Annotated in this window: 98 protein-coding genes, 2 tRNA genes and 2 pseudogenes (1 of these 102 only partly in view); 46 read left to right on the forward strand and 56 right to left on the reverse strand. The window is 63.9% G+C overall.

Going from position 1 to position 113728, the window contains the following annotated elements:
• Positions 1 to 84: 84 nt before the first annotated feature.
• Positions 85 to 966, reverse strand: coding sequence for a 4-hydroxy-tetrahydrodipicolinate synthase (gene dapA, locus IG197_RS06705; RefSeq protein ID WP_192317847.1), 882 nt, complete (start codon positions 964 to 966; stop codon positions 85 to 87).
• 231 nt (positions 967 to 1197) lie between these two features.
• Here dapA and IG197_RS06710 point away from each other — a divergent pair, with 231 nt between their 5' ends.
• Positions 1198 to 3240, forward strand: a complete 2043-nt coding sequence (locus IG197_RS06710) for a lytic transglycosylase domain-containing protein (RefSeq protein ID WP_192317849.1) — start codon at positions 1198 to 1200, stop codon at positions 3238 to 3240.
• 143 nt (positions 3241 to 3383) lie between these two features.
• On the forward strand, positions 3384 to 4304 hold the full coding sequence (locus tag IG197_RS06715; protein WP_192317851.1) for an alpha/beta fold hydrolase: 921 nt from the start codon (positions 3384 to 3386) through the stop codon (positions 4302 to 4304).
• Between the two features lie 296 nt (positions 4305 to 4600).
• Here IG197_RS06715 and IG197_RS06720 read toward each other — a convergent pair whose 3' ends face one another.
• Complete coding sequence (locus IG197_RS06720; protein WP_185910139.1) at positions 4601 to 5971, reverse strand: IS1182 family transposase; 1371 nt, start codon at positions 5969 to 5971, stop codon at positions 4601 to 4603.
• Between the two features lie 103 nt (positions 5972 to 6074).
• On the reverse strand, positions 6075 to 7046 hold the full coding sequence (locus IG197_RS06725) for a porin (protein ID WP_192317853.1): 972 nt from the start codon (positions 7044 to 7046) through the stop codon (positions 6075 to 6077).
• 451 nt (positions 7047 to 7497) lie between these two features.
• On the opposite strand from IG197_RS06725, the gene IG197_RS06730 reads away from it, so the two are divergent.
• The 9 genes from IG197_RS06730 (at position 7498) to IG197_RS06770 (ending at position 17903) form a co-directional block, all read left to right on the forward strand.
• Positions 7498 to 7588: transfer RNA gene (locus IG197_RS06730), tRNA-Ser, on the forward strand.
• A gap of 148 nt (positions 7589 to 7736) precedes the next feature.
• Entirely contained in the window at positions 7737 to 8801 is a 1065-nt protein-coding gene (locus IG197_RS06735; protein WP_192317855.1) for a porin, read from the forward strand.
• A 289-nt stretch (positions 8802 to 9090) separates the two neighbouring features.
• Positions 9091 to 9966, forward strand: a complete 876-nt coding sequence (locus IG197_RS06740; RefSeq protein ID WP_246765423.1) for a site-specific integrase — start codon at positions 9091 to 9093, stop codon at positions 9964 to 9966.
• 280 nt (positions 9967 to 10246) lie between these two features.
• Positions 10247 to 11359: a pyridoxal phosphate-dependent aminotransferase gene (locus tag IG197_RS06745; protein WP_192317857.1), complete on the forward strand. Its 1113-nt coding sequence runs from the start codon at positions 10247 to 10249 to the stop codon at positions 11357 to 11359.
• A gap of 195 nt (positions 11360 to 11554) precedes the next feature.
• Positions 11555 to 12784: a CAP domain-containing protein gene (locus tag IG197_RS06750; RefSeq protein ID WP_192317859.1), complete on the forward strand. Its 1230-nt coding sequence runs from the start codon at positions 11555 to 11557 to the stop codon at positions 12782 to 12784.
• Positions 12785 to 12868: 84 nt separating this feature from the next.
• Positions 12869 to 14611 carry a type I secretion system permease/ATPase gene (locus IG197_RS06755; protein WP_192319615.1) on the forward strand — a complete coding sequence of 581 codons (1743 nt, stop codon included), beginning with the start codon at positions 12869 to 12871 and terminating at the stop codon, positions 14609 to 14611.
• 2 nt (positions 14612 to 14613) lie between these two features.
• Positions 14614 to 16041, forward strand: a complete 1428-nt coding sequence (locus tag IG197_RS06760; RefSeq protein ID WP_192317861.1) for an HlyD family type I secretion periplasmic adaptor subunit — start codon at positions 14614 to 14616, stop codon at positions 16039 to 16041.
• A 91-nt stretch (positions 16042 to 16132) separates the two neighbouring features.
• Entirely contained in the window at positions 16133 to 16777 is a 645-nt protein-coding gene (locus IG197_RS06765; protein ID WP_192317863.1) for a TetR/AcrR family transcriptional regulator, read from the forward strand.
• Positions 16743 to 17903, forward strand: coding sequence for an isovaleryl-CoA dehydrogenase (locus IG197_RS06770; RefSeq protein ID WP_192317865.1), 1161 nt, complete (start codon positions 16743 to 16745; stop codon positions 17901 to 17903). Before IG197_RS06765 ends, IG197_RS06770 begins: the two co-directional genes overlap by 35 nt.
• Before the next feature lie 17 nt (positions 17904 to 17920).
• On the opposite strand, the gene IG197_RS06775 is transcribed toward IG197_RS06770, so the two are convergent.
• On the reverse strand, positions 17921 to 18313 hold the full coding sequence (locus IG197_RS06775; protein WP_067964261.1) for a hypothetical protein: 393 nt from the start codon (positions 18311 to 18313) through the stop codon (positions 17921 to 17923).
• A 341-nt stretch (positions 18314 to 18654) separates the two neighbouring features.
• Between IG197_RS06775 and IG197_RS06780 the strand changes: the two genes are divergently transcribed.
• The 5 genes from IG197_RS06780 to IG197_RS06800 all read left to right on the forward strand — a co-directional run bounded on the left by IG197_RS06780 (position 18655) and on the right by IG197_RS06800 (position 23919).
• Positions 18655 to 18993 carry an AbrB/MazE/SpoVT family DNA-binding domain-containing protein gene (locus IG197_RS06780; RefSeq protein WP_067964264.1) on the forward strand — a complete coding sequence of 113 codons (339 nt, stop codon included), beginning with the start codon at positions 18655 to 18657 and terminating at the stop codon, positions 18991 to 18993.
• A complete protein-coding gene (locus IG197_RS06785; protein ID WP_246765324.1) occupies positions 18990 to 19367 on the forward strand; it encodes a type II toxin-antitoxin system VapC family toxin in 378 nt (125 codons plus the stop codon). Before IG197_RS06780 ends, IG197_RS06785 begins: the two co-directional genes overlap by 4 nt.
• Before the next feature lie 152 nt (positions 19368 to 19519).
• Positions 19520 to 21127, forward strand: coding sequence for a carboxyl transferase domain-containing protein (locus IG197_RS06790; RefSeq protein ID WP_154385011.1), 1608 nt, complete (start codon positions 19520 to 19522; stop codon positions 21125 to 21127).
• 14 nt (positions 21128 to 21141) lie between these two features.
• On the forward strand, positions 21142 to 23097 hold the full coding sequence (locus IG197_RS06795; protein WP_192317867.1) for an acetyl/propionyl/methylcrotonyl-CoA carboxylase subunit alpha: 1956 nt from the start codon (positions 21142 to 21144) through the stop codon (positions 23095 to 23097).
• A 201-nt stretch (positions 23098 to 23298) separates the two neighbouring features.
• Positions 23299 to 23919, forward strand: coding sequence for a YitT family protein (locus tag IG197_RS06800; RefSeq protein WP_246765325.1), 621 nt, complete (start codon positions 23299 to 23301; stop codon positions 23917 to 23919).
• A gap of 53 nt (positions 23920 to 23972) precedes the next feature.
• Here IG197_RS06800 and IG197_RS06805 read toward each other — a convergent pair whose 3' ends face one another.
• The 3 genes from IG197_RS06805 to IG197_RS06815 form a co-directional block, all read right to left on the reverse strand.
• Positions 23973 to 24635: a peroxiredoxin gene (locus IG197_RS06805; protein ID WP_067966898.1), complete on the reverse strand. Its 663-nt coding sequence runs from the start codon at positions 24633 to 24635 to the stop codon at positions 23973 to 23975.
• Positions 24636 to 24836: 201 nt separating this feature from the next.
• Positions 24837 to 25958 (reverse strand): ABC transporter substrate-binding protein, encoded by a 1122-nt coding sequence (locus tag IG197_RS06810; RefSeq protein WP_067964270.1) that lies wholly within the window; start codon positions 25956 to 25958, stop codon positions 24837 to 24839.
• Positions 25959 to 26366: 408 nt separating this feature from the next.
• Positions 26367 to 26633 (reverse strand): sel1 repeat family protein, encoded by a 267-nt coding sequence (locus IG197_RS06815; RefSeq protein ID WP_067964272.1) that lies wholly within the window; start codon positions 26631 to 26633, stop codon positions 26367 to 26369.
• A 438-nt stretch (positions 26634 to 27071) separates the two neighbouring features.
• Here IG197_RS06815 and IG197_RS06820 point away from each other — a divergent pair, with 438 nt between their 5' ends.
• Positions 27072 to 27413 carry a DUF2147 domain-containing protein gene (locus IG197_RS06820; protein WP_067964273.1) on the forward strand — a complete coding sequence of 114 codons (342 nt, stop codon included), beginning with the start codon at positions 27072 to 27074 and terminating at the stop codon, positions 27411 to 27413.
• Positions 27414 to 27500: 87 nt separating this feature from the next.
• Here IG197_RS06820 and IG197_RS06825 read toward each other — a convergent pair whose 3' ends face one another.
• Positions 27501 to 28223 carry a glutathione S-transferase family protein gene (locus IG197_RS06825; protein WP_192317871.1) on the reverse strand — a complete coding sequence of 241 codons (723 nt, stop codon included), beginning with the start codon at positions 28221 to 28223 and terminating at the stop codon, positions 27501 to 27503.
• 327 nt (positions 28224 to 28550) lie between these two features.
• Between IG197_RS06825 and IG197_RS06830 the strand changes: the two genes are divergently transcribed.
• Positions 28551 to 28745: a hypothetical protein gene (locus IG197_RS06830; protein ID WP_192317872.1), complete on the forward strand. Its 195-nt coding sequence runs from the start codon at positions 28551 to 28553 to the stop codon at positions 28743 to 28745.
• Between the two features lie 64 nt (positions 28746 to 28809).
• The gene (locus IG197_RS06835; protein ID WP_067964278.1) at positions 28810 to 30312 is read left to right on the forward strand and encodes an AMP nucleosidase; all 1503 of its coding nucleotides are present in this window, start codon (positions 28810 to 28812) and stop codon (positions 30310 to 30312) included.
• Between the two features lie 27 nt (positions 30313 to 30339).
• Here IG197_RS06835 and IG197_RS06840 read toward each other — a convergent pair whose 3' ends face one another.
• Positions 30340 to 31500: a hypothetical protein gene (locus tag IG197_RS06840; RefSeq protein ID WP_192317874.1), complete on the reverse strand. Its 1161-nt coding sequence runs from the start codon at positions 31498 to 31500 to the stop codon at positions 30340 to 30342.
• A 127-nt stretch (positions 31501 to 31627) separates the two neighbouring features.
• Entirely contained in the window at positions 31628 to 32230 is a 603-nt protein-coding gene (locus IG197_RS06845) for a DUF922 domain-containing Zn-dependent protease (protein WP_246765326.1), read from the reverse strand.
• A gap of 209 nt (positions 32231 to 32439) precedes the next feature.
• Between IG197_RS06845 and IG197_RS06850 the strand changes: the two genes are divergently transcribed.
• Positions 32440 to 33474, forward strand: coding sequence for an endonuclease/exonuclease/phosphatase family protein (locus IG197_RS06850; RefSeq protein WP_246765327.1), 1035 nt, complete (start codon positions 32440 to 32442; stop codon positions 33472 to 33474).
• An 87-nt stretch (positions 33475 to 33561) separates the two neighbouring features.
• Here the strand turns inward: IG197_RS06850 and IG197_RS06855 are convergent, their stop codons facing one another.
• Positions 33562 to 35244 carry an electron transfer flavoprotein-ubiquinone oxidoreductase gene (locus tag IG197_RS06855; protein WP_192317876.1) on the reverse strand — a complete coding sequence of 561 codons (1683 nt, stop codon included), beginning with the start codon at positions 35242 to 35244 and terminating at the stop codon, positions 33562 to 33564.
• 290 nt (positions 35245 to 35534) lie between these two features.
• Here IG197_RS06855 and IG197_RS06860 point away from each other — a divergent pair, with 290 nt between their 5' ends.
• Positions 35535 to 36149: a hypothetical protein gene (locus tag IG197_RS06860; protein ID WP_246765328.1), complete on the forward strand. Its 615-nt coding sequence runs from the start codon at positions 35535 to 35537 to the stop codon at positions 36147 to 36149.
• A gap of 37 nt (positions 36150 to 36186) precedes the next feature.
• Complete coding sequence (locus IG197_RS06865; RefSeq protein ID WP_067964289.1) at positions 36187 to 37044, forward strand: uracil-DNA glycosylase family protein; 858 nt, start codon at positions 36187 to 36189, stop codon at positions 37042 to 37044.
• 13 nt (positions 37045 to 37057) lie between these two features.
• On the opposite strand, the gene IG197_RS06870 is transcribed toward IG197_RS06865, so the two are convergent.
• Positions 37058 to 37462: a hypothetical protein gene (locus IG197_RS06870; protein ID WP_192317878.1), complete on the reverse strand. Its 405-nt coding sequence runs from the start codon at positions 37460 to 37462 to the stop codon at positions 37058 to 37060.
• Between the two features lie 132 nt (positions 37463 to 37594).
• On the opposite strand from IG197_RS06870, the gene IG197_RS06875 reads away from it, so the two are divergent.
• Positions 37595 to 38389 carry a helix-turn-helix domain-containing protein gene (locus tag IG197_RS06875; protein ID WP_067964293.1) on the forward strand — a complete coding sequence of 265 codons (795 nt, stop codon included), beginning with the start codon at positions 37595 to 37597 and terminating at the stop codon, positions 38387 to 38389.
• Here the strand turns inward: IG197_RS06875 and IG197_RS06880 are convergent.
• The 3 genes from IG197_RS06880 to IG197_RS06890 form a co-directional block, all read right to left on the reverse strand.
• A complete protein-coding gene (locus tag IG197_RS06880; RefSeq protein ID WP_192317879.1) occupies positions 38367 to 39374 on the reverse strand; it encodes a Stealth CR1 domain-containing protein in 1008 nt (335 codons plus the stop codon). The two genes, IG197_RS06875 and IG197_RS06880, sit on opposite strands and share 23 nt — an antisense overlap.
• A gap of 80 nt (positions 39375 to 39454) precedes the next feature.
• The gene (locus tag IG197_RS06885; protein ID WP_192317881.1) at positions 39455 to 40402 is read right to left on the reverse strand and encodes a DMT family transporter; all 948 of its coding nucleotides are present in this window, start codon (positions 40400 to 40402) and stop codon (positions 39455 to 39457) included.
• Positions 40399 to 42708: a xanthine dehydrogenase family protein molybdopterin-binding subunit gene (locus IG197_RS06890; protein ID WP_192317883.1), complete on the reverse strand. Its 2310-nt coding sequence runs from the start codon at positions 42706 to 42708 to the stop codon at positions 40399 to 40401. Before IG197_RS06890 ends, IG197_RS06885 begins: the two co-directional genes overlap by 4 nt.
• A gap of 149 nt (positions 42709 to 42857) precedes the next feature.
• Here IG197_RS06890 and pepN point away from each other — a divergent pair, with 149 nt between their 5' ends.
• Both pepN and IG197_RS06900 read left to right on the forward strand, forming a co-directional pair.
• On the forward strand, positions 42858 to 45503 hold the full coding sequence (pepN, locus tag IG197_RS06895) for an aminopeptidase N (RefSeq protein WP_192317885.1): 2646 nt from the start codon (positions 42858 to 42860) through the stop codon (positions 45501 to 45503).
• A 234-nt stretch (positions 45504 to 45737) separates the two neighbouring features.
• Positions 45738 to 48068 carry a PAS domain-containing sensor histidine kinase gene (locus IG197_RS06900; protein WP_192317887.1) on the forward strand — a complete coding sequence of 777 codons (2331 nt, stop codon included), beginning with the start codon at positions 45738 to 45740 and terminating at the stop codon, positions 48066 to 48068.
• 3 nt (positions 48069 to 48071) lie between these two features.
• Here IG197_RS06900 and IG197_RS06905 read toward each other — a convergent pair whose 3' ends face one another.
• Positions 48072 to 49460, reverse strand: a complete 1389-nt coding sequence (locus IG197_RS06905; protein WP_192317889.1) for a serine hydrolase — start codon at positions 49458 to 49460, stop codon at positions 48072 to 48074.
• A gap of 138 nt (positions 49461 to 49598) precedes the next feature.
• Positions 49599 to 50051, reverse strand: a complete 453-nt coding sequence (locus tag IG197_RS06910) for an EF-hand domain-containing protein (protein ID WP_192317891.1) — start codon at positions 50049 to 50051, stop codon at positions 49599 to 49601.
• Between IG197_RS06910 and IG197_RS36800 the strand changes: the two genes are divergently transcribed.
• A complete protein-coding gene (locus IG197_RS36800) occupies positions 50021 to 50161 on the forward strand; it encodes a hypothetical protein (RefSeq protein ID WP_371746515.1) in 141 nt (46 codons plus the stop codon). The two genes, IG197_RS06910 and IG197_RS36800, sit on opposite strands and share 31 nt — an antisense overlap.
• Here the strand turns inward: IG197_RS36800 and IG197_RS06915 are convergent.
• From IG197_RS06915 to IG197_RS06970, 12 genes are all read right to left on the reverse strand, one after another.
• Positions 50118 to 53081 carry a bifunctional [glutamine synthetase] adenylyltransferase/[glutamine synthetase]-adenylyl-L-tyrosine phosphorylase gene (locus IG197_RS06915; protein WP_192317893.1) on the reverse strand — a complete coding sequence of 988 codons (2964 nt, stop codon included), beginning with the start codon at positions 53079 to 53081 and terminating at the stop codon, positions 50118 to 50120. The two genes, IG197_RS36800 and IG197_RS06915, sit on opposite strands and share 44 nt — an antisense overlap.
• Entirely contained in the window at positions 53082 to 54518 is a 1437-nt protein-coding gene (locus IG197_RS06920; RefSeq protein ID WP_067964314.1) for an ATP-binding protein, read from the reverse strand. It abuts the gene before it with no gap.
• Positions 54518 to 55192, reverse strand: a complete 675-nt coding sequence (locus IG197_RS06925; protein WP_067964316.1) for a response regulator transcription factor — start codon at positions 55190 to 55192, stop codon at positions 54518 to 54520. The genes IG197_RS06920 and IG197_RS06925 overlap by 1 nt, the downstream gene beginning before the upstream one ends.
• A gap of 186 nt (positions 55193 to 55378) precedes the next feature.
• Positions 55379 to 56908 (reverse strand): Do family serine endopeptidase, encoded by a 1530-nt coding sequence (locus tag IG197_RS06930; protein WP_067964319.1) that lies wholly within the window; start codon positions 56906 to 56908, stop codon positions 55379 to 55381.
• Between the two features lie 118 nt (positions 56909 to 57026).
• Positions 57027 to 57494: a cytochrome c-type biogenesis protein gene (locus tag IG197_RS06935; RefSeq protein ID WP_067964321.1), complete on the reverse strand. Its 468-nt coding sequence runs from the start codon at positions 57492 to 57494 to the stop codon at positions 57027 to 57029.
• Positions 57491 to 59476 (reverse strand): heme lyase CcmF/NrfE family subunit, encoded by a 1986-nt coding sequence (locus tag IG197_RS06940; protein WP_192317905.1) that lies wholly within the window; start codon positions 59474 to 59476, stop codon positions 57491 to 57493. The genes IG197_RS06935 and IG197_RS06940 overlap by 4 nt, the downstream gene beginning before the upstream one ends.
• Positions 59477 to 59492: 16 nt before the next feature.
• Entirely contained in the window at positions 59493 to 59933 is a 441-nt protein-coding gene (ccmE, locus tag IG197_RS06945) for a cytochrome c maturation protein CcmE (RefSeq protein ID WP_067964325.1), read from the reverse strand.
• 3 nt (positions 59934 to 59936) lie between these two features.
• Positions 59937 to 61073 (reverse strand): c-type cytochrome biogenesis protein CcmI, encoded by a 1137-nt coding sequence (gene ccmI / locus IG197_RS06950; RefSeq protein ID WP_192317907.1) that lies wholly within the window; start codon positions 61071 to 61073, stop codon positions 59937 to 59939.
• 99 nt (positions 61074 to 61172) lie between these two features.
• A complete protein-coding gene (locus IG197_RS06955) occupies positions 61173 to 61616 on the reverse strand; it encodes a hypothetical protein (RefSeq protein WP_182575516.1) in 444 nt (147 codons plus the stop codon).
• Between the two features lie 105 nt (positions 61617 to 61721).
• Positions 61722 to 63122: an ATP-binding protein gene (locus IG197_RS06960; protein ID WP_192319625.1), complete on the reverse strand. Its 1401-nt coding sequence runs from the start codon at positions 63120 to 63122 to the stop codon at positions 61722 to 61724.
• 22 nt (positions 63123 to 63144) lie between these two features.
• Positions 63145 to 63810, reverse strand: coding sequence for a response regulator transcription factor (locus IG197_RS06965; RefSeq protein WP_067964332.1), 666 nt, complete (start codon positions 63808 to 63810; stop codon positions 63145 to 63147).
• Positions 63811 to 63876: 66 nt separating this feature from the next.
• A complete protein-coding gene (locus tag IG197_RS06970; RefSeq protein WP_067964334.1) occupies positions 63877 to 64173 on the reverse strand; it encodes a hypothetical protein in 297 nt (98 codons plus the stop codon).
• Positions 64174 to 64618: 445 nt separating this feature from the next.
• Here IG197_RS06970 and IG197_RS06980 point away from each other — a divergent pair, with 445 nt between their 5' ends.
• From IG197_RS06980 to IG197_RS06990, 3 genes are all read left to right on the forward strand, one after another.
• The gene (locus IG197_RS06980; protein WP_192317909.1) at positions 64619 to 66772 is read left to right on the forward strand and encodes a transglycosylase domain-containing protein; all 2154 of its coding nucleotides are present in this window, start codon (positions 64619 to 64621) and stop codon (positions 66770 to 66772) included.
• A 115-nt stretch (positions 66773 to 66887) separates the two neighbouring features.
• On the forward strand, positions 66888 to 67472 hold the full coding sequence (locus IG197_RS06985; RefSeq protein WP_192317910.1) for a DUF1214 domain-containing protein: 585 nt from the start codon (positions 66888 to 66890) through the stop codon (positions 67470 to 67472).
• Complete coding sequence (locus tag IG197_RS06990) at positions 67465 to 68007, forward strand: DUF1254 domain-containing protein (RefSeq protein WP_067964339.1); 543 nt, start codon at positions 67465 to 67467, stop codon at positions 68005 to 68007. Before IG197_RS06985 ends, IG197_RS06990 begins: the two co-directional genes overlap by 8 nt.
• 60 nt (positions 68008 to 68067) lie before the next feature.
• Here IG197_RS06990 and IG197_RS06995 read toward each other — a convergent pair whose 3' ends face one another.
• Positions 68068 to 68256 carry a hypothetical protein gene (locus IG197_RS06995; RefSeq protein WP_067964341.1) on the reverse strand — a complete coding sequence of 63 codons (189 nt, stop codon included), beginning with the start codon at positions 68254 to 68256 and terminating at the stop codon, positions 68068 to 68070.
• Positions 68257 to 68649: 393 nt separating this feature from the next.
• Between IG197_RS06995 and IG197_RS07000 the strand changes: the two genes are divergently transcribed.
• Positions 68650 to 69657, forward strand: coding sequence for a DUF2336 domain-containing protein (locus tag IG197_RS07000; RefSeq protein WP_182575521.1), 1008 nt, complete (start codon positions 68650 to 68652; stop codon positions 69655 to 69657).
• Here the strand turns inward: IG197_RS07000 and IG197_RS07005 are convergent.
• The 3 genes from IG197_RS07005 to IG197_RS07015 form a co-directional block, all read right to left on the reverse strand.
• Positions 69644 to 69991, reverse strand: a complete 348-nt coding sequence (locus IG197_RS07005; RefSeq protein ID WP_067964346.1) for a DUF1491 family protein — start codon at positions 69989 to 69991, stop codon at positions 69644 to 69646. The two genes, IG197_RS07000 and IG197_RS07005, sit on opposite strands and share 14 nt — an antisense overlap.
• 83 nt (positions 69992 to 70074) lie before the next feature.
• Complete coding sequence (locus IG197_RS07010; RefSeq protein ID WP_192317912.1) at positions 70075 to 70869, reverse strand: peptidoglycan-binding protein; 795 nt, start codon at positions 70867 to 70869, stop codon at positions 70075 to 70077.
• A complete protein-coding gene (locus IG197_RS07015) occupies positions 70844 to 72619 on the reverse strand; it encodes a HAMP domain-containing sensor histidine kinase (protein ID WP_246765330.1) in 1776 nt (591 codons plus the stop codon). The genes IG197_RS07010 and IG197_RS07015 overlap by 26 nt, the downstream gene beginning before the upstream one ends.
• Before the next feature lie 452 nt (positions 72620 to 73071).
• Between IG197_RS07015 and IG197_RS07020 the strand changes: the two genes are divergently transcribed.
• Both IG197_RS07020 and IG197_RS07025 read left to right on the forward strand, forming a co-directional pair.
• Positions 73072 to 73473: a DUF5330 domain-containing protein gene (locus IG197_RS07020; protein WP_192317914.1), complete on the forward strand. Its 402-nt coding sequence runs from the start codon at positions 73072 to 73074 to the stop codon at positions 73471 to 73473.
• A gap of 212 nt (positions 73474 to 73685) precedes the next feature.
• Positions 73686 to 74114, forward strand: a complete 429-nt coding sequence (locus IG197_RS07025; RefSeq protein ID WP_192317916.1) for a SufE family protein — start codon at positions 73686 to 73688, stop codon at positions 74112 to 74114.
• Positions 74115 to 74441: 327 nt separating this feature from the next.
• Here the strand turns inward: IG197_RS07025 and IG197_RS07030 are convergent, their stop codons facing one another.
• The 9 genes from IG197_RS07030 to IG197_RS07070 all read right to left on the reverse strand — a co-directional run bounded on the left by IG197_RS07030 (position 74442) and on the right by IG197_RS07070 (position 81501).
• A complete protein-coding gene (locus IG197_RS07030; RefSeq protein ID WP_067964353.1) occupies positions 74442 to 74867 on the reverse strand; it encodes a MucR family transcriptional regulator in 426 nt (141 codons plus the stop codon).
• Between the two features lie 266 nt (positions 74868 to 75133).
• Positions 75134 to 75508 carry a monovalent cation/H(+) antiporter subunit G gene (gene mnhG, locus IG197_RS07035; protein ID WP_154384983.1) on the reverse strand — a complete coding sequence of 125 codons (375 nt, stop codon included), beginning with the start codon at positions 75506 to 75508 and terminating at the stop codon, positions 75134 to 75136.
• Complete coding sequence (locus IG197_RS07040) at positions 75505 to 75819, reverse strand: cation:proton antiporter (protein ID WP_246765425.1); 315 nt, start codon at positions 75817 to 75819, stop codon at positions 75505 to 75507. The genes mnhG and IG197_RS07040 overlap by 4 nt, the downstream gene beginning before the upstream one ends.
• Positions 75819 to 76292 carry a Na+/H+ antiporter subunit E gene (locus IG197_RS07045; protein WP_067964359.1) on the reverse strand — a complete coding sequence of 158 codons (474 nt, stop codon included), beginning with the start codon at positions 76290 to 76292 and terminating at the stop codon, positions 75819 to 75821. The genes IG197_RS07040 and IG197_RS07045 overlap by 1 nt, the downstream gene beginning before the upstream one ends.
• Positions 76289 to 77863 carry a Na+/H+ antiporter subunit D gene (locus tag IG197_RS07050; RefSeq protein WP_192317920.1) on the reverse strand — a complete coding sequence of 525 codons (1575 nt, stop codon included), beginning with the start codon at positions 77861 to 77863 and terminating at the stop codon, positions 76289 to 76291. The genes IG197_RS07045 and IG197_RS07050 overlap by 4 nt, the downstream gene beginning before the upstream one ends.
• A 4-nt stretch (positions 77864 to 77867) precedes the next feature.
• Positions 77868 to 78245, reverse strand: coding sequence for a Na+/H+ antiporter subunit C (locus IG197_RS07055; RefSeq protein ID WP_067964363.1), 378 nt, complete (start codon positions 78243 to 78245; stop codon positions 77868 to 77870).
• A complete protein-coding gene (locus IG197_RS07060; RefSeq protein WP_192317922.1) occupies positions 78245 to 78664 on the reverse strand; it encodes a Na+/H+ antiporter subunit B in 420 nt (139 codons plus the stop codon). Before IG197_RS07060 ends, IG197_RS07055 begins: the two co-directional genes overlap by 1 nt.
• A 1-nt stretch (position 78665) precedes the next feature.
• Positions 78666 to 80984, reverse strand: a complete 2319-nt coding sequence (locus IG197_RS07065) for a putative monovalent cation/H+ antiporter subunit A (protein ID WP_256441265.1) — start codon at positions 80982 to 80984, stop codon at positions 78666 to 78668.
• A gap of 154 nt (positions 80985 to 81138) precedes the next feature.
• Positions 81139 to 81501, reverse strand: a complete 363-nt coding sequence (locus IG197_RS07070; RefSeq protein WP_067966909.1) for an SH3 domain-containing protein — start codon at positions 81499 to 81501, stop codon at positions 81139 to 81141.
• Between the two features lie 125 nt (positions 81502 to 81626).
• Here IG197_RS07070 and IG197_RS07075 point away from each other — a divergent pair, with 125 nt between their 5' ends.
• Positions 81627 to 83726 (forward strand): S9 family peptidase, encoded by a 2100-nt coding sequence (locus tag IG197_RS07075; RefSeq protein WP_192317926.1) that lies wholly within the window; start codon positions 81627 to 81629, stop codon positions 83724 to 83726.
• Positions 83727 to 83769: 43 nt separating this feature from the next.
• On the opposite strand, the gene IG197_RS07080 is transcribed toward IG197_RS07075, so the two are convergent.
• From IG197_RS07080 to IG197_RS07095, 4 genes are all read right to left on the reverse strand, one after another.
• Entirely contained in the window at positions 83770 to 84723 is a 954-nt protein-coding gene (locus IG197_RS07080) for a cytochrome c (RefSeq protein ID WP_192317927.1), read from the reverse strand.
• A 10-nt stretch (positions 84724 to 84733) separates the two neighbouring features.
• Positions 84734 to 85171 carry a cytochrome c gene (locus IG197_RS07085; protein WP_067964374.1) on the reverse strand — a complete coding sequence of 146 codons (438 nt, stop codon included), beginning with the start codon at positions 85169 to 85171 and terminating at the stop codon, positions 84734 to 84736.
• A 206-nt stretch (positions 85172 to 85377) separates the two neighbouring features.
• Positions 85378 to 85974, reverse strand: coding sequence for a superoxide dismutase (locus tag IG197_RS07090; protein ID WP_192317929.1), 597 nt, complete (start codon positions 85972 to 85974; stop codon positions 85378 to 85380).
• 107 nt (positions 85975 to 86081) lie between these two features.
• Positions 86082 to 86960: a branched-chain amino acid aminotransferase gene (locus IG197_RS07095; protein WP_067966913.1), complete on the reverse strand. Its 879-nt coding sequence runs from the start codon at positions 86958 to 86960 to the stop codon at positions 86082 to 86084.
• Positions 86961 to 87101: 141 nt separating this feature from the next.
• On the opposite strand from IG197_RS07095, the gene IG197_RS07100 reads away from it, so the two are divergent.
• From IG197_RS07100 to IG197_RS07110, 3 genes and pseudogenes are all read left to right on the forward strand, one after another.
• Entirely contained in the window at positions 87102 to 87764 is a 663-nt protein-coding gene (locus IG197_RS07100; protein ID WP_067964378.1) for a haloacid dehalogenase type II, read from the forward strand.
• A 178-nt stretch (positions 87765 to 87942) separates the two neighbouring features.
• Positions 87943 to 88684 (forward strand): annotated as a pseudogene (locus IG197_RS07105) (L,D-transpeptidase).
• A gap of 104 nt (positions 88685 to 88788) precedes the next feature.
• On the forward strand, positions 88789 to 90159 hold the full coding sequence (locus IG197_RS07110) for an IS1182 family transposase (RefSeq protein WP_185910139.1): 1371 nt from the start codon (positions 88789 to 88791) through the stop codon (positions 90157 to 90159).
• 164 nt (positions 90160 to 90323) lie between these two features.
• Here IG197_RS07110 and IG197_RS07115 read toward each other — a convergent pair whose 3' ends face one another.
• Positions 90324 to 91880, reverse strand: coding sequence for a helicase HerA-like C-terminal domain-containing protein (locus IG197_RS07115; protein WP_067964382.1), 1557 nt, complete (start codon positions 91878 to 91880; stop codon positions 90324 to 90326).
• Between the two features lie 157 nt (positions 91881 to 92037).
• Between IG197_RS07115 and IG197_RS07120 the strand changes: the two genes are divergently transcribed.
• Both IG197_RS07120 and IG197_RS07125 read left to right on the forward strand, forming a co-directional pair.
• A complete protein-coding gene (locus IG197_RS07120) occupies positions 92038 to 92268 on the forward strand; it encodes an AbrB/MazE/SpoVT family DNA-binding domain-containing protein (protein WP_067964384.1) in 231 nt (76 codons plus the stop codon).
• Positions 92265 to 92651, forward strand: coding sequence for a type II toxin-antitoxin system death-on-curing family toxin (locus IG197_RS07125; protein ID WP_192317931.1), 387 nt, complete (start codon positions 92265 to 92267; stop codon positions 92649 to 92651). Before IG197_RS07120 ends, IG197_RS07125 begins: the two co-directional genes overlap by 4 nt.
• Here IG197_RS07125 and IG197_RS07130 read toward each other — a convergent pair.
• From IG197_RS07130 to IG197_RS07145, 4 genes are all read right to left on the reverse strand, one after another.
• Entirely contained in the window at positions 92648 to 93118 is a 471-nt protein-coding gene (locus tag IG197_RS07130; protein WP_067964388.1) for a GreA/GreB family elongation factor, read from the reverse strand. The two genes, IG197_RS07125 and IG197_RS07130, sit on opposite strands and share 4 nt — an antisense overlap.
• A gap of 65 nt (positions 93119 to 93183) precedes the next feature.
• Positions 93184 to 94188, reverse strand: coding sequence for an asparaginase (locus tag IG197_RS07135; RefSeq protein ID WP_192317933.1), 1005 nt, complete (start codon positions 94186 to 94188; stop codon positions 93184 to 93186).
• Positions 94189 to 94260: 72 nt separating this feature from the next.
• Positions 94261 to 94992, reverse strand: coding sequence for an SDR family NAD(P)-dependent oxidoreductase (locus IG197_RS07140; protein ID WP_067964392.1), 732 nt, complete (start codon positions 94990 to 94992; stop codon positions 94261 to 94263).
• A complete protein-coding gene (locus IG197_RS07145) occupies positions 94989 to 96152 on the reverse strand; it encodes an acetyl-CoA acetyltransferase (RefSeq protein WP_154384976.1) in 1164 nt (387 codons plus the stop codon). Before IG197_RS07145 ends, IG197_RS07140 begins: the two co-directional genes overlap by 4 nt.
• 201 nt (positions 96153 to 96353) lie before the next feature.
• On the opposite strand from IG197_RS07145, the gene betI reads away from it, so the two are divergent.
• From betI to betB, 5 genes are read left to right on the forward strand one after another with little or no spacing between them, the layout of a single operon-like run.
• A complete protein-coding gene (gene betI / locus IG197_RS07150) occupies positions 96354 to 96944 on the forward strand; it encodes a transcriptional regulator BetI (protein WP_192317934.1) in 591 nt (196 codons plus the stop codon).
• Positions 96941 to 98470 (forward strand): choline-sulfatase, encoded by a 1530-nt coding sequence (gene betC, locus IG197_RS07155; RefSeq protein ID WP_192317936.1) that lies wholly within the window; start codon positions 96941 to 96943, stop codon positions 98468 to 98470. Before betI ends, betC begins: the two co-directional genes overlap by 4 nt.
• Positions 98470 to 99468 (forward strand): threonine/serine dehydratase, encoded by a 999-nt coding sequence (locus IG197_RS07160; protein WP_371746516.1) that lies wholly within the window; start codon positions 98470 to 98472, stop codon positions 99466 to 99468. Before betC ends, IG197_RS07160 begins: the two co-directional genes overlap by 1 nt.
• Complete coding sequence (gene betA / locus IG197_RS07165) at positions 99461 to 101113, forward strand: choline dehydrogenase (protein ID WP_192317940.1); 1653 nt, start codon at positions 99461 to 99463, stop codon at positions 101111 to 101113. The genes IG197_RS07160 and betA overlap by 8 nt, the downstream gene beginning before the upstream one ends.
• Positions 101114 to 101166: 53 nt before the next feature.
• A complete protein-coding gene (gene betB / locus IG197_RS07170) occupies positions 101167 to 102630 on the forward strand; it encodes a betaine-aldehyde dehydrogenase (protein WP_192317942.1) in 1464 nt (487 codons plus the stop codon).
• Positions 102631 to 102926: 296 nt separating this feature from the next.
• Here the strand turns inward: betB and IG197_RS07175 are convergent, their stop codons facing one another.
• Positions 102927 to 105167 carry a mannose-1-phosphate guanylyltransferase/mannose-6-phosphate isomerase gene (locus tag IG197_RS07175; RefSeq protein WP_192317944.1) on the reverse strand — a complete coding sequence of 747 codons (2241 nt, stop codon included), beginning with the start codon at positions 105165 to 105167 and terminating at the stop codon, positions 102927 to 102929.
• Between the two features lie 12 nt (positions 105168 to 105179).
• Positions 105180 to 106700, reverse strand: a complete 1521-nt coding sequence (locus tag IG197_RS07180) for a phosphomannomutase/phosphoglucomutase (protein WP_192317946.1) — start codon at positions 106698 to 106700, stop codon at positions 105180 to 105182.
• Positions 106701 to 106900: 200 nt separating this feature from the next.
• Between IG197_RS07180 and IG197_RS07185 the strand changes: the two genes are divergently transcribed.
• Positions 106901 to 106977, forward strand: a tRNA-Pro gene (locus IG197_RS07185).
• Positions 106978 to 107020: 43 nt separating this feature from the next.
• Here the strand turns inward: IG197_RS07185 and IG197_RS07190 are convergent.
• Positions 107021 to 108207, reverse strand: a pseudogene (locus IG197_RS07190) (integrase core domain-containing protein).
• Positions 108208 to 108704: 497 nt separating this feature from the next.
• On the opposite strand from IG197_RS07190, the gene IG197_RS07195 reads away from it, so the two are divergent.
• On the forward strand, positions 108705 to 109319 hold the full coding sequence (locus IG197_RS07195) for a TadE/TadG family type IV pilus assembly protein (RefSeq protein ID WP_371746517.1): 615 nt from the start codon (positions 108705 to 108707) through the stop codon (positions 109317 to 109319).
• Between the two features lie 57 nt (positions 109320 to 109376).
• A complete protein-coding gene (locus tag IG197_RS07200; RefSeq protein WP_192317948.1) occupies positions 109377 to 111080 on the forward strand; it encodes a pilus assembly protein TadG-related protein in 1704 nt (567 codons plus the stop codon).
• A gap of 90 nt (positions 111081 to 111170) precedes the next feature.
• Here the strand turns inward: IG197_RS07200 and IG197_RS07205 are convergent, their stop codons facing one another.
• Positions 111171 to 112787, reverse strand: a complete 1617-nt coding sequence (locus tag IG197_RS07205; protein WP_067964413.1) for an ABC transporter ATP-binding protein — start codon at positions 112785 to 112787, stop codon at positions 111171 to 111173.
• A gap of 1 nt (position 112788) precedes the next feature.
• A protein-coding gene (locus tag IG197_RS07210; protein WP_067964415.1) for an ABC transporter permease crosses the window boundary here: on the reverse strand, positions 112789 to 113728 show its 3' portion. Its footprint extends 179 nt past the window's final position; only the last 940 of its 1119 coding nucleotides appear in the window; the start codon falls outside the window, past its right edge; it ends in the stop codon at positions 112789 to 112791.

Consider the following 113728-nt stretch of genomic DNA (forward strand, 5'->3'; position numbering starts at 1 on the left):
AGCTCAACAGCAAGCCTCGAAGGACGCACAATTCGAAGAGCGCTTACATGGCTGCGAAGCGGCTGTTTCGCAACCCTTGGGCACTCAGTTGATGAGGCCGGCAAATTTCATTGCCGCGTCGATCTTGTCGGCCGTCGACTGCTCGATCGTCACCAGCGGCGAACGCAGCACGTTCTCGATGCGGCCGAGACGCGACAGCGCATATTTCGCGCCCGAAGCGCCCGGCTCGATGAAGATCGCCTTGTGCAGCGGCATCAGGCGGTCCTGCAGCTCGAGCGCCTTGGCGTTGTCGCCCGACAGGCTGGCGTTCTGGAACTCGGCGCAGAGGCGCGGCGCGACATTCGAGGTCACCGAAATGGCGCCGACACCGCCATGGGCGTTGAAGCCGAGCGCCGAGGCATCCTCGCCCGACAGCTGGATGAAATCGGTGCCGCAGGTGATGCGCTGCTCGGAGACACGCTCGACCTTGCCGGTCGCGTCCTTGACGCCGGCGATGTTCTTGAAGTCATGGGCCAGCCGGCCCATCGTCTCCGGCGTCATGTCGATGATCGAGCGCGGCGGGATGTTGTAGATGATGACGGGCAGCGTCGTTGCCTGGGCAACGGCTGCGAAATGCGCATAAAGGCCGCGCTGCGTCGGCTTGTTGTAGTAGGGCGTGACCACGAGCACGGCGTCCGCGCCGACGCTCTGGGCATACTTGACCAGACCGACGGCCTCTTCGGTGTTGTTCGAGCCGGCGCCGGCAATGACCGGCACGCGGCCGCGCGCAACCTCGACGCACATCTTCACGACATGGCGGTGCTCGTCATGGGTCAGCGTCGGCGACTCGCCCGTGGTGCCGACCGGCACGAGGCCCGTGGTGCCCTCGGCGATCTGCCATTCGACGAGTTCGCGAAAGGCTTTCTCGTCGAGACGGCCATTCTTTTCGAATGGTGTCACGAGCGCGGTAAGTGAGCCTCTCAGCATGTCGTCCAACTCCGGGAATCCTACGGTTTCACAGCCTTTGCAATGCCGCCGGCTTTCTAGCCGAAAGCAGGGCCGGGCACCATAGTCTCGACACCAATTTGCGGCAAGTGTGGCTGCACCCCATATCCGACCGAATCGAACGACCGCGCTAACCTTTCATTAACCCGCTCTTCACCACATGAACCTAGGCTCGAAAGCCCTGCTCCCGATCGTCACCCGCAAGGATAAGGAATGACCAGGATCATTCCGGCTGCCAGGCCGCATCATATCGCGCTGTTGAGCGCCTTCATCGCCCTGGCGCCCGTCCCCGCCGGCAGTTCGGCGCTCGACCCGCAGGCTACCTCGGCCATCCCCTTTGCCAGCATCGGCAAGGGTGACGCCGCCCGTGCCGCCTTCGGCACCATCGACCAGCTCAAGAGCGGGCTCGACGCGCTGTCGAGCGGCGATCTGGCGCAGGCGCGCGCGGTGCGTGACGCCCTGCCCGCGACAGCGCTCGACCGCCACATATTGATGTGGGCGATCGCCATCAATGGCGGCGACCAGGTGCCGAGTGCCGATATCGCCGCCGCAGCCCAGGCTCTGCCGGGCTGGCCGGGCCTTGCCACATTGCGCCGCAACAGCGAGCGCGCCATGGCGCGCGAAACGCCTGGGCCCAATATCGTGGTTTCGGCCTTTGCCGGCAGCGAACCGCAAACCATCGAAGGTGCGCTTTTGCTCGCCCGCGCCCACAAGGAGCTCGGAAATGCAAAGGCGGCACTTGCCGTACTCCAGCCCTTTTGGCGCACCGAAAAACTGGATGCCAAATATGAGGTGGCGATCCTCAGGGATTTCGGCAGCCTGATCCCCGCCGCCGACCATCGCATCCGCATGGAGCGCATGCTCTATGCCGACCGGGTCAATTCCGCCGCGCGTGTCGCCGAGTTCGCCGGGGCAAAGCCGCTGGCCGACGCCTGGGCTGCCGTCATCAAGGGCGACAAGAAGGCACAAGCGCTGCTCGATGCGGTGCCCGCAAGCCAGCGTTCGGCCGGCTATGTCTTTGCCAAGGCGCGCCTCTTGCGCAAGCAGGAGAAGTTCACCGAAGCCGCAGCCGTCATGCTGAAGGCGCCCAGGGATCGCGCCAGCCTGATCGACCCCGACACATGGTGGGTGGAACGCCGCGTGCTGTCGCGCGAACTGCTCGACGAGGGCGAGGTCAAGACCGCCTACCGGATTGCCGCGGCCCATTCGGCCGAAAACGCGACGAATGCCGCCGACGCCGAATTCCACGCCGGCTGGTATGCGCTGCGCGGCCTCAACGACGCCAAGCTGGCATCAGGCCATTTCGAGCGCATCGCCAAGATCGCCGGCAGCCCGATCTCGCTGTCGCGCGCCTATTATTGGCTCGGCCGCAGCGCCGAAGCCGGCGGTCCCGGCAATGCCAAGGACTATTTCGCCCGCGCCGCAACCTATGGCACCAGCTTCTACGGCCAGCTTGCCGCCGAACGCATCGGCCGCAAGACGCTCAATGTCGTCTATCCTGCGCCGACTTCGGCCGACCGCCAGGCCTTTGCGCAGCGTGAGGCGGTCAGCGCGATCACCCGGCTCGAGGGCGCGGGTTATGCCGCTTACGCCGAGATGCTTTATCGCGACCTCGCCTCGCAGCTGAATAGCCCGGGCGAACTCGCGCTGCTCGCCGTCATGGCCGAGAAGCAGGACAACCATTATCTGGCGCTGCGCGTCGGCAAGATCGCCGCCCAGCGCGGGCTCGACGTCGGCGCCCTGTCGCATCCGATCGGGGTCATCCCCGGCTCGGCCAACATTTCGGGCTCCGGCAAGGCGCTCGCCTATGCGATCGCGCGCCAGGAAAGCGAGTTCAAGGTCTCGGCCGTCTCGAGCGCCGGGGCGCGCGGCCTGCTGCAGCTGATGCCGGGTACAGCCAGGGATCTGGCGAAGAAAGCCGGCATGGCGTTTTCGCAGGAGCGCCTGACGTCGGATGCCGGCTACAACGCCACATTGGGCGCGAGCTTCCTCGGCGAGCAGCTCGGCCGCTTCAACGGCTCCTATGTGCTGACCTTCGCCGGCTACAATGCCGGTCCGCGCCGCGCCGACCAGTGGATATCAAGATATGGCGATCCGCGCGGCAAGGATGTCGACACCGTCGTCGACTGGATCGAGCGCATCCCCTATGCGGAGACGCGCAGCTACGTCCAGCGCGTGATGGAGAACTATCAGGTCTACAAGATGCGGCTGTCGGGCAGCTACGACATCAATGGCGACCTAGTGAATGGCCGATAGGGCTTGCCCAGGCAGGTCTCGGTGCATCCAGCCACATTGCGGCGTCACCCCCGCAGATCGGCGGCGGGTTTGACCGCGCCCCATGGCTTCGTTAGCTAGGTCGGGCCGACACGAGGCCGTGTCGGGAGCGGAGAGGCAGCCTGATGACCGATGCGCAAGGCTTTGCGGACTTCTTCTACACCTCGCAGGACGGGCTCAGGCTGCACGCGCGACTCTATGGCGCCGAGGCTGGTCACGAAGATACCGCTCGCCGCGGCAACCGCCCGGTCGTCTGCCTGCCTGGCCTGACCCGCAACGCCAGGGACTTTCACGAGCTGGCACTGCATCTTGCCAACGACGTCGAAAACCCTCGCCGAATCATATGCTTCGACTATCGCGGCCGGGGACGGTCGGCCTATGACCCGAACTGGCAGAACTATAATGTCGGCATGGAAGCGACCGATGTCATCGCCGGCCTCGACGCCCTTGGCGTCACTGAAGCAGCCTTCGTCGGGACGTCGCGCGGCGGGCTGATCATCCATGTGCTGGCGATGATGCGCCCTGCCCTGATCAAGGCGGTCGTGCTCAACGACATCGGCCCGGTGATCGAGACGGCAGGTCTTGCCCATATCAGGTCCTATCTGGAAAACGCCCCCCGCCCCGTTGATTTCACCGATGCCGTCCAGATTCAGAAGGCGCTCCATGGCGAGGCGTTTCCGGCGCTGTCTGATACCGACTGGCACCGCTTCGTCCACGCCATCTATCGCAACGAGGCCGGTGTGCCCGTCGCCGATTACGACCCCGCCTTGCTCAACACCGTGCGGGCGCTGGATCTCAGCCAGCCGCTGCCAGATCTCTGGCCGCAGTTCGAAGCGCTTGCATCCGTGCCGGTGCTGACGATCCGCGGCGCCAACTCGCGTCTGCTGTCGGCAGAAACCATTGATGAAATGGGCCGACGCCATCCGCGCCTTGAAGCGGTCACCGTCGACGGACAGGGCCACGCGCCGGCGCTGGAGACGGGAAACCTGCCGGCGACAATCACTGGCTTTCTGCGACAAGCAGAGGCGAAGGCTGTGAAAGCCTGATCGGCGGCGGGGCCGACCGAATATCGGGCTGGCTTCGCCGCCAGATTGTCGACTTGCCATAGAGCACACAACGAACAGGCATGGTTGGAGCAAACTGGCAACGGTTCGCCCTGCACGCTGTGATGCGTCACCCGACCACCGCGACAAAACGAAAAAACCCGGCGGTTGCCCGCCGGGTTCAGACTGCTGACAAACCCCGTCGAATTTCGGCGGGGTTTTGTTTTGTGGGTTGATTGAGCTTTTTTGGATTGATGTCGGGGGGCAGATGCCAAGGCCGTTGCGAGCCGGCTTTGGCCTCATGCGAGGCTTGGTTTTGGCTTTGGCCAGAGGCTGATTGCGATCTTTTTCATGTTCTGGGCGGCGGCTGCGATCAGGCACTGGCAGGCGACGCGTGTTCGCCCTCGGAAGCGGGCATAGCGATGGCCGAAGAGCTGCTTGGCATCGGCGAAGGATCGCTCGACCGTCTCCTTGCGGCGTCGATAGATCGCCTTGCCCCATGCGGTTAAGCGGTTGGCATCGACCCGCTCGCGGACATCCTGCCAGACATGGCGCGTGATGGTGCGCTCGGCCTTGGCGTTTGATGTGCAAGACGCCAGCAGCGGACAGTTGCGGCAGATCGTCGGGTCGCTCCTGTAGTGGCGATAACCGCCGCGATCGGTGGTGGCGTAAGTGAGCAACTGGCCCTGCGGGCAACGATAGCCGTCAAGGTCCGGCTCATGGACGAAAGCGCCCTTCCTCATCTTGCCAGGCTTTGGCCGGGGCGGGTTGCGATAGCCGACGACACCGTGGATGTTCCTGTCCTCCAGGCCCTTGGCGATGCCTGGCGTGGCATAGCCGGCATCCAGCCCCGCCGCCGTGACGTCGAAGCCGAAACGCTCCACCTGGCGGTCGAGCCGGTCGAGATAGACGATCGAGTCATGCACGTTGGCCGGCGTGGCAAACGTGTCGGTGATGATGCCGAAGCCGCCATCCACCGTGCGGTGATCGAGATAAAAGAAGCCCTTCGGCTTGCCCTCGCGCACCATATAGCCAGCCTCAGGATCGGTGCGCGAGACCTTCGTCTCTTTCACCGCAGGCTGCCGCTCCTGCTCCTTCAGCGCCTTCTGGCCGTGCAACGCCCGTTCGGCATCGATCGCCCGGTCGAGCTCGCCCCAGTAGTCGGCACGCGACTTGGCGACCATGGCAAGGTCGTACTTGCCCTTGTTGGCATTGGCCTTCAGGTGCGTGCTGTCGGTGTAGAGCACCGTGCCGTCGACCAAGCCTGCCCCGATCGCCTGCTCGACAATGCGGTCGAAGATCGCCTGCGCGATCGTCTCGTCCTGGTAGCGCCGGCGTCGGTTCTGCGACAATGTCGAGGCGTCGAACACCTTGTCCGTCAGCTTCAGCCGCAGGAACCACCGGTAGGCGACATTGACCTCGATCTCTCGCACCAATTGCCGCTCCGAGCGCACCCCGAACAGGTAGCCGATGAACAGCGCCTTGAACATCAAGGTCGGATCAAGTGGCGGGCGACCATTGTCGGCGCAGTAAAGCGGCGCTGTCAGATCGTGGATGAACGAGAAATCGATAACACCATCGATCTTGCGCAGAAGGTGATCAACTGGAACCAGTTGATCGAGCGTGACGATCTCAAGTGCGGTTTGTTCAGGGCCGGCTCGCTTCAACATCACCCACTGAATCACAAACCCCCAACTCTCGCCAGGGGTTTGTCAGCAGTCTGAACCCGGCGGTTGCCCGCCGGGTTTTCCCTGGATCAGCCTTGTGAGCTGATTAGAACGAAGCGTCGAGACGCAGGAAGCCCGAGAACGAGCCGTCTGCATAGTTGTCGCCATCGTCGTAGTTGACGGCGAGCTTGGCGTTCAGGTTCTCGACGACCTTGTAGTCGACCACAGCGCCGATAGCCCAGTCGTCCTGGCTGTTGACGAAGTCGTCGCCGAAGAACTGACCACCAGCACCAATGCTCAGACGGTCATTGACGGTGTACTTGGCGTAACCGCCGACCGACCACTCGTAGCCGAAGCTGTAGAAGCTGGGGCCGGAGTTGTAGGTTGCCAGAGCTTCCAGGGTCAGAGCGTCGGTTGCCTTGAACTTGGCGACGGCCTTCAGGCCGTACTCTTCAGCGGTCGCATCGTAAGCGGCGAACAGGTCGACCGAACCCCAACCCTGGGCGATCGACAGCTTGCCGGCGACGTTCGGGGTGTAGTCGTAGTCGTAGTCGGCCTCTTCGAGTGCCACCGACGCTGCGATGCCGTTGCCGGCGTCGAAGGTGTAGCGAATCGAGTTAATGAAGTCGCCGCCGCCGCTGTCGAACTCGCCCGAAAGCGCGCCATCCCACAGGGTGTCGTTACGACCGATCATCAGGCCGCCGAGTTCGAAGTAGGCGTAGCGAATCCACACAGCCGTATCATCGTATGCCGACTGGTTCTGAAAGTGCAGCTCGATGAAACGACGGAACGTGCCGTATTCGGTCTCCGAACGCGCGTCGAGGTTCAGACGAGCAGCAGCCGTCTTGCGCCAGCCATCATCGTTGTCGTCCCAGTCGATCTGGTAACGAACGAGGCCGCCGATCTTGAGGCAGGTCTCGGTGCCGGGGATGTAGTAGAAGCCCGCGCCGTAAACGTCGCAGATGCGGACGTATTCCATGGGTTCCGGCTCAGCGACGACGACAGCGTCGGCCGCACGAGCGCCGGAGACTGCGAACAGAGCCGCAGCGGAGCCGAGAAGAAGGCTCTTAATGTTCATTTTCTGACCTCCAGTCAAAAGTTTCAAAAGAGGGTCTGGGTATTTTTTGCTGAAGGACAGCGTTCCCTGCCCCATCCCCGTTTGAAAAAGATGCGCACCGCGCTCCCTCTTCGACCCCGACATTACCCATGAGCGTTCGCGGTTCAACAGCCAACACGGCCCGCAAGCCTCCCGCAACGCTGGATCGCCGGGGCATGTTGCACAAATGACACGATTTGATACCCCCCATAAAGAAGTCATTAAGAAATGGAGCCATTCCAGCGCAGCTTTTGCGCCTGGCACAGATCCTGATCGAGGTCTCTTTCCGCAGAATCGTGGGTGATCCGATTCTTCGGGAGCCCGGCTAAGCGGACGATTCGTGCGCCGAGCTCGCCAGGCGGTGCTTTTTCATGCCGATATGTAGAATGGCTTATTGATTGTGCCGCGCCTTTTCTTTATCCAGCGGCGCAACGGAGAGGTGGCCGAGTGGTCGAAGGCGCTCCCCTGCTAAGGGAGTAGAGGTCAAAAGCTTCTCGTGGGTTCGAATCCCATCCTCTCCGCCAGCCTCAGGCTACCTTCCCTTTCAGATCTCAGAACCTTCAGCTATTTCAATCGCTTGCGGTATCGCTGCGTGCGATCGGCGACGATATTCCCGGCTTCGCGCCGGCATTTTTTCGATCTCCAGCCGCGATTCTGACTGGAGGTCAGAAAATGAACATTAAGAGCCTTCTTCTCGGCTCCGCTGCGGCTCTGCTCGCAGTCTCCGGCGCTCGTGCGGCCGACGCTGTCGTCGTCGCTGAGCCGGAACCCATGGAATACGTCCGCATCTGCGACGTTTACGGCGCGGGCTTCTACTACATCCCCGGCACCGAGACCTGCCTCAAGATCGGCGGCCTCGTTCGTTACCAGATCGACTTCGACGACCAGGATGAAGGTTGGAGAAAGACGACCACGGCTCGCGTGAACCTCGACGCTCGTTCGGAAACCGAATACGGCACGTTCAAGCGCTTCATCGAGCTGAACTTCTCCAACAATGGCGGTGAATTCGGCCCGGCCTTCATCGAAGGCCCGATTGGCTACCGTGAATACTCGGACGCTTCGAGCTTCGGCATTCGTTATGCCTACTTCGAACTCGGCGGCCTGATGATCGGCCGTAACGACACGCTGTGGGACGGCGCCCTGTCGGGTGAATTCGACGCCGGCGGCGGCGACTTCATCAACTCGATCCGCTACACCTTCGACGCCGGCAACGGCATCGCAGTGTCGGTCGCGCTCGAAGAAGAAGACAACAACTTCGACTACGTCCCGCTCGTCGTCGGCAAGGTTTCGGTTGCCCAGGGCTGGGGTTCGTTCGACGTGTTCGCCGCTTATGACGACCGCTTCTCGGAGTTCGCTCTGAAGGGTGTCGCCAAGATCAAGGCAACCGATGCTCTGACGCTCGAGCTGCTCGCAGCTTACGAGTCGGGCGCCACCTGGTTCGGTCTGGGTGACTTCTATGCCGGCTACGAATGGTCGGTCGGCGGTTACCTGAAGTATGCCGTCAACGATCGCCTGACCGTCGGCGCCGGCGCTCAGTACTTCGCTGACAGCCACTTCGGCAACTTCATCACCAACACCACCACCGAAGTCGGCAACGACGACTGGTCGATCGGCGCGGTCATCGACTACAAGGTCGTCGAGAACCTGAACGCCAAGCTGGCTGTCAACTACGACGACGGCGACAGCTTCACGGACGGCTCGTTCAACGGCTTCCTCCGTCTCGACGCATCGTTCTAATCGACTGACGTCTTAAGCATAAGCGGCCCGGGTTTAGACCCGGGCCGTTTTTCTACCAGCGGAAAGCTGCTGGGACATCGAACCGAAAGGGAGAAGCACGACGCTGTCAGGCAATTGAAGCCGGCCCGGGTCTGCCCCTGCCCGTTCAACAGCCCGAAGCTTGATCCATTAGTCCCCTTGCCTTGGCGGCCCGAGTGCGTAACTTTGCGCGCGGGGGAGTTGCCGAGGACTTATGAAAAAAGCAACTTCAAAGGACGATATTGTGAGCGGCCACGTTTCAGCCGCCCTGATGACTGATTGCAAGGTAACTTACAATTTCAATACAATTAAAGAAGTAAAGTCATTCAGGGTCATAGACCTTTTTAATTCTTACAAAGACATTCTCTGGGACGACGGCAAGCACAAATACAACGTCAGCTCCTTCATCGGCGAGATCGACGAGGTTCTGTTGGGCGAGCGCTTCAGCGCATTTTCCCAGGAGACACTCGACGGCCTTATAGGCTCCCTGCGCCAACGCGGTAACAGCAACGCGACCATCAATCGGAAGATGGCCGCTTTGAGCAAACTGCTGCGCAAGGCCTACAAGATGGGAGATGTCCATAGCCTTCCCGAGTTCCGCCGCCAGAAGGAGCGGGCGGGACGAATCCGCTTTCTCGAGCTCGAGGAAGAGGACAGGCTGTTTGCTGCCATCAAGGCCAAGAGCGAAGACGCCTATCGGCTTTCCGTTTTCCTGGTCGATACCGGTTGCCGCCTCGGCGAGGCGATCGGACTGATCTGGAACGACATCCAGGACACACGCGTCAGCTTCTGGATCACCAAATCCGGGCGCAGCCGGACGATTCCCCTGACCGCACGCGCCAGAGAAACGGCCAAATGGCCGGCTGATCGTGGGCCGCGTCCGAAAGGACCGTTCGCCATGCTGACGCAGCCGCAGTTCCGGGCGATCTGGAACGAGGCGAAGGCGGAAGTCGGCCTTGGCGCCGACGATCAGGTGGTGCCGCATATCCTGCGCCACACCTGCGCTTCGCGCCTGGTCCAGGGTGGCATTGACATCCGCCGCGTGCAGATGTGGCTAGGTCACCAGACGCTGTCGATGACGATGCGTTATGCCCATCTCGCGACAAACGATCTCGACCGCTGCGTGGTGGTGCTGGAGCGGCACTGATTCCGGCAAATGATTCGCATGATGCGCCCGGATTCGGGCCGCATCTGCGCGCGCGCCGGCAGCAACACGTTGCAATGCCTCGCGGGCTTGCTCGTCGTCACGCCGTCACGACCGCTCGGACTTGCCGGATCGCCACGTCGCGGTGGCGTGAAGCCGGTCGGCTGGCGCGCAAATAGGCTCACAAAGCATATCCCTGCCCGGCTGCTTTTGTCGTATAGGCAAAACATCCAGAGATTGCCGCGCCCGGCCAGGGCCGGATGACGCCATCGAGTATGCTGCCATGACCAACCGCCCTGCCCTCACCCCCGTCATCGACGCCCTGCCCGTAACCGTGCCGTTTGTCGGGCCGGAGGCGCAGGAGCGCGACCGCGGCGCGCCGTTTCGGGCCCGAATCGGCGCCAATGAGAGCGGCTTTGGTCCTTCGCCGCGCGTGATCGCGCGGATGGCCGAGGCGACAGCCGAGATGTGGAAATATTGCGACCCAGACAATTACGAACTGAAAGTCGCGCTGGCGCGTCATCTCGGCATAGGCATCGAGAACGTCGTCGTCGGCGAAGGCATTGACGGCCTTTTGAACCTCGTCGTGCGCATGTATGCCCGCGAGGGTACACCAGTGGTGACCTCGCTCGGCGCCTATCCGACCTTCAATTTCCACGTCGCCAGCGTCGGCGCGCGCCTGGTGCCGGTGCAGTTCCGCGACGACAAGGAAGATCTTGAGGGCCTGCTCGACGCGGTGAAGCGCGAGAATGCGCCTATTGTCTATCTGTCCAACCCGGACAATCCGATGGGCAGCTGGTGGGAAGCGGAGGAGATTCTTCGCTTTGCCGAGGCCTTGCCCGAGACGACGATGCTGGTGCTCGACGAAGCCTATGGCGAGACGGCGCCAGCCTCGGCGCTGCCGCCGGTCGACATTGCGCGCCTCAATGTCGTGCGCATGCGCACCTTCTCCAAAGCCTATGGGCTTGCCGGCATCCGCTGCGGTTATGCCTTTGGCGATGCCGAGGTGATCGCAAACTTTGAAAAGGTGCGCAACCACTACGGCGTCAGCCGCATGGCGCAGATATCAGGCGAGGAAGCGCTCGCGGATCAGGCCTATCTTGCCGAGGTGGTCGCCAAGGTCGACGCCGGACGCAAGCGGATCGCTGGAATCGCTGCGGACAACGGGCTGAAGCCCCTGCCCTCGGCGACAAACTTCGTCACCATCGACTGCGGCGGCGATGCTGCCTTCGCGCTTGCCGTGATGCGCAACATGCTTGCCCGCGACGTCTTCATCCGCAAGCCGATGGCGCCGGTGCTCGACCGCTGCATCCGGGTGAGCGTCGGGCTCGACCACGAGCTCGACATATTCGCCGAAGAGCTTCCGAAGGCAATCGCTGCGGCCCGCGGCTGCTGATCGCAACAGGCATTTTCAACCGTCGGTAGGCGGCCGAATCGCTGCAGTGTATGCCTGCGCGAAGATATATGCGTATATCCTAATTTATTCATTTCCACGCCGCATCATCAACACAGTTCCTGCCTAGGCCGGATGTCGGACGGACGGGGACACAGGGGGTTCAACACCAGTCAAGAACCAAATCGGGGATACCCAATGCCGCAACACAGTGCCAACGAGCAGTATCTGCTCGAGCTCATCAACGCGGAGCGCGCCAAAGTCGGCGCCCAGCCTCTGGCATTCGACAACGACCTGAGCGAAGCCGCCGAAAACCACGACAAGTGGATGCTCTCGGCAGATGTCTTTTCACACACAGGCTCCGGCGGCTCGTCGCCGACGACACGCATGAAGGCGGCCGGCTACACGCTCAGCGGCTCCTGGGCGACGGGCGAGAACATCGCCTGGGCCACGACCCGCGCGCCGACCGGCTATGTCGACGAAGTGAAGCTGCTTCACACCAACCTGATGAATTCCTCCGGACATCGGGCGAACATTCTCAACCCGAACTTCCGCGAGGTCGGCCTCGGCTTCGAGGTCGGTGACTACAAGGGCCGTTCATCCGCCTTCGTGACCGAAGATTTCGGCAAGACCGGTTCCGACCTGTTCCTGACCGGCGTGACCTTCGACGACAAGGACGGCGACCGCTTCTACGATCCCGGCGAAGGGCTTGGCGCGATCACCGTGACAGCCAAGAACGCCGCCGGCCAGACCTTCAAGACCACGACCTCGGCGGCAGGCGGCTACGACCTGGTGCTGAAGCCCGGCACTTACACGGTGACCTTCACTGGCGCCAACATCGCGACCTCGACGCAGACGGTCACGATCGGCACCAAGAACGTCAAGAAGGACCTGATCGACCCGGTGATGAAGTCGGGCACGCTGGCAGCCACCGCTTCGGCCGACGATGCCGGCGCAACAGCACCGACGACGCCGACCAAGACGGTCGACGTCGCCGACACCACCGATACCGGCGGCGACAATACCGGCGCAAACCTTGCGAACAACTGGCTCGCCGACTTCTTCAAGAAGATGGACCATTTCGGCCAGGACCAGGGTACGCGTAGCGACCCGGGTACGCGTGGCGTACGCGAGGTGGCCGGCTCCACTGAGACTTCTGCCAAGAAGACGGTGGCGCTCGATGGCGACCACTTCAACTTCAGCTCGAAGGTGGCAGCACATGTGAATGCCGATCATGTCAACGACATCGTCGATGGCGGCCATGTGCAGCAGGCCATCGACCACGTTGTCGCGACGCTGCAGGCCCATCTGCCGGCGGATGGTCACGCGGTGGCAGATGCGGGCGACGCAGCCCAGGCGGCGGTCGCCAAGATCCTGGCGCAGATGGCCGCCCATTCCGGCCACCACAACGGCGACCTCGTCGCCTGATCCTGGTTGCGATCCAAGAGGCGGGTCTCGTTTTGGCGAGGCCCGCCACAACGCAGTCATACGGCTGCCATTGGGGGAAAAGTCCTGACTTATCCGCTTGCGACTGATCCAGGCCGTACCAACCGTTCCGAGCTGCGCGATGCGCTGGGCTCGTTCCGGGGCGCTTTCACTGCCGTTGCCGGCTTCAGCGGCCTGATCAACATCCTGATGCTGTCGGGCTCGCTGTTCATGCTGCAGGTCTATGACCGCGTGCTGCCGAGCCGCAGCGTGCCGACGCTTGTCGCGCTGATCATCCTGGTGGCGGTGCTCTATGCCTTCCAGGGCGTTCTCGAAGCCGTCAGGGCACGGGTGCTGACGCGGATCGGCGCCGGCATCGACGAAATCATCAGCGGCCGCGTGTTCAACTGCATCGTCAGGCTGCCGCTGCGCACGCGCGACCGCGGCGAAGGCCTGCAGGCCATGCGCGACCTCGATCAGGTCAGCGGTTTTCTCTCCGGCGCGGGACCGGCAGCCTTGTTCGACCTGCCGTGGATCCCGATCTATGTCGGCATCTGTTTTCTATTCCATCCCTGGATCGGCGTTGCCGCACTTGCCGGTGCTGTGCTGCTTGTCGCGCTTACCGTCCTGACCGACCGCCTTGTGCGCGGGCCGACCAAGGCGATGTCGGGCTTCAGCACACGGCGCAGCGCGATCGCCCAGGCCGGCGCCCGCAATGCCGAGGTGCTGGCCGCAATGGGCATGGGCGACCGGCTGGCGCAGCGCTGGGCTAAGGCGAATGGCGACTTCCGCGAGGCGCAGGAACGCGCCAGCGACCTGACCAGCGGCTTTGGTGCCGTGTCGCGCATCCTGCGCATGATGCTGCAGTCGATGGTGCTGGCGCTCGGCGCCTATCTCGTCATCTACCAGCAGGCGACGCCCGGCATCATCATTGCCAGCTCGATCCTGACGTCGCGCGCATTGGCGCCGATCGAACTCGCCATCGCGCATTGGAAAGGCTTTCTCAACGCACGCCAGAGCTGGCACCGGCTCGACGCATTGTTCGCAGCAATGCCGGCGTCGGAAGGCGGCATGGAGCTGCCGGCGCCGACAGACGAACTCACTGTCGAGGGCATCAGCGTGGTCGCGCCCGGCGATCGGCGATTTGTGCTGCAGGACGTCGAATTCTCGCTTCGGGCGGGAGCCGGCATGGGCGTCATCGGCCCCAGCGGCTCCGGAAAATCCTCGCTGGCGCGCGCGCTGGTCGGCGTCTGGCCGCTGATGCGTGGCAAGGTGCGGCTCGATGGTGCGGCGCTGGAGCAGTGGCCGGCGCAGGCGCTCGGCCGCCATGTCGGCTACCTGCCGCAGGATGTCGAACTGTTTGCCGGAACCGTCGGCCAGAACATTTCGCGTTTCGAGGAAGGCGCTCCTTCCGAGACGATCATCGCGGCGGCGAAGGCTGCGGGCGTGCACGACATGATCCTGCGCCTGCCCGAGGGCTACCAGACCGAGATCGGCGAGAGCGGTGCTGCCCTGTCCGCCGGCCAGCGCCAGCGCGTGGCGCTGGCGCGCGCGCTCTACCGCGATCCGTTCCTGGTCGTGCTCGACGAACCCAATTCCAATCTCGACGCATCGGGCGACCAGGCGCTGACGCAGGCCATCGAGCGCATCAAGGCGCGCGGCGGCATCGTCATCGTGGTGGCGCACCGGCCGAGCGCGCTGGCGGCACTCGACCATCTGCTGGTCCTCGGCGGCGGCAAGCAGCAGGCCTTCGGCCTGAAGAGCGAGATTGCAAGGCAGGCACTGCAACCGGTGCCGGTGCCGCTGCATGCGGTGGGAACGGCGGGCTGACCATGACACTGGTGACCAACCATTTTTCGGCAGACCGGCTGAAGGCAGCGAGAGATCTTGCGACCTCGGCAAAGACGCAAATGCTTGCCCTGCTCGACAAGGGCGCGATGCCGGTTGCCGGCGCCACTCCGCAACAGCAGCGGCTGCGCAAGGACATCAGGCGCAACATCAGGCTGGGCGGCTTCGCCGCGCTGGCGCTTGTCGGCGGCCTCGGCCTGTGGGCGGCAACAAGCAGCCTGTCGGGCGCGGTGGTGGCGGCGGGTCACCTTGTCGTCGATTCCAACGTCAAGGCGGTCCAGCATCCGCAGGGCGGCGTCGTCGGCGCGCTCAACGCGCACAATGGCAGCATGGTGTCGGCCGGCGAGGTGCTGGTGCGGCTCGACGACACCGTCGCCAAGGCCAATCTCGCCATCGTCGACAACGGCCTGGACGAGCTGATGGCGCGACGCGCCCGGCTGATCGCCGAGCGCGACGGAACCGAGGCGGTCGCCTATCCGGCCGAACTCACGGCCCGCGCCGCCGATCCGGCGATCGCGCAACTGATCGAGGGCGAGAACAAGCTTTTTGCGCTGAGGCGGCAGGCCCGCGACGGGCAGGTGTCGCAATTGCGCGAACGCATCGCCCAGTTCCGCGAGGAGATTTCCGGCATCGAGGCCCAGCAGAAAAGCAAAAAGCAGGAGATCGCCCTGATCAAGGTCGAGCTCGCTGGCATGGAAGAGCTGTGGAAGAAGAAGCTGGTGCCGATCTCGCGGCTGGCCGACCGGCAGCGGGCGCAGGCGCAGCTCGACGGCGAGGACGGCCAGCTGACGGCGGCGGCGGCGCAGACGCGCGGACGGATCAGCGAGACCGAGCTCGCCATCATCCAGATCGACCAGGACATGCGCAGCCAGGTGGCCGGCGAGCTGCGCGAGATCGACGCCAAGGCCGGCGAACTCAGGGAACGGCAGGTCGCCGCCGAGCAGTCGCTGAGGCAGATCGACATCCGCGCGCCGCAGGCCGGCCGGGTCCACCAGTTGGCGATCCACACCGTCGGCGGCGTGGTCACGCCGGGCGAAGCGATCATGCAGATCGTGCCGACGGCGGATGCGCTGGTGGTCGAGGCGCGCGTTGCGCCGCAGGATATCGACCAGGTGCGCATCGGCCAACCGGCGACCCTCAGGCTGTCGGCCTTCAACCTGCAGACCACGCCTGAAGTGGACGGCACCGTCGACCGTGTGTCACCCGACATGATCGAGGACCAGAAGGCCGGGCTGTCCTACTATGCCGTGCGTATCGCCCTGTCGGCCAAGAGCCTGGAACAGGCGGGCTCACCGGAACTCAAGCCAGGCATGCCGGCCGAGGTGTTCCTCAAGACCACCGACCGCACGGTGCTGTCCTATCTGTTCAAGCCTTTGACCGACCAGGCCAGCCGCGCCTTCCGCAGCGACTGACGCCGGCCGTCATCCACAGACGGCGTTTCGTGCCCCTTGAATTAATTAAACGTTCGTTTTATTAATCCAGCCATTCGGGAGGAATGGCTGGATGGCGCGAACTACGGGTTCGGACGGCGGCAGGACGGAAGCGGCGATCCGCGAGGCAGCGGTACAGCTGATCGCGCGCCACGGCTATGAGGCGGTGACGATGCGCCAGCTTGCGGCCGAGGTCGGCGTCCAGGCGGCCGCGCTCTACCGCTATTTCCCGACCAAGGAAGACCTGCTTCACACGCTGATGCGCGAGCATATGGAGGCGCTGCTCGGCGCCTGGGAGGCGGCGCGTCCCGACAATGACGATCCGCTGGCGCGGCTGACCAGCTTCGTCGCCAACCACATCCGTTTCCATGTCGAGCGCCGGCACGCCACCCATGTCTCCAACATGGAGTTGCGCAGCCTTTCGCGCGAGAATCTGACCAGCATCCTCAAGCTCCGCACGGCTTACGAGAAGGAGCTCAGGACCATCCTGCGCGACGGGGCGGATGCCGGCCTGCTTGAGGTCGACGACACCGGCCTGACGGCGATGGCGATCATCCAGATGATCACCGGCGTCATCGTCTGGTTTCGTCCCGATGAGAGACTGTCGGTCGACGAAGTCACCGCGACCTATCTTGCCATGACGATGCGCCTGACCGGCGCCAGGACCAATGCGGAGGACCGCCATGTACGACAAGACGCTGAACTTCGGGCTCGGTGAGGACATAGACAGCCTGCGCGAGATGGTCCGGCGCTTCGCCCAGGAGCGCATTGCCCCCATCGCCGCCGACATCGACCGCAGCAATGAATTTCCCGCTCATCTGTGGCAGGAGCTGGGGGCGCTCGGCCTGCTCGGCATCACTGCCGAGGGCGAATATGGCGGCTCGGAAATGGGCTATGTCGCCCATGTCGTGGCGGTCGAGGAAATCTCCCGCGCCTCGGCCTCGGTCGGCCTGTCCTATGGCGCGCATTCGAACCTGTGCGTGAACCAGATCAAGCGCTGGGGCACGCCGGAGCAGAAGGCGAAATATCTGCCCAAATTGTGCTCGGGCGAGAATGTCGGCGCGCTCGCCATGTCTGAAAGCGGCTCCGGCTCCGACGTCGTGTCGCTGCGCCTGAGGGCCGAAAAGCGCAACGACGTCTATGTGCTCAACGGCTCCAAGATGTGGATCACCAACGGGCCCGACGCCGACACGCTGGTGGTCTATGCCAAGACCGATCCCGAGCGCAAATCGCGCGGCATCACCGCCTTCATCATCGAGAAGACGATGAAGGGCTTTTCGGTGGCGCAGAAGCTCGACAAGCTCGGCATGCGCGGCTCCAACACCGGCGAGCTGGTGTTCGAAAATGTCGAGGTGCCGTTCGAGAACGTGCTGCACGAGGAAGGCCGCGGCGTCGAAGTGCTGATGTCAGGCCTCGACTATGAGCGCGTGGTGCTGGCCGGCGGGCCGATCGGCATCATGGCGGCGTGTCTGGATGTCGCCGTGCCTTACGTGCACGACCGCAAGCAGTTCGGCCAGCCGATCGGCGAGTTCCAGCTGGTGCAGGGCAAGCTTGCCGACATGTATTCGACGATGAACGCCGCGCGCGCCTATGTCTATGCCGTGGCCGCTGCCTGCGACCGCGGCCAGACCACGCGCAAGGACGCCGCCGGCTGCGTGCTGTTTGCGGCGGAGAAGGCAACCTTGATGGCGCTCGATGCGCTGCAGCTGCTCGGCGGCAACGGCTACATCAACGACTATCCCACCGGCCGGCTGCTGCGCGACGCCAAGCTCTACGAGATCGGCGCCGGCACCAGCGAGATCAGGCGCTGGCTGATCGGCCGCGAGATCATGGCGGAAGGCTGATGAAGCCTCCCGCCCGGTCACTGGAAAGCCCTTGGCAGATCGGCCGTCGGCTTCGACACGATCTGATGGGCGTCGCGCCAGATGACCTCGCGCTGACCGGCCGTCTTGATCGTGCGCACGGGCAGACCGCCCTCGCCGATCAGCCAGGCGCAGTAGCGCGCACGGCTGATCGCCTCGGCGGCGTGCGGGTCGAACCAGCAGATTCCCCAGATCGAGTTACGCCGCTTGAAGTGGCGACCGATCCTGCCGGGTATCGGCAAATGCTCGTTGAACCAGTCGAACTGCTCACGCAATTCGGCCAGGATCCAGTCCGGGCAGCCATTCCTGTAGAGATACCAGGACGCGCGGAAGAAGCCCGCCTCCACCCGGCTGTTCGGATGGATGAGCGGCGTAACGAAACGCACATACATGATGACAACCGCGCGGCCTCGACGGCGGCGCGCTCCCCTGCAACTTCGGTGAATTCGAGCTGTGAAAGTGCCGCCCTTCGGCGGCCTCAGCCTTTTGCCGAAGGGAGACGGAATGCCAGGCGCATGTCGATGCGTCTCATCGGTCGTCTCCTAGAGGACAAGTTGCGGAACCCGCGGACGCGCCAGCGGCTCGTCCAATCGGGAGCGGGCAATTACACGCATTCCGGAACGATATCAAGCCAAAACAATCAGAGGTTTCCGCAACTGTCTGGCAGCCTGTTTGCCGCAAATGGCCATTCATGGCATAATCTCTCTTTCTGCCACAGATCGGGGTTCATGCCATGACTGAGCCAGAGACGCCCAAAGGCTTCGCCGAGGAGCCGCAGAAGCCATACAACTCCAGGATCCGGGCCGAGTTGCTGCGCAAGCCGCCGAAGTTCGAGCGCTTGCGCGTGGGCGACGGCGGCCGCGTCGTCATCCCCGCCGCCATGCGTGAGGAAATGGGCATCAAGCCCGGCGACGATCTCGTCGCCCATGTCGAGAACGGAGAGCTGAGGCTGATCTCGCACCAGATGGCCCTCACCCGCGTGCAGCAAGAGATGGCCAAGTACAAGAAGCCGGGAGAAAGCGTTGTCGACGAGTTCCTGGCCGAACGCCGCGCGATGTGGGGTGAAGAGTGATCGTGCTCGACGCCTCGGCCGTGCTGGCGGCGATGTTGCAGGAGCCTGGAGCCGACCGGGTCCATGCGCTCGTCGACAAGAGCGTGATCTGCGCGGTCAATGTCACGGAGGTCATCTCGAAGCTGACCGACAAGGGCTACGACGAAGTTGACGTGCGCCAGCAGTACGAGAACTTGAGTCTCGAGGTGGTGTCGTTCGACCAACATCTGGCGCTGGTCGCCGGGCACCTGCGCGCATCGACGCGCCACAAGGGCTTGTCGCTGGGTGACCGCGCCTGCCTGGCGCTGGCGATACTGACGGAACGAACGGCCGTCACCGCCGACAGGAAATGGGCCGACCTCGATGTCGGCTGCAAGATAGAGGTCATTCGCTGACAGGCGATCGAGAGCGGAGATGGCTCGACAGCAACACACCGACGTCTGGACTTCGCCGAAATTACGAGGCTAGTGCGTTAGATTCGCCACCCACCATGACTGCTTCGCGCTCTTGCGCGCTGCATCGCATGGGTATCACTCCAAGAGGAAAAATGCCGACGCTTCATTCCCAGCTCTCCCCCTCCTCCGAAAGCTTCAAGGCCAATGCGGCGCGCCTGCGAACGCTGGTGGCCGATATCAGCGAGAAGGCTGCGACGGTGGAGCGCGGCGGTTCGGAGGATGCGCGCAAGCGGCATGTGTCGCGCGGCAAGCTTCTGCCGCGTGAAAGGCTGGCGCAACTGCTCGACGCCGGCTCGCCCTTCCTTGAGGTCGGCCAGTTCGCCGCCTTCGGCCTTTATGGCGGCGACATCGCGTCCGCCGGCGTGATCGCCGGCATCGGCCGCGTCGAAGGCACAGAGGTGATGGTGGTGGTCAACGACGCCACGGTGAAGGGCGGCACCTATTATCCGATGACTGTGAAGAAGCATCTGAGGGCGCAGGAGATCGCTCTCCAGAACAATCTGCCCTGCATCTATCTCGTCGATTCCGGCGGCGCCAACCTGCCCAACCAGGACGAGGTGTTCCCCGACCGCGATCATTTCGGCCGCATCTTCTTCAACCAGGCCAACATGTCGGCGGCGGGCATTCCGCAGATCGCCTGCGTCATGGGCTCGTGCACGGCGGGCGGCGCCTATGTGCCGGCGATGTCCGACGAGACCGTCATGGTGCGCAACCAGGCGACCATCTTTCTCGCCGGCCCGCCGCTGGTCAAGGCGGCGACGGGCGAGGATGTCAGCGCCGAAGAACTCGGCGGTGCCGACCTGCACACGCGGGTGTCGGGTGTCGCCGACCACTATGCCGTCGACGACGAACACGCTCTGGCGATCGTCCGGCGCATCGTCAAAAACCTGAATCGGAAGAAGGACATCGGGCTGGTCCTGAAGACATCGATTCCGCCCGTTCATGCACCGGAAGAGGTCTATGGCGTCATCCCGGCCGACCTGCGTCAGCCCTATGATGTGCGCGAGGTGATCGCGCGCGTGGTCGACGGCTCCGAATTCGACGAGTTCAAGCAGAACTACGGCACCACACTGGTGACGGGCTTTGCCCATGTCCACGGCATGCCGGTCGGCATCATCGCCAACAATGGCGTGCTGTTTTCGGAGAGCGCGCTGAAGGGCGCACATTTCATCGAGCTGTGCTGCCAGCGCAAGATCCCGCTTGTCTTTCTGCAGAACATCACCGGCTTCATGGTCGGCGCCAAATACGAAGCCGGCGGCATTGCCAAGGACGGCGCCAAGCTGGTGACGGCGGTGGCGACCGCCCAGGTGCCGAAGGTCACCATCATCATCGGCGGTTCGTTCGGCGCCGGCAATTACGGCATGTGCGGCCGCGCCTACTCGCCACGTTTCCTGTGGATGTGGCCGAATGCGCGCATCTCGGTGATGGGCGGCGAGCAGGCGGCAACGGTGCTTGCCATGGTCAAGCGCGAAGGCATCGAGCGCAAGGGCGGCAACTGGAGCAAGGAAGAAGAGGCCGAGTTCCGCGCGCCGATCCTCGAGAAATACGAGCGCGAGGGACACCCGCTCTATTCGTCGGCCCGACTGTGGGACGACGGCATCATCGACCCGGCAAAGACGCGCGAGGTGCTGGCGCTCAGCCTGTCGGCAGCGCTCAACGCGCCTGTGCCAGACACCAAATTCGGCGTGTTCAGGATGTGATGGGGGATCAAGGAATGTTTTCGAAAATCCTCATCGCCAATCGCGGCGAGATCGCCTGCCGCGTCATCCGCACCGCCCGCAGGATGGGCGTGAAGACGGTGGCGGTCCATTCGGACGCCGATGCGCGCGCGCTGCATGTCGCCATGGCCGACGAGGCCGTGCATATTGGCGGCTCGCCTGTCGCCGAGAGCTATCTGCGCGGCGACGTCATCATCGCGGCGGCCAAGGCGACCGGCGCCGAGGCGATCCATCCCGGTTACGGCTTCCTGTCCGAGAACCCCGGTTTCGTCGACCAGGTGACGCAGGCAGGCCTCGTCTTCATCGGCCCGTCGGCAGATTCGATCCGCGCCATGGGGCTCAAGGATGCCGCCAAGCGGCTGATGGAAAAGGCCGGCGTGCCGGTCGTTCCAGGCTATCACGGCGAGGCGCAGGAGATCGTCATCCTCGCCAGCAAGGCGCGTGAGATCGGCTATCCCGTACTGATCAAGGCGCGTGCCGGCGGCGGCGGCAAGGGCATGCGCCGCGTCGACCACCCCGACGATTTCGCCGATGCGCTGTCGGGTGCGCGGCGCGAGGCCAAGGCCGCCTTCGGCGACGACCGCGTGCTGGTCGAGAAATATGTCGACAAGCCGCGCCACATCGAAGTGCAGGTGTTCGGCGACAATTTCGGCAATGCCGTGCATCTGTTCGAACGCGACTGCTCGGCGCAACGCCGCCACCAGAAGGTGATCGAGGAAGCCCCTGCCCCCGGCATGACCGCCGAATTGCGCGCGGCGATGACCGATGCCGCCGTCAAGGCCGCCAAGGCGATCCAGTATTCCGGCGCCGGCACCATCGAGTTCATCGTCGATGCCTCGGACGGGCTGAAGCCGGATCGTTTCTGGTTCATGGAAATGAACACGCGGCTGCAGGTCGAGCACCCGGTGACCGAGATGATATCGGGCGTCGACCTTGTCGAATGGCAGCTTCGGGTCGCCTCGGGCGAGCCGATACCGCTGGCGCAGGAGGACATCACGCTATCAGGCCATGCCTTCGAGGCACGGCTCTATGCCGAGGATCCCGCCAAGGGTTTCCTGCCGGCGATCGGCACGCTGCATCATCTCAGCTTCCCCGGGGAAGCCGCGGCGGGCACCGAACTCCGCATCGAGACCGGCGTGCGCCAGGGCGATGCGATCTCGCCCTTCTACGATCCGATGATCGCCAAGGTGGTGACGCACGGGCCTGATCGCACAACCGCGCTCGCAGCACTCGCCGACGCAGTCACCCGCACCGAAGTGGCGGGCTCGACGACAAATGCAGCGTTCCTGGCTGCCCTTGCCCGTGACCCCGACTTCGCCTCAGGAGATGTCGACACCGGTCTGATCGGGCGCAAGCAGGACGAGCTGACGGTGACCGCGCCGCCGAGCAGCCGGGCCGTGGCGCTTGCCGCACTGGCTGCCACCGGAGCCATGGCATCTGCTGCCTCTGACGATCCGTGGTCCAGCCTCACCGGCTATGCCCATTTCAACCCGCTGGCGCGGCGGGCGACTTTGTCGTTCGGCGGCACGGGCATTGTCGCCCACATCACGGCGCGGCCGGACGGGCGTTTCCAGGTCAGGCCGGAGGGCGGCGAGGCCTTCGTGCTAAGCGCGGGCGCGGGCGATGCGGGTGCGACGGTCGCGGCGTGGCCCGGCCATGTCACGGTGTTCGAAGCTGGCCGCTCCTTCGACTTCGCCATCAGCGATCCGTTCGCACGCGCTGCCGAAATCGGCGAAGGCACGTCGAGCATGCGCGCGCCGATGCCGGGCCTGGTTAAGCTCGTTCGCGCGACAAAGGGCGACAAGGTGGCAAAGGGCCAGCCGCTGCTGGTGCTGGAGGCGATGAAGATGGAGCACACCATCACCGCCACCCATGACGGGGTGATCAGCGAGATCGCCGCCGAGGGCGCGCAGGTGACCGACGGAACGGTGCTGGTGCGCTTCGAGGAGTAGTCAGTCTCCGCTTTTCTTCGAATCGCGGAAGCCCTCCATCTTCTTGTTTTTGCGCAATTCCCGGGAAAACCGCCGCACAGTTTTCCCGGCTCTTACGCGAGCCTTGCTGTTTGCGCATGCCAGACCAGCCCGAAAATCTGTATCGGATTCCGGGCTGGTGCCGTAATGCTGCGATGCAGCAAACATGGACAGGCACGCGCAGTGACCAATATCAGCAACAGTGATGCCCTCCCGCATCGCCAGTACGAGGACGTGCTGGCACTGCTCACCGGTACCATGATGGTGGCGCTCGGGCTGGTGCTCTACACCAATGCCGGGCTGATCACCGGCAGTTCGGCCGGACTGGCGCTGCTTGTCCAATACGCCACCGGCTGCGGCTTCGGCGCCATCTTCTTCGTCATCAACCTGCCGTTCTATTATCTCGCCGTGAAGCGCATGGGCTGGCCGTTCGCGCTGCGCACCTTTGCCGCCGTGGCGCTGATTTCGCTGCTGTCGCGGCTAGTGCCCGACTGGATCGGCATCGGCCACCTCAACCCGCTCTATGCAGCGATAGCGGGCGGCGGCCTGATGGGCATGGGCCTACTGGTGCTGTTCCGCCATCGCGCCGGGCTCGGCGGCTTCAACATCCTGGCCTTGTACCTGCAGGACAATCATGGCATCCGCGCCGGCTATTTCCAGCTCGCGGTCGACCTCGTCATCCTTGTCGTGTCGCTGTTTTACCTTGAGCTCGACAAGGTCGCACTTTCGGTGCTGGGTGCCGCGGTGCTCAACCTGATCATCGCCATCAACCATCGCCCCGGCCGTTATGTCGGCATGAGCTGAAACGCAAAAGCCGCGCCAGACGGCGCGGCCCTGCGTGCGACAGCTATGCCAGATCAGCCGGCGGTCGGCTGCTTGGTCTTCCTGAGATAGGGCAGGACGCGCTCGAACGAGCCGAAGCGCTTGATCGCGTCCTCGTCGGAGACGGCTGCGGTGACGATGACATCGTCGCCCTGCTTCCACTGCACCGGCGTTGCCACCTGGTATTTGGCGGTCAGCTGGATCGAATCCAGCGCGCGCAGGATCTCGTCGAAGTTGCGGCCGGTCGACATCGGATAGGTCAGGGTCAGCTTGACCTTCTTGTCGGGGCCGATGACGAACACCGAACGCACCGTGGCATTGTCTGCCGGGGTGCGGCCTTCCGAGCTGTCGCCAGCCGTCGCCGGCAGCATGTCGAAAAGCTTGGCAATGGCAAGCGTCGGGTCACCGATCATCGGATAGTCGACCTTGTTGCCGGAGAGCGTCTCGATGTCGGCCTTCCATTTGTGGTGGTTCTCGACCGGATCGACCGAAATGCCGATGATCTTGGCATTGCGCTTGGCAAAGTCGGCCTTCAGCCCGGCCATGTAGCCGAGTTCGGTGGTGCAGACGGGCGTAAAATCCTTGGGGTGCGAAAACAGCACGGCATAGCCGTCACCGATCCAGTCGTGGAAGCTGATCGCGCCTTCCGTCGTGTCGGCCTTGAAATCCGGGGCAGTGTCATTGATGCGAAGGCTCATGGTCGGTTCCTCCTGAATGCGACGCACACGGCTTGCGCCGGCCAGAACGGCCTGATTTCGGCGTCCACGTGCGAAAATCTCATTTTGCGCCAAGCGCGTGAAAACGACAATGGCCGGGACGTGCCCGGCCATTGAATGCATCTCTGTGGCTTACTGCGACATGGCCGGGACGTGCCCGGCCATTGGATGCGTCCAGACGGCTTACTGCTTGATCGGCGCGTATTTGCCGTCGTGCCACTGGTTGATGTCATAGCTGGCGTTCTTGAGATCGCCCTTCTCGTCGAAGACGACATCGCCGACGACGGTGCTGATCGGCTTGCCGTCCTTGAGCGCCTCGGCGACCTTCATCGGATCATCCGTGCCGGCACGCTCGATGCCCTGCGCGAAAGCCTGGATGGTGGCGTAGGAGAACAGCGTGAAGCCTTCCGGCACGAAACCGCCGGCCTTGATCTTCTCGACAGCTTCCTTGGCCTCGGGCTTGGCCTGCGGGTCGGAGGGGAACACGAACAGCGTGCCCTCGCCGGCCGGGCCGGCGATCTGCCAGAACTCGGGCGAAGCGATCGAGTCGGGCATGATCAGCTGATACTTGAAGTTCTGCTCGGCCGACTGGCGCAGGATGAGGCCGGCCTCGGGGTGGTAGCCGCCGAAATAGACGACGTCGGCCTTGAGCTCCTTGAGCTTGGTGACCAGCGCCGAATAATCCTTCTCGCCGGCATTGATGCCTTCGTAGAGAACTTCGGTCAGGCCACCGGCATTCATCGTCGCCTTGACGGCGTCGGCGACACCCTGGCCGTAGGCGCTCTTGTCGTGCAGCACGACGACGTTCTTGCCCTTGTACGTCTCGGCGATCCACGGGCCGATGAAGGCGCCCTGGGCGTCGTCACGCGTGTAGAGACGCATGATCGTCGGCCAGCCCTTCTTGGCGGCGTCGTCGGTCAAGACCGGGTTCGAGGATGCCGGCGACATCATCAGCGCGCCGCTCTCGGCATAGACGGCGGAGGCCGGGATGCTCGAGCCCGAGCAGGCGTGGCCGTCGATGAACTTGATGCCGTTGGCAACGATGCGGTTGGCGACCGAAACCGCCTGCTTGGGATCGCAGACGTCGTCTTCGATCGACAGCTTGAGCTGGCGCCCGAGAACGCCGCCCTTTTCGTTGATCGCCTTGACGGCGGCTTCCGCACCTTGCTTGAACTGGTCGCCGATATTGGCGAGCTGGCCGGTCATCGGGCCGGCTACGGCAATGCCGATATCCTGCGCGTAGGCTGCGCCGGCGCTGAGCGACAGGCCGACCAGTGCCGCGCCAAATGTACGTTTCAAATGCATTGTTACCCTCCCTGGGACGCTCCGGTTTCCCCGGATCGCGTCATGCGTGCAATCGCCGAAAGCTGTCATCGCAACCGGAACTTGTCTTGGCGCATCGGCGTCAGGATGTTGTGCCTGCAAACGGGGCGGCGGGCAATGCGGTGGCCGAACGATGCTGCCACGCCATGGGGTCAAAACAAAAAGGCCGCGCCGATCTTATGTGATCGGTCACGGCCTTTTTCGTGGAGAGCGCCGCGAGCATCTTCGGCCCGTCGGACATTCGCCTGCCCTGTCTAACTCGGTCCAGCTGGTGATGAGACATGCTGGAGGTCATGTCCCTGGCACATCTTGCTCGTCCTTCAAGCAGTGCGCTCTTGGAATTGGGGGCTGCCATCCCGGCGCCCCGGCTCTTCCCCCGAAGAAGCTTGGTCAGTGCATCGTCATCCATTCGCGCGCTTCGCGCAGCGCCTTGACGATGTCGAGCTTGGACATCGTGCCGGAGAGCTCCGAGCGCAGGGCGGCCGCCCGGGCCGAACCCTTGATCGCGGCGATGTTGAACCATTTGTGGGCGGCAACCACGTCGACCTCGCAGTCGCGGCCGGTCGCATACATCATGCCGAGTTCGAGAAGAATGTCGGCCTGAGCGGTGGTTCCCATCGCGCCGAAGCCAGCGTCAAAGATTTCGAAACGTGCCATTTTCTTATCCCCTGCCTGTCTCCTGAGAGCCGGCCCGGTGGTGTTCCGGAGCTGCCCTTTCGATGCTTCCGAGAATGCCGGGGAGCCTTGAATCCGCCGTTAAATGGCTTGCTTAACTCGAAGAAAACAAACTGAAAACAAAGGGTAAAGCTCGGAATTCATTAAGGATAGGAGTCCTTGCGGCAGCTGGAATTTGCAGAAAATGCGATGAAAATTCTCAAGTCGCCGGATAAGTCTTTGATAACCACGCGGCACATTGATCGATAGCCAGGGATGAACTTCGGCACCCGGATGGCGCTTTTCGGCGGTCTCAAAAAGGCTCAAAACTTACCCAGCGGCACCACTTTCGTTTTGCCGACGGCTGCATTACGCTTACGTTTGCGTAAACGTCAGGCAGGGAGAGTGCCTGTGAGCGACAATTCAACCGGGAGGACTTCAATGCTTCGCAAGATGAGCCTGGCCATCGCGGCCACCCTGATGATGGCGGGTGCGGCCTATGCCGATCCGATCGAGGGCAACTGGAAGACGGAAGCCGGATCGACTGCCGCGATCACGCCCTGCGGCGGCGGCTTCTGCATCACGCTGAAGGACGGCAAGCACGCCGGCAAGAAGATCGGCACCTTCAATGCCAATGGCGGCACCTATGCCGGCAAGATCACCGACCCGGCCAATGACAAGACCTATACCGGCAAGGCCTCGGTCGCCGGCTCGACGCTCAAGATGAGCGGCTGTGTGCTCGGCGGCCTGATCTGCAAGACGCAGAACTGGAAGAAGCTGTAAGGCGACCAGGAAATAGTCGTCAGTATCAGGGGGAGGCAGTGCCGGCAGGCGCTGCCTCCCCCATTCGTTTTTGCGCTGTCTGCGCGTTCAGGCCCTGGCGCGCTGGCCGAACAACACCTTCTGGGCTTCCTTGTCGTCGGCGAGGTTGCGGCGGTGGTCCTCACCGACGGCGAGGCCACGGCTCACTGCCGGACGAGCCAGCAACGTGTCGAACCAGCGCTTGAGATGCGGGAAGTCCTCGAGCTCCTGGCCCTGGTTCCTGTAGGGCTTGACCCAGCCGAGCGAGGCGATGTCGGCGATCGAATAGTCGCCGGCAAGGAATTCGCGATCGGCGAGGCGCTTGTTCATCACGCCATAGAGCCGGTTGACCTCATTGGTGTAGCGATCGATGCCATAGGCGATCTTCTCCGGCGCATATTGCCGGAAGTGATGGGCCTGGCCGGCCATCGGGCCGAGGCCGCCAACCTGCCAGAACAGCCACTGATCGACCTCGGCGCGGCCGCGCTCGTCCGAGGGATAGAGCTTGCCGAACTTGCGGCCGAGATATTGCAGGATCGCCCCGGATTCGAAGATCGAGATCGGCGCGCCGCCCCATTTGCCGTCAGCGGTCGGCCCTTCCGGGTCGATGATCGCCGGCATGCGGTTGTTGGGCGCGATCTTGAGGAATGACGGCTCGAACTGCTCACCCTTGCCGATGTTGATGTATTTGACGGTGTAAGGAACGCCCAGTTCCTCCAGCATGATCGAAATCTTCCAGCCATTGGGCGTCGGCCAGTAATAGAGTTCGATCGGCAATGTCTGGCTGGTCATTCCGCAGTCTCCGTTGGTGAGCGTTGCTCAGGAGATATGCGCAGCGGGGCGAAACACAACCCTGCGGACCCATCAAGGCTCGTCAATAAATTTGAACCGAAGATGAACGGAGGTCTCAGAACCCGTTCAGTCGCAGCTTGGCATAGTCCGATCCATCGAAGGAGAAGACACCAATGCTCGCCCGCCGGTTCACCATCGTCTGCCTGCTCAGTGCCCTGTTCGGGATCATGTTCGCAACGCTGGTGGCAGAGACCAGCCGCCCTGCCCGCTCCTGGGAAATCGTGAAGAAGTAACGACGCAACACAAGATCGAAAAGAAGCAACGCCAATGACCCGCACCGCAACCCAGATCAAGAAGACGCTCCGGCTGCTGCCGCGCGCCGCCATGATCCTGATGGTCCTTGCCGCTCCGGTGCTGGCCGTTCCGGAGCTTCGCGCCGATTACGGCTCGACCATCGAGGCACCTGCCGCCCGCAAGAGCGGCGTCGGCTTCGTGCTCCTGGTCAGCCTGCAGCGCACCTGAGAGATTCGAAAGGACGCGCCGCGAGACCTCTCGCAGCCGTCATAATTGATCTCTATAATAGGTCATGGAAAAGCGAATCTATCCTCAACCTATCGAATCGATCTCTTCGCCGCTGCCGTTTCCTCGGCAGAGCTTTACTGATGCCGACAAGGCGGTTGCTGCCTTGCAGGCGCTTTACGAGCGCAACACCGCCTTCCTGCGCGACGCCTTCGCCTCGCTGGCAGCCGGCGCCGACACCAATGTCAGGTTCCGCGCCTGCTATCCCGAAGTCGGCGTCACCACGACATCCTACTCCCAGGTCGACTCGCGCCAGGCCTATGGCCACATGCCGACTCCGGGGCATTTCTCGACCACGATCACCCGGCCGGACCTGTTCCAGAGCTACCTCACCGAGCAGCTCAAGCTGATCATGCGCAACCATGGCGGCCCGGTGACGGTTTCGGAATCGACGACGCCTATCCCGCTGCATTTCGCCTTCCTCGAGGGCACCCATGTCGACGGTGCCGCCGCCGACCGCATCCAGCGGCCGATCCGCGACCTGTTCGACGTGCCGGATCTCGACGGCACCGACGACCACATCGCCAACGGCACCTTCGAGATCATGCCGGGCGAATCCCGCCCGCTGGCCGTGTTCACCGCCCAGCGCATCGACTATTCGCTGCACCGGCTGGCGCATTACACGGCAACGACGCCGCATCACTTCCAGAACTTCGTGCTGTTCACCAACTACCAGTTCTACATCGACGAGTTCGTCGTTTTGGCCCGTGACCTGATGGCCAAGGGCGGCGGCGGCTACACGGAATTCGTCGAGCCGGGCGGCGTGGTGACCAAGGCGGGCCAATCGGCGCCATCGGAAGGCACGCCGGCGGCACGGCTGCCGCAGATGCCGGCCTATCATCTGAAGAAAGCAGGCCATGCCGGCATCACCATGGTCAATATCGGCGTCGGTCCTTCCAACGCCAAGACCATCACCGACCACATCGCCGTGCTCAGGCCGCATGCCTGGCTGATGCTCGGCCACTGCGCCGGCCTGCGCAACACCCAGGCGCTGGGCGACTATGTGCTGGCGCATGCCTATGTCCGCGAAGACCACGTGCTCGACGACGACCTGCCGGTGTGGATCCCGATCCCGCCGCTGGCCGAGGTGCAGGTGGCGCTGCAGGAGGCCGTGGCAGAAGTAACCGGCCTGTCCGGCTACGACCTCAAGCGCATCATGCGGACGGGAACCGTCGCCACCATCGACAACCGCAACTGGGAACTGCGCGACCAGCGCGGGCCGGTGCAGCGGCTGTCGCAGTCGCGCGCCATCGCGCTCGATATGGAGTCGGCGACGATCGCCGCCAACGGCTTCCGCTTCCGCGTGCCTTACGGCACGCTGCTGTGCGTGTCCGACAAGCCGCTGCATGGCGAGCTCAAGCTGCCGGGAATGGCGACCGAGTTCTACAAGCGGCAGGTGGCGCAGCATCTGACCATCGGCATCCGCGCCATGGAAAAGCTGGCCGAAATGCCGAATGAGCGGCTGCATTCGCGCAAGCTGCGCAGCTTCGCCGAGACGGCGTTCCAGTAAGCTGCCGACCGAGAGCTCGGCCGCAGCCTAGTGCTTGCGGCCGAAGACGGCGGTGCGTCTGACAAAGCCGCCGCCGAAACGCGGCGGCGATCCTGCAGGCGGCTCGTCCGAGCCGCCCTCGCCCTTGCGGTAGAGCTGCAGGCTGTTGCCCACGGCCTTTGCCGTGCGCTCCTTCTGCTCCCAATCGGCGATCAATTCGCGCCGCTTGTCCCGGTCAGGCTCGACCGAGGTGGCGACCGAGCGCATGCCGCCTGGGACCAGCGTGCGGCTCTCGTGTTCCATCGTGGTGTAGCTGTGCTGCCGGGAGAAGCGCAGGGTCAGCGCGTAGCACGGCTCGCGCATGCCGATCGGGTGCTGCTCGGCAGCAAGATGCCGGACACGATAGGAATAGTCGCCGTTTTCTGGACCGAAGGTCTCGTCGTCGGGGACGATATAGCCATTGGGCTGAATGGCGACGCGGATGAAGGCAAGCGCTGCGTCGTAAAGATCGATCCACGGAATGGGCGCCGGTGCGACATAGACTTCGCGGCCGATATAGTCGGCGCCGCCCAGGGTCAGCAGGCCGGCCGGTTGTTCGTTGAAACCGGGCACCGGCTCGCCGGCGAAAAGCTTGGGATGGACGGTCAGCATGCTGGGCTGCGGCTGGTCCAGAAACGCCGTGAACTGCTCGCCGGCGATCAGCATGTTGCTCTGGGTCCAGTGAATGGCGCTGGCAGGCTGGACCTTGAGAAGGTGGCGGCAGACTTCGCCGAGGATTTCGACGCGCATGTTGAACTCGCGCAGCGTCGCACCGGGGCGCTGCATGCCGATCTGGCTGAAGAAGCCCGCAATGTCAGCGTTGTCGGTGACGCCGCCCATCACGCCATGGTGGACCTCGACAAGGACATGCGCGGTGTGCCGGCGCACGCGCTCCCGGGCATCCGGCATCAGCAGCGTGGTTGCCGCGGAGCCGAGGGTCGGGGCGAAAACCGCCGCATCGGCGGGCCGGGGAAAATAGGTGACGAGGATCTGGAATTCGCCGGGGCCCCTCATCAGGACGAAATGGCGGTCCTCCTGGACGACGTTGAGCGGCAATTGCCTCTCGAGCATCGCCTTGCGGAAGGCGTTGAGATGCAGCGACGGATAGATCTCGTCGCCGCCCTCATAGAGGATCGCTGCCTGGATGTTGTTGGTGTACCTGCCAGTCATGGTTGCACCTCGCCTCACCGCAACGGTGCCATTTGGCCGCAAAAGCAAGGTTAACTTCCAGCGCAACCACAAGCTGTGGTTAAGAATCCCCTTGCGTCATAGAGCTTTGCGCCCGAGGCGGGCAAGATCACTGCCCGTTGACGAAGGACAGGATCAGGCGATGGACGTTGCCGCCATCGTTGAGCTCGACGCGGTCGAAGTCGCTGCTCTGATGGCGTTGCGCCAGCGACGCCTCCGACAGCGGCTTGATGATCTCCTGCCTGATCTTTTTGCAGCCGGGATCGCCCGGCACAGACAGGCCGATCGTGGTTTTCTCGATCGTCGCCACCATGTCCTTGATCATCTGGCCGTGCACCAGCTCGTGGCGGCGGACGCCTTCGTAAAAGACGTCCCAGCGCTGCTTCAGCCCGTCCGGCAGGCGTCCGGACGGTTTGGGCAAGGTGTAGGTGATGATCAGCTTGGGCTTTGCCGAAACCAAGGTGCAGCCGTCGCCTTGCGGCACATAGTTGCGCTGCCATGTAAGCTTGAAATTGGTGTGGGCGATGGCGCGGCCGATGCCGGCCTTCGGGCCGCGCTCGCCGATCGAGGCGTAGAGCTCGGGGGCCGTGCTTCCCGAGATTGCGTAGGTCTGGACCTGCTCGACCACCTGCCCCTCGGCATGCGCGGCAAAGGGAGCCATGACGAACAGCGCCGCACATGCGCGCAGCCAGCGATGGGCGGTCGAATTCATTCCAGTCTCCACAAGGCCGATCAGTTGCGCATCACGAGCGCATCGATGCCGATTTCCCGGCCATCGGTCTCACAAGTCGCCCGGCATTTCAACCGCCGGTCGCCAGCGCTGCCACCTTGCCCGTCCTCGCCGACGGAGCTTTGCAGCAAAGCGCAAGCGGCCCATAATCGATCATCAATGGGCCGCATTTGTTGCTACATGAAACTGGAATGACGACGTTCTACAGACTGGGCAGGATCGCCTGCTTCCTGGCGATGATGATCTTGTCGGTGCCGCTGGTCGCCGGCTTCTTCGGCGCCTGGCATCCGGCGCTCGACTCCTTTGCGCATTTCAGGGTGCACCTGGCGGTGGCGATGATGCTGGCGGCATTGCCGCTGCTGTTGACCTCGCTGCGCTGGCAGGCCGTTGCTGCGCTGGCATTCGGTGCCGCAGCCCTGTCCACCACCTCGAGTTCGCTGCCTTTGCCCGGGCTCGGGCCAGTGCATGCGGCGTTCCAGCCGCGCGCCGATGGCCGGCCGGTCTACAAGATGCTGCAGATGAACCTGCGCTTCAAGAACACCCAGCCTGAGAAGGTGCTGTCGCTTGTCGGTCGCTGGCAGCCCGACGTCATCACCTTCCAGGAGGTGTCGGCGATGTGGGAAGGCAAGCTGCAGCCGCTGTTTGCGCGCTACCCCTACCGCATGATGTGCCCCTATCCGAACGGCATCTTCGGCTCGGCGATCCTGTCGCGGCGGCCATTTGTTGAAGGCAGTCAGCCGCAGTGCTTTGGCGGCGGCGCGCTGGCAACGGCCAAGGTCGATTTCGGCGGCCGGGCAAGCGACGTGGTTTCGATCCATCTCGGCTGGCCCTGGCCGTTCGAGCAATCGCAGCAGATTGGCGAGTTGAGCGGCAATCTCGCAGCGCTTGGCGAGAGCGCTATTCTCGGCGGTGATTTCAACGCCACGCCGTGGAGTGCCTCCGTCGCCCGCGTCGCCAGGCTCGGCGGACTGACGCTGATGCCGGCTGCCGGCCGGACATGGCTGACCTTCATGCTGCCCGACTTCATGCGTTTCGCCGGGCTGACCATCGACCACGTCATGGCCAAGGGCGACGTGCTCGTCCATGCGGTAACGATGGGCGAGGATGCCGGCTCGGACCACCGTCCGCTGCTGGTCGAGTTCTCGTTCCGTGACACGGCGACCCATCCGGAAGACAGCGAAACGGAGACGGTGTCGACCGAAAGCGCATCGACGCCCCACAGCTAAAAACGAAACGGCCCGGAAATCAGCAGATTTCCGGGCCGTTTGGTTAGTCAGCCAGAGGTCAAGCGGCCCCGATCATATTGGGCCCCATCACATGTTGGGATAGACCGGCCCTTCGCCGCCCTGCGGCGGCACCCAGTTGATGTTCTGGTTGGGATCCTTGATGTCGCAGGTCTTGCAGTGGACGCAGTTCTGCGCGTTGATGACGAACTTGGCGTCGGCGTGGCCGGGATCGCCGGCGATCGAATTGCCGTCCTTGTCGACCCACTCATAGACGCCGGCCGGGCAGTATCGGCTCGAAGGACCGGCGAAAACGCCATATTCCGAGCGCTTCTGCAACTCCATGTCCTTCACCTGGAGGTGGACCGGCTGGTCTTCCTCGTGGTTGGTGTTGGACAGGAACACCGACGACAGGCGGTCGAAGGTCAGGACGCCGTCAGGCTTGGGGTAGTCGATCTTCTTGTGCTTCGACGCCGGCTCGAGCGACTGGGCATCCGATTTGCCATGCTTCAGCGTGCCGAAGGGCGAGACGCCGAACAGCGTGTTGAGCCACATGTCGAGGCCGCCAAGGCTGACGCCGAGGATGGTGCCGAAGCGCGACCACAGCGGCTTGACGTTGCGGACTTTCTTCAGATCCTTGCCGATGTCGGTCGAGCGCCATGTGGTTTCATAAGAAGCGAGCTCGTCATTGGCGCGGCCGGCGCCGATGGCCTCGGCGACATGTTCTGCGGCAAGCATGCCCGACAGCACGGCGTTGTGCGAACCCTTGATGCGCGGGACGTTGACCAGGCCGGCCGAGCAGCCCATCAGCACGCCGCCGGGGAACGACAGCTTCGGCACCGACTGGTAGCCGCCCTCGGTGATCGCACGCGCACCGTAGGACAGGCGCTTGGCGCCGTCGAAGGTGTGGCGGATCGCCGGATGCGTCTTGAAACGCTGGAATTCCTCGAAGGGCGAGAGATACGGGTTCTTGTAGTTGAGGTGGACGACGAAGCCGACCGCAACCATGTTGTCTTCGAGGTGGTAGAGGAACGAACCGCCACCCGTCTTCATGTCGAGCGGCCAGCCGAAGGAATGCTGGACGAGGCCCGGCTTGTGATGTTCGGGCGCGACCTGCCACAGCTCCTTGAGGCCGATGCCGAACTTCTGCGGCTCCTTGCCGGCGCCGAGGTCGAATCTGGCGATCAGCTGCTTGGCGAGCGAACCGCGGGCGCCCTCGCCGATCAGGACATATTTGCCCATCAGCGCCATGCCTGGCGCGAAGGACGGGCCGTGCGAGCCGTCGCGCTCGACACCCATGTCGCCGGTGTAGACGCCGGTAACGGCGCCTTGGTCGTTGTAGATGAGGCCGGCAGCGGCGAAGCCGGGATAGATCTCGACGCCGAGCGCCTCGGCCTTCGTTGCCAGCCAGCGGCAGACATTGCCGAGCGAGACGATGTAGTTGCCGTGGTTGCTCATCAGCGGCGGCATGAACATGTTCGGCAGCTTGACCGAACCTGCCGGCCCGAGGACCAGGAAGTGGTCGTCGGTGACGGGCGTCTTGAACGGGTGGTCGCTGTCGTCGCGCCAGTCGGGCAGCAGCCGGTCGATGCCAATCGGATCGACGACGGCACCGGACAGGATGTGAGCGCCGACCTCGCCGCCCTTTTCGAGCACGACGACGGACAGTTCGGGATTGACCTGCTTGAGCCGGATCGCCGCCGCCAGACCCGCCGGACCTGCACCGACGATGACAACGTCGAATTCCATGCTCTCGCGTTCGATATCGCTCATCAATCCCTCCGCGTTGGCTAGCCCTGTCCCAGGGGCAATCTGTAGCTAAGCGCTGCATAGCGCATCGTCGGCAAACGTCAAACGGACCAATCCGCACATCGGCTGTTTGGCCTAACGACGCTCTCCTCCGAGCAATGAATTATCTTACGTTAACGTAAAGGTCAAAAGATTTCACCTTTCGGCTGTGGGTTATGGCCCGTACTGTCACGAAACAGGTGTTGTTCAACAGCCTTTTCGTCCATTGATTCCATATGCGCCAACACGTGCCTTGCAGGACCGGACTGGAGCGCTTGCACCCCAAACGCCACATCCTGGCTGGGGCTGCCCTTCTTATTGCGACATGTCTTGTCAGCGAAGGTCGCTCGCAGGAGACCGAGGCCGATCAAAAGGTCTGGAATGCCGGGGCCTATTCGTTTTCCGATGAACTCGGCGGCTTCCAGATCACCGGCGTTTCGGGAACCGGCACCAGGGAAGACCCCTTCGTCATCAGGGAGGAACTGGAATCCTCGACGCCGGTGACGCTGACGATCCGCACGACCCGGCCGATCCGGCCCTTCGACAGCTCGGGCTTCTACGCCAATGGCATCATGTTCATGCGCATCGAGGCGCTGAACAACAGCGGCCAGGCCTGGGTGGAATTCGAGTTCGAGCTGCAGGAGCAGCAAGGCCAGGCCAGCGTGTTCGGCGACGGGCTGTCCTTCGACCAGCGCCGCACCGACAACGTCAACATCTCCTCCGACAGCTTCGCCCAATACAGCCGCGACTTCGAACCATATGACCGGCTGCGCTTCATCGACGGCAAGGTCGACCCGCTGGCAATTGCCGGCTTCAGCTTCCTGGTCACCGACTACACACCACGCTGGCGCTTTTATCTGGTGCAGGACCCGCGCATTCCGTCCTCGTGAACTTGCAAACCGGCGGCGTAACGCCGTAACTGTGCCAATGGCCTCACTATCGGGAAACGAACCTCCGGATCTGCGCGATCTGCTCGCCTTCTATGCGGCGGCGGGGGTCGACGATGCGCTTGTCGACGACCCGATCGACCGCTTTGCCGAAAACGCCCAGCAGCGCCTGGCGGCATCACGGCAGCAGGCGGACAGGGCGGCCGAGGCGCCCCGCCCCGGCGCCGCCCCTGCCGCGGCACCGCCTCAGCCGCGACCGGCAGCGGTTGCCGCCGTGCCTGACGAGGCGCAGGCCGCCGCGGCACGCGAACTTGCCTCCAAGGCAGCAACGCTCGACGAGCTCAAGCAGATCATGGAAGGTTTCGAGGGCTGCAATCTGAAGGCCACGGCCAAGAGCATGGTCTTTGCCGACGGAAACCCCGAAGCCGATCTGATGCTGGTCGGCGAAGCGCCCGGCCGCGACGAAGACCTCGAAGGCCTGCCGTTCGTCGGCCGCTCGGGCCAATTGCTCGACCGCATCCTTGCGGCGATCGGGCTCGACAGGACATCAGCCTATATCGCCAATGTGATTCCGTGGCGTCCGCCCGGCAACCGCACGCCGACCCCGCATGAAACGGAGATCTGCCGGCCATTCGTCGAGCGCCAGATCGCCCTTGCCAGGCCCAAGGTGCTGGTGACGCTTGGCGGCCCCTCGGCCAAGCTGCTGGTCGGCTCGCAGGACGGAATTCTGAGACTGCGCGGCAGCTGGAAAAACCATGTCACGGCAGACGGCACCGTCATCCCTGTCATGCCGACGCTGCACCCGGCCTATCTGCTGAGAAATCCCGCCCACAAGAAGCTTGCGTGGCGGGATTTCCTCGAGGTCAAGGCGAAGCTGCGGCAACTCGGCAGCCTCTAGCTTTTGTCGCCGATCAGGCAGCCGCGACCACTGACGTGGCGCGGCGGATGCCGATGAACTGCAGTTCGGCGAAGACCGCGACCGCCAGCGCCTGGGCAACCACGAAGGCGATGCCGAGTGCATTCGGCGCCACGACACCGCTGACGAGCAGGCCGAAGCTGGCGACCACCCACAGCACATTGATGGCGATGATGTCGATCATGACGAGCTTCGACACCGTGGCGCGGCGGGCGATGACCACCAGCGTGGCAACGAAGGGCACCAGCACCAGGCCTGCCCAGAACAGCAGTTGCGCCGGCAGTTCGAGCAGCGGCGACAACAGCGGGGCGCCAAGCATCATCAGCAGGCCGGCCGTGCCGCTGATCAGCGCGTCGGCATGGAGGACGTTGCGGAGGAAGGGGGTGACGGTGATGGACATGGCTGGCTCCTGTTCGGTTGTGGAGGCTGTCTGCGACCGCCTTCCTGAAACCGAACATCTCACCGCCGCTGAACCAATGCGATTACGCTTGAGGTAATAGCAATCAGAATTGCCCCTGCTTAGTGTGGCGGCATGACAAACACACAAAACTCCGTAGGCGACCTCATCCGCGAATGGCGCACCAGGCGGCGCATGAGCCAGCTCGACCTGGCGATGGAAGCTGAAATCTCGCAACGGCATCTGAGCTTCATGGAAAGCGGGCGCTCGGCGCCGTCGCGCGAGATGGTGCTGCATCTCGCCGAACAGCTCGAAATCCCGCTGCGCCAGCGCAACCAGCTGCTGCTCGCCGCCGGATACGCACCGAGCTTCAGCGAAAAACCGCTCGACCACCCCTCGCTGGCACCCGCCATGGAGGCGGTGCGCATGGTGCTGAAGGGGCATGAGCCCTACCCCGCCATCGCGGTCGACCGGCATTGGAACCTGATCGAGGGCAATGCGGCGCTCGGCCCGATGCTTGCCGGCGTCGATGCCGCCCTGCTCGAGCCGCCGGTCAACGTGCTCCGGCTCAGCCTGCACCCGAAAGGCGTGGCGCCGCGCATCGTCAACCTGCATGAATGGCGCTCGCATCTGCTCGAACGGCTGAAGCACCAGAACGACACGGCAGGCGACCCGGTGCTCAAGGCGCTGGAGCAGGAATTGCTGGCCTATCCCGACGGGCCGCGCCAGGGCCGGCCGCTGCAGGCCGATCCGCTGGCGATCGCCCATCCGCTCCGGCTGCGCGTCGGGGACGACGTGCTGTCCTTCATCAGCACGATCACCGTGTTCGGCACGCCGCTCGACGTGACCCTGTCGGAAATCGCCATCGAATCCTTCTTCCCCGCCGACGAAGAGACGGCGGCGCGGCTCAGGTGCCTGGCCGTTCAATAGCGTCAGGCCGCGATAACACACGATCCTTTTCGAACGGCGACGGGTCCGGAAAGATCGCCGCCAGGGCTGCCTGCATCTCCACGGCCCTGACACCGGCACGCGCCTCGTCGTCGATCTCGTCATTGAGACAGAAAAAGGCCGGCGGTGCTGCGACCAGGCCTGCCAGCGACCGACTGAACGCCTCGTCGTCCCGGACGGCTACGACATTCTCCTGTACCAGCTTCACCTGCACGACGCCGTCGGCGCGGCCGCGATCACGCTCGGCAATGGCATTGATGTAGAGCACCTTCGCCGACGCGTCCGTGCTCTGGCGGAAACGATGCCGCGCGGTGCGGCGCAGCCAGAAGCCGAAGCGGTCGTGCAGCCAGGCCAGCTTGTCGAGTTCCAGCAGCAGCGGGACATGCGGCGGGTAGGACCAGCGCCTGCGGCGGAACGCCAGGCACAAAAGCAGATTGTTGAAGGCGAGCATCCTGATGTAGCGATCCGCCCGCAGCCGAAACCGTGGCAGCCTCGCCGCCATGACGTGAAGCCGCGCACGACCATCGGGCAAGACGAACTCTTCCTTCGATACCATCTGGCCGACGAAGAAGTCGTCGTTGAACAGCAGGAAGCGATTGGCGACACCGGCCCTCCCGATGCCGTGCAGATTGGCTTCGATGGCGCTGGAGCTGAACACCGGCAGGCCGGAAGGCTCGGCGAAGAATTCCGCATGGGTGACGAGGTTGATGCCGGGACGATCGAGGTCGAGCCATGACGGCACCTGACCGTTGGTGACGAGATGGATGGTGCGGATCCACGGCAGATGAAAATGGATCGAGCGCAGCGCATAACGCAACTCGCCATTTTCGCGGAAACGATAGGCTGCCGGCCGCATCCAGGGCTGCTTCGGCCAGTGGCGCAGCAGGCTTTCACGGTGGACAGGATCGCTGCCGTCGACCCAGGGCATGACGACGTCGATCGGGTCGGAAAATGCGTTCAAAGTCATGGCTCGCCCTTCGACGGGAATTCGGTCGCCTCAGATCAGTCCGAGGAGCGGGCAGGCTCCGGATGCATTGCCGTCGCCGCCTATTGCGGCGACGACGCTTTCTTGACCGCCTGGCGTTCCAGGCCAAGGCGTTGTTCGCGCCAGATGATGAAGATGCCGGCGGCGATGACGATGATACCGCCGACCAGCGTATGGATGGTCGGCAGGTCGCCGAAGACAAGATAGCCGACGACGATGCCGAGCAGCAGGGAGGTGTATTCGAAGGGCGCGACCGTCGAGGCTTCGGCGTGGCGGTAGGCCTCGGTCATGAACAGCTGGGCGATGCCGCCGCAGAAACCGCCGGTGACGAGCAGCGCCGTCTGCTGCCAGCTCAGCGACTGCCAGCCGAAAGGCAGGCTGAACAGGGCCATGACGCTGGCGGTCAGCGAGAACCACAAAACGATGGTTGCCGTGCGTTCGGTGTGGACGAGGTTGCGCACCAAAAGCATGGCGATGGCCGACAGGCCCGCGCCGATGATGGCGGCGACAGCACCCATCGCTGCCTTGTCGCTGACGCCGCCGGGAGAGGTCAACAGCGTCAGGTTGGGCCACGACACGATCAGCACGCCGACGAGACCGACGGCAACCGCGGTCCAGCGATAGGCGCGAACGTTTTCGCCGAGGATCAGCGCGCTGAAGACGACGACGAGCAGCGGCTGGGCATAGTTGAGCGTGATCGCCTCGGGCAGCGGCAGTTGGGTCAGCGCATAGAAACCGAAGCCCATGGCGGTGACGCCGGCGAGCCCGCGCATGATGTGGCCGAATGGCCGCCTGGTGGTGACCGCCGTGCGCAGCTCACCGCGGCAGGCGAGGAAGACGAGGATCGGAAAGATGGCGAAGAAGGACCGGTAGAAGACGATCTGGCCGGCGGGCACCTGGCCGGCCAGCTTGATGGCCGTCGACATGCCGACGAAGATCGCCACCGAAATGACCTTGAGAGCGATACCTGTAAGCGGCGACGACGCCGCCTGAACCACGTTTTGCTTCACTGCTGCCGTGCCGCCTCTATCGCCGCCCAGATGCGCAACGGCGTCGCGGGCATTTCAATGTGGGTGATGCCGTAGGCGCGGTGGAGCGCATCGGTGACCGCGTTGAGCGCCGCCGGCGTGGCGCCGATGGTGCCGGCCTCGCCCGCGCCCTTCATGCCCATGGCATTGGTGGTCGAGGGCACGTTGCGCGTCTCGAAATGAAAGGACGGCACGCTGTCGGCGCGCGGCATGGTGTAGTCCATGAAGCTGGCCGTCAGCAGCTGGCCGTCCTCGCCGTAGACGGCCTCCTCCTGCAACGCCTGGCCGATGCCCTGGACGACGCCGCCATGGACCTGGCCGGCAAGCAGGATCGGGTTCACGGTTGCGCCGAAATCGTCGACGATGGTGTAGGCGACCACTTCGGTGGTGCCGGTTTCCGGATCGATCTCGACCTCGCAGATATGCGTGCCGTTGGGATAGGTCGCCTCGTCCTGAACAAATTCGCCCATCGCCTTGAGATCGTCGGGGTTTTTCGCCGCCGCATGGAGATCGGCGAAGGCCATGGCGCGGTCGGTGCCGACGATGCGCGCCTCGCCATTGCCAAGCTCGATATCGGCGGCCGCCGCCTCCAGCTCGTCGGCTGCGATCTTCTTCAGCTTCTCGGCAAGGGCTGCACCCGCGCGGGAGGCGGAAACGCCGCCAAGCGGGATCGAGCGCGAGCCACCGGTGCCGCCGCCCTTGGCAAGCTGGTCGGTGTCGCCCTGGTGGACGCTGATGCTGGCGACGTCGAGATTGAGCTTTTCCGAGACGAACTGGGCATAGGCAGTGGCATGGCCCTGACCGTTGGACTGGGTGCCGATGAACACCGAGACGGTGCCGTCGGCATTGAGTTCGACCCGCGCCGGTTCGGAGCCGGCGAAGGCGCAGGCTTCGATGTAGGTCGCCATGCCGAGCCCGCGGATCTTTCCACGCGACCGGGCTTCGGCGAGACGGTCGGGGAATGCAGCCCAGCCGGCGCGTTGCATCGACAGGTCCATATGCGCCTCGAACTCGCCGACATCGTAGAGCCGGCCGGTCTGGGTGCGGTAGGGGAACTGCTCCGGGCGGATGAAGTTGCGGCGGCGGATCTCGTCGACAGTGAGACCGAGATCGCGGGCGCAGGAGTCAGTCAGCTTCTCGACCAGAAGCGCTGCTTCCGGGCGCCCTGCGCCGCGATAGGCATCGACAGGACAGGTGTTGGTGTAGACACCTTCGATCGTCACATCGAGCGCCTGGATGTCGTAGACGCCGGTCGACATGCTGGCACCGATATAGGCGATGACAGGGCCATATTGCGAGACGTAGGCGCCGACATTGGAGAGCAACCTGACGCGCAGGCCGAGGAAGCGGCCGTTCCTGTCCATGGCCATCTCGGCTTTGACGACATTGTCGCGGCCTTGCGCGTCGGTGAGGAAGTGTTCGGTGCGGTCGCTCGCCCATTTGACCGGCCGGCCAAGCCGCCTGGCCGCTTCCAGCACCAGCGCATGCTCGCGGTAGACGAAGGCCTTGGTGCCGAAACCGCCGCCGACATCGGGAGTGACGACGCGCAGCTTGTCGCTCTCGATGCCGAACACCTGGCCGGTCAGCACATTGCGCATCGAATGCACGCCTTGCGAGCCGGTGGTGAGCACGAAGCGGTCTTCGTCGTCGCGCCACTCGCCGATCGCCGAGCGCGGCTCCATGTAGTTGCAGATCAGGCGGTTGTTGATGAACTCGATGCTGGTGACGTGATCGGCTTTGGCAAAGGCGCTGTCGGCCCTCGCCTTGTCGCCGAGATGGTAGGTGAAGGCGCGATTGCTGCCGAGCTCAGGCCAGACCAGCGGCGCCTCGGCGTCGAGGGCAGTCGCCGTGTTGGCGGCGGCGTCCTCGCCGTCATAGTCGACCTCGATCAGTTCGGCGGCGTCCTGGGCAAGCGCGCGGCTGTCGGCGACGATGAAGGCCACCGCATCGCCGACATAATGAACCCGGTCGCGGCACAGGATCGGAATGTCGCGTGTCGGCGCACGGCTGCCGTCGGGCTGCTTCTGCATGACCGTCGACTTGAGGGCGCCGAGATGGGCGACATCGGCACCTGACAGGACCAGGTGGACTCCAGGGGCGGCGCGCGCGTCCTCGAGCGAGCCGATCGTGAAGCTGGCCTTGGCGACGGGCGAGCGCAGGACGTAGCCGTGCAGTTGCGCAGCGGCGGCGATGTCGTCGGTGTAACGGCCCTTGCCGGTGATGAAGGCGCCGTCCTCGACGCGCAATACGGACGCGCCCATTCCGAATTTCGGCGTGACGACTGTCATATCTGCCTCGTGAGGATTGGTGGGGAGCGCAGCGAATGTGCGGTCCCGGACAGTTTTGCCGAGGGGGCGTTTCGTGTAAAGAGCAGCGGCCGCATATTTATTCTGCCAGCCCGCGGCCAGCATCCGGAAGTCGACAGGAAGGCCATCACATGCGCACTGATACTGGACAGGTGTTTCGTCTCGAGGACTACCGGCCCAGCGACTACCTGATCCCGAGAACCGAACTCGACTTCCGGCTCGGCGAAGACAGCACCAGGGTGGTGGCGCGGCTGACGATCGAGCGGCGCGCCGGCATCGACAAGCCGGTGCAGCTCGAACTCGACGGCGACGGCCTGACCATGCGCCGCATCGAGATCGATGGCGAAGCCGTCGATGCCGCCGATTTCGACGCGACGCCAGACCGGCTGGTCATCTACAATCCGCCCGCATCCGGCCGCTTCACGCTTCTGATCGAGACCGAGCTGGCGCCGTCGCGCAACGAGGCGTTGATGGGCCTCTACCGCTCCAGCAATGTCTACTGCACCCAGTGCGAGGCCGAGGGCTTCCGCCGCATCACCTATTTCCTCGACCGGCCCGACATCCTGTCGGTCTATACGGTGCGGATGGAGGCACAGCGCACCGAAGCGCCGCTGCTGCTCTCCAACGGCAATCCGGTCGAGCATGGCGACCTCGAAGACGGCTGGCACTATGCCGTGTGGCACGACCCCTTCCCCAAGCCGTCCTATCTCTTCGCGCTGGTCGCCGGCGATCTCGGCTGCATCAAGGACCACTTCGTCACCGCCTCGGGCAAGCAGGTGGAGCTCGGCATCTATGTCGAGCACGGCAAGGAGAACCAGGCCGGCTACGCCATGGACGCGCTGCGCCGCTCGATGACATGGGACGAGGAGGTGTTCGGCTGCGAATACGACCTCGACGTGTTCAACATCGTCGCCGTGTCCGACTTCAACATGGGCGCGATGGAGAACAAGGGCCTCAATATCTTCAACGACAAATATGTGCTTGCCGACGAAGAGACCGCGACGGACATCGATTTCGCCAATATCGAGGCGATCATCGCGCATGAATATTTCCACAATTGGACAGGCAACAGAATCACTTGCCGCGACTGGTTCCAGCTCTGCCTCAAGGAAGGGCTGACGGTTTTCCGCGACCATGAATTCTCCGCCGACCAGCGTTCGCGGCCGGTCAAGCGCATCGCCGAAGTGCGCACCTTGCGCGCCCACCAGTTCCCCGAGGACCAGGGGCCGCTGGCCCACCCGGTCCGCCCCAGGCGTTATCGCGAGATCAACAACTTCTACACGCCGACGGTCTACGAAAAAGGCTCGGAAGTGGTGCGCATGATCCGCACCATCCTGGGCGCCGAAACCTTCCGCCGTGGCATGGACCTCTATCTCGAGCGCCATGACGGCGACGCAGCGACCATCGAGGATTTCCTCCAGGTGTTCGAGGACGTGTCGGGCCGCGACCTGTCGCAGTTCGCGCTCTGGTACCACCAGGCCGGCACGCCCAATCTGAGCGTGACGACGCGGCACAACGCCGCCACCGCCGAGTTCACCATCGAGGTCGAGCAATCGGTGCCGCCGACACCGTCGGAAAGCCGCAAGCGGCTGATGCACATCCCGCTTGCCTTCGGCCTGGTCGGCAGCGACGGCAAGGACATGGCCTATGGCGGCGCCGAGGGTGCTGTCGTCGAGGACGGCGTCATCCATGTGCGCAAGCGCAAGCATGTCGTGACCTTCTCCGGCGTCACCGAGCGGCCGGTGCTGTCGCTCAATCGCGGCTTCTCGGCGCCGATCACGCTGAGCATCGAGCAGCGGCCGGAAGACCAGATCTTTCTTGCCTCCCATGACAGCGACGCATTCTCGCGCTGGCAGGCGTTCAACACGCTTTTGACCGACGCGATCATCGCGGCATTCAGGAACATCCTCGGCGGCAAGCAGCCGAAATTCGGCGCCGAGCTGACAGGACTGGCCGGGCGCATCGCGGTCGACGACACGCTCGAGCATGCCTTCCGCGCTTTGGCGCTCGCTCTGCCCGGCGAGGCCGACATTGCCCGCGAGATCGGCAAGAACATCGACCCCGACGCCATCTTCGCCGGACGCGAGGCGCTGGCACGCAGCATCGCCGAAGCCAATGCAGGCGTCTTTTCGCAGCTTTACGACGAGCTGCTGATATCCGGTCCGTTCTCGCCAGATGCGGCGAGCGCCGGACGGCGGGCGCTGCGCAACACGCTGCTCGACTATCTCGCGATCCTGCCCGATGGCGCCAAGCGCGCGTCGGCACATTTTGCTTCCGCCACCAACATGACCGACCGGGCTGCGGCCCTTGCCGTGCTGGCGCATCGCCATGCCGGCAGCGCGGAAGCCAAGGCAGCACTTGCCGAGTTCGACAAGCGCTATCGCGGCGACCCGCTTGTCATGGACAAGTGGTTCATGATCCAGGCGACGGCGCCGGGCGCCGGCGCGGTCGATGCGGTGCGGGCGCTGACCGAACACCCGGCCTTCTCGATCGCCAATCCCAACCGGGTGCGCTCGCTGATCGGCGGTTTTGCCAGCGCCAACCAGACCGGCTTCCACCGCGCCGACGGCGCCGGCTACACCTTCTTCACCGAGACGGTGCTGACGGTGGAAAAGCGCAACCCGCAGGTCGCGGCGCGGCTGGCAACGGCACTGCGGTCGTGGCGTTCGCTCGAGCCGAAGCGCCAGGCCAAGGCCCGCGATGCCTTGCTGGCGATACAGGCCAAGGAAGGTCTGTCGGCCGACCTGCGCGACATCATCGAGCGCACGCTGGCCTGACCGGGCCGGCTTGCCACCGACATCGCCCGAAATGAGGCGGCTTCCGAAACCGGGGGCCGCCGCTTTCATTTGCGCGCTACCACGCCGCCAATTCGTCAGGCTTTTAGTCGAACTTTAATCTTTTTCGCGCCGGCCACTGGACAAGGCGAATCAGCTTTGATTCTTTAGTGACGATTCGGATGTTCGGCGTATTCCGCATCGAGTTACCAGGAAACGGGATTTGGGGAGCCATTTATGGCAAAGGCGGACGCGTGGGGCGCGCCCGATGAGACTGCTATTGGCCGTCGCAGGCAGGCGCGCAGCGCTGGCCTGGCGGGCAATGCACGCCTCATCGCCGAACCCGCATACCGCCGCCTGCTGGCCGCCGAGCCGCTGCTGCGCCGCTCGATCCCGACGCTGATCGTCGTCTTCCTGATCGTGATCGCCGGCACACGCTTCCTGTCGCTGATGGCGCAGCGCGACGACGTCGAGCGCAACGCCAAGGCGATCCTGGCGCTCTCGGCCGGCGAGCTGGTCAACGCACTGATGGTCGGCGCCACCGCCGAGCGGCCGCTTGCCGCCGCAAGCCAGGACCTGCTCGAACGCACCAGCCAGCAAGGCACGCTTAGCCGCAGCCATGTGGTTGCGCTGACCGACCAGAATTTCCGCATCGTCGCCGTCAGCCCGCAGTCGACCGGCTGGCAGGGCCAGGCGCTCGACGGCCTCGTCTCGGGCGGGCAGCCGCTGTTCATGTTCGGCGACCGCGCCGGCGTGATGGAGGTGCGCATCGGCGGCCGGGACTGGCTGGCAGCGGTCAGCATCGCCGACGACAAGCGCGCCGCGGCCGCCGCCATGGTGCCGCAGGATGCGGTGTTCGCCGACTGGCGCAAGACCGTGTCGCTCAATGTCGCGCTGTTCGTGATGACCGCCGGGATGCTGATCGTCATCCTGTTCGCCTATTTCAGCCAGGCGGCGCGCGCCCAGGCCGCCGACGGCATCTATCTGGAGGCGCATGAGCGCATCGACCTGGCGCTGGTGCGCGGCAAATGCGGGCTGTGGGACTGGGACATGGTGCGCGGCAAGATGTACTGGTCGCGCTCAATGTACGAGCTGCTCGGCTACGAGGCCTGCGAGGCGATGCTGTCGTTCGGCGAAGTCGCCCGCATCATCCATCCCGAAGACGGCGACCTGTTCGAGCTGGCCAACCAGGTGATCATGCGCGAGGTCGACCATATCGACCGGGTGTTCCGCATGCGCCATGCCGACGGCCGCTGGGTGTGGATGCGCGCCCGCGCCCAGGTTGTCGATCCGGAAGCGCCTGAGATCCAGATGACCGGCATTGCCGTCGACATCACCGAGCAGCGCCACCTCGCCTTGCGCTCGGAGGCCGCCGACCAGCGGCTTCGCGCGGCGATCGAAAACATCACCGAATCCTTCGTGCTGTGGGATGCCAACGGGCGGCTGGTGATGTGCAATTCGAAGTACCAGCACGACAACGGGCTCGCCGACCGCGACGTGCTGCCGGGCACGGCGCGCGAGGAGATCGAGGAGCGCATGGTCGCTTTCGCCTCCGAGCGGCGGCTGGCCAATGCCAACGGCCCGCGCGGCGGCGCCACCTATGAGCGGCAGCTGGCCGACGGCCGCTGGCTGCAAGTCAACGAGCTCACAACGCGCGATGGCGGCATGGTGTCGGTCGGCTCCGACATCACCCAGATCAAGCAGCACCAGGACAAGCTGATGGAGAGCGAGCGCCGGCTGATGGCGACGATCCACGATCTCAGCCTGGCGCGGCGCTCCGAGGAAGAGCGCTCGCACGAACTGGTCGAGCTCAACCGCAAATACATGAAGGAAACCGAGCGCGCCGAGGCGGCCAACCGGGCCAAGTCGGAATTCCTCGCCAACATGTCGCACGAGCTGCGCACGCCGCTCAATGCGGTGATCGGCTTCTCCGAGCTGATGGAAGGCCGCCTGTTCGGCCCGATGGGCTCGCCGCGCTACGAGGAATATGCCCGCGACATCAACTCCAGCGGCAAATACCTTCTGGGCGTCATCAACGACATCCTCGACATGTCGAAGATCGAGGCCGGCCAGTTCTCGATGGACCGCGAGGAGATCGATCTCTGCCCGCTGATCCGCGAGACGGTCCGGGTGGTGTCGCTGCAGGCGGCACAGAAGTCGATCACCGTGGAGACGCAGATCGCCGACTCGATGACGCTGTTCGCCGACCGCCGCGCGGTCAAGCAGATCGTCATCAACCTGTTGTCCAACGCGGTGAAGTTCACCGGCGAAGGCGGACGCATTTCGGTGCGGGCGCGCAACGCCTCGGGGGCGCTGACGCTGTCGATCGAAGACAATGGCTGCGGCATTCCCAAGGACGCATTGGGCAAGCTCGGCCGGCCGTTCGAGCAGGTGCAGAACCAGTTCTCGAAGAACCATGCCGGCTCGGGCCTCGGCCTTGCCATTTCGCGTTCGCTCGCCGAACTGCATGGTGGGGCGCTGAAGATCCGCTCGACCGAAGGCGTCGGCACCATCGTGTCGGTGCGCATCCCGGTGAAGAAGGTCGAGCGCCTGGCCAAGGCCGCCTAAGCATCACGGCATTTCAGGCAACCGCGCCTCGATGAACTCCAGGGGCCGTGTGCTGGCAGGCGGATCGAGATTGGACAAGGACACCAGCACATAACCCAGCTTGGGGAACACATGCAGGTCGCCGCTCATGCCCGGCGCGCCGCCATTGTGGCCAAACCCCTTCCAGTTGCCCTCGCCGACAACCGCGAAGCCAAGGCCGAACATCTGGACCTGCGTGCTGGTCGCCTGATCGAGCATGTTCTTCGAGATCAGCCTGCCGGCCTGTAGCGCGTCGACGAAACGCCAGAGGTCGCCGACGGTCGAATAGCCGCCACCGGCGGAGGTTCCGCGCCAGGGCAGCGTGGCCGTGTTGGGCGCAAGCCTGCCGCCTTCATTGAGATAGCCGATCGCGCGACCGGGGACAGTCTCGCTTTCCGGCAAAGAGCCCGTCGATGTCATGCCGGACGGCTCGAAAACGTTCTTCTCGACATAGTCGTCATAACTCATCCCGCTGACCTTCTCGATCAAGGCGCCGAGCAGGATGAAGCCGTAGTTCGAATAACGCTGCGTGGTGCCGGGCGCAAACAGCGGGGCGCGCGTACCATAGAGCGCGATGTAGTCGGCAACAGCTTTGAGCTTGAGCCGGTTACGGTCGAATTCGGGACCGAAGATATCTCCGGTGCCGCCGGTGTGGGTCAGCAAATGGCGAACGGTGACCTTCCGGGCAATGTCCTTGTCGGGATAGTCGGTGAGATGTTTGCCGACCGGGTCGTCGAGGCCGAGCCTGCCGGCTTCGACGAGCTGCAGGATTGCCACCGCCGTGAACATCTTGTTCATCGAGCCGATGCGGAAGCTGCTATCGACCGTCACCGGCAGGCTGCGCTCGCGGTCGGCCAGACCCCAGGCTTTCTCCAGCACGACCTTGCCGTCCCTGGCGACCAGCACCGCGCCGGAAAAGCTGTCGGCAACAGCCGCCTCGTCCTGGCGTTTGACAAGTGCTGCGAGCGCCTCTGTCAAGGACAGGCGCTTGGGGCCCAGACCAGGCCGCGGCGCCACCGGGTCGAGGCGAAAGCCCGTCAGTTTGTGTTCGGAGCCGTCGCTCAACGACAGTTGCAACCGGGCAAAGCGGTCGCCGGCCTTTTCCCGGAGAATTGCGGTGAGCGCGGTGGCGTCGCTGGTCTCGACCTTGACCAGTTCGAAGCCGCCCGTCTGGGCGCGCAGGGCAGTCATGCCGGCGATCGGGTCGCTGGGCCGGTAGGCGCGGTCGAAGGCCTCGGCCTTGGCCGCATCGCCGCTGTTGAACGCCTCCAGCAATTCGGCCAGCACCTTGCCCGCCGGCGTCGGCGGCAAGGCCGATTGCGCCAAGGCGCCGGAAACAATGAACATCGAGAGAATGGCGGCGATCCAGCCCATGACGGGTCCTCCTGTGCAGGAGGCAAGCAGAGGCCGGCTTGATTGCGACAAGGTTGCGCGAGGCCGTGTCCGGACAAAACAAAACCTCCCGGAGAGGCAATCTCCGGGAGGTTTCTCAGCTCAGGTCACGCGTCGACGTCAGCGCTTGCCGTCGCGGCCATGCCAGCCGCGAACCGGCATCTCGTCCTTGACGATCTTGCCGTCGTCGTTGCGGTCGAGCAGCGCAAACAGCTTCTTCTGGCGGGATTCGATCTCGGCCTTGGTCAGCTCGCCATCGCCATTGGCGTCGAAGCGCTTGATCAGGCGCGCGGCCATGCGCTCGGCGCGCATACGCTGGATCTGGTCCGCCACCTCGGCGACGGTGATCTTGCCGTCGGTGTTCTCATCGGCATCCAGCAGCCGCGTATTCATGGCGGCAGTGAACTCCTCGAAGGTGACGTCGCCGCTCTTGTCGGCATCGGCCCTTTCGAAGCGCATCTCAGGCTTCATGTTCTGGCCGCGCGGCCCTTGCCCGTTGGCGGCAAAGGCTGAGGTTCCGGCCGTGCCCGCGAGGGCGAGAAATGCGATCGCGATCCTTGTTGACGTGTTCATGGGGTTTCTCCTGTTGCATCGACACCCCCGATGCTGATCGAAGTGCTCATGCGGCGTCCCATCGCCTCATTTGCCCTTCGCACGGAGCAGAAGGTCAAAGTGGCCCCTGACCTTTTGCGACGTCTCCTTGAGATGTGCCTCCAGCACGCTGAAATCGGGAAGGTCGGTTGCCGCAAGCAGCAGGTCCGACAACCCCGGCGGAACGTCGTTCCGCTCGAACGCACCGGTGAGACACAGCCTCGTCATCTGTGTGATCGCCTGATAGAGCCCGTAGGCATCGACGAGATCCTGCCGTACCTGCGCATCGGCAAAGCCAGGCGCAAGCCGGTGCAGCGTCTCGGCCGTTCCGGTGGCGTGGCCTTGGCCCTCGATCCGGCCGGTCAGGACCGCGACCTGAGCGATGAATTCCAGGTCGATCAGCCCGCCGGGCACAAGCTTGATGTCCCAGAGATCGTGCGGCGGCTTTTCGTCCTCGATCATCTCACGCATCTCGCGGGCCTCGGTCGTCACCTTGGCGGCATCACGCGGCAAGGCGATGATGGCGGCGACCTCGGCTTCGACCTCGGTGCAGAGCGAGGCGTCGCCGGCGATCGGGCGGGCGCGGGTCAGCGCCATATGCTCCCAGGTCCAGGCTTCGCCGCGCTGATATTTGCGGAACGAGTCGATATGGGTGGCCACCGGCCCCTTGTTGCCAGAGGGGCGCAGCCGGAGGTCGAGCTCATAAAGCACGCCTTCGGCCGTCGGCGCGGACACCGCAGCGATCAGGCGCTGGGTCATACGCGAGAAATAATGCGACGGCGCCATCGGCTTGTCGCCGTCGGACTCCTCCGCGGTCTCGCTGTGGTCGTAAAGCAGGATCAGGTCGACGTCGGAGCCGGCGGTCAGTTCGCGGCTGCCGAGCTTGCCCATGCCGAGGATCGCCACCCTGCCGCCGGCAACCTTGCCGTGGCGGCGGGCGAATTCGGCCTCGACGGCCTCGAGCGCCGCTCCGACCGTCAGGTCGGCGAGATCGGAAAAAGCCTTGCCGGCACGGGCGGAGTCGATCGCGCCGGCGAGCAGGCGCACGCCGATCAGGAATTTCTGTTCGGCGGCGAAGATGCGCAGGCGGTCGAGCACCTCCTCATAGAGCCGGGTGCTTTCGAGGAAGGCCGCAAGGCGCGCGGCAAGATAGGCGCGGTCGGGCAGTTCGGACAGCAATGCCGGGTCGAGCAGGCCATCGAAGACATGCGGCCGGCGGGTGATGATGCCGGCCAGCCGGGGGGCTGCGCCCATGATTGTGGCGAGCAGCTTGAGCAGGGCCGGATTGGACTGGAGCAGCGAAAACAGCTGGATGCCCGCCGGTAGGCCGGCGAGGAACTCGTCGAAACGCATCAGCGCCTCGTCGGCGCGGCGGGTCTTGCCGAAGGCTTCGAGCAGTGCCGGCGTCAGTTCGGTCAGGCGTTCGCGCGCCTCGGCTGACTGGGTCGCGCGGTAGCGGCCGAAGTGCCAGCTGCGGATGACGCGGCAGATGTCGGAGGGGCGCTGGAAACCGAGCTGGCGCAATGTGTGCAGCGTGTCGGGATCGTCGACGTCGCCGGTGAAGACCAGATTGCCGACGCCGGAGGAGAGTTCGGGTGCCGCCTCGAACAGCGCCGCATAATGGCGCTCGACCTCCTGCAGCGAAGCGCGGAACGCCTTGGAGAAGGCATCCGCATCGGCAAAGCCGAGCATATGGGCGATGCGCTGGAGGCCTTCGTCGTCCTCCGGCAGCATGTGGGTCTGCTCGTCGGCGACCATCTGGATGGCGTGCTCGACGCTGCGCAGGAACCAGTATTGCCGTTCGAGCGCGTCGCGCGCCTCGGGCGTAATCCAGCCGCGCAAGGCAAGCTGCGTCAGCATCGGCACCGTCGCCTTGCCGCGCAATTCAGGAAAGCGGCCGCCGGCGATCAGCTGCTGGGTCTGGACGAAGAACTCGATCTCGCGGATGCCGCCGCGGCCGAGCTTGACGTTGTGGCCCTTGACCGCGACCTCGCCATGGCCCTTGTGGGCGTGGATCTGGCGCTTGATCGAATGGACGTCGGCGATCGCCGCGTAATCCATGTATTTGCGCCAGACATAAGGCTGGAGCTCCTTGAGGAAGGCCTCGCCGGCTGCGATGTCGCCCGCCACCGGACGCGCCTTGATCATCGCGGCGCGTTCCCAGTTCTGGCCGCGGCTCTCGTAGTAATGCAGCGCGGCCAGGACCGGAATGGCGAGCGGCGTCGAGCCGGGATCGGGACGCAGCCGCAAATCGGTGCGGAAGACATAACCGTGCTCGGTGCGGTCCTGCAGGATGCGGACAAGCCGCCGGGTGAGCCGCGCGAACAGCTCCGTTGCTTCATACGGGTCGGCAATCGCCGGCGCCTCGGGGTCGAAGAACACCACGAGGTCGATGTCGGAGGAGAAATTCAGCTCGTGAGCACCGAGCTTGCCCATGCCGAGCAGGATCCAGCCGGAGCCGACAGTCGGGTTTTCGGGATCGGGCAGCTTGAGCTTGCCCTGGCCATGGGCGTCGCGGAGCAGGAAATTGACCGCCGCACTGATGCACAGGTCGGCCAGGTCGCTCAGGCGGCGCACGCTATCCGCTGCACTGGCCTCGCCCGACAGGTCGGCAAGCGCAATCAGGAAATGCGCCTCGCCCTTGAGCCGCCGCAAGCGCATCATCAGGGCGTTTTCGGCGATGCCGTCCTCGAACGGGATTGCGGCGATTGCCGTGCCGATGTCTGAAAGCCGCTGTTCGATGGTCTGGTCGAACAGCCTGTCCAGCATCTCCGGCTGGCGTCGGGCGCTATCGCGCATGAATTCGGAAAGATCGAAGACGGCAGCGAGAAAGGACTGGGCCGGGCCTTTCGCCTTGAGGAAAGTGGCCAGACGGTCGAGCCCCTCCTCCTTGGCCGTGCCGGCAAACTCCGCCAGCTCGCCTTGCGCGCGTGCCGGATCGAGCGGGGCGACGGTGCTTACCGGCTCCAGGCGCCACTCGATCGCTGTCTTCTTGGCGGCCTCGATCTTCATCTATGCGTCCTTCGATCCGGGAAAGCCCATCAGGACCGATAATCCGGGATTGCCGGGCAGAAGATCAAGCCGCCCATTGTGAAACTTCATCACCGCCTTGGCGAGGCTGAGCCCGAGGCCCGAGCCCGGCTGCGAGCGGCTCTTTTCCAGCCGCACGAAGCGTTCCGTGGCGCGCGCCCGATCGCCTTCGTCTGGAATGCCGAGGCCGTTGTCCGACACCTGCAGCCTGACTTCGTCGCCGTCGCGCTGCAGGGTGACGCCGACATGCGGCTTTTCGACCGCACCAGCCGAGTATTTGATGGCGTTGTCGATGATGTTGGACAGCGCCTGAGCGATCAGCTCGCGATTGCCGTTGACGACGACCGGACCGGCGACGGACGCCTCTAAGCCAACGCCCAGTTCCTCGGCGACCGGCTCGTACAGTTCGACGACGTCGTGAACCACGGCGGCGAGATCGACCTTGTCGGTGGATTCGGCGGAGTAGCCGGCCTCGAGGCGCGAGATCATCAGGATGGCGTTGAAGGTGCGGATAAGCTGGTCGGACTCGGCAATGGTGCCTTCGAGCGCCTCGCGATAATCGGCGCCGGTCTTCTTGCCCGACAGCGCCGCTTCGGCGCGGTTGCGCAGGCGCGTCAGCGGGGTCTTCAAATCATGGGCGATGTTGTCGGAGACCTGCTTCAGCCCATCATTGAGATGGGCGATGCGGGCCAGCATGGCATTGAGGTTTTCCGAGAGCCGGTCGAATTCGTCGCCCGCGCCTGTCACCGGCAGGCGGCCGCTGAGGTCGCCGGCCATGATGCGGCGGCTGGCCTCCGAGACGCCGTCGATGTGCTTGAGGGCGCGGCGGCCGACGAAATACCAGATCAGCAGCGCGCCGAAACCCATCATGGCCAGCGCCAGCATCAGCGAGCGCTGGATCACGTCGCGGAATCGTTCGGGTTCGCCGAGGTCGCGGCCGACCATCAGGATCATCTGGTTGGGCAGGCGCAGCACCACCGCGATGGCGTTGTGGCCGACCTCGGTCGGTGTTTCCGTCTCGGCAGACTGGCGCCTGCCGGCAGCTTCGCCGTAGCGCTCATAGGAAAAGGGCAGTTCGGTCCAGCCTTCGCGCTGCAGCACGCCCGGCTGGATGCTCTGGACGTTGCCCGACAGGATCTGGCCGTTGGGGTCGGCAAGCAGATAGAGGTTGGCGCCGGGCTGGCGCGAACGCTGCTCGACCACGCGTACCAGCACCGGGATGCCGCCGCGCTGGTAGCCGCGGGCAAGGCCCTGGACCTCTTCGTTGATGGTTTCCTGGGTCTGGACCATCAGCATGCGTGCCGACAGCGACGTCATGTAGAAGACAAGCAGCACCGCGCAGAGGGCGAAAAGCAGGAGGTAGAGCGCCGAAAGGCGCGCTGCGGTCGTCTTCATGATGGCCGGCAGCCTGAATGCCATCAGCCCGCCTTGAGCATGTAGCCGGCGCCGCGGATGGTGTGCAGGATCGGCTTCTCGAAGCCCTTTTCGATCTTGCCGCGCAGGCGCGAAATGTGGACGTCGATGACGTTGGTCTGGGGGTCGAAATGATAGTCCCAGACGTTTTCGAGCAGCATCGTGCGCGTCACCACCTGGCCGGCATGGCGCATCAGATATTCGAGCAGGCGATATTCGCGCGGCTGCAGCACGATCTCCTGCGCAGCGCGCCGCACCGTATGCGACAGCCGGTCGATCTCGAGATCGCCGACCCGGTAGAGCGTCTCGGATTCACGCGTCGGCGCACGCCGGTTGAGCACTTCGACACGGGCCAAAAGCTCCGAAAACGCATATGGCTTGGTGAGATAGTCGTCGCCGCCGGCGCGCAGGCCGGTCACCCGGTCGTCGACCTCGCCGAGCGCCGACAAGATCAGCACAGGTGTCGTGTTGCCGCGCGAGCGCAGGCCGGCAATCACCGAAAGACCATCGCGCCGCGGCAACATGCGATCGACGACGAGCACATCGTATTCGGCAGCATCGGCAAGGGCGAAACCTGAATCGCCATCGCCCGCGACATGGGCGGTGTGGCCGGCTTCCGCGAAGGCCTTCTGCATGTAGTCGGCGGCCTCACGGTCATCTTCGATGACAAGAATCTTCATGCCGTCGTTATACGCGATTTTGCGGGATGTCAGAGGCGACATGTCGTTTCCTCTCAACGTGAAAGCGGCAGCGGGCTGATGGGAGTCCGCTGCCGCCGGGCCGGAATAGAAGACTGACAGACTATCCGGCCGTCATCTCCCGTCATGCGGTCGGGGGTGATGAAACCACGCGACGGGAGCGACCGATCAGCCCTGGTTCAGCGGCAGGGCGACGAAGCGGTTGGAGTCTTCGCGGCTGATCTGGAACAGCACCGCCTTGCGGCCCGCCTTCTCCGCCTGGTCGAGCGCCTTGGTGACGTCGGCCGCCGACTGGACCTCGACAGCGTTCACCGCGGTGATGACGTCGCCGGCCTGGATGCCGCGATCGGCAGCGTCGCTGGAGGGATCGACGTCGGTGATGACAAGGCCTTTGCCATCCTCCGAGCGGGTCACGGTCATGCCGAGATCGGCCAGCGTGCTCGGCTCGGATGGCGATGCCGGCTGGTCGGCGGAGGCCTTCTTGTCGCCGCCCGGGATTTCGCCGAGGTCGACCTTCAGCGTCTCGGCCTTGCCGTTGCGCCAGACAGTGATGTCGACCGACTTTCCTGGCGTGATGCCGGCGATGAGGCGCGACAGTTCCTTCGGCGAGGCGACGTCCTGGCCGTTGACCCCGGTGATGATGTCACCGGCAGCAATGCCCGCCTTCTTGGCCGGGCCGGCGTCCTGGGCGCTTGCAACGAGCGCGCCCTTCTCGTCCTTGAGACCGAGGGACTCCGCGACATCGGCGGTGACCGGCTGGATTTCCACGCCGAGCCAGCCGCGCTGGACGCTGCCGTTCTTCATCAGATCCTGGACCACCTGCTTGGCGGTCGAGGCGGGAATGGCGAAGGCGATGCCGACATTGCCGCCCGAGGGCGAGAAGATGGCGGTGTTGATGCCGACGACTTCGCCGTTCAGGTTGAAGGCGGGACCGCCCGAATTGCCGCGGTTCACCGCAGCGTCGATCTGCAGGAAGTCGTCATAGGGGCCGGCACCGATGTCGCGGCCACGGGCCGAAACGATGCCGGCAGTGACGGTGCCGCCGAGACCGAACGGATTGCCGACGGCGACGACCCAGTCGCCGACACGAACCTTGGCGTCGTCGGCAAAGCCGACATAGGTGAACTTGGTGCTGGCATCGACCTTGAGCACGGCGAGGTCGGTGCGCGGATCGGTGCCGATCAGCTTGGCGTCATATTCCTTGCCGTCATTGGCGACGACGGTATAGGCGGTGCCGTCCGAGACGACATGGTTGTTGGTGACGAGATAGCCGTCCTCGGAGATGAAGAAGCCCGAACCCTGCGCCACCGGCCGCGGCTTCTGGCTGCCGTCGCGACGGTTGAAGCGCGGACGGTTCTGGTCGCCATAACCATCCTGGCCGAACTGACGGAAGAAGCGCTTCAGCGGGTGATTGTCGGGGAGATTGTCAAAACCCTGCTGGTCGGAGAAAGGCGACATGCCACGGTCGGAAGCCGGATCGATCCGGGCCTTGACCTGCACGCTGACCACGGCCGGCGAGACCTGCTGGACGACGTCGGCAAAACCGGGCGCCTGGGGTGCTTCGACGCGCACGGCCTCGGCATAGACGGGCGCGGTTCCGCTGGTGACGGCGCCGAGGCCGATCGCGCCCGCCAGGGCGACGGATGCGGCGGCAGCCATGAGACGCTTGCGAGAACGCGAAAGGGGGGTGGTGCTCATTGTCTCTGATCCTCTTGAACAGGATGCCGGGGGTGCGCATCCGTTGGTTCAAGAGATAGAGGAGCTCACATTACGCGATCATTTCCGAAGCATGAAACTTTGGTAATGTTGACGTGGCTCAGGCGTCCTTGTTCAGGATCGCGTCGAGTGCTGCCTGCTCGTCCTTTGTCAGGCCGGCCGGCTCCTGCCTGCGCCGCGAGCGGGCCTGCAGGACGACAAAGGCGCCGCCGCCGAGCAGCAACAGCACCGGCGTGCCCCACAACAAGGCATTGCGCAGGTTGAACTGCGGCTTGAGCAGCACGAACTCGCCATAACGCGAAACGATATAGGCCATCACCTGCTCGTCGCTGTCGCCGGCCAGCAACCGCTCACGCAGCAGCACGCGCAGGTCGCCGGCCAGTTCGGCATCGGATTCGTCGATGGACTGGTTCTGGCAGACCATGCAGCGCAGCTCTTCCGAAAGCAGCCGCGCGCGCGCCTCGAGCTTCGGATCGGCGAGCATTTCGCTGGGCTTCACCGCAAGCGCGGTTCCCGCAAACAGCAGTGCGGCGACAAATCCGGCAAGCGCCGCCAGCCGGGTCTTCATGGCGTCACCGCAGCTGGTTTGGCGGCGGACTTGCGCCGCGCCGGCGCGCCCACCCGCAGGCGGCGGTCGAGCAGCGAGACGAAGCCGCCCAGCATCATGACCAGCGATCCGCCCCAGATCAGCGTCACCAGCGGCTTCCACCAGACACGCACGACCACCGAGCCGTCGCCCGCTTCATCGCCGAGCGAGATGTAGAGTTGGCTAAGCCACATCGTCTTGATGCCGGCCTCCGTCGTCGGCATCTGCCGCACCGGATAGAAGCGCTTGGACGACATGATGACATCGCTCGGCTGGCCATTGGTGCCCAGCAGGGAGAAATGGCCCTGATCCTCGGTGAAGTTGGGGCCACGGACCGGCGTCAGCCCGTCGAAGCGCAGGCGGTAGTCGGAGATCTCAACCACCTGCCCCGGCTTCATGACAAGGATCGCTTCCTTTTCGAAGGAGAGCACGCCGACGATGCCGAGCAGCGTCAGGCCAAGACCGAGATGGGCGATGGCGGTGCCGAACACCGAGCGCGGCAGGCCGACGAAACGGCGCAGCGCCACTCTGGGCGCGACATTGCCGATGCCTGCCTTCAAGGCGAGATCGGTGAGCGCACCGAGCACCAGCCAGGCCGAGAGACCAGCGCCGAGGGCGGCGAAGACGGAGGCGCCGTCGATGAACAGGTAGGTCACCAGCACCGCCAGCAGGGCAGCACCAAAGGCAACCATCAGCCGCTGCGCCACAGCAAAGACATCGCCGCGTTTCCAGGCCAGCAACGGACCAAATGGCACGACGACCAGCAGCGGGATCATCAGCGGGCCGAAGGTGAGGTTGAAGAACGGCTCGCCGACGGAAATCTTGTCGCCGAACAAGGCTTCGACGACCAGCGGATAGAGCGTGCCGATCAGCACGGTCGCAGTCGCCGTGGTCAGGAACAGATTGTTCAGCACCAGCGCGCCTTCGCGCGAGATCGGATGGAAGATGCCGCCGGCCGCAAGCTGCGACGCCCTGAAGGCAAACAGCGCCAGCGAACCGCCGATGAACAGCGTCAGGATGCACAGGATGAACACGCCGCGGCTCGGGTCGCTGGCGAAGGAGTGGACCGAGGTCAGCACGCCCGAACGCACCAGGAAGGTACCGAGCAAGGACAGCGAAAACGTCAGGATGGCGAGCAGCAGCGTCCAGATCTTCAGCGCCGAGCGCTTTTCCATGACGATGGCCGAGTGCAGCAGTGCGGTGCCGGCGAGCCAGGGCATGAAGGACGCGTTCTCGACCGGGTCCCAGAACCAGAAGCCGCCCCAGCCGAGCTCGTAATAGGCCCAGTAGGATCCCATGGCGATGCCGCCGGTCAAAAACACCCAGGCGGCAAGCGTCCACGGCCGCACCCAGCGGGCCCAGGCCGCGTCGATGCGGCCTTCGATCAGGGCTGCGACCGCAAAGGAGAAGCAGACGGAAAAGCCGACATAACCGAGATAGAGCAGCGGCGGATGAACGGCGAGGCCGATGTCCTGGAGGATCGGGTTGAGGTCCTTGCCCTCGATCGGCGCCGGAACGAGGCGGGCGAACGGGTTGGAGGTGATCAGGATGAACAGCAGGAAGGCCGTGCCGATCCAGCCCTGGACGGCGAGCACATTGGCGCGCAGCGTGGCCGGAAGGTTGCTGCCGAAGGCCGCGACCAGGGCGCCGAAGAAGCTGAGAATCAGCACCCACAACAGCATCGAGCCTTCGTGGTTACCCCAGGTGCCGGTGAACTTGTAGATCAGCGGCTGCAGCGAGTGCGAATTCTCCCAGACATTGGCGACCGAGAAGTCGGACTGGACATAGGCCATGGTCAAGGCGGCGAAAGACAGGGCGATCAGGGCAAAACCGGTGACGGTCACCGGACCACCGACCGCCATCAGCCTGGTGTCGCCCTTATAGGCCCCGTAAAGCGGGACCAGCGACTGCACCAGCGACAGGGCGAACGCCAGGATAAGCGCGAAGTGACCCGTCTCGACCATCAGCGCTGCCCGCCATTCATTGCGTCGTTTCCTGCCATACACCCTTTGCCTTCAGGCTGTCGGCGACTTCCTTGGGCATGTAGTTCTCGTCGTGCTTGGCCAGCACGCTGTCGGCGATGAACTCGCCGTCGGGGCCAAAGCTGCCTTCGGTGATCACGCCCTGCCCCTCGCGGAAGAGGTCGGGCAGGATGCCTGTGTAGCGCACCTTCACCGTCTTTTCGGAATCGGTGACGCCGAACTCGACCTGGGTGCCCTGCCCGCGCAGGATGCTGCCGTTCTCGACAAGGCCGCCGAGGCGAATGCGCTGGCCGGGCTGCAGGGTCGCCGTCTGCAGGTCGGCGGGCATGTAGAAATAGGACGCCTTCTGGCCAAGCGCGTAGAAGGTCAGCGCGGTGGCGGCGCCCAGGAAGGCCAGCGCGCCCGCGATCACCGAAAGCCGTTTTTGCTTGCGCGTCATCGTCTACTCCGTGACATCAAGGCCAAGCGAGCCTGCAAGTTCGGTCAGCTTGCGGCCGTCCTCGCTGTCGCGGCCCAGCGCCGCATAGGCGCGGCCGAGCGCATCCTGCGCCAGATCGGTCTTGCCGAGCACCTGGTATGAACGCACCAGCCGGACCCAGCCTTCCGGATCGCGCGGGTTCTGGCGCAGCTTTTCGTCCAGCGTCGCCACCATGCCCTCGATCATCGCCGTGCGATCGCCCGACGACATGGATGCGGCGGCGTCGATGTCGTCCTGGCTCGGTGCAGGCGCGCCGGCGGCCTCCTTGACCGGTGCGGTACGCACCTCCGCCTGGGCTATCGCCTGCTCGGTTGCCGCACGCCACGGCGAGTCGGCGGGCAGGCTTGCGGCCAGCAGCCGCCAGGCAGCGGCGGCGTCTGAAATCTTGCCCTCCTGGGCGAGCGCCAGCGCCAGGAAATAGCGCGCCTTGGCATCGGCGGGCTCGAGCTTGAGCGCGGCCTCGAAGGCGAGACGCGCGTCCGACGTGACGATGCCGCCCGCGGAGGCGGCAATCGCCTCGCCGAGGCCGGCCTGGCGCGCAGTGGTCGACCCGAGGATGCGGATGGCGTTGCGATAGGCGGTGACGGCGTCGTTGGCGCGCCCGATCCTGAGATAGACAGGGGCGAGCACGTCCCAGCCGCGGCCGTCGGACGGATTGGCCACCAGATGCGCCTCGGCGCGGGCAATCAGCTCGTCGACCGAGCTGTCCGCCGGTTTCTGCGACAGGCGCGCACTCAATGGCTGGGAAGGAACGGTGGGCGAGCCGATCGCGGTGTAGACGCCCCAGCTCAGCAGCGGCACGGCCAGCACGGCGATCATGCCGACGAGACGAGGCCCAAGCTGCGATGCCTTCTTTGGCTCGCGCGCATTTTCGGCATCCAGCCTGATGATCCGGCGCGCGATCTCGGCGCGGGCCTGTTCGGCATCCGCGGCGGCAATCAACCCGCGCGCCGCATCCCTGTCGACCTCGCCAAGCTGGTCGCGATAGACTTCGAGGTCATGGCTGGCATCGTCCCTGGCCCTGGTCTGCCGCGTCAGCGGCAACAAGACCGCAAGGCTTGCACCAAGCGTCAGAACAGCGGCTATGATCCAGAACAGCATGTCACCTAAATAGCCAGCAGCCTCCAAGCTGCCAACATCTCCGTGCTGCGGCTTATTGACGGTTCGAACGCCCCTGCCAAAGCAACAACACGTGAAGACTTAGGTCAGCGGCGTCCAGCTTCCATCAGCATTGCGGCAGGCCGTGCCGCGCGCGATCAACGGCGTGCCGGTGGTGAACACGGTCTGCGAATACTGGCGGCAGTCCTGAGAGCCGACGCGATAGGGCTGCGCGGCCACGACTTCGCCGGAACGATCGCCGCCCTTCCAGGCGACCGCCTGTCCACCCTGGCCATATTCCAGCGCGCGGTATTCGGCTTCCAGCGCCTTGCGCCGGTCGTCGCCGTTCAGGCCATTGCCGATCGTGCCGCCGATGAGGCCGCCATCCATGGCATTGATGATGCGCGTGGCAACCTTGCCGCTCGAGCCATCGTCACCGCCGCCAAGCGCCGGCACCACGCCGCCACCGCTGCTCAAGCTGGTGGTCGTGCAGCCTGAGCCGGCAAGCAATCCCGCAACCAGTGCTACCTGAAGTGTCCTGCTCATCACCGGTCCCGAATTTGCGTCCGCTTACAAGGGCTTGGCGCCGCGTTAGATTGCATCTTTGGCCGAAATGGGGCCGATTCGGCCAGCCATTTCTCCTGCTATTCCCTACTGGACGCCGCGCAACTCGACGACGGCCTTCAATCCGCCCATCGTCGAGCGCTCGAGCCGAAGCGTGCCGCCATATTCCTTGACCAGATCGGCGACGATCGCCAGCCCGAGGCCGGTACCCGGCTTGGTCTCGTCGAGGCGCTTGCCCCGCTGCAACGCCTCGCGCGCCTTGTCCTCCGGAATGCCCGGACCGTCGTCCTCGATCAGGATCGAAAACCGTGGCGGCTCCTCATTCACCGGCTCGGCCGCTTCGACTGAAATCCTGACCGCACTGTGCGCCCATTTCATCGCGTTTTCGAGCAGATTGCCGACGACCTCCTCGAGATCTTCGCGTTCGCCGGCGAACACCACCTCGGTCGCCGGCAAGTTCAGCGAAAACGCCGTCCCCCGCGAGAGCTTCTCCATCACCCGCACCATGCGCTGGAGCAAAGGCGCCACCGGCGTGCGGTAGACAACGCTTTCGCGCTGTGCGGCCACCCGGGCGCGCTGGAGATAATGGTCGATCTGCTTCTGCATGGCTGCAGCGTGATCGGCGAAAAGCTGCCCCTTGGGCCCGCCCAAGGCGCGCCCCTCGTTCAGCATCACCGCCAGAGGTGTCTTCAGCGAATGCGCCAGGTTGCCGACCTGGGTCCGTGAGCGCTCGACGATGCGGCGGTTGTTTTCGATCAGCGCATTGGTTTCGTTGGCGAGCGGCTGGATCTCGGCGGGAAACCGCCCGGTCAGGCGCTGCGCCGTGCCTTCGCGCACCATGGCCAGCGCGTTGCGCACGCGCGCCAGCGGCTGCAGGCCGAGCAGGATGGCGATGGCGTTGATCGCGATCATGCCGAGGCCGAACAGCGAGAGATAGGTGAACAGGCGCCATTCGAAGCCGCTGATCTCGGCTTCGAGCTCGGAGCGGTTGCCCATGACGCGGAACCGCGCGATGCGGTTCTGCGCATCGAGCACGAACTCGGTCTCGAAGACCTCGAGTTCCTCGCCGACGATGCCGGCGACGCGATAATGGCGCTGGAACTCGGCGTTGAACGGCACGTCGGCGACGTCAGGCGATGTGACCGGCTCGGTCATCGACGACGACCTGAGCTGGCCGACGAGGCCCTTGGACACCGGCTCGACAGACCAGTACCAGCCCGATTCAGGCTCGGAGAACCTGAGATCGCCGAGATCGGGGCCGCCGGTCAGCGTGCCGCTGTCAGAAACGCCGACAGAGCCAATGAGATTGAACAGATGCGCCGACAACAGGCTGTCGAAACCACGCTCGCTGGTCTGGCGGTAGAGCGAGCTGATGACGGTGAAGATCAGGGCAAAGGCGAGGATCGCCCAGACGGTCGAGAACGCGATGACGCGAAACGCGAGGGAACGCGGTCCGAGCCCGAGCGCGTAACGCTTCCAGCGCCCCAGTCGTTTGGCCAGCTTTTCCGCCTTACGCCTCCGGCTCGCGCATGCGGTAGCCCATACCGCGGACGGTTTCGATCATGTCTATGCCCATCTTCTTGCGAAGACGCCCGACAAACACCTCGATCGTGTTGGAATCCCTGTCGAAATCCTGGTCGTAGAGATGCTCGACAAGCTCGGTGCGCGACACGACTTCGCCCATATGGTGCATCAGATAGGCAAGCAGCCGGAACTCATGCGAGGTCAGCTTGAGCGGCACGCCGTTGACGTCGGCCTTGGAGGCCTTGGTGTCGAGCCGGAGCGGCCCGCAGGACAGTTCGGACGAAGCATGGCCGGCGGCGCGGCGGATCAGCGCCCTCACCCGCGCCAACACTTCCTCGATATGGAACGGCTTGGTGACGTAATCGTCGGCGCCAGCGTCGATGCCGGCAACCTTGTCGCTCCAGCGGTCGCGCGCCGTCAGCATCAGCACCGGCATCTTGCGGCCCTCGCGGCGCCAGCGCTCGACGACGCTGATGCCGTCCATCTGCGGCAGGCCGATATCGAGCACGATGGCGTCATAAGGTTCGGTGTCGCCGAGGAAATGCCCCTCCTCGCCGTCAAAGGCCTTGTCGACGACGTAGCCGGCATCGGTCAGCGCCTCGGAGATCTGGCGGTTCAGGTCCTTGTCATCTTCGACGACGAGTATGCGCATGCGGTTTTGCGACCAGTGAAAAGATGATGGAGATATAGGCGATTCCGGAGTTGCGGGAAATCCAGACTAGTTGGCCGGCACCACGACCTCGACGCGACGCGGACGCTGGCCGTCCTTGGCCGGAACCAGCACCACGATGACGCAGACCGACTGGCCGCCCTGGTTGGATTCGGACGCCCGCGCCAGGGTGCCGCCATGCTCGTCGGCCACTTGCTGGCCGATCGAGTAGCAATCCGCGGCAGCCACGAGATATTCGCCACCTTCCGCCGACGGCATCGGCGCCGCTGCCGCCGAGGTGGCAAACAGGCCAAGCGCGCAGACCGCAGTCATGGCAGGCCGGAATATGGAGCGAAGCGTTTTCATGGCAGGATTTCTAATACGCCAGTGCTGAACGTGGAATGAACAATGAATTCATGCAAACACGCGCATATGCAAGTCTGCTCATTCTCGCCGATCCGCTCTTTGCCGACATCCGGGCGAAGATCGCAACCGGCGCCGGATGCCCAGGGATCACCCGCATCAGGGTATCGGTCATCGCCGCATCTTCGACACCGCCAAAAAGCCTGCCCCGATCGGCATGGTCATGGCGGCGGCCCGGATCGCAGATTTCGGGGGTTCGGGTTCAATATGTTCATGATCTCAGGGGTAAAGCAGCTTGCCTGCTAATCGCTGGACTGTGTTCAACTTGCTCTTGTCGCGGCAACAAAAATCGGGGACAAGTCGAAGCTGGGCCGAGGGACGCGCGCCCTGAATTCGCCAGCAAAAGCGTTTTGGTGTAAGCTGCAGTCACGTGCCGGGCTCGTCTCGAATGGAAAATCCCATCCCACCGCGCAAGAAACGAGGCCGCATCTCGGCGGGTCTGCTGGCATTCGACGCCTGGCTCGACTCGTCGCTCTATGAACTCCGCTTCCGGGCGCAGCAGTTCTGGGAAAATGCCACCATCTTCTTCCGCCGCTTCCGCGTCAAAGGCTGGCGCCGCGGCGTCATCGAGGTCCTGAGCGAATCCTTCACCATGGCCGCAGGCGGCTCGGTGGTGATGCTGGCGCTGGCCATGCCGGCCTTCCAGGAAACCACCGGCAACTGGCGCAACCAGGACGACTTCGCCGTCACCTTCCTCGACCGCTACGGCAACGAGATCGGCCAGCGCGGCATCATCCAGCGCGACTCGGTGCCGGTCGACGAGATGCCGGACCATGTCATCAAGGCGGTGCTGGCGACCGAGGACCGGCGCTTCTTCGAGCATTACGGCATCGACTTTCTCGGCCTTGTCAGGGCCATGTCGGAAAACGTCCGCGCCAATTCGGTCGTCCAGGGCGGTTCGAGCCTGACCCAGCAGCTGGCCAAGAACCTGTTCCTGACCAACGAACGCACCGTCGAGCGCAAGGTCAAGGAAGCCTTCCTGTCGATCTGGCTCGAATCGAACCTGTCCAAGAAAGAGATCCTGCAGCTCTATCTCGACCGCGCCTATATGGGCGGCGGCACCTTCGGCATTGCAGCTGCGGCCGACTTCTACTTCGGCAAGCAGGTCAAGGACCTCAACCTCGCCGAGGCGGCGATGCTTGCCGGCCTGTTCAAGGCGCCGACCAAATACGCGCCCCACATCAACCTTCCCGCCGCCCGCGCCCGCGCCAATGTCGTGCTCGGCAACCTGGTGCAGGCAGGCTTCATGACCGAAGGCCAGGTGCTGTCGGCACGGCTGCATCCGGCCGACATCGTCGACCGCGGCGACCGCAAGAGCCCCGACTATTTCCTCGACTGGGCCTTCGACGAGGTCAAGAAGATCGCGGCGAAATCAGGCATCCACTCGCTGGTCGCCCGCACCACCATCGACATGAACATCCAGAAGGCGGCGGAAGAGTCGGTCGAATTTCACCTTCGCCAGTTCGGCAAGGAGTATCACGTCACCGAAGGTGCGGTCGTCGTCATCGAGACCAATGGTGCGGTGCGCGCCATCGTCGGCGGGCGTGACTATGGTGCCAGCCAGTTCAACCGCGCCACCAGGGCGCAGCGCCAGACCGGCTCGTCGTTCAAGCCCTATGTCTATGCCACCGCCATGGAAAACGGCTTCACGCCGGAATCGGTCATTTCGGATGGCCCGATCAGCTGGGGTGCCTGGTCGCCGAAGAACTACACCCGCGGATATTCCGGGCGCATGACGCTGTCGACCGCGCTGATCAAGTCGATCAACACCGTGCCGGTACGCCTTGCCAAGGACCATCTGTCGATCCCGCCGATCAAGGCGATGGCCGAGTCGATGGGCGTCGAATCTCCTGTCAGCTCGCACAAGACGATGGTGCTCGGCACCTCGGGCCTGACCGTCATGGATCAGGCGACCGGCTACAGCGTGCTGGCGCAGAACGGCATCGTCGGCACCCGCCACGGCATCACCCAGCTCGTCACCCATTCCGGCCAGCTCATCTACGACTACAGCAAGGATGCGCCGCCGCCGCACCGCGTGCTGTCCGAGCAGGCGGTCGCCTCGATGAACTCGATCATGGTGCAGATCCCCGAGGTCGGCACGGCGCGCAAGGCGGCGCTGTCCAACATCCGCTCCGCCGGCAAGACGGGAACCACCCAATCCTACCGCGACGCCTGGTACATCGGCTACACCGGCAACTACACAGCCGCCGTCTGGCTGGGCAATGACGACTTCTCGACCACCAACAACATGACCGGCGGCTCGCTTCCTGCCATGGTCTGGCAGCGCTTCATGGCCTACGCCCACCAGAACATCGACCTCAAGCCGATCCCCGGCATCAAGGATCCCTATGTCGATCCGGCGGCCATCGCCAAGGCCGAGGAAGCCGCCAAGAACGGGCCGCAGCAGGCCGTCGATACCTCCGACCGTCCTCCCGTCCTGTCCAGCACGACCACCCGTGCGCTGCGCGACATCGCCGACGTCTTCCACAAGGCGCCTGCGATCGTTGCACCGACCGAACCCGAAACGCTGTCGGCGCTGTGACATCGGGGCAAGGATCAGGCCAGCACATGTTCGCCCACCGGTTGCAGCCGCTGCCCGCTTGCCTTCCTGTCAAAGTGCAGGATATTCCTCCGCCAACTCCATCCTGCGGCGGCTCATGCTGAAACAATCGATCCTGATCGCCCTCGCCCTCGCCATCGCTGTCGGCGGCGGCGCTGCCAGTGTCGGCATGGTGCTGAACTCGCAGGAGGGTATCGGCGCCGTGTCAGTCGGCCCCTGGACCGCCTTTCCCGACATCGGCACCCCGGAAGCCGACCCCTATTCGAAAGCGCGTGTCGCCCGCGACGGCGTTCTGGCGCTGGGCCGCGCCGAGGGCCTCAGCTTTGTCGCCGACCGCGACTCCGCAGGCGTTACCCTGAAGAGCGAATGCAACTACCGCATCGAAGGGTCGCTGCCGGTCGCCCGATTCTGGACGCTCTATGCGACCGACAGGGCGCATATCGCGCTCAAATCGGGGATACGCCGCGATGCCACGCTGCATTCGCTGGAAGTGCTGCGCCAGCCCGACAACTCGATCCGCGTCGCGGTCGGCACGCGGCCCGAACCAGGCAACTGGCTCTCGGTCACAGGTGTCGGCGCGATGAACCTGGTGCTGACCTTCTACGACACGCCCATTGCCAGCAGCACCGGCCTCTCCGGCATCGAGATGCCGCGCATCGTCAGAGTCCAGTGCAATGCGTAGGCTGCTTCATGCCCTGGCGATCGGCCTGATCGGCGCCGGCATCGCCCACATCGTCATCCTGCTTCTGGTGCCGAGCTTCTCCGAGCGCGATGCCTGGTCGCGCCTTGCCATGGTCGCCGGCCCCAACAAGGTCGTCCGTCTCGACCAGGAGATCGGCGGCACGCCGGTGGTGAAGGCGCTCGATCCGTCCTTCTTCGAGGCCGCCTGCCGCTTCGATCTCGACGAAGGTGTCGTCCGCATCGACAATGCCGGCAAGGTCCCCTACTGGTCGGTCTCGGTCTACGACCGCAGCGGGCAGAACATCTACAGCTTCAACGACCGCACCGCGACCGACGGCACCCTCGATTTCGTTGTGCTGACACCGGCACAGATGATCGACCTGCGCAAGGAGCTGCCAACCGAGTTCGAGAAATCGATTTTCGTCGAAACGCCCATCGATGAAGGCATCGTCGTCGTTCGCGTCTTCGTTCCCGACGACAGCTGGAAGCCGACGGTGTCGCGCTTCCTCGACGGCATCAACTGCGACATCCAGTAAGGGTGCGCAGCAAGCCGGGCGTGCAATGCCCAGCCTTGCGGATGCTCCGCTCCGTTGCCTTCAGTGACGCGGCACCGGATCGTTGCGGCGGGGCGCATCGTTGCGCAACTCACCGGCACCCGAAGCCGGGCCCTTGGTCCGCTCGTAGCGCACGCCTGGAAAGATGATGATGGATGCCGAAGTTTCCGCTGTCCGGGGAGACCGGCGGATGGCCGCCTGACGCGGCATGAATGACACAACACTGCCCATGGTTCGCGATTTCCCTCTCGGTTCGACCGGAGTAAGCACGCAACGCCTCCGCTTCGATAAGGCCAGCAGAGAGGTTAACAGACCGTTACTGCCAAGGATTTGATTCAATTCCTGGTTCTCGCCTGCGCCCTTGGCACCCCCTTGATATCCGATCGCCGTTAGACGCGCGTGAAAGCAGCAGCATTGCCGATGACACGGGCCTGGTGCGGCCCGCTTTGCCCGGTTTCGCTGGAAAATCCGCGTAACCAATTGGTAACAAACGGATTCCTTAACGCCAGAGTTAACAGTGCGCTAACAAATCCTCGCTAAGTTTATGTTCACCTTAGGAAGCCATGGCGCGTGGGCGTCAGACGATCCAGGGCAGTGTCGAGTTTTTGTCAGGCGTACCCGTTCGTGTCAGCATCGGACTTCAGGCAAATTGCCATCGGACGCGAAACCGGTAAGCCAGAGCGGCTGTTCCGAGCAGCAGTCTCAGCCTTCTGCGCCCTGCCCCGGCCTTCGCGCCGCGAGATCGCCCAACTGGAAGACCTGACCCTGCCGCTGTTCGACAAGGTGTCGGTGGAAGCCCGCCGGTTTGTCGCCGCAGCCCTTTCGGAAAGCGAATACGCGCCGTTCGGCCTAGTCCGCAAACTCTGCGACGAACCCGTCGACATCGCAGCACCGCTGCTCGTGCGGTCACCTGTTCTGTCCGACGTCACGCTGATCGCGCTGATCGGCCGTCACGGCCTGCCGCATGCGCGCGCGATCGCCCGCCGCCCGAACCTGCACAAGACCATTGCCGACCTGATCCGGGTGCTCGAGCGCCCACGCCTGGTGTATCCCGAAGTGACCAGACAGCAGGAGACGGCCGCCAACGCGTCGCAAGCCGCCGAAGCGATCGCTGCACCCGACATGTCCAATGGCCCCGTCCCCGGTGAGCTTGCCGAGAATGTCCGCCGCAAGCTGCGCGCGATGATGACGCCGGCCACGCCCCGCCAGGCAATGCCGGATGAAGAGCGCGCGCCGGCCTACGACAGGCTCAAGACGACGGCGCTGACGGGCAACGACAGCTTCTTCCAGACAGCGCTTGCCGACGCGCTGGAAATCGACCTTCTCGCCGCTCGCTCGATCACCGAGAAGTCTGGCTATTCCCAGCTCATCGACGCGCTCAAGGCGCTCGACCTCGCCGAAGAGCAGGCATTCCTGCTCGCCGCCGCCATCCTGCCCGGCCAGTTCGCCCATGCGGAATCGGTCAGGCTGTTCCTGGAGCGCTATCGCGCCCTGCATCGCGACGTGGCACTCGACCGTGTTCGCGACTGGAAGGCCGCGTCGGTCGGTGCCCGCATCCGCAGCAATGCCGAGCGCCTGCAGACGAGGGTCAAGTCCTCTACGCCCAAGGGCGACCGGCTCAAGGCGTCGTAATCGCAACGAGGTCGACGATCCCGGTCTTGCCGGGCTCGATCTCGACCACCCAAATGTCGGGGTCGAAACGCCGCTCGCGTTCGAGCCGCTTTTCGATCGCCGTGCCGTCATCATCGCTTTCAAGCAGGCTGAACTGGCGTTCGCCGGGTCGGGCCATGTCGTAGCTGGTCTGCGGTGCCGGGCCGTAGAGGTTCGAGCGGCCGAAACGATCACGGGTGAGGATGAAGACGGCACCGGCTTCCAGCGCGCCACGGTTGAGGATCGCGCCAAACCCGCCTTCGCCGAAGACGCGACGCAGCAGGGCCGACACCCAGAAGTCAGTGGTGAGACGCATAGGACCGGCCCGATCGCAGTTTCGACGAAGCCTCTATAGCGGCTCGGCGCGCACAGGCCAATCCGAGCCAATGCTGCCCTGCTTCAGTTGGTCAGGCCGATCTCGCGCATCTTGACATAGACGCCAGGGTCGGGCTCGCCCGTTTCCGGCAGCCCGAACAGAGCCTGGAATTCACGGATTGCGGACTTCGTCCGTGCCCCGGGGACGCCGTCGATCTCGATGCCGTCATTGCCGAAAGCCTTCAGCCCGGCCTGGATCTTCATGATCCGCGCGCTGGTATCTGCGGCAGGCTCGGCACGTGCCGGCGTCGCAGCCTGTGTTGCCCTTTGTGCCGCTGCAGGCATCACCTGTGCACGTGGTGTCGGTCGCGGGGCTATGCCTGCGGTGGTGTCGGCCGCGCCCAGTTGCTCGAGCAGCTGCGCGTCGATTTCGCCTGATGCCGCCATGCCGACCTTCTTCTGGTAGGCCTGGATGGCGCCGCGCGTTGCCGGACCGTTCAACCCGTCGACGTTGCCGTCGTAGAACGCAAGGTCCTTGAGAATACCCTGCACCCGTTCGATGCGCGGATCGCCCTGCGGGCGCACGGCCTCCGCAGCCTCCTCGGGACGTTCGATCTTGATCGTCGTCTCGGGCGCGTTCTGGTTCATGTCGGGAAACTCGACCGCTTCGCGGGTCGAGAAGAAGGCGCCCTTGTGCGCATAGGGCTGATACCAGAGCGCATTCGCCGAGACATAAAACAGCGCCACCATGAACGCCGTCGATCCGCCCACCAGGACCGGGTTGCGGGCAATCAGCCCGCCGAGCGCCAGGACGCCGTCCTGCAGCGGGCTACGTTCCTCAATGACCTGCCGTTTAGCTTGCTTTGCGGAGCGGGCCACTGCGCATCTCCTTGTTCCTGCCGGCAGGAAGCTTCATCAACTCGCCCCGCGCAGGCTCGGGCCGGTAGGCGGGGCCCTCGATGGGCAGGCTGATGGTGACGGTCGTTCCTTCGTCCGGCGCGCTCTCGATCGACATCGTGCCGTCGTGCAGGGCAACCAGTCCCTTGACCAGCGACAGTCCGAGGCCGGTGCCTTCGAAGCGGCGGGTATAGTCGTTCTGGATCTGCGTGAACGGCGTGCCCAGCCGCGACAGGTCGTCCTGCGCAATGCCGATGCCCGTGTCCGAAACCCAGAAGTGCAGGCGCGAACCGAGACGCTTGGCGCCGATCTCGACCCTGCCGCCATCGGGCGTGAACTTGACCGCATTGGAGACGAGGTTGATCAGCATCTGCTGCACGGCGCGCCGGTCAGCCTTCAGTTCCCCCGTTCCGGCCGCCACCTCGACCGCCAGGTCGAGCGACTTGGCCTGCGCCTGCCGCGCCAGCATGGAGGCGCACATGTCGACAGCATCGCGGAACCTGAACGGCTCAGGCGTGATCGCATAGCAGCCCGATTCGATCTTGGTGACGTCGAGGATCGAGTTCACCACGTCGAGCAGGTGCTGGCCGGAATCGCGGACGATACCGACATATTCCTTCTGGCGCGGCTCCTTGAAGCCACCGAACATCTCGTGCAGCAGCATGTCGGAGAAGCCGATGATCGCATTCAGCGGCGTCCGCAGCTCGTGGCTGACGGCGGCCAGGAAATTGCTCTTGGCCAGTTCGGCGCTCTTGACCGCGTCAGCTGCGGTGGCCAGCTGATCGCGCAGTTCGGCAACCGTGTCGTTGTTGCGGACGACGGCAACGAAGGCCTGGCCGTCGGCTTTCATCAGCTCGAGCGCGAACGGCCGGAAATTGTCACCGGCGTCGCCCTCATTCTGCCTGGGCAGGCGCAGGCGCAATTCAACCTCGCGCAGTTGCGCACCGTCGCGCATGTCAGCCAGCGCGCAGAGATAGCCGACACGATCGGCAACATGGATGCGGTCGAAAAGCGCCGTTCCCAACAGCAGCTCCGGCTGCAGCCTGAGCATGGTCCGAGCCTGCTCGGAGACGTCGGTCACGTCGCCATTATGGGCAATGCGCAGCACGACCGCCTTGAGGATCGTTTCGAGCGAACCAGCGGGCGCGTCTTGCTGTTCGACGCGGCGATCGAGGAAAGCACCGGCACGAACGGCAAATGTGGCAAGCCAGGCAACCGGCAGAAGCCACTGCCAGGCCGAGACGGCTGCGCCATCTGCAAAAGGCATGGAACCGAGAGCAGCCTGGGACAGCAGCGCGACGGCGGCCGCCACAGTGCCGAGCTTTGCCGCCTTGCGCGTCCGCCAGACCCACAGCGCCTCGAGCGGGAGTGCCGCGACAAGCAATGTCGCCGGCGACGTCAGTCCGCCCGCCGCGGCAACGATCGCAGCGATCGCAGTCGTTGCGACAACAAGAGATGTCGCGCCGATCTGTCCGGTCTTGCCGGTCGCAGCAATCAGCAATGCAGCAAGCCAGCTCAGGCTGAAGGCCGCGAAAATGACGGCAAAGGTCGAGGCTGCGCCGAGATTGGCAGAGACCAGGAACACACCCGCGCCGGCAACCAGGAAAGGCGCCGCCAGCAGCAAGCCGACGAGGCGCCGCTGGCGCGAACGCTCGATGCCATCTGCTGACGGATGGACCAGCCGGTCGCAGCCGCCGGCCATCGCGCCGGAAAACTCACCGTATCTGGTCATGACAAAACTCAACGCTACGCACTCTTCCGTGGCTCGCTTTGCGGCTCTTCTGTAGTTGTCCCAAACTCGCACCGAGCCTTTAATGAAGGGATAAGGCTGGCCGACCGAAACCCGGCTACGCGGCGAATATCGGGATCACAGCGCCGACATTCGAGAACAGTTATCGCCATGGTAAACAGGGGGTTATTTGCCGACTTGGCGCCTGCGAATCTGTCCTGACCGCATTTGCCCGCGGTTTTTCAATTTAAATCAATTGCTTACGGAAACCGTGAGACATTGCCTGCGAAACCACCTGCGCAAGCCGAGCCAGTCCGTTAAACTTTGGTGAAAAGCCTGCGCAAAATGCCACCATTTGCAGCAATCGCTCCTTTGTTCCTCCATGTCATTGTCGGCTCAACAAGATGTGGGTCGACAAAAAACAAACAGGCCCGCAACACAGTAAGAGGCACACCATGGGCTTTCTCATCAGGACCGCATTCTGGTTCTCGCTCGTCCTTCTTGTTCTGCCGCTCGGCACCGGGCCGAATGGCGAGAACAGCGTGAGCCCGCTGCAGGCGATCTTTGCCGCCCGCGAAGCCGTCGGCGACCTCGCCGGCATCTGCGAGCGCAAGCCTGACGTCTGCGAGACGGGCAAGGCCGCGATGCAGACCATCGGTGTCAGGGCCCGTGAAAGCGCCCGCATCGCCTATCAGGCGCTCGATGAGCAGTTCGGCCAGCCCGACACGGCAACGCAGACCGGAAGCGTTCCCGAGGCTGCTCCAGAGGCTGGCCTGGAAGCTGGCCCGGAAGCTGGCATCGTGCCGGCCGAGGCTGCCGCCGTGCCGACCCCGAGGCCCGCGGCTCCGGCCAACTGATTTCCGACACAAGGCATTGCCGCGAACGGAGCAGGCGTTCGGGCAGCCAATCCCTTTCGGTTCAGCGCTTCGGCTCAGCCAGCCCGGCTGCAAGCTCAAGGCGCCAGGCCCCACCGCAGGTCGCCCGCCTCTGGCGCCTGCGGTGTCTTTCTTTGTTCGTGACGGGCTTTTTTCGTGACGGGCAGCGATGCTGCGACTATATCCAACTCATCATGACGGCTTCGATCGACACCATTCGCGACGACTTCTCATTCCTCGAGGAATGGGAGGACCGCTATCGCTATGTCATCGAATTGGGTGAAGCGCTGCCGCCCTTTCCGGCAAGCGCCCAGACCGACAGCAACAAGGTGCAAGGCTGCGTCAGCCAGGTCTGGCTGGTGACCCATCTTGGCGACGGGACCGACCCGGTCATCCATTTCCAAGGTACTTCCGACGCCCATATCGTGCGCGGCCTGGTTGCCATCATGCTTGCGCTCTTTTCAGGCCATCGCGCCAGCGAGATCACGGCCATCGACGCCGAGGCGACGCTGAAGGAGCTTGGCCTCAACGAGCATCTGTCGCCCCAGCGCGCAAACGGCCTGCGTTCGATGGTCAAGCGCATCAAGCGTGATGCCGAGGCAGCGCTCCACCAGATCGCCTGAGCCTCCGTCTCAGCCGCATCTCGGGCGCCTCCGTCCCTTGATGCTGGGCAGCAGCTTTTCAGCTCGGCAGCACCTTGCGGTGACGTCGACGCATTGTCGTGCGGCGAGCACCGCATCGGCCGAGCAGGCAATCGAACGCGAGAGCCCCAGAGGATCGCCACCGGAGCGATGATCTCGATCGCCGCATCGCCCTCAGGCAGGTGCGCGACCGGCTGACGAGCGTCTTTCCTGGCCAGCCGGACCAGTTGTCGCTGTGCCGCACCATCCCAGGCCAAAACGCAATGCGGCGCCCGTGGGCGCCGCAAGCTGAAACTCTTTCGAAGGGCGTTACTTGCCCTTGCGCTTGCGGCCGAGGCCCATCTTCTTGGCGAGCTGCGAACGCGCAGCCGCATAGTTGGGCGCCACCATGGGATAGGCGGCGTCAAGGCCCCACTTCTCGCGATACTGATCTGGGGTCATGTTGTAGTGCGTCATCAGGTGACGCTTCAACGATTTGAACTTCTTACCATCTTCAAGGCAGATGATGTAGTCGTCATGCACCGAGCGCTTGGGATTGACGGCCGGCTTCTGCTTGTCGGCTGGCGGCGTCTCGGTGACATTGCCAACGCGGCCGAGAGCTGCGTGGACATCTGCGATCAGGCCCGGAAGTTCTCCCACCGGAACTGGATTGTTGCTGACATAGGCAGCCACCACATCGGCGGTCAACTCGATCAGCGTGTCATTGTTGGTTGCAGGCGTTTCGGAAGTATCCATATGCTTAGGCCCCAATGTGACTGGATGTTTTTTTGCCCGATATTCCGATCGGGATGCGGTGCGTTCTTGTATCGTAGATTGCCTCTGCGACTCGCACTCCATCACTTTAATGAGCCCGTCTCCAGAACAAGTCAATTCACTATTCTTTGTGAACTACAACAACAATGATTTCATCACTTCTCTAACAAATGAACCTTTTTGATACGCTGACGCCTTCAAATGAGATGATTTTTGACAACGCTGAAAGTTGTCCCGAAAGGTCATTATCAACCTTCAGTGCCAGAGGGGCCGTTCTTCTTTGCCACGGCGGCCGTTTCAGCCAAATCGTCGCTCACTGCCCCCTCCCACATGCGATAACCGGCCGAATATGCCGCCTTGGCAAGCAGATGGGCCGAGATCGGCGCTGTCAGCAGGAAGAACACGACCCCAGCCAGCGCCCGCAATGCGGTTGCCGGTTCGCCGATGTGCGCAGCAAGCGCGATCAGCATCAGACAAGATCCCACCGTGCCGGCCTTCGATGCCGCGTGCATGCGCGTATAAAGATCAGGCAACCGCAACAACCCGACAGATGCGACCAGCGCAAACAACGCCCCGACGATGATGAGACCTCCGGCCAGGTAATCGGCTGCTCCGTCGATCATAGCCTGTCCTCTTCGGCTTCTTCTTTCTTCGCATCGATGCCGCCGCTCATCACGAAACGTGCGAAGGCAACCGTCGCCAGGAAGCCGACAAGACCAAGCGCGATGGCGACATCGACATACAGTGTGAAGCCCGAACGCACGCCAAGAACGGCAATAAATCCGATAGCAACGGCAACAAGCATGTCGAGCGCCAGAATCCGGTCCGGCAAGGACGGCCCCTTCACGACGCGCACCACCACCAGCAGAAACGAGATGGTGAGAACGCCCAACGCAAAGATCGCGCTGATGTTGAGGAAAGCAGTTCCAGACATCATCTGAATGCCTCCAGTATTCTGCGCTCGAAGCCTTGGGCGATGTCGCGCCGCGCCTGGTCCAGGTCGGAACAGTCCATCCCATGAATAAACAGCGTGCGCCGGTCATCGGAAACGTCGACTGACAAGGTGCCGGGCGTGAGCGTGATCAGATTTGCGAGCAAGGTGATCTCGAAATCCCGGTCGACCTTCAAAGGATAGGCGAAGATGCCGGGTTTGATGTCCATGCGTGGCGACAGCACCAACTTTGCAACCCTGAAGGCCGAGAGGAAAAGTTCCTTGATGAACAAGGCAATCAGCAGAAGAAGCGCCACCGGGCGGATGACGGCCCTGGTGGCCTGGATCTGGTCGCGCACCAGGAACAGGACCACCCATCCGACGGCAAAACCAAAGACCAGATTGGGGATCGAGTAGCTTCCCGAGACAGCGACCCAGACAAGCGCCAGTATCAATTCGTTGCGGAAAGGGATCATGATCCACTCCCCGCCGGGAAGACTGCCTGTACATAGGCCGAAGCGTCGAGCAGTCCGCTGGCCGCCGCCGTCGAGAGCCGAATGAAGGGCTCCGGCAGGACGCCCATCGCGAGCATCGCCGCAACAAGAACGACAAGGGCTGAGCAACCCGACGCCGACATCGGACCAGCGGCCGCTGTCTTGTCACTTGAAGCTTTGTCACCTGGAGCCTCGCGCCAGAAAGCGAGGATGAACACACGGCCAAGGGCTACGGTCGCCAGGAAGCCGCTCACCAGGATGGCGGCCGCAATCTGCCAGGCGCCGCTGTCGAGCGACGCCCGCACCAGCATCACCTTCGGCCACAGTCCCGAGCCGGGAGGCAGGCCGGCTACCGCAAGCGAGATGATGAAGGCGAGCGCGGCGAGAAATGGACTTGCGCCATAGAGCCCTGACAGGCTGTGCAGCGAAAAACTGCCGCCGCGCTGGCGCATCAGCCCGCCGAGCAAGTACAGCGCCGACAGCGCCAGCATCGAATGCAGTGCGTAGAAGATCGCGCCCGACAGCCCGCCATTGCTGCCCAGCGCGATGCCGGCAAGCATGATCCCGACGCCCGAGATGACCAGGAAGCCGGCGATCCTGCGGATGTCGGATTGCGCCAGGGCGCCAAGCGCGCCGATAAGCATGGTCGCCACCGCCACCCAGCCGATGAGACCGGCCAGCACCAGCCGTTCGGCGGCGAAGATCATCACCAGCGTCCGCAACAATGCGTAGATGCCGACCTTGGTCAAAAGACCGCCAAACAGCGCGCCGGTGATGACGGGCGGCGTGTGATAGGACGCCGGCAGCCAGAAATTGAGCGGAAAGGCCGCCGCCTTCATGCCGAAAGCGAGCAGATAGAGCGTGGCGAGCGTCATCAGCGGCGCAGCCGTGCCGATCTGGCCTGCGCGTGTGGCAAGGTCGGCCATGTTCAGCGTGCCGAACGTGCCATAGAGATAGCCGGTCGCGATCAGGAACAAGGTCGTGCCGACCAGGTTCAGGATCGCATATTTGGTGGCGCCGTCGATCTGCGCCTTGTCGGACCCCAGGATCAGCAATCCGAAGGACGAGATCAGGAAGACCTCGAACCAGACATAGAGGTTGAATATATCCCCGGTCAGGAAGGCGCCGCTGACGCCGGCCATCATCAGCATCAGGAACGGATAGAAGCCGTAGCGCCTGCCGGTCGCGTCGATGTCGCGCAGCGAATAGGCGCAGCAGACGAATGCGACGAGCGAAGCCGTCAGCGAAAATGCAGCCCCCAGCACGTCAGCGGTAAAGGAGATGCCGAATGGCGGCAGCCAGCTTCCCATCGTCATCGACACCGGGCCTGTTGCCAGCACGCGCTGCAGCAGCAGGCCATTGGCGCCGACCATGACCACGAGCACAACCAGCGCCAGCGCCGCATGCCAGCGAATGCTGTGCCGGATCAACAGAAGCACGCCCCCCCCAATGATCGGCAGTACGACCGAGGCAATGACCAGCCAATCGACTGATGCAATCGGCCCGGCAACCATCGCAGCGGCCTTGTCGACGATCTCACCTTGCACGGCCATGGTCTCAGTACCCCATCGGCGGCAAGCCGTCGTCCACGGGCTCGGCGACACGCATGCTGTCGGTGTCGTCGGTACCGATCTCCTGATAGGCGCGATAGGCAAGTACCAGCAGGAAGCAGAAGAAGCAGAACGAGATGACGATTGCCGTCAGGATCAGCGCCTGCGGCAACGGATTGGCCACGGCGCCCGCCGGCACGTCGAGACCTTCCGCGATGATCGGCGGCACCTCGCGGATGATGCGGCCATTGGTGAAGATCAGAAGATTGACCGCGTTGCCGAACAGCACAACGCCGAGCAGGATGCGGATGATGTGCCGCGACAGCATCAGATAGATGCCGGCAGCGAAGAACAGGCCGACGAGGATGGCGAACACGGCTTCCATCAGTCGTGCTCCCTGTCTTCGAGCGCCAGCGCGATCGAGGTGAACGAGCCGACCACGACCAGATAGACGCCGATGTCGAAGACGATGACCGTCGACAGGTCGATAGACATCCCGAAGAAGGCGGGCGACGTCCACAGCCCGGTCAGGAACGGCACGCCGAACAGAAGCGACGGCAGACCGGCCGCAGCGGCGGCAATCAGCCCAAAGCCTGATATCGACATGGGGTGGAAGTAAAGTGCCCGGCGCACCGCCGGCACGCCAAAGGCGATGCCGTGGATGGCGAAGGCGGATGCCGCGATCAGGCCGCCGGTGAAACCGCCGCCCGGCTCATTGTGGCCGCGCAACAAGACGAACACCGAAAACATCAGCATCAGGCCGGTGAGGTAGGGGGCGGCGGTGCGGAAAATCAGCGTCTGCATGTTACGCCTCCTTCCTGACCGGGGCATGAACGTCCGCCTTTTTCGAGCGGATGCGTATCAGCGCAAGGATGGCGAGGCCCGTCACCATCACCACGGCGATTTCGCCCAGCGTGTCGAGGCCGCGGAAATCGACGATGATGACGTTCACCACATTGCGGCCATGTGCGATGGTCTTGGCGTAGGTGTTGAAGAACTGCGACAACCGGTCGTCGAACGGCAGTTGCGTCACCTTGAGCAGAAGCAGCGCGAAGGCCGTACCGCAAGCTGCGGCAATTGCCATGTCCAGAAGCTTCTGCGCATGCGGGCGGCGGTCGGTCGGCGCAAGCCTGAGCCGCGTCATGACCAGCGCCAGGATCACCACCGACAGCGTCTCGACCATGAACTGGGTGAAGGACAGGTCTGGCGCGCCGAACAGCATGTAGAGCAAGGCGACGGCAAAACCCTGGATGCCGAGCGAAACGATGGCCGTCAGCCGGCTGCGCGCCTTGACCACGGCAGCGATGCCGATCACGGCGATGGCCAGAACGCCCCATTCATAGAAGCGCAATGCCGGCACATCAGGCATCGAGGGCAGCTCGCCGAACAGCACCATCGGCAGCAGCAGCGCTGCCGCCACCGCGACGAAGGTAACAGTCATGTAGATGTCGAGGCGGCCGTTGTGGATGATGCGCGTCAGACCTGTCGCGAGCCGCAAGAGGCCGCGCAGCACCTGGTCGAAGCCACGGTCCGGGCCCCAGCCGATCGCCTGGAGAACGCCAGCCGTCGCGCCGCGCAAGCTGTCGAGCCTGACATAGACGGCGATGCCCAGCGCGACCGTCAGGCCGGACAGCAACAGCGGCACGCCGATGTGCGGGATCGTCGAGATGGTGACCTCGATGGGGCTGCCGGCAACGGCGCTCGCCGCGGGCGACGAGAGGAACCGATGCGTGATCGGTGAGGCGACCGCAGAGACAAGGCCGGTCGCGCCAAGGACAACCGGCCCGAGCCACAACGACACCGGCCCTTCATGTGCTGCCTTGGGCGTCTTGACGGCGTCGCCGATGAAAGGCCGAAGCGCGACCGCAAAGCCGATGGCAAACATCAGCGCATTGCCAGTCACGGCAACAATCAGAAGCACGGCCTGCCAGCCCTCCGGCGAACCAAGTGCATAATAAATCTGTTCCTTGGCCAGAAAGCCTGAGAACAGCGGCAGCCCGCCCATCGAGAGTGCTGCAAGCATCGCTGCCGCGAAGGTGATCGGCATGGCCTTGCGCAGGCCGCGCAGGCAGGTGATGTCGCGCGTACCCGCCTCATGGTCGATCAGGCCGGCGACCATGAACAGCGCGCCCTTGAACATCGAATGGGCGATCAGATAAAGCGCCGCCGCCTCGATCGCCTTGTCGGAACCAAGGCCTGTCAGCATCACCAGCAGTCCGAGAGAGGCGACCGTGGTGTAGGCGAGCATCAGCTTGAGATCGGTCTGCCTGACAGCGAGCAACGTGCCAATCGCAAGTGTCGCGCCGCCGAACACTGGCAGGATCGTCTCCCAAGCCGCAGTGTCGCCCATCACGGGATTGAGGCGCATCAGCAGATAGACGCCTGCTTTCACCATGGTCGCCGAATGCAGGTAGGCCGAGACGGGCGTCGGCGCTTCCATGGCGTTGGGCAGCCAGAAATGGAACGGAAACTGCGCCGATTTGGTGAAAGCGCCGCCCAACACGAGCAACAGGGCAGCAAGGTAGAGCGGGCTGTTGCGCAAGGCGTCGCCGGAGCCGAGCAGCGACGAGAGCTCGCTCATGCCGGTTGCCTGGGCGATGACCAGCAGACCTGCCAACAGGGAAAGCCCGCCAATGCCGGTGACCAGCAGCGCCTGCAGTGCCGCGCGCCGCGAAGCTTCCCGCCCGTGGTCGAAGCCGATCAAAAGGAACGACGTGATCGACGTCAGCTCCCAGTAGACGAACAGCATCAGGAACGAATCCGAGACGACAAGTCCCAGCATCGCCCCCATGAACAGCAGGATGAACGAGAAAAAGCGGCCCTGATGCGGGTGCCCTTTGAGATAGCCGCCGGCATAAATCACGATCAGCGTGCCGATGCCTGATATCAGCAGGGCAAAGGTCAGCGACAGGCCATCGAGAAACCAGGAAAAGCGAAGACCGAGGCTCGGAGCCCAGTCAAATCCACCAGAAATCGAACTGCCTTTGCTGACCGCATCGAGCATGCCGGCAAGATGCAGAAAAACGACCAGTGGAATGGCGGCCAGCAGCCAGCCGGCATTGTGTTTCATCACGCGAACGAGCGCAGGTGCAAGCAACGCTCCCGCAAACGGCAGCATGAGTATCAGGAAGGTCAGCGGACGGGCCCTCTTTGTGTCTCACGTTGTTGACCTGAGGGCATAGACGTCGGGCAGCCAAGGGGCAAGCGCAATCGGACCTTGTCAACGACAACCGCTTTCCGCCGTTGCGGCAGCTGCGGCAATATCGCCTGGAAACGCGTCAGTACGGGGTGATGTAGCGACCATAGACCCAGCCGGTGACGTAGTTGCCGTTCTGTGCGGGGTCATGCCAGACCTGGCACCAGCTGTAGCGGACCCGCTGCTCCTGCTTCCACACGGGCAGACGGCTGATGTCGCGCAGATCGACCCCGCCGGTGCAACGTCCGGTCATCTGCAGCACCTTGCCGTTGGGATAGGCCGCCTGCTTCTGCGAGCCGTTCGACGGGAACTTGCGGATGTTGAGCGTATCGCCCCACGGCACCCTGGCAACTTCCCAGGCGGAAAAGGCAGCGGCATGGGATTCGGCCGCGAAAACGGCGACTGTCGAGGCAATGGCAACTGCTGCGGCTGTCTTCTTGAACATCTGGTCTTCTCCTTCGGCATGGCCGGTCACATATACGTTGCCGCCACACTGCAACTCCGCCCTTGAACCCGCCCTGATCGACGTGTTCATTCGGCATTCAAGATTCAGCACCCACGCGAGACCTAATGACCCGACCCAAGATTTTCGCCGACATCGCCGCGCCCGTGACCGACAAGCGCCTCGTCTCCGACACGCGCCACGGCATCACGCGCGTCGACGAATACGCCTGGCTGCGCGCCGACAACTGGCAGGAGGTGTTCCGCGACCCGAGCGTGCTCGATGCCGATATCCGCAGCCATCTCGAGGCGGAAAACACCTATCAGGCCGAACTGATGACCGATACTGCCGAGCTCAGGAAGGCGCTGTTTGCCGAGATGAAGGGCCGCATCAAGGAAGACGATTCCTCGGTGCCGATGAAGGATGGCCCTTTCGCTTATGGCTCCTCGTTCAAGAAGGGCGGCGAGCAGCCGCGCTACTTCCGCATTCCGAGCGAAGGCGGTCCGGAAGAGATCATCCTCGACGGCGACAAGGAAGCCGACGGCCACGCCTATTTCCGCCTCGGCGGCATCGACCACTCGTCGGACCACAAGCGCCTGATCTGGGCCTTCGACGACAAGGGGTCGGAATTCTACACGCTGCGCGTGCGCGACATCGGCAGCGGCGCGGAACTTGACGACGTGGTCGGCGACACCGGCGGTTCGGGCACATGGGACGCGGCCAATACCGGCTTCTTCTACACCCGCCTCGATCCCAACCACCGGCCGTCAAAGGTGTTCTACCATGGGCTCGGCACGGACGCCGCAGCGGACCGGCTGGTCTATGAGGAAACCGACCCCGGCTTCTTCATGAATGTCGGCGGCACGCGCTCCAACGAATGGATCATGATCTCCATCAGCGACCATGAGACATCGGAGTACCGCCTGTTTCCGGCGACTGATCCGCTGGCGGCGCCAAAACTTGTGGCAGCGCGCGAGATCGGCCTGCAATACGACCTCGAAGAAGGCGGCGACATCTTCTTCGTGCTGACCAACGCCGATGGCGCCAAGGACTTCAAGATCATGACGGCGCCGGTCAGCGATCCGGCGCGAAGCAACTGGAAGGAGCTGGTCGCCCATGAACCTGGCCGCCTCATCCTGTCGGTGGTCGGCTTCAAGGACTTCATGGTCCGCCTCGAGCGCAAGGAGGGCCTGCCCCGCATCGTCGTCCATGAGCGCGCCACGGGTGCCGAGCACCTGATCTCCTTCCCCGAAGAGGCGTTCTCGCTCGGGCTGTCGGGTTCCTACGAATATGACACCGACACCATGCGCTTTTCCTATTCGTCGATGACCACCCCGTCGCAGCTGTTCGACTACAACATGCGGACACGCGAACGAACCCTGCTCAAGACGCAGGAAGTGCCGTCGGGCCACAACATCGAGGACTATGTCACGCGCCGCCTGATGGCTCCGGCGCCGGATGGCGAACTGGTGCCGATCTCGCTGATCCATCACCGCGACACGCCACTCGACGGAACAGCACCCTGCCTGCTCTATGGCTACGGCTCCTACGGCATGACCATTCCGGCTTCGTTCAACACCAACTGTCTGTCGCTGGTCGACCGCGGCTTCGTCTATGCCATCGCCCATATCCGCGGCGGCAAGGACAAGGGTTATGCCTGGTACGAGGACGGCAAGCGCGCGACCAAGGTCAACACCTTCACCGACTTCATCGCCTCAGCCCACCATCTCGTCGCCGAGCGCTACACCGCGCATGAGCGCATCGTCGCGCAAGGCGGCTCGGCCGGCGGCATGCTGATGGGAGCGGTGGCCAACATGGCGCCCGAGGCCTTTGCCGGCATCATCGCCGAAGTGCCCTTCGTCGACGTGCTGACCACCATGCTCGACGACACCTTGCCGCTGACGCCGCCGGAATGGCCCGAATGGGGCAATCCGATCGCCTCGGAAGCGGACTACAAGACCATCGCCGCCTACTCGCCCTACGACAATGTCGCTGAGGTCGACTATCCGCCGATCCTGGCGGTGGCCGGCCTGACCGATCCGCGCGTCACCTATTGGGAGCCGGCCAAATGGGCGGCACGGCTGCGCGAACGCAAGTCGGGCAACAGCCCGGTGCTGTTCAAGATCAACATGGATTCGGGCCATGCCGGCGCCTCCGGCCGCTTCTCCAGGCTCGAGGAAGTCGCCTTCAACTACGCTTTCGCTCTGAAGGTGGCCGGGCGCGCCTGACATCGCGATGGAGAGACCGGCGGCCTCTGGCCGCCGGTGGGGCTCAACCCGCGGGCTTCGGCTGCTGCGCCGGGTAACCGTTGGCCTGTGGCGGGATCGCCTTGAGATAGGCGGCGATCGCCTCCCGGTCGGCGGCAGTCAGTCTCGCCATGTTCTTCTGCACCTCGACCATGGTGCCGCCCACGGAATCGAACTCCGGCGTGAAGCCGGTTTCGAGATAGCCGGCGATATCGGCTTCGGACCAGCCGCTGATGTCCTTGCCTTCGGGCGTGATGTTGGGCACGACGCCGTCGCCTTCGGCTGCCCTGGCGCCGGCCAGCCACTGGCCCTTTTCGGTGCCGCCGGCAAGGCTGCGCGGCGTGTGGCATTCGCCGCAATGGCCGGCACCCTCGACCAGGTCACGCCCATGCAGCACCTTGTCGGGCGTGCCCTCGGCAAAGGCGACCACCGGCTGATCGCTGAGATAGAGCTGTTTCCACAGTCCCAGCCCGCGCCGGATGTTGAAGGGGAAGCCAAGCTCGTGATCAGGCGCCCTGCCCTCAACCGCCGGCAGCGTCTTCAGGAAGGCGTAGAGGTCGGCGACGTCGGCCGGCTTCATGCGGGCGTAGGAGGCATAGGGAAATGCCGGATAGAGATGCTGGCCCTCGCGCGACACGCCTTTCAGCATCGCATTGGCGAAGTCTTCGAGCGACCATGCGCCGATGCCGTCATTGGGATCGGAAGAAATGTTCGGCGCGACGAAGGTGCCGAACTGCGTCTTGAGCTCGACGCCGCCGGCGAGTTGCAGCCGCGCGTCGCCTTCGGATTTCGGCCTGGCGTGACACGAGGCGCAACCGCCGGCGTCGAATATGCGCTGGCCGCGGCCGGTGTCGCCAGTTCCCAAGGCAGCCAACATGTCAGGCGCCAGCCTCTCCGGCACCGTCAGCCACCAGAAAATTGCGGCCCCGGCGCCGCCAAGCGCCAGAGCCGCAACTGCGATTTTCCTGAAAACAGCCATCCGCGAGGGGTCAGCCCTTCTTCACGCGGAACGCCTCGTGGCAGGTGCCGCAGGTCTGGCCGATGGTGCCGACCTGCGCCTTCAACGCATCCAGATCCGCAGCCGGGCTGGCGACTGCGGCGGCAGTGACTTCCTTGAACTTGTCGACCTGGGCCTGGAAGCCGGCCAGGTCTTCCCAGATCTTGGGCGAGGCGGTGGTGTCGCCCTTGTCGCTGCCGGCGGGGAACGACGCTGCCACGTCGATCTTCTGGACGTTGTCGTTGAGCGCGGTCAGGGCGGCGACGACAGCCGCCGCATCGAACGGCGCCTCGCCCTTCACCATCTTCACCAGTGTGCCGACTTGCTTCGCATTTTCCTTCATCACTGCCTGGCGGTCAGCAATCACATCGGCAAATGCTGCGGTGGTGGCGAGCGCGAGCGCTGCGACGGCAAACACAATCTTTTTCATCAGGTCCTCTCTCGGTTGCAACAGCTGCCTAGGGCCAACGGCGAAACTGGCCGAATTCGTCCTGAAATTCTCTTCACGCTTCCGTGACTGTTAGAGTTTTTCGAACATTTCCACCCAAACGCAAAAACCCCGGCGGTTGCCGGGGTTTCAGATGCGTCGGCCGGTCACCGGTCACATCAGGGGATGCGACCGGGCGAGTCTGCGGCTCAGGCCTTTTCGTAGAGCTCGAGCACGTAGTCCCAGTTGATCAGGCTGTCGACGAATGCCTCGAGATACTTCGGACGGGCATTGCGATAGTCGATGTAGTAGGAGTGCTCCCAGACGTCGACGCCGAGGATCGGGGTCGCGCCGTGAACCAGCGGGTTCTCGCCGTTCGGGGTCTTGGAGATGGCGAGCTTGCCATCCTTGACCGACAGCCAGGCCCAGCCCGAGCCGAACTGCGTGGTGCCGGCAGCGATGAAGTCGGCCTTGAACTTGTCGTAACCGCCGAGATTGGCATCGACGGCCTTCTGCAGTGCGCCCGGCAGCTTGTTGCCGCCGCCGCCCTTCTTCATCCACTTCCAGAAGTGGACGTGGTTGTAGTGCTGGGCGGCGTTGTTGAACAGGCCGGCGTTCTTGCCGAACGACTGCTTCACCACCTCTTCCAGCGACAGCTTGTCCATGCCCGCTTCGGCAGCCAGCTTGTTGCCGTTGTCGACATAGGCCTTGTGGTGCTTGTCGTGATGGTACTCGAGCGTCTCCTTCGACATGAAGGGCTGCAGCGCCTCGTAGTCGTAGGGCAATTCGGGCAATTCAAAAGCCATGGATCATACTCCCTTGCTGGCAATTTCGCGGCATGACTATGCCGCCTACAGATAGGTCGTCGTCATCTTGGAAACAGATGAGAGGCACTGTTTTTTCTTCGCTGCACTCAGGCCTTGCCGGTAGAGTGAGCCCACTCCCAATATAGCTCGCGAGACTTTTTTGCTACCGGTCCCGGCTGCAGATTTCGGTCTTCGATGCGCGTCACCGGAACGACCTTGGAATGGTTTCCGGTCGAGAAAATCTCGTCGGCTTCGAGGAATTCGCGCACCGAAAGCGTCTTCTCGATAACGGTGTGGCCGCTCTCGGCAAGCAACGACATTGTCCGGCTGCGGGTGATTCCGGACAAGAAAGTTCCATTCGGCGCCGGGGTGAACACCTGGCCGTTCTTGACCAGGAAGATGTTCGACGATCCGGTCTCGGCGACGTTGCCCAGCATGTCGAGCACCAGCGCATTGTCGAAACCGCGCATCTTGGCATCGAGGATGGCGCGGCCGTTGTTCGGATAAAGGCAGCCGGCCTTGGCGTTGGTCGGCATCGTTTCCATGCTAGGGCGGCGAAATGGCGACAGGCCGATCGAAAATCCGGTCGGCGGCAGCATCGGTGATTCGTAGAGGCAGAGGCAGAACCGCGTCGAAGACGGGTCCGCCGGGACACCCATGTAGCCGCCATGCTCGGCCCAATACATCGGCCTGATGTAAACCGCCGTCTTGCCGTCGAATTTCTTGAGCCCGTCCCAGGTCAGCCCGACGATCTGCTCCGGGCTCATCGTCGGCTTCAGACCGAGCGCGATCGCCGAGGAGTTGACCCGCCGCGAATGCGCTTCAAGATCGGGCGCCACGCCCTCGAACCAGCGGCCGCCGTCGAAGACGCTGGACCCAAGCCACATGGCGTGGCTGCGCGGGCCGATGAGCGCGACATTGCCCTCGTGCCAATCGCCGTCGACATAGGTCCAGGTCGTGGATTGTGCAGCCGCAGCGAGCGTCATGGTCTTTTCCCGTCGCATCTTGTTGGTGTCGGGCATCGAAAAGGCTTTGGCCGGCCCCGTCAACCGGCAGCAGGCCTAAATGTTGGAGCCAGCCGATAGTTGTGCTTGCGCTCGCCGCCAAGCCGTTGGAAAACCACAGGCATGCGCCACGCCGCCTACATATTCGACGCCTATGGCACGCTGTTCGACGTGCACGCCGCCGTTCGCCGCCATGCCGCCGACATCGGCCCGGACGGCCAGCTGCTGTCCGAGATCTGGCGGGCCAAGCAGCTCGAATATTCCTGGGTCCGCACCCTGATGGGCGCCTATCTCGACTTCTGGCAGCTCACCGAACAGGCGCTCGACTTCGCCTTCCGCAAGGTGCCCTCGGTCGATCCGGCGATGCGCAGCAAGCTGCTCGACGCCTATTGGCGGCTCGATTGCTATCCGGAGGTCCCTGCCGTCCTGCGCAACCTGAAGGACAATGGCGCCCGGCTGGCGATCCTGTCCAATGGTTCGCCCGCCATGCTCGAGGCAGCCACCCGTTCTGCCGGGCTCGACCTCATCCTGGACGAGATCTTCTCCGTCGACAGTGTGCGCCGCTTCAAGACGGACCAGTCGGTGTATGATCTGGTGGCCAGCAGCTGGCGCCTCTATCCCGAAGCGATATCGTTCCAGTCGTCCAATCGATGGGACATTGCGGGTGCCGCCAAATTCGGCTGCCGTACCGTCTGGATCAACCGCGCCGACCAGCCGGACGAGTACCGCGACTTGCCACCATCCCTGATCCTGCCGTCGCTGGAAGGTTTAGTTACAATTGGTTAGCTAACCATAGGTCAGGCATGTTGCCATAACGCAACAGTGATTGGCGCGTCACATCGTTGCCATGCTTTGTCCACCCTAAGGTCTGATTTTGACCTGCCTATCTCCGTGAGCGTTAAGGGAACGCGACCGTTTCCTTGAATTCACCATTTCTTTCGAACTGGACTCCTAGATCGCAGCCATGCCCATATCACATGATTCATCCCGCCCTCTGACGAGGCGCGGCTTTCTCAATCTGGCGGCCGCGGGTGCTGCCACGGCAGCGCTTTCGGCCTGCTCGACCGTCAGCGGCGGCGGCCAGTTCGTGCAAGCGCCTCAGATCGTCCCGCCGACGCCGACCATCGATCCGGCCTTTGGCGACTACGTCAACATGTATGGCCCGGTCAGCGACGAGGGCTATGAGGTTCCCGGCATTCCGGTCAAAAAGGTGAAGCCCCAGTTCCTTCGCCAGATCGTCGCCGATCCGACCGGCGAACGTCCCGGCACGCTGGTCGTCGATACCTCGACCCACTTCCTCTATCTCGTGCGCGAAAACGGCCAGGCGATCCGCTACGGCGTCGGTCTGGGCCGCGCCGGCTTTGACCTGGCAGGGCCGCGCCGTCATCCAGTGGAAGCGCAAGTGGCCGAAGTGGACGCCGCCGGACGACATGATCGGCCGCCAGCCGGAACTCGAGAAGTACAGCGTCCGCAATGGCGGCATGGCCCCGGGGCTCAACAACCCTCTCGGCGCCCGTGCGCTCTACATCTTCCAGAACAACGAAGATACGCTCTACCGCGTCCATGGTTCGCCGGAATGGTGGACGATCGGCAAGTCGGTGTCGTCGGGCTGCGTGCGCCTGATGAACCAGGACATCATCGATCTCTACGACCGCGTGCCGTCCAAGACGCCGATCCTGGTCACCAACGGCCTCGGCATGGCCTGACCAGCCCAGGGCTGCCCATCAACGAAAAACGGCGCGTCATTGACGCGCCGTCAGACTGCTGACAAACCCCTGGCGAGAGTTGGGGGTTTGTGATTCAGTGGGTGATGTTGAAGCGAGCCGGCCCTGAACAAACCGCACTTGAGATCGTCACGCTCGATCAACTGGTTCCAGTTGATCACCTTCTGCGCAAGATCGATGGTGTTATCGATTTCTCGTTCATCCACGATCTGACAGCGCCGCTTTACTGCGCCGACAATGGTCGCCCGCCACTTGATCCGACCTTGATGTTCAAGGCGCTGTTCATCGGCTACCTGTTCGGGGTGCGCTCGGAGCGGCAATTGGTGCGAGAGATCGAGGTCAATGTCGCCTACCGGTGGTTCCTGCGGCTGAAGCTGACGGACAAGGTGTTCGACGCCTCGACATTGTCGCAGAACCGACGCCGGCGCTACCAGGACGAGACGATCGCGCAGGCGATCTTCGACCGCATTGTCGAGCAGGCGATCGGGGCAGGCTTGGTCGACGGCACGGTGCTCTACACCGACAGCACGCACCTGAAGGCCAATGCCAACAAGGGCAAGTACGACCTTGCCATGGTCGCCAAGTCGCGTGCCGACTACTGGGGCGAGCTCGACCGGGCGATCGATGCCGAACGGGCGTTGCACGGCCAGAAGGCGCTGAAGGAGCAGGAGCGGCAGCCTGCGGTGAAAGAGACGAAGGTCTCGCGCACCGATCCTGAGGCTGGCTATATGGTGCGCGAGGGCAAGCCGAAGGGCTTCTTTTATCTCGATCACCGCACGGTGGATGGCGGCTTCGGCATCATCACCGACACGTTTGCCACGCCGGCCAACGTGCATGACTCGATCGTCTATCTCGACCGGCTCGACCGCCAGGTGGAGCGTTTCGGCTTCGACGTCACGGCGGCGGGGCTGGATGCCGGCTATGCCACGCCAGGCATCGCCAAGGGCCTGGAGGACAGGAACATCCACGGTGTCGTCGGCTATCGCAACCCGCCCCGGCCAAAGCCTGGCAAGATGAGGAAGGGCGCTTTCGTCCATGAGCCGGACCTTGACGGCTATCGTTGCCCGCAGGGCCAGTTGCTCACTTACGCCACCACCGATCGCGGCGGTTATCGCCACTACAGGAGCGACCCGACGATCTGCCGCAACTGTCCGCTGCTGGCGTCTTGCACATCAAACGCCAAGGCCGAGCGCACCATCACGCGCCATGTCTGGCAGGATGTCCGCGAGCGGGTCGATGCCAACCGCTTAACCGCATGGGGCAAGGCGATCTATCGACGCCGCAAGGAGACGGTCGAGCGATCCTTCGCCGATGCCAAGCAGCTCTTCGGCCATCGCTATGCCCGCTTCCGAGGGCGAACACGCGTCGCCTGCCAGTGCCTGATCGCAGCCGCCGCCCAGAACATGAAAAAGATCGCAATCAGCCTCTGGCCAAAGCCAAAACCAAGCCTCGCATGAGGCCAAAGCCGGCTCGCAACGGCCTTGGCATCTGCCCCCCGACATCAATCCAAAAAAGCTCAATCAACCCACAAAACAAAACCCCGCCGAAATTCGACGGGGTTTGTCAGCAGTCTGACGGCGCGTCATTGACGCGCCGTTTTTCTTTGGAGCCTCAGGGTGTTTCAAAAGCCCTTCTTCAGGCTGCCCAGAATGCCGCGCACCAGCGCACGGCCGACCGACGAGCCGACGGAGCGCACGACCGACTTCAGCGCAGCTTCCGTCACCGTCTGCCGGTTCGAGGTTCGTGGCCTGGGCGCATTGCCGGTGTTGCGACCACTGGGCGCCGGCGCATCATTGCCAAAGCCCGGAATGGTCCAGCCGCTGCCGCCGCCGGTATTCGCCTGCTGCTGCGCCTGCTCCTGGGCCTTTTGCGCCTCGAGCGCTTTCTTCTGCAGCATCTCGAAGGCCGATTCGCGGTCGACCGTCTGGTCGTACTGTCCGGCGACAGGGCTTTCGTTGATCAGCTTCTGGCGCTCTTGCGGCGTGATCGGCCCGAGCCGCGATGCCGGCGGCCGGATCAGCGTCCGCTGCACCATGGACGGCACACCCTTGGCCTCGAGCGTCGAGACCAACGCCTCGCCGGTGCCGAGCTGGGTGATGGCGGTGGCGCAGTTGAAGTCGGGGTTCGGACGGAAGGTATCGGCAGCGGTCTTTACCGCCTTCTGCTCGCGCGGCGTGTAGGCGCGCAGCGCATGCTGGACACGGTTGCCGAGCTGGGCGAGCACGGTTTCGGGGACGTCGAGCGGGTTCTGGGTGACGAAATAGACGCCGACGCCCTTGGAGCGGATCAGGCGCACGACCTGCTCGACCCGGTCGACGACGATCTTGGGTGCCTCATCGAACAGAAGGTGGGCTTCGTCGAAGAAGAACACCAGCTTCGGCTTGTCGGGATCGCCGACCTCGGGCAGCACCTCGAACAGCTCCGACAGCAGCCAGAGCAGGAAGGTGGCATAAAGCCTGGGGTTCATCATCAGCTTGTCGGCGGCCAGCACGTTGATCGCGCCGCGGCCGTCGCGCGTCGTGCGCATGATGTCGGCGATCTTCAGCGCCGGCTCACCGAAGAAGTGGTTGCCGCCCTGCTGCTCGAGCACCAGCAGCGACCGCTGGATCGCGCCGACAGAAGGCTTGGTGATATTGCCGTAGCGGGTACCGATTTCGTCGGCCCGATCGGCGATGTTGGCCAAGAGCGACTGCAGGTCCTTCATGTCGAGCAGCAGCAGGCCTTCCTCGTCGGCAATGCGGAAAGCGATGTTGAGCACGCCTTCCTGCGCCTCCGTCAGGTTCATCAGCCGCGACAAAAGCAGCGGGCCCATTTCGGAAATGGTCGCGCGGATGGGATGCCCCTGTTCGCCGAACAGGTCCCAGAAGATGACAGGGAATTCCTGGAACTCATATGGGTCGAGCTTGATCGCCTCGGCGCGGGCAGTGAGAAAATCCTTGGCCTCGCCGATCATCGAGATGCCCGACAGGTCACCCTTGATGTCGGCGCAGAACACCGGAACGCCGGCATTGGAGAAACCTTCGGCAAGGATTTGCAGCGTCACCGTCTTGCCGGTGCCGGTCGCGCCTGTAACCAGGCCGTGGCGATTGCCGTATTTCAACAGCAATTCTTCGGGTCGTTGATAGCTATCGTCCGGCTTGCGGCTGGCACCAATGAATATGCTGTCGTCCTGCGCCATGGGCGTTGTCTCCGGCAATGCTATTTTCCGACCGCAGCTGCGGCCACCCGCAAGGTATAGTGGCGGTCTACGCAAGCGACAATGGCTTGGTTCCGGCCGGGGCTTGGCTCCGGCGAGTCGGCATGTTATACATAAGTTATAACATGGAGACTTGGCCATGAATGTGACAGTGCGCAAGATCGGAAACTCGGAAGGCGTGATCCTGCCGAAGGAGGTGCTGGAGCGGCACAATCTGAGGGCTGGCGACACGCTGGTTCTCACCGAAGACGGCAACGAATTGCGCCTCAGCCCGGCACAGGACGACCCAGAGGAATTCGAGCGCAAGATGAAGATCGCGCGCGAACGGATGAAGAAGTACGAGGTTGCCTATCGCGCACTGGCGAAATGACCGAGTTCCACTCGCGTCAATTCGTCGAGGCGCTGCATGCCGAACAGCTGCGCCTGCACGGTGGCGCACCGGGCGTTCGATCAGAGGACATGCTGGAGTCGGCGCTGGCGCGCCCGCTGCAAAAGGTCGCTTACGGCACACCGGACCGATGCGAACTGGCAGCGGCCTATCTGTTCGGCATCGCCAATAACCATCCCTTTGTCGACGGCAACAAGCGCACGGCATTTGCCGCAGCGGACTTGTTTCTGTTTTTCAATGGCTTGAGCGTCGAGGCATCGCAACAGGACGTTATCCAGTTCGTGCTCATGGTCGCAGCCGGCGAAATCGATGAAGCCGGCGCCACCGCATTCTTCCGCGACCACACGGTTCCTGTCGAAAGCTAGCTGCCCAGTTCGACGATTTCCCATTCATGGCCGTTGACCGAGGCGAGGTCGCCAACGGATTTGCCGAACAGTGCGACTGCCATCGGCGAGGCATGCGAGATGCGGCCCTTGGCGGCGTCGGCCTCGTCTTCGCCGACGATCTGCCAGACGTTGCGCTTGCCCTTGTCGTCCTCGATGACAACCTTCATGCCGAAGCGGACGACCGTGCTGTCAGGCTCGGGAACGGACACCTCTGCCGTCTCGCGGCGCGACTGCCAATAGCGCAGGTCGCGCGACACGGTCGCAATGCGCTCGCGGTCGGCATCGGCCTCGGCCTTGGCCAGATCTTCACGCAGGCTGGCGAGCTGGGCTTCGATATGGGCGAGGCCTTGCTCTGTGACCAGGTTTCGCGACGCGCTGACCGGCCGCTCGCCAATGTCGGCGATTACGTTTTCGCTATCGTCTTCGCGGGTAAAAGCTCTGCTCATCAACCGAACCTAGGTGTTCGCTGCATGGATAACAAGCCAGCCACGCTGACCCGCCCATTGCGTCCTCAGCCGAATGCAGCGCTGGGCCGAAGTGACGCAACTTGAATGCCGTTCCAGTTCTTGAGCACAGGATTGGCAGCCTTTTTCATGGTGCCGGACAGCGCTTCGTCAGCGGCCAGAAGCCTGGCCAGAGCCGCCGCGATCATGACCTCGGCCGCCCTGCCGGCGCCGTCGTCGCATTTCAACGCAATGCCGAGCCCAAGTTCGGGCACGGCCGCGCAAAACACGCCTTCGGCGCCGACCTTGACGAAGATCCGTCCGGGTGCAGTCTGCATCAACTCCGTATCGGCCCTGTCGGTTCCAGCGACCAGAAAAGGTTCGCTCATGCAGGCCGACATCAATCGGCGTGCAGCCACTGCCCGGTCCGCGCCGAGACCATTGCCGGTGACCATGCGCGCGAACCCCAAGGCAAGGTTTTGCAGTGGCACGGCAAAGGTCGGGATCGAACAGCCGTCAATGCCGCGATTGGCCTCGTCGTGCCGGGCTCCTGTTACCGCTTCCATCGTCTCGCGAACCATCTCCTGGAAACGATGCTCGGGCCTGACATAACCCTGATGCGCGATGCCGAGGTGGCGGCAGGTGCAGACGAAGGCGGAATGCTTGCCCGAGCAATTGTTGTGCAGCGCACTTGGCGAGGCGCCGCTGCGGGCCAGCGCGATGGTGGCGCCGTGATTGGACGGCCAGTGCGCGCCGCATTCGAGCGCATCGACGTCGAGGCCGGCCTTGGCGAGCATGGCATTGGCAAGCTCGGCATGGGCGACTTCGCCGGAATGCGAGGAACAGGCCAGCGCCAGTTCACGATCGCCGAAGCCATATGCATCGGCCGTGCCACTTTCGACGAAAGGCAGCGCCTGGATCGCCTTGACCGCCGAGCGCGGGAAGACCTGTTGCTGCGCATCGCCCATGGCCCAGACCTGCTTGCCGTCGCCGTCGACGACGACCACCGCACCACGATGCACGCTTTCAACGAGGTCGCCGCGCAGCACCTCGACAAGAACCGGATTTGCCATTTTCAACGTGCCTTCATGCGCTAGCGGACGATTTTTGCCGGGCGTGACGCCTGCCCGACTAGCCGTGCAGCATCATGCCTTGTCACCCGATAGCGCGGCGGCGAGGAATCCGCCATCCACTGCGAGCGTATGACCGTTGACATAACTTGCTTCCGGCGACAGCAGGAAGGCAACCGCGGCGGCGATCTCCTCGGGCTCGGCATAACGGCCCTGCGGCATCAGCCGCGGCGCGATCCCGCTGCCATTGCCATCCGCTTCGATCTCGGTCGGCCCGGCTGCGACGGCGTTGACACGAACGCCACGATTGCCGACCTCCAGCGCCAGCACCTCGGACATCAGCTTCAGCCCGGCCTGCGAGGCGGCGACGGCGAGCCTGCCGCGATGCGCGCGCAGGCCGGCGACCGAACCGACATTGACGATGGACAGGGACGCCCCCATCCGCTCGAGCGCGGCATGGGCGGCGATGAACGGCCCGACCAGATTGACGTCGAGCGCTTCGCGCAACATTTCAGCACTGGTGTCTTCGGCACTTGCATGCCGGTCGAAGCCGGCCACCGCCACCAGTCCGCCAATGAGACCAAGGCTGTCGACCACCTGGTCGAACGCTTCGGCGACATTGTCCTCGTCTGTCGGGTCGGCCTCGATAAAGAGGACATCGTCATTGTCGATTGCGTCTGCGGCAGCGGCAAGGGCTGCCGCATCGCCATCGATCATTGCCACCGGCCATCCATCTGATACCAGGCGCTCGGCCACGGCAAGGCCGATGCCCGACGCACCGCCGATGACGACGGCCGAATGCCTCATCTAATGCGGTCCAGGATCGACACGTAGTTGGCGACCGCGGCACCCCCCATGTTGAAGATGCCGCCGAGCCTGGCGTCCTTGACCTGGATGCCGCCGGCCTCGCCGGCAAGCTGCATCGCGGTCAAGACATGCATCGACACGCCGGTCGCACCGATCGGATGCCCCTTGGCCTTGAGACCACCCGAGGGATTGACCGGCAGGCGGCCATCCCTAGCGGTGATGCCCTCCATGACCACGCGGGCACCCTCGCCGCGCGGCGCAAGCCCCATGGCCTCATATTCGATCAGCTCGGCGATGGTGAAGCAGTCATGCGTCTCGACGAAGGACAGGTCGTCGAGCGAAACGCCCGCCGCCTTCAACGCCTGGTTCCAGGCCAGCTCGCAACCTTCGAACTGCAGGATATCGCGCTTCGACATCGGCAGGAAGTCCTGCACATGCTCGTTGGCGCGGAAAGCAATCGCACGCTTCATCTTCAGCGCCGTGGTCGCATCGGTCAGCACCAGGGCTGCCGCACCGTCGGAGACGAGAGAGCAGTCGGTGCGCTTCAGCGGGCCGGCGACAAACGGGTTCTTCTCGCTCTCTTGGCGGCAGAAGTCGAAGCCGAAATCCTTGCGCATCTGGGCGTACGGGTTTTCGACGCCGTTCTTGTGGTTCTTGGCAGCGATCATCGCCAGCGCATCGGACTGGTCGCCATAACGCTGGAAATAGGCCTGGGCGATCTTGCCGAAGACGCCGGCAAAGCCAGCCGGGGTGTCGCCATCCTCGGGCAGATAGGAGGCGCGTAACAGGTTCTTGCCGATCTCCGGTCCCGGTGTCGTGGTCATCTGTTCGGCGCCGACCACCAGCACGATGCGCTGGCCGGCATTGACGGCACGGATGCCCTGGCGCACGGCGGCAGAGCCGGTAGCGCAGGCATTTTCGACACGCGTCGCCGGCTTGAAACGCAGGCGGTCGTCGGCCTGCAGCACAAGGCTCGCGGTGAAATCCTGGGCGGAGAAGCCGGCATTGAAATGGCCGAGCACGATCTCGTCGACATCTTCCGGCCCGACGCCCGCATGCGCCAGCGCCTCGGTGGCAACCTGCGTGATCAGGCTTTCCAGCGTCTCGCCTTCCAGCTTGCCGAAACGCGAATGCGCCCAGCCCACGATGCATGCGGTCATCTTCGTCTCCATCGTCATTGGTATGTTGCGCCATTTGGCGGGCGATTCCAACGCCCTTCAATTCCGTTCAAATATGAACAGTTTTCGACAACATTCAATGGTCCAGATGGGGGTTCCATGACGCATTCGAGACGACATGCGCCGTGATTTTTATTGATTGACGAGTCAATTAAAAATACTTTGGCCACTGGAGGATCCCGCATGCCCAAAGTCGGAATGGAGCCGCTGCGCCGCAAGGCGCTGATCGACGCGACGATCTCGGCGATCGGCGAGCGCGGCAACCTGGACGTGACCATGTCGGAGATCGCCGGACGCGCCGGCGTCTCCTCCGCGCTTGCCCATCACTATTTCGGCGCCAAGGACGAACTGCTTGCCGCGACCATGCGGCACCTTCTGTCCGAACTGCTGATCGACACGACCGCCGCACTTCGACAGGCAGAGACGGCGCGCGCCCGCGTCTCCGCCGTCATCGCGGTCAACTTCTCCGACAAGCAGTTCCGGTCGGAGACGATCGCCGCCTGGCTTGCCTTCTATGTCGAGGCGCAGAAATCGCCGGCGCTGCGCCGGCTGCTGCGTGTCTACGCCCATCGCCTGCATTCGAATCTGATGAGTGGCCTGACCCAGCTCCTGCAACGCCATGAGGCTGAGCGCGTCGCCGAGGCGACAGCGGCGCTGATCGACGGTCTCTACATTCGCCGGGCGTTGCGGGAGGGAATTCCCAATGCCGCCTCGGCCATTGCACTGGTCGAGGACTACCTCGAAACCAAGCTCTCGCAGGCGGGCAACGCATGAAGACCAGGCAGCCCAACATCCTCATCGTCATGGTCGACCAGTTGGCCGGGACGTTCTTCCCCGACGGTCCAGCCGACTTCCTGCACACCCCGCAGCTCAAGGCGCTCGCTGCGCGCTCGGCACGTTTCCGCAACAACTACACCGCCTCGCCGCTCTGCGCGCCGGGCCGCGCCGCCTTCATGTCCGGGCAGTTGCCATCGCGCACCGGCGTCTATGACAACGCCGCCGAATTCACCTCGTCGGTCCCGACCTTTGCGCATCACCTGCGCGGTGCCGGCTACCACACCGTGCTGTCGGGCAAGATGCATTTCGTCGGCCCGGACCAGATGCACGGTTTCGAGGAGCGGCTGACGACCGACATCTATCCGGCCGATTTCGGCTGGACGCCGGACTATCGCAAGCCGGGCGAACGCATCGACTGGTGGTACCACAATCTCGGCTCGGTCACCGGTGCTGGCACTGCCGAAATTTCCAACCAGATGGAGTATGACGACGAGGTCGCTTTCCTGGCTGCCCAGAAGCTCTACGATTTCGCCCGCGTCTCCGATCAGGCCGAGCGCCGTCCCTGGTGCCTCACCGTCTCCTTCACCCATCCACACGACCCCTATGTCGCGCGCCGCCAGTATTGGGACCTCTATGAGGGCTGCCCCGCCCTCGACCCCGAGGTCGGCTTCATCCCCGAGGACCAGCAGGACCCGCATTCGCAGCGCCTCTACCTCGCCAGCGACTATGCCAGCTTCGACATCACTCCGGAGCAGGTGCGCCGCTCGCGTCGCGGCTATTTCGCCAACATCTCCTATGTCGACGACAAGGTTGGCGAGCTGCTGTCGGTGCTCGAGCGCACGCGCATGCTCGACGACACGGTCATCCTGTTCTGCTCCGACCACGGCGACATGCTCGGAGAGCGCGGCCTGTGGTTCAAGATGTGCTTCTACGAAGGCTCGGCGCGTGTCCCCCTGATGGTCGCGGGCAAGGGCCTGCCGGCGGGCCTGATCGCCGAACCGACCTCCAATCTCGACGTGCTGCCGACGCTGTGCGACCTCGCCGGCATCGACCTCTCCGCTGTCGCGCCCTGGACCGACGGGCAGTCTTTGCTGCCATTGGCGCGCGGCGAACAGCGCAACGCGCCGGTGCTCATGGAATACGCCGCCGAAGGCTCCTATGCGCCGCTGGTCGCCATCCGCGACGGCCGCTTCAAGTTCGTCCACTGCGAGATCGACCCGCCGCAGCTGTTTGATCTGGAATCGGATGCCGGCGAACTGCGCAACCTCGCAGTTGACCCCGCTTATGCCGATCTGGTCACCGACTTCATGGCAAAAGTCCGAGCCCGCTGGGACATGGCGGGCTTCGACGCCGCCGTGCGCGAGAGCCAGGCGCGGCGCTGGGTGATCTACCCCGCGCTGCGCAACGGCGCCTACTACCCATGGGATTTCCAGCCGCTGCAGAAAGCGTCGGAGCGCTACATGCGCAATCACATGGACCTCAACGTGCTCGAAGAGAGCAAGCGTTTCCCGAGGGGTGAATGATGAGCACCGAAGTTCCAGGTCTCGACCGGCTGCGAGAAGCCTATGCCGAGACGTCGCAGGCGACGCAGTTGACGCCGCTGCTCGAATCCGCCGTCCTGGCCCGTGAGACTGGTGCTGCGCGTGTCTTCGTCAAGGCGGAGTCGCTGCAATGGTCCGGTTCGTTCAAGGCGCGCGGCGCCTATTGGCGGCTGAAGCAGCTTTCGCCTGAAGAAGCCAGACGCGGCGTTGTCGCCTTCTCCTCCGGCAATTTCGCCCAGGGCCTTGCCGCGGCCGGCCAGTCGCTCGGCATTCCCGTCACCATCGTCATGCCCATCGACGCTCCCGCCGCCAAACGCGAGGCGACCAAGGCCTATGGCGCGCGCGTGGTCCTGACCGACCATGGCAACCGCGCCCGCGAAGAGGTCGCTGCCGCCAGGGCACGCGAAATCTCCGAGACGGAAGGGCTCGTCCTGCTTCACCCGTTCGACGATCCCGAGATCGTCGCCGGCCAGGCCGGCGCCGGCCTCGAAGCGCTCGACCAACTGGCAGCAAGGGGTGTGGTCGCCGACATCGTGCTCTGCCCCGTCGGCGGCGGCGGGCTGATCGGCGGCGTGGCTTTGGCCTTCCATCACCTTTCACCGTCGACCGAAGTGTTCGCCGTGGAGCCCGAGGGCTTCAACGGGCTGGGCGCATCGCTCGCCAATGGCGCGCTTTCCGCCGTGCCGCTGGCGGAGAAATCGATCTGCGACGGCCTGATGGCGCGCCGGCCGGGCGAAGCGCCCTTTGCCGCCATCACGACCACCAATGTTCGCGCGCTAACCGTCGACGATGCCTCTGTCCGCCGCGCGATGACCACGGCCTTCGAGCGGTTGAAACTCGTGCTCGAGCCGTCGGGCGCCTCGTCGCTGGCGGCACTTCTGGGAGGAAAGGTCGACGTGGCCGGCAAGACCGTGCTCGTCGTCGCAACCGGCGGCAACGTCTCGCTCGCCGATTTTTTGGTTCATGTGAACAATGCTTGAAGCAGATTACGTAATCGTCGGCTCCGGCTCGGCCGGCTCGGCCATGGCCTATCGCCTGTCGGAAGACGGCAAGCACTCCGTCATCGTCATCGAATATGGCGGCACCGATTTCGGCCCGCTGATCCAGATGCCGTCGGCACTGTCGATCCCGCTCAATATGAGCCGCTACGACTGGGGCTTTGCCAGCGAGCCCGAGCCGCATCTCGGCGGCCGCGTTCTCGCCACCCCACGCGGAAAGGTTCTCGGCGGCTCGTCCTCGATCAACGGCATGGTCTATGTCCGCGGCCATGCCCACGACTTCGATCACTGGGCAGAACAGGGCGCCACCGGCTGGGGGTATGCCGACGTGCTGCCCTACTTCAAGCGCATGGAGCATTCGAATGGCGGCGAGGAAGGCTGGCGCGGCACCTCGGGTCCGCTCAACGTGCAGCGTGGGCCGCGCAAGAACCCGCTCTACCAGGCCTTCGTCGAGGCCGGCCGCCAGGCCGGTTTCGAGCTGACCGAAGACTATAATGGCGCCAAGCAGGAAGGCTTTGGCGCGATGGAGCAGACCATCCATGGCGGGCGCCGCTGGTCGGTCGCCAATGCCTATCTCAGGCCGGCGCTGAAACGCGGAAATGTCCGTATCGTCAATGGCTTCGCCCGGCGCGTGGTGATCGAGAACCAACGTGCCACCGGCGTCGAGATCGAGACGCGCAGGAAGATTCAGGTCGTTAAGGCACGACGTGAGGTGATCGTCGCCGCCTCCTCCATCAACTCGCCGAAACTGCTGATGCTGTCGGGCATCGGACCGGCCGAGCATCTCAAGAAGCACGGCATAGCAGTTGTCGCCGACAGGCGCGGCGTCGGCCAGAATCTCCAGGACCACATGGAGCTCTACATCCAGCAGGAGGCGACCCAGCCGATTACCCTGCACTCGGTCTTCAACCCGTTCTCCAAGGCGCTGATCGGCGCGGAGTGGCTGCTGTTCAAGACCGGCCTCGGCGCCACCAACCATTTCGAAGCCGCAGCCTTTGTGCGCTCGAAATCAGGCGTCGACTACCCAGACATCCAGTTCCACTTCCTGCCGGCGGCCGTACGTTATGACGGCAAGGCGGCGGCCAAGTCGCATGGCTTCCAGGCCCATGTCGGGCCGATGCGGTCGAAGTCGCGCGGCGCGATCACGCTTCGCTCAAACGACCCGCGGGACAAGCCGGAGATCCGCTTCAACTACATGTCGCATCCCGACGACTGGGAAGACTTCCGCCACTGCATCCGCCTCACCCGCGAGATCTTCGGCCAGGCCGCCTTCGACCCGTTCCGCGGCAAGGAGATATCGCCCGGCAGCCATGTGCAGTCGGACGAGCAACTCGACGCCTTCATCCGCGAGCATTCTGAAAGCGCCTACCACCCTTGTGGCACCTGCCGCATGGGCCGCGCCGACGACCCGACCAGCGTCGTCGATCCCGAGTGCCGGGTGATCGGCGTGGACAGCCTGCGCGTTGCCGACTCCTCGATCTTCCCGCGCGTCACCAATGGCAACCTCAACAGCCCGTCGATCATGACTGGCGAAAAGGCGTCCGACCACATATTGGGGCGGACACCGCTCGCCCCGTCGAACCAGGAGCCGTGGATCAATCCGCGCTGGCAGGTCTCCGACAGATAAAGCATCATCCGGCCTACCCACCGGACCATCGAATAGACAACTGGAGCAAACGCATGCGCGCCCAGCCCAAAGCCTCGCATTATGTCAACGGCCGCTACATCGACGACGAGCGTGGAGCATCGATCCCGGTCATCTATCCGGCAACCGGCGAGATCATTGCCGAGCTCAGGTCGGCAACACCCAACATCGTCGAGCTGGCGATCGAGGCCGCGCGCGAGGCGCAGCCGGCCTGGGCACGGCTGAAGCCCATCGAGCGGGGTCGGATCCTGCGCCGTGCCGCCGACATATTGCGCGCCCGCAATGAGGAGCTGTCGCGCATCGAGACGCTCGACACCGGCAAGGCGATCCAGGAAACGCTGGTGGCCGACGCCGCCTCCGCCGCCGACTGTCTCGAATATTTCGCCGGTGCGGTCGCTGCCTTCAACGGCGACTATGTCGATCTCGGCGGCCCCTTCGCCTACACCAGGCGCGAGGCGCTCGGCGTCTGCGTCGGCATCGGCGCCTGGAACTACCCGATCCAGATCGCCGGCTGGAAGTCGGCACCCGCGCTCGCCATGGGCAATGCCATGGTGTTCAAGCCGTCTGAGAACACGCCCCTGTCCGCTCTTGCGCTGGCCGAAATCTACACCGAAGCCGGCCTGCCTGACGGGCTGTTCAATGTCGTCCAGGGTTACGGTGATGTCGGCGCGGCACTCGCCGCCCATCCGGTCGTCGACAAGATTTCGCTCACCGGCTCGGTGCCGACGGGCAAGAAGGTGTTGTCGCTCGCCGGCTCGCATATGAAACACGCGACGATGGAGCTCGGCGGCAAGTCGCCGATCATCGTCTTCGACGACGCCGATCTCGAAAACGCCGTCGGCGGCGCGATGCTCGGCAATTTCTACTCGACCGGCCAGGTCTGCTCCAACGGCACCCGCGTCTTTGTCCAGAAAGGCCTGCACGACCGTTTCGTCGAACGGCTGGTCGAGCGCACCAAGTCGATCCGTATCGGCGACCCGCTCGACCCCGAGACGCAGATGGGCCCGCTGGTCAGCAAGGCCCAGCACGACAAGGTTCTCGATTACATCGGCGTCGGCAAAGGCGAAGGTGCCGAGTTGCGTTGTGGTGGTGGGGTGCCCTCACTGCAGGGCTTCGAAGGCGGCTTCTTCGTCGAGCCGACCGTGTTCACCGGTGTGAAGGACACCATGCGCATCGCCCGCGAGGAGATATTCGGCCCGGTCATGAGCGTGCTGTCCTTCGACAGCGAGGACGAGGTCATCGCCCGCGCCAACGACACCGAATTCGGCCTCGCCGCCGGCGTCTTCACCAAGGACATTGCGCGCGGCCATCGCATCATCGGCGAACTCAAGGCCGGGACGTGCTGGATCAACGCCTACAATCTGACGCCGGTCGAAATCCCCTTCGGCGGCGCCAAGCAATCGGGCATCGGCCGCGAGAACTCGCTCGCCGCCCTGTCGCACTATTCGCAGCTCAAGACGGTCTATGTCGAAACGGGCGACGTCGCGAGCCCGTACTGAAGCTTGGCCTGGTTGCCGGGCTGGCTTGGTGTGCCGCTGAGCTGAAAATTGGGGATGCTTGGAGGTGTCGGCGCGGCCCCTCCTCCACCCTTCGGGCGCCTTCTCCCCGTGAACGGGGAGAAGGAAGAAGCGGCAGCGTCGCGGCCAGCCCTCTTCTCCCCGTTTACGGGGAGATCCCGGCAGGGGGATGAGGGGCAGCGGACCAAGGGCCAGCAACAACTGCGGCGCTCAAGCCGCCTCGCATCGCCTGAATAGCAAAAGCCGGTCAATTGGCCGGCTTTTTTGTTGGTTCGAAGTCAGTGCGCGACGTCCTCGGTCTTGTCGAGATACTGCGTCAGCGCCGTCACCAGATGGTAGAAGATGCTGGCCGGCACTTCCTTGGCCAAGGAGCGGCCGCGCTCGTCGATCTGGTCGATCCACAGGCCCTGCGGTGCGGGGTCGATGTGCCAGCGGAACAGGCGGCCGACACGTGCTTCGATCTCGGGCTTGAGATCGGGGCCGCCGGTGCCGTCGAGCGCCACGGCCGCCTTGATCGCCTCGGTCTGCGGCCAGCTGCGCGAGATGCTGTCGAGCGGCAGGCCCTGCCGCGACACCGCGCCATAGGCCAGCCCCGTCGCACGGTTGAGGCCGTTGGCGACCGCCGAGGCATAGAGCTTGCGGCCGAAGGCGACGAGATCCTTCTGGCCGCTCTTGTCGGCAAAATCGACAAGCAGCGAGGCCCATTCGAAATGATGGCCGGGTTCGGTCCACTGGCCCTTTTCGCCAGGTGCCGGATGCCAGTCGCGGTCGAAGAACTCGCCCAGCGTCCAGCTGTCGACCTCGAAGAAGTGGCTGCGGAACAGATCGATGATGCGCGCGGCGCGCCTGAGATAGGCGCGGTCGCCCGTCACCGCGTGCCAGGCGAGAAACGCCTCCAGCAGATGCATGTGCGGGTTGGAGCGGCGCACGCCCTCGCCATCAGGGCTTTCCATGAAGCCGGTCATGCGCTCGTCCTCGAGGTGTTTGTCGAGGAAGGCGAATGTTTCGGTGGCCAGCGCCAGCGCCTCGGCATTGCCCGAGCGATGCGCATGGGCCAGCGCCAGGAGCACGCAGGCGTGATCATAGGCGTCCTCGACCGGATCGAGCACGCTGCCGTCAGGGTTCAGCGTCCGCACCCAGCCACCGCGTTCGGTGCGGCCTTTGTCGGCCATGAAGCGGATGCCGTGGTCGATCAGTTGGTCGGCCCTGCCATCCCAGCCGCGCTGCTTGGCCACCGCAAAGGCATAGACCTGTCGCGCCATGGTGCGCATGCGCTTGGGCTTGGCAAATGGCCTGGCGTCGAAGCCCAGTGCCTCGTAGAAGCCACCGAACTGCTCGTCGACACCCGATGTCGACCACAGCGGCAGCGTCTCGTCCATCAGCCAATGCTGCACCCGCCGACGCCAGGCGCCGTTGGCGATGACACGGCCATGCGCCGGCGTGAACTTGGTCTCCAGCCGGCCGCTCTTTTCGAGCTGCTCGACGATCTTCTTGACGTTCTGGCTGTGGCTGACCGGGGCGACGAAGGTCGCGTCCGAAGTCGAGACGATGGCGACGTCCTTCAGGCCGATGGCCGAAAGCAGGCGGCCTTCGCCGCGCAGATAGGAATTCTCGCAGTCGATGGCGACGACATCGCCGACGATGACGTTGCCGTCCTTGTCGGAGGGGCTGACGTCGAGCAGCGACTGCCACGACCCGAGATCGTTCCAGCGGAAACTTGCCGGCACCATGGCGATGCCGTCGACACGCTCCATGATGGCGTAGTCGATCGAGTTGGACGGGATGTCCTGGTAGAGATCCAGCGGCATGTAGACGCCGGAGAGGTCGCTGGTCTGGGCCTGAAAGGCTGCTTCGGCCTTCTGCCAGATGTCAGGCTGGTGCTTGAGGAAGGCGGCGCGCATGGCGCTGGCCTTGAACAGGAAGATGCCGGCATTCCAGAAGAAGTTGCCGGCTGCGAGATAACCTTCGGCCGTCTTGAGGTCGGGCTTTTCGACAAAGCGGGTGACGTCGGAAACGCCGCCGCCTTCGGCACCGGCCTCGATGTAGCCGTAACCCGTCTCGGGTGCGGTCGGGCGGATACCGAACACCACCATCCGGCCGGCCACGGCTGCCGGCACCCCGTTTTCGACGGTTTCCCAGAACTGGCGCTGCGTCGAGATTTCGTGGTCCGAAGGCACCACCAGCACGGTGCCGTCGCCATAGGCCTTGATCGTCTGCAGCGCGGCAATCGCCACGGCCGCAGCTGTGTTGCGGCCCGTCGGCTCGAAGATCGCGCCGCCGCCGGCAAGATCGATCGCTGCGAGATCGGCGCGCACCCGTTCGGCATGGCGCTCGGACGCGATCAGATAGATCGGCGTTTCGCCTTCGTCGCGCGCGGCAAGCCGCTTCAGCGTCTTGACCAGCATCGAGCCGTCGCCCGACAGATCATGGAACTGTTTGGGGTTGTCCTCGCGCGACAGCGGCCAGAGCCGGGAGCCGACGCCGCCGCTCATGACAAAACTGACGATCCTCTCGGCCATGCCCGCTCCCCCTCAGAAGGTCTGGTTGTAGGCGCCGACGGACGGATTGCGCCGCAGCACCGCGTCAACCGCCTCGAACATCTCGCGCCGGCGCTCCGACGAAACCGGGCTTTCCACCACCACGACAAGTTCCGGCTTGTTGGAGGAGGCGCGAACCAGCCCCCAGGTGCCGTCCTCGGCAACGACACGCACGCCGTTGACGGTGACGAGATCGACGATCTTCTGTCCGGCGAAGATATCGCCATTGCGCTTCATCGCCTCGAAATCGGCGACGACCTTGTCGACGACGCCATATTTCAGCTCGTCGTCGCAATGCGGCGACATTGTCGGCGTGCCATAGGTCAGCGGCAGGTCGCGATAGAGATCGGCCATCGACTTGCCGGGGCTGCGGTCGAGCATCTGGCAGACCGCGATCGCGGTGACGATGCCGTCGTCATAACCGCGGCCGATCGGCGGGTTGAAGAAGAAATGGCCCGACTTCTCGAAGCCGGCGATGGCGCCCAGTTCGGCGACGCGGCGCTTGAGATAGGAGTGGCCCGTCTTCCAGTAGTCGGTCTTGGCGCCATTGGCGGCCAGCACGGTGTCGGTGTTGAACAGGCCGGTGGATTTCACGTCGACGACGAAGGTCGCGTTCGGATGGAGCGCCGAGATGTCACGCGCGAGCATGACGCCGACTTTGTCCGCAAAGATCTCGTTGCCCTCATTGTCGACCACGCCGCAGCGGTCGCCGTCGCCGTCGAAGCCGAGCCCGACATCGGCGCCTGTTTCCAGCACCTTGTCCCTGATCGCATGCAGCATCTGCATGTCCTCGGGGTTGGGGTTGTAGCGTGGGAACGAATGGTCGAGCTCGATATCGAGCGGGATGACCTCGCAGCCGATGCGCTCGAGCGCTTCCGGCGCAAACGCCCCTGCCGTGCCGTTGCCGCAGGCGGCGACGACGCGCAGCTTGCGGGTGATGCGTTTGCCGGCCACCAGGTCGTCGATATAGGTCTTGCGGAAATCGGCAACGAATTCGTAGGAGCCGCCGCCGGTCAGGTCGAAGTCGCCATTGAGCACGATTTCCCTGAGCGCCGACATTTCGTCCGGTCCAAAGGTCAGCGGCCGCTGCGCTCCCATCTTCACGCCGGTCCAGCCGTTCTCGTTGTGCGAGGCGGTGACCATGGCCACCGACGGCGTGTCGAGTGCGAACTGGGCAAAATAGGCCATCGGCGAAAGCGCCAGGCCGATGTCCTTGACCCGGGCGCCCGCCGCCTGAAGACCTGACACCAGCGCCAGCTTGATCGACATCGAGTAAGAGCGGAAATCGTGGCCGACGACGATGTCGGGTCCGGCGCCGAGACGCCGGATCAACGTGCCGATGCCCATGCCCAGCGCCTGGACGCCGATCAGATTGAGTTCCGGCTCCTTGGACGAGCTCGGATGGCCGAACCACCAGCGCGCATCGTATTCGCGAAAGCCGGTCGGCTTGACCAGTGCGAGCGTCTCGAATTCGAACGTATTGGGAGATGCTTGGGCGACTGGCTTGAAATTCACGACTGCACTCCGGCGCGATGCTGCGCATAGATTCTGTTCGGCATCGAATACCGCAAGATCGGGGCACTGTCCCCTCCCGCCACGGCAGCAAAAAGGCTTAAAAGCACAACAAGATTACTCACTTGCGAAAAATTGCGCCAGTCGAACCTTTGGCGCTTGCAGGAAGCAAAAGCGGCAGCTATAAGCCCGCCCACTGGTCACGGAGTGTAGCGCAGCCTGGTAGCGCACATCGTTCGGGACGATGGGGTCGCAGGTTCGAATCCTGCCACTCCGACCAGAAAAATCCTGTACAGCCCGAAGACATAGGTAACAGTTTGTACCTAAGACATGGGTGACAACCTCGTGCCGAACGGGTTGTCGATGGTCTGCAGGGTCCTCTGTTCGAGGTCGATATAGCCAAGATCATAGTGCATGAAGGAGACGAGCCAAATGGCGTCGTCGACTTCAGTGATTCCGAGCCTCTGGCCGGCGAGCACGGTCGAGATATTGATCTTCTTGCGGTGCATGCAGATGCGGCCACAGGCGGTGACGAGGATGTCGCGGTCATGGAAGGGGTAATGCAGGTCTGGCAGCCCCTCATAGGCTCTTGAAGAGGGCTTATAGAGTTCGTCCGGCACCTTCATGCCGATCGCTTGGTGCGGTCGTTCGGCATTGAATTCGCTGACGAATGCATCGAACCTGGCCTGCTGCTGTAGAATGTTCATGCCCGGCGGCCGGGTCGTCTCCTGCTTGAGGGTCCGGTGCATACGCTCATGCCTGCCGTTCTGCTGCGGGTTGCCGGGTTTGATGCGCTCGATGTCGATGCCCAGCCGCAGCCAGAAGACCGAGAGCCTGGACAGATTGTAGAGCCCATTGGGAGAGGCGAAGGGCAGCCCGTTGTCGCTTCTGATCGCCGCCGGCAGCCGCGCTGTTTGAACAACCTCACGAAGGCTTCGACGACGGGCACCTCCCGCGTTGATTCGAGGGCTTCGCACAGAAGGATCATGCGCGAGGCCTGGTCAGTCACCGTCAAAGGGTAACAGTACTGGCGATTGCCGAGCCTGAACTCGCCCTTGAAATCGACACACCACAGATCGTTGGGGCAGCATGCCGCCGACAGCGGCGTGCCCTCGGCCTTGCAGCGCCGCCTCTGACGGGCGCGCGTGATAAGGCCGTGGCGGTCGAGCACGGCATGGACCGTGCTCGTCGACGGCAGCCGAACGTCGCCGGCCAGCTTGCGCACCAGAAGCTCACGGATCTTCCTGGCGCCCCAGTGCGGCTTGTCCTTCTTGGCCTTCACAATCGCCTGCTCGATCTGACAGGGCAGTTGGTTGGCATAGCGGACCGGCCGCCGTGACCGGTCGGTCAGCGCCTCCAGGCCGTCGTCCTTGTAGCGGTTGAGGATCTTGTAGCCGGTCTTGCGGGAAATCCCGAACTCTCGGCACACATCACTCATGCCCTCGCCATCCAGAAGCCGCGCAACAAAACGAAGACGTTCCTCCATCACCGAACTCTCCTTCCACGGCATCAACACCTCCGGCCAAAAGCCAAAAGTGTTACCCATGTGTCCGGTACGAAACGTCACCTATGTCTCGGGTCGCTCATCCCGAAATCCCAATTCTTTAGACTGAAGCCGCAAAGCGCCACGCCTTTCGCGCTGCGACCGGCCAGGATCAACCTGCGTCCCGAACCGAAAGACGGCGTGAACAACCCGCTTTCCGGGCCACCAGCTTCGCCACAACGATTGCCACACCCGATCTCATCAATCGACGGTTGTATTCTTCTTGCTGTCGCTTGGCGAAAACTTCCTGCGACCACGGCATTCTAACAAAAACCATCTGACCTCATACAAAACGAGACCATTTTAGTCGGATTTTACTGTCGAGATTCAGATTCTCTTGGCCGTTCGCCACAACCTGCAAGCACATTAGCAAATCGATAATCTTCTGGGACCACTCTGGTACTAATCTAGTTCATCTCTGGTAGCGAGGCGGATGATCTTGGCAGTGGCCAAACAGGTGGCATATGAGTGAGAATAAATACTTTGCATACAAACAATATTTCCGCAGGATGGCGTCGCTTGCGACGACCAGAAATCCAGGGGGCTGGCGTGTGCTCAGACACCGCCGCAAGCTGGGCGCAGACGCATCCAAGTCCTTTACCGAGCGGATCCAGCACTTGGAAAGATGGGCAAGGACACTGATCCGCATAAGGCCCCCCGATAGTAGCGGGTTCCTGCAGTCCCGATCCGGCACATCAGCAATCGAATTTGCAATTGTCGCACCGGTCTTCATCCTGCTTGTGTTTGGAATGATCGCTTATGGAATTTACTTCGGCGCCCTGCATTCCGTCCAGCAGATGGCGGCCGACGCAGCCCGCACCGCCATCGGCGGGCTCAACGAAGCCGAGCGCAAGACGCTCGCACAGCGATACATCGATCTCAACGGCGACGGCTACGTCCTCATCGACAAGACAAAACTGACAGTAGACGCCAAGGACAGCGCCAATGACAGCGAACAGTTCGTCGTCTCCTTGAGCTACGACGCCCGCCAGCTTCCGATCTGGAATCTGCTGACAATGCTGCCAATGCCGGAGCAGACCATCAAACGCAGTTCGACAATTCGGGTGGGGGGCATCTGAATGTTTACGGCAATCCTGAACAGACTGTCCGAGTTCCGGCGCGCGCGAAAAGGCAACATGGCGACCATGTTCGCGCTGTCGCTGCCGATCGGCCTTGCCACGGCTGCACTGGCAGTCGACGAAGGCTCGCTTTATGTCGAGCGCCGCGAAGCCCAGTCGATTACCGATCTTGCGGCAATCTATGCCGCCGGCAACATCGCCAAGGCCGATGCCGCGGTGCTGAAGGTATTCAACAACAATCAGCAGAACAACGTCGTCTTGGTTGACGGCTCCACCCCTCAAACACTCACAGTAGGCTACAAGCGCGTGCTCGTCGAAAAGGGGCGCTATGCCGCCGACCCCACTGTCGCAGTCGACGCGCGCTTCGTCGTCGGTGCAACGCCGCCAAACGCCGTGCGCGTCACCTATTCCAAGGACGGCACGACCTTTTTCGCCAATGCGCTGATCGGTGAGCGCAAGATTGTCACCACAGCGGTCGCGACCGCGCCGGCGGAAGCCGCCTTCTCCGTGGGCTCCAGGCTTGCCAGCCTCAATGGCGGCCTGCTCAACAGCCTTCTTGGCGGCCTGCTGGGTACGACGCTTTCGCTCAATGTGATGGACTACAACGCGCTTCTGGGGGCCGACGTCAACGCGCTGCAGTTCATCGATGCGCTGAAGACCGGATTGAACCTGACGGCGGGTACCTACAATGAGGTGCTGCAGGCTGAGGCGAGCGTCGGGCAGATACTGTCGGCTCTGGCAACGGTCAACAAGGACAGGGACGCCGACATCGCCTTGAACAAGCTTCTGGGCTCTCACATCCCCGGTTCGCTCAAGGTACCGCTCAAGAACTACATCGACCTCGGCGCGATCGGCAAACTGTCGACGGGTCGTGGCGCCGCCGGGCTGGACGCCGATGTCGGCATCATGGAACTGGTCAGCGCTGCAGCCGCCATCGCCAACGGCAAGAACCAGGTCGCCGTCGACCTTGGCGCCGGCGTGCCGGGTCTGCTCGGCGTCAAGCTGAACGTCGCCATCGGCGAACCACCGCAAGGATACAGCTGGTTTGCGGTCGGCGAGCCGGGCAAGATCGTGCGTACGGCGCAGACGAGGCTGCAACTCGTCGTCACCGTTGGCGGCACCGGGGGATTGGTCGACAGCGTGCTGGGCGGGTCGGTGCGCGTGCCGCTCTATGTCGAGCTGGCCTATGCCGAGGCCCAGTTGAAAAGCGTTTCCTGTCCCACCGGCAAGCCGGCAAGCGCGATCGTCACGGTCGACGCCCAGCCCGGCGTCGCCGAGATCTGGCTCGGCGACATCAACCCGGAGGAACTCAGGGTCTTCACCAAGAGGCCCGTGGTGCAGCCCGCGCAGCTGGTCAAGCTCAACCCGGTCGGCCTCAACGTGCTGACCGTCGACGTCAAGGGTGCCGCGAATGTGCGGATCGGCAACATGACGCCGCAGGCCCTTACGTTCAACAAGAGCGACATCGACGCACGCCGGGTCAAGTCGGTGTCGACACGCAACCTGACGCAGTCGCTGACCGCCTCGCTGTTGAGCGGGCTGACGCTGGATGTCGATCTCAAGGTGCTGGGCCTTGGCCTCGGCCTGTTCGTGCCGACAGACGCCGCGGTCAAGACCGCCATCATAGGCCTGCTGTCAGGCGTGACCGCCCCCATCGACGGGCTGCTTTACAACGTCCTGACGCTGGTCGGCGTAAAGGTCGGCGAAGCCGATGTGCGGGTTCACGGCGTCAACTGCGGCCGCTCCGTTCTGGTGCTCTGAACGCGAACAGGCCCGGAGACTGACGTCTCCGGGCCTGTTGCTGTTTTTCACCAGGCTGTGGCCTGCCAAAGCCGTCAGGCTGCCAAACCGTCAGGCCGATTGGCGGAACTTCGTCTCGTCGATCGCCGCCGCCATCAGGGTCTTGGTGTAGGCTTCACGCGGCGCCCCGAAGATCTCCTCGGTCGGCCCCTCCTCGACGATCTTTCCCTGCTTCATCACGATGATGTAGTCCGACATGGCGCGCACCACGGCCAGATCGTGACTGATGAACAGGTAGGACAGATCGTGGTCGGCCTGCAGCTTGCGCAAAAGCTCGACGATCTGCTTCTGCACCGATCGGTCGAGCGCCGAGGTCGGCTCATCGAGCACGACGACCTTGGGCTTGAGGATCATCGCCCGCGCAATGGCGATGCGCTGGCGCTGGCCGCCGGAGAACTCGTGCGGATAGCGGTTGCGTGTTTCGGGGGATAGCCCGACTTCACGCAGGGCCTCCACCGCCCTGTTGTCGCGTTCCTTGGACGACAGCGACGGCTCGTGCACCAGAAGGCCTTCGGTGATGATCTGGCCCACCGTCATGCGCGGCGACAAGGAGCCGAACGGATCCTGGAAGACGAGCTGAAGCTCCCGCCGCAGCGGGCGCATGTCGGCACGGTCTGCCTTGGACAGATCCTTGTTGCCGAAGCGGATCGTTCCCTGGCTCGGCAACAGCCGAAGCAGAGCCCGGCCCAGCGTCGACTTGCCCGATCCCGATTCACCGACGATGCCGATCGTCTGGCGCTGCTTGAGCATGATCGAGATGCGGTCGACCGCCCGCAATAGCATCGGCGGGCCGGCAAGGAAGCCGCCGCCGATCTTGAACTCGACCTCGACATTGCGCCCTTCGAGCAGGATCGGCGCATTGGCGGCAGGCGGCGCCTTGCGACCGGTCGGCTCGGCTGCCAGCAGCATCTTGGTGTAGTCGTGCTGCGGATTGGCAAACAGCTCGTCGGCCTTGCCCTCCTCCACCACCTCGCCATAGCGCATGACATAGACACGGTCGGCAAAGCGCCGGACGATGCCGAGGTCATGGGTGATGAAGACGATGGCCATGCCGAGCTTGCGCTGCAGTTCGGCCAGCAGGGTCAGGATCTGCGCCTGGATCGTCACGTCGAGTGCAGTGGTCGGCTCGTCGGCGATCAGGATGTCGGGGTCGTTGGCAAGCGCCATGGCGATCATCACGCGCTGGCGCTGGCCGCCCGACATTTCGTGCGGATAGGATTTCAGGCGCCGCTCGGGGTCGGGAATCTTGACCAGTTCGAGCAGCCTGAGGGCTTCGGCGCGCGCTGCCGCCCCGCTCAAGCCGCGATGCTTGCGGATCGGTTCCATCAGCTGGTTGCCGATGGTGTAGAGCGGATCGAGCGAGGTCATAGGCTCCTGGAAGATCATGCTGATCTTGCGGCCACGGACCTTGTTGAGTTCCGATTTGCCGAGTGTCAGCAGGTTCTTGCCGCGGTAGTCGACAGCGCCTGTGGCCTCGCCATTGGATGCCAGCAGGCTCATCGCCGCCATCATCGTCTGGCTCTTGCCGGAGCCGGATTCACCGACCACGGCAACCGTCTCGCCGGCGTCGACGTGAAGGTGGATGCCCTTCACCGCCTCCACCACGCCGTCGAGCGTGCGGAAGCGGACGCGCAGGTCCTTGACCGATAGGATTGTTTCTCCAGCCATCTCACCTGTCCTTCGGATCGAGAGCGTCACGCAGGCCGTCGCCGATGAAGTTCAGCGCGAACAGCGTCGAGACCAGGAAGAAGGCCGGGAACAACAGCAGCCAGTTGGCGGTACCGATGTTCTTGGCGCCCACGGAGATCAGCACGCCCCAGCTCGTCATCGGCTCCTGCACGCCGAGCCCCAGGAACGACAGGAAGCTCTCCAGGATAATGACCTGCGGCACCAGCAGGGTCATGTAGATGACCACCGGCCCGAGCAGGTTGGGGATGACGTGACGCTGCACGATGCCGCGCGAACGCACGCCGAGCGCTTCGGCCGCCTGGACGTATTCCTGCCGGCGGATCGACAAGGCCTGGCCACGCACGATGCGCGCCATGTCGAGCCACAACACCGCCCCCACGGCCAGGAACATCAGCACGAAGTTTCGCCCGAAGAAGACGACCAGCATGATGACGAAGAAGATGAAGGGAAGCGAATAGAGCACGTCGACGATGCGCATCATCACCTCGTCGGTCTTGCCGCCCATGAAGCCGGCAGTGGCGCCATAGATGACCCCGATGACCACGGCGACGATGCCGGCCAGAAGGCCGATCGCCAGCGAGATGCGGCCCGCCATCAGCGTTCGCGACAGCAGGTCGCGGCCGGTGTTGTCGGTGCCGAACAGGAAGTACTGCTGCTTGATCGAGGCGCTCATCACCGCCGTCAGCCCATCAGCAGAGGTGCTTTCGAGCTTGCCGTCGTCGAAGGTGTCGGAACGGTCGAGATAGCGGATGTTGCGCTCGTCGAGCGGTTTGCTCGACGTCACGGTGATGAACACCCGTTCGCCTTCCTGGCGCCATTCCTTGACGTCGACACGCATGCGCTTGACGGCGTCGTTCATGGCGGTCTCGATCATTTCCGGCTTGGGATAGGCCGAGAGACTTGGCGGCGTCCGGACATAG

The organism is Aminobacter sp. SR38, assembly GCF_014843375.1.
Classification (GTDB): Bacteria; Pseudomonadota; Alphaproteobacteria; order Rhizobiales; family Rhizobiaceae; genus Aminobacter; species Aminobacter ciceronei.

Excerpts from the sequence above, each read along its gene's own strand:
- dapA (WP_192317847.1), bottom strand. The coding sequence starts at position 966 with ATGCTGAGAGGCTCACTTACCGCGCTCGTGACACCATTCGAAAAGAAT.
- IG197_RS06710 (WP_192317849.1), top strand. The coding sequence starts at position 1,198 with ATGACCAGGATCATTCCGGCTGCCAGGCCGCATCATATCGCGCTGTTG.
- IG197_RS06715 (WP_192317851.1), top strand. The coding sequence starts at position 3,384 with ATGACCGATGCGCAAGGCTTTGCGGACTTCTTCTACACCTCGCAGGAC.
- IG197_RS06720 (WP_185910139.1), bottom strand. The coding sequence starts at position 5,971 with ATGTTGAAGCGAGCCGGCCCTGAACAAACCGCACTTGAGATCGTCACG.
- IG197_RS06725 (WP_192317853.1), bottom strand. The coding sequence starts at position 7,046 with ATGAACATTAAGAGCCTTCTTCTCGGCTCCGCTGCGGCTCTGTTCGCA.
- IG197_RS06735 (WP_192317855.1), top strand. The coding sequence starts at position 7,737 with ATGAACATTAAGAGCCTTCTTCTCGGCTCCGCTGCGGCTCTGCTCGCA.
- IG197_RS06740 (WP_246765423.1), top strand. The coding sequence starts at position 9,091 with ATGACTGATTGCAAGGTAACTTACAATTTCAATACAATTAAAGAAGTA.
- IG197_RS06745 (WP_192317857.1), top strand. The coding sequence starts at position 10,247 with ATGACCAACCGCCCTGCCCTCACCCCCGTCATCGACGCCCTGCCCGTA.
- IG197_RS06750 (WP_192317859.1), top strand. The coding sequence starts at position 11,555 with ATGCCGCAACACAGTGCCAACGAGCAGTATCTGCTCGAGCTCATCAAC.
- IG197_RS06760 (WP_192317861.1), top strand. The coding sequence starts at position 14,614 with ATGACACTGGTGACCAACCATTTTTCGGCAGACCGGCTGAAGGCAGCG.
- IG197_RS06765 (WP_192317863.1), top strand. The coding sequence starts at position 16,133 with ATGGCGCGAACTACGGGTTCGGACGGCGGCAGGACGGAAGCGGCGATC.
- IG197_RS06770 (WP_192317865.1), top strand. The coding sequence starts at position 16,743 with ATGTACGACAAGACGCTGAACTTCGGGCTCGGTGAGGACATAGACAGC.
- IG197_RS06775 (WP_067964261.1), bottom strand. The coding sequence starts at position 18,313 with ATGTATGTGCGTTTCGTTACGCCGCTCATCCATCCGAACAGCCGGGTG.
- IG197_RS06780 (WP_067964264.1), top strand. The coding sequence starts at position 18,655 with ATGACTGAGCCAGAGACGCCCAAAGGCTTCGCCGAGGAGCCGCAGAAG.
- IG197_RS06790 (WP_154385011.1), top strand. The coding sequence starts at position 19,520 with ATGCCGACGCTTCATTCCCAGCTCTCCCCCTCCTCCGAAAGCTTCAAG.
- IG197_RS06795 (WP_192317867.1), top strand. The coding sequence starts at position 21,142 with ATGTTTTCGAAAATCCTCATCGCCAATCGCGGCGAGATCGCCTGCCGC.
- IG197_RS06805 (WP_067966898.1), bottom strand. The coding sequence starts at position 24,635 with ATGAGCCTTCGCATCAATGACACTGCCCCGGATTTCAAGGCCGACACG.
- IG197_RS06810 (WP_067964270.1), bottom strand. The coding sequence starts at position 25,958 with ATGCATTTGAAACGTACATTTGGCGCGGCACTGGTCGGCCTGTCGCTC.
- IG197_RS06815 (WP_067964272.1), bottom strand. The coding sequence starts at position 26,633 with ATGGCACGTTTCGAAATCTTTGACGCTGGCTTCGGCGCGATGGGAACC.
- IG197_RS06820 (WP_067964273.1), top strand. The coding sequence starts at position 27,072 with ATGCTTCGCAAGATGAGCCTGGCCATCGCGGCCACCCTGATGATGGCG.
- IG197_RS06825 (WP_192317871.1), bottom strand. The coding sequence starts at position 28,223 with ATGACCAGCCAGACATTGCCGATCGAACTCTATTACTGGCCGACGCCC.
- IG197_RS06830 (WP_192317872.1), top strand. The coding sequence starts at position 28,551 with ATGACCCGCACCGCAACCCAGATCAAGAAGACGCTCCGGCTGCTGCCG.
- IG197_RS06835 (WP_067964278.1), top strand. The coding sequence starts at position 28,810 with ATGGAAAAGCGAATCTATCCTCAACCTATCGAATCGATCTCTTCGCCG.
- IG197_RS06840 (WP_192317874.1), bottom strand. The coding sequence starts at position 31,500 with ATGACTGGCAGGTACACCAACAACATCCAGGCAGCGATCCTCTATGAG.
- IG197_RS06845 (WP_246765326.1), bottom strand. The coding sequence starts at position 32,230 with ATGAATTCGACCGCCCATCGCTGGCTGCGCGCATGTGCGGCGCTGTTC.
- IG197_RS06850 (WP_246765327.1), top strand. The coding sequence starts at position 32,440 with ATGACGACGTTCTACAGACTGGGCAGGATCGCCTGCTTCCTGGCGATG.
- IG197_RS06855 (WP_192317876.1), bottom strand. The coding sequence starts at position 35,244 with ATGAGCGATATCGAACGCGAGAGCATGGAATTCGACGTTGTCATCGTC.
- IG197_RS06865 (WP_067964289.1), top strand. The coding sequence starts at position 36,187 with ATGGCCTCACTATCGGGAAACGAACCTCCGGATCTGCGCGATCTGCTC.
- IG197_RS06870 (WP_192317878.1), bottom strand. The coding sequence starts at position 37,462 with ATGTCCATCACCGTCACCCCCTTCCTCCGCAACGTCCTCCATGCCGAC.
- IG197_RS06875 (WP_067964293.1), top strand. The coding sequence starts at position 37,595 with ATGACAAACACACAAAACTCCGTAGGCGACCTCATCCGCGAATGGCGC.
- IG197_RS06880 (WP_192317879.1), bottom strand. The coding sequence starts at position 39,374 with ATGACTTTGAACGCATTTTCCGACCCGATCGACGTCGTCATGCCCTGG.
- IG197_RS06890 (WP_192317883.1), bottom strand. The coding sequence starts at position 42,708 with ATGACAGTCGTCACGCCGAAATTCGGAATGGGCGCGTCCGTATTGCGC.
- pepN (WP_192317885.1), top strand. The coding sequence starts at position 42,858 with ATGCGCACTGATACTGGACAGGTGTTTCGTCTCGAGGACTACCGGCCC.
- IG197_RS06900 (WP_192317887.1), top strand. The coding sequence starts at position 45,738 with ATGGCAAAGGCGGACGCGTGGGGCGCGCCCGATGAGACTGCTATTGGC.
- IG197_RS06905 (WP_192317889.1), bottom strand. The coding sequence starts at position 49,460 with ATGGGCTGGATCGCCGCCATTCTCTCGATGTTCATTGTTTCCGGCGCC.
- IG197_RS36800 (WP_371746515.1), top strand. The coding sequence starts at position 50,021 with ATGCGATCGCGATCCTTGTTGACGTGTTCATGGGGTTTCTCCTGTTGC.
- IG197_RS06910 (WP_192317891.1), bottom strand. The coding sequence starts at position 50,051 with ATGAACACGTCAACAAGGATCGCGATCGCATTTCTCGCCCTCGCGGGC.
- IG197_RS06915 (WP_192317893.1), bottom strand. The coding sequence starts at position 53,081 with ATGAAGATCGAGGCCGCCAAGAAGACAGCGATCGAGTGGCGCCTGGAG.
- IG197_RS06920 (WP_067964314.1), bottom strand. The coding sequence starts at position 54,518 with ATGGCATTCAGGCTGCCGGCCATCATGAAGACGACCGCAGCGCGCCTT.
- IG197_RS06925 (WP_067964316.1), bottom strand. The coding sequence starts at position 55,192 with ATGAAGATTCTTGTCATCGAAGATGACCGTGAGGCCGCCGACTACATG.
- IG197_RS06930 (WP_067964319.1), bottom strand. The coding sequence starts at position 56,908 with ATGAGCACCACCCCCCTTTCGCGTTCTCGCAAGCGTCTCATGGCTGCC.
- IG197_RS06935 (WP_067964321.1), bottom strand. The coding sequence starts at position 57,494 with ATGAAGACCCGGCTGGCGGCGCTTGCCGGATTTGTCGCCGCACTGCTG.
- IG197_RS06940 (WP_192317905.1), bottom strand. The coding sequence starts at position 59,476 with ATGGTCGAGACGGGTCACTTCGCGCTTATCCTGGCGTTCGCCCTGTCG.
- ccmE (WP_067964325.1), bottom strand. The coding sequence starts at position 59,933 with ATGACGCGCAAGCAAAAACGGCTTTCGGTGATCGCGGGCGCGCTGGCC.
- ccmI (WP_192317907.1), bottom strand. The coding sequence starts at position 61,073 with ATGCTGTTCTGGATCATAGCCGCTGTTCTGACGCTTGGTGCAAGCCTT.
- IG197_RS06955 (WP_182575516.1), bottom strand. The coding sequence starts at position 61,616 with ATGAGCAGGACACTTCAGGTAGCACTGGTTGCGGGATTGCTTGCCGGC.
- IG197_RS06965 (WP_067964332.1), bottom strand. The coding sequence starts at position 63,810 with ATGCGCATACTCGTCGTCGAAGATGACAAGGACCTGAACCGCCAGATC.
- IG197_RS06970 (WP_067964334.1), bottom strand. The coding sequence starts at position 64,173 with ATGAAAACGCTTCGCTCCATATTCCGGCCTGCCATGACTGCGGTCTGC.
- IG197_RS06980 (WP_192317909.1), top strand. The coding sequence starts at position 64,619 with ATGGAAAATCCCATCCCACCGCGCAAGAAACGAGGCCGCATCTCGGCG.
- IG197_RS06985 (WP_192317910.1), top strand. The coding sequence starts at position 66,888 with ATGCTGAAACAATCGATCCTGATCGCCCTCGCCCTCGCCATCGCTGTC.
- IG197_RS06990 (WP_067964339.1), top strand. The coding sequence starts at position 67,465 with ATGCGTAGGCTGCTTCATGCCCTGGCGATCGGCCTGATCGGCGCCGGC.
- IG197_RS06995 (WP_067964341.1), bottom strand. The coding sequence starts at position 68,256 with ATGGGCAGTGTTGTGTCATTCATGCCGCGTCAGGCGGCCATCCGCCGG.
- IG197_RS07005 (WP_067964346.1), bottom strand. The coding sequence starts at position 69,991 with ATGCGTCTCACCACTGACTTCTGGGTGTCGGCCCTGCTGCGTCGCGTC.
- IG197_RS07015 (WP_246765330.1), bottom strand. The coding sequence starts at position 72,619 with ATGACCAGATACGGTGAGTTTTCCGGCGCGATGGCCGGCGGCTGCGAC.
- IG197_RS07020 (WP_192317914.1), top strand. The coding sequence starts at position 73,072 with ATGGGCTTTCTCATCAGGACCGCATTCTGGTTCTCGCTCGTCCTTCTT.
- IG197_RS07025 (WP_192317916.1), top strand. The coding sequence starts at position 73,686 with ATGACGGCTTCGATCGACACCATTCGCGACGACTTCTCATTCCTCGAG.
- IG197_RS07030 (WP_067964353.1), bottom strand. The coding sequence starts at position 74,867 with ATGGATACTTCCGAAACGCCTGCAACCAACAATGACACGCTGATCGAG.
- mnhG (WP_154384983.1), bottom strand. The coding sequence starts at position 75,508 with ATGATCGACGGAGCAGCCGATTACCTGGCCGGAGGTCTCATCATCGTC.
- IG197_RS07040 (WP_246765425.1), bottom strand. The coding sequence starts at position 75,819 with ATGTCTGGAACTGCTTTCCTCAACATCAGCGCGATCTTTGCGTTGGGC.
- IG197_RS07045 (WP_067964359.1), bottom strand. The coding sequence starts at position 76,292 with ATGATCCCTTTCCGCAACGAATTGATACTGGCGCTTGTCTGGGTCGCT.
- IG197_RS07050 (WP_192317920.1), bottom strand. The coding sequence starts at position 77,863 with ATGGCCGTGCAAGGTGAGATCGTCGACAAGGCCGCTGCGATGGTTGCC.
- IG197_RS07055 (WP_067964363.1), bottom strand. The coding sequence starts at position 78,245 with ATGGAAGCCGTGTTCGCCATCCTCGTCGGCCTGTTCTTCGCTGCCGGC.
- IG197_RS07060 (WP_192317922.1), bottom strand. The coding sequence starts at position 78,664 with ATGCAGACGCTGATTTTCCGCACCGCCGCCCCCTACCTCACCGGCCTG.
- IG197_RS07070 (WP_067966909.1), bottom strand. The coding sequence starts at position 81,501 with ATGTTCAAGAAGACAGCCGCAGCAGTTGCCATTGCCTCGACAGTCGCC.
- IG197_RS07075 (WP_192317926.1), top strand. The coding sequence starts at position 81,627 with ATGACCCGACCCAAGATTTTCGCCGACATCGCCGCGCCCGTGACCGAC.
- IG197_RS07080 (WP_192317927.1), bottom strand. The coding sequence starts at position 84,723 with ATGGCTGTTTTCAGGAAAATCGCAGTTGCGGCTCTGGCGCTTGGCGGC.
- IG197_RS07085 (WP_067964374.1), bottom strand. The coding sequence starts at position 85,171 with ATGAAAAAGATTGTGTTTGCCGTCGCAGCGCTCGCGCTCGCCACCACC.
- IG197_RS07090 (WP_192317929.1), bottom strand. The coding sequence starts at position 85,974 with ATGGCTTTTGAATTGCCCGAATTGCCCTACGACTACGAGGCGCTGCAG.
- IG197_RS07095 (WP_067966913.1), bottom strand. The coding sequence starts at position 86,960 with ATGACGCTCGCTGCGGCTGCACAATCCACGACCTGGACCTATGTCGAC.
- IG197_RS07100 (WP_067964378.1), top strand. The coding sequence starts at position 87,102 with ATGCGCCACGCCGCCTACATATTCGACGCCTATGGCACGCTGTTCGAC.
- IG197_RS07110 (WP_185910139.1), top strand. The coding sequence starts at position 88,789 with ATGTTGAAGCGAGCCGGCCCTGAACAAACCGCACTTGAGATCGTCACG.
- IG197_RS07115 (WP_067964382.1), bottom strand. The coding sequence starts at position 91,880 with ATGGCGCAGGACGACAGCATATTCATTGGTGCCAGCCGCAAGCCGGAC.
- IG197_RS07120 (WP_067964384.1), top strand. The coding sequence starts at position 92,038 with ATGAATGTGACAGTGCGCAAGATCGGAAACTCGGAAGGCGTGATCCTG.
- IG197_RS07125 (WP_192317931.1), top strand. The coding sequence starts at position 92,265 with ATGACCGAGTTCCACTCGCGTCAATTCGTCGAGGCGCTGCATGCCGAA.
- IG197_RS07130 (WP_067964388.1), bottom strand. The coding sequence starts at position 93,118 with ATGAGCAGAGCTTTTACCCGCGAAGACGATAGCGAAAACGTAATCGCC.
- IG197_RS07135 (WP_192317933.1), bottom strand. The coding sequence starts at position 94,188 with ATGGCAAATCCGGTTCTTGTCGAGGTGCTGCGCGGCGACCTCGTTGAA.
- IG197_RS07140 (WP_067964392.1), bottom strand. The coding sequence starts at position 94,992 with ATGAGGCATTCGGCCGTCGTCATCGGCGGTGCGTCGGGCATCGGCCTT.
- IG197_RS07145 (WP_154384976.1), bottom strand. The coding sequence starts at position 96,152 with ATGACCGCATGCATCGTGGGCTGGGCGCATTCGCGTTTCGGCAAGCTG.
- betI (WP_192317934.1), top strand. The coding sequence starts at position 96,354 with ATGCCCAAAGTCGGAATGGAGCCGCTGCGCCGCAAGGCGCTGATCGAC.
- betC (WP_192317936.1), top strand. The coding sequence starts at position 96,941 with ATGAAGACCAGGCAGCCCAACATCCTCATCGTCATGGTCGACCAGTTG.
- IG197_RS07160 (WP_371746516.1), top strand. The coding sequence starts at position 98,470 with ATGAGCACCGAAGTTCCAGGTCTCGACCGGCTGCGAGAAGCCTATGCC.
- betA (WP_192317940.1), top strand. The coding sequence starts at position 99,461 with ATGCTTGAAGCAGATTACGTAATCGTCGGCTCCGGCTCGGCCGGCTCG.
- betB (WP_192317942.1), top strand. The coding sequence starts at position 101,167 with ATGCGCGCCCAGCCCAAAGCCTCGCATTATGTCAACGGCCGCTACATC.
- IG197_RS07175 (WP_192317944.1), bottom strand. The coding sequence starts at position 105,167 with ATGGCCGAGAGGATCGTCAGTTTTGTCATGAGCGGCGGCGTCGGCTCC.
- IG197_RS07195 (WP_371746517.1), top strand. The coding sequence starts at position 108,705 with ATGAGTGAGAATAAATACTTTGCATACAAACAATATTTCCGCAGGATG.
- IG197_RS07200 (WP_192317948.1), top strand. The coding sequence starts at position 109,377 with ATGGCGACCATGTTCGCGCTGTCGCTGCCGATCGGCCTTGCCACGGCT.
- IG197_RS07205 (WP_067964413.1), bottom strand. The coding sequence starts at position 112,787 with ATGGCTGGAGAAACAATCCTATCGGTCAAGGACCTGCGCGTCCGCTTC.